General features: G+C 57.5%; 95 protein-coding genes and 3 pseudogenes (1 of these 98 running past the window's edge). 47 read left to right on the forward strand and 51 right to left on the reverse strand.

The features are described from left to right. From ACR3E7_RS19765 to ACR3E7_RS19815, 11 genes are all read right to left on the reverse strand, one after another. A protein-coding gene (locus ACR3E7_RS19765) for a hypothetical protein (protein ID WP_480504683.1) crosses the window boundary here: on the reverse strand, nt 1-3,110 show its 5' portion. Its footprint begins 715 nt before the window's first position; 3,110 of the gene's 3,825 nt are visible here — the first part of the coding sequence; the start codon lies at nt 3,108-3,110; its stop codon lies off the left edge, out of view. A 15-nt stretch (nt 3,111-3,125) separates the two neighbouring features. After that, entirely contained in the window at nt 3,126-5,873 is a 2,748-nt protein-coding gene (locus ACR3E7_RS19770; protein ID WP_480504681.1) for a hypothetical protein, read from the reverse strand. 23 nt (nt 5,874-5,896) lie between these two features. Then, entirely contained in the window at nt 5,897-7,372 is a 1,476-nt protein-coding gene (locus tag ACR3E7_RS19775) for a hypothetical protein (protein ID WP_480504679.1), read from the reverse strand. Between the two features lie 155 nt (nt 7,373-7,527). After that, nucleotides 7,528-8,892 (reverse strand): M20/M25/M40 family metallo-hydrolase, encoded by a 1,365-nt coding sequence (locus ACR3E7_RS19780; RefSeq protein ID WP_480504677.1) that lies wholly within the window; start codon nt 8,890-8,892, stop codon nt 7,528-7,530. Next, entirely contained in the window at nt 8,889-10,934 is a 2,046-nt protein-coding gene (locus ACR3E7_RS19785; RefSeq protein ID WP_480504675.1) for a hydantoinase/oxoprolinase family protein, read from the reverse strand. The genes ACR3E7_RS19780 and ACR3E7_RS19785 overlap by 4 nt, the downstream gene beginning before the upstream one ends. After that, a complete protein-coding gene (locus ACR3E7_RS19790) occupies nt 10,921-12,732 on the reverse strand; it encodes a hydantoinase B/oxoprolinase family protein (RefSeq protein ID WP_237217958.1) in 1,812 nt (603 codons plus the stop codon). The genes ACR3E7_RS19785 and ACR3E7_RS19790 overlap by 14 nt, the downstream gene beginning before the upstream one ends. Nucleotides 12,733-12,805: 73 nt before the next feature. After that, complete coding sequence (locus tag ACR3E7_RS19795; protein ID WP_170789120.1) at nt 12,806-13,783, reverse strand: ABC transporter ATP-binding protein; 978 nt, start codon at nt 13,781-13,783, stop codon at nt 12,806-12,808. After that, the gene (locus ACR3E7_RS19800) at nt 13,780-14,799 is read right to left on the reverse strand and encodes an ABC transporter ATP-binding protein (RefSeq protein ID WP_170789121.1); all 1,020 of its coding nucleotides are present in this window, start codon (nt 14,797-14,799) and stop codon (nt 13,780-13,782) included. Before ACR3E7_RS19800 ends, ACR3E7_RS19795 begins: the two co-directional genes overlap by 4 nt. Nucleotides 14,800-14,801: 2 nt before the next feature. After that, on the reverse strand, nt 14,802-15,701 hold the full coding sequence (locus ACR3E7_RS19805; protein ID WP_480504672.1) for an ABC transporter permease: 900 nt from the start codon (nt 15,699-15,701) through the stop codon (nt 14,802-14,804). Beyond that, nucleotides 15,694-16,671, reverse strand: a complete 978-nt coding sequence (locus tag ACR3E7_RS19810; protein ID WP_170789124.1) for an ABC transporter permease — start codon at nt 16,669-16,671, stop codon at nt 15,694-15,696. Before ACR3E7_RS19810 ends, ACR3E7_RS19805 begins: the two co-directional genes overlap by 8 nt. Nucleotides 16,672-16,755: 84 nt before the next feature. Beyond that, on the reverse strand, nt 16,756-18,411 hold the full coding sequence (locus ACR3E7_RS19815) for an ABC transporter substrate-binding protein (RefSeq protein WP_480504670.1): 1,656 nt from the start codon (nt 18,409-18,411) through the stop codon (nt 16,756-16,758). 207 nt (nt 18,412-18,618) lie between these two features. Here ACR3E7_RS19815 and ACR3E7_RS19820 point away from each other — a divergent pair, with 207 nt between their 5' ends. Together ACR3E7_RS19820 and ACR3E7_RS19825 are read left to right on the forward strand one after the other, a co-directional pair. Continuing rightward, entirely contained in the window at nt 18,619-19,407 is a 789-nt protein-coding gene (locus ACR3E7_RS19820; protein ID WP_170789129.1) for an IclR family transcriptional regulator, read from the forward strand. A 144-nt stretch (nt 19,408-19,551) separates the two neighbouring features. Beyond that, the gene (locus tag ACR3E7_RS19825) at nt 19,552-21,270 is read left to right on the forward strand and encodes a M28 family peptidase (RefSeq protein WP_480504668.1); all 1,719 of its coding nucleotides are present in this window, start codon (nt 19,552-19,554) and stop codon (nt 21,268-21,270) included. Between the two features lie 68 nt (nt 21,271-21,338). Here the strand turns inward: ACR3E7_RS19825 and ACR3E7_RS19830 are convergent, their stop codons facing one another. Next, a complete protein-coding gene (locus ACR3E7_RS19830; protein ID WP_480504666.1) occupies nt 21,339-22,217 on the reverse strand; it encodes a LysR substrate-binding domain-containing protein in 879 nt (292 codons plus the stop codon). A gap of 118 nt (nt 22,218-22,335) precedes the next feature. Between ACR3E7_RS19830 and ACR3E7_RS19835 the strand changes: the two genes are divergently transcribed. The 3 genes from ACR3E7_RS19835 to phnY are packed head-to-tail and all read left to right on the forward strand — an operon-like array spanning nt 22,336 to nt 26,245. After that, nucleotides 22,336-23,496, forward strand: a complete 1,161-nt coding sequence (locus ACR3E7_RS19835; protein ID WP_480504664.1) for a 2-aminoethylphosphonate--pyruvate transaminase — start codon at nt 22,336-22,338, stop codon at nt 23,494-23,496. Nucleotides 23,497-23,539: 43 nt separating this feature from the next. Further along, the gene (phnA, locus tag ACR3E7_RS19840) at nt 23,540-24,784 is read left to right on the forward strand and encodes a phosphonoacetate hydrolase (RefSeq protein WP_480504662.1); all 1,245 of its coding nucleotides are present in this window, start codon (nt 23,540-23,542) and stop codon (nt 24,782-24,784) included. 18 nt (nt 24,785-24,802) lie between these two features. Continuing rightward, complete coding sequence (gene phnY / locus ACR3E7_RS19845; protein WP_480504660.1) at nt 24,803-26,245, forward strand: phosphonoacetaldehyde dehydrogenase; 1,443 nt, start codon at nt 24,803-24,805, stop codon at nt 26,243-26,245. A gap of 146 nt (nt 26,246-26,391) precedes the next feature. Here the strand turns inward: phnY and ACR3E7_RS19850 are convergent, their stop codons facing one another. Further along, nucleotides 26,392-27,033, reverse strand: a complete 642-nt coding sequence (locus tag ACR3E7_RS19850; RefSeq protein WP_170783546.1) for a TetR/AcrR family transcriptional regulator — start codon at nt 27,031-27,033, stop codon at nt 26,392-26,394. Nucleotides 27,034-27,310: 277 nt separating this feature from the next. On the opposite strand from ACR3E7_RS19850, the gene ACR3E7_RS19855 reads away from it, so the two are divergent. From ACR3E7_RS19855 to ACR3E7_RS19890, 8 genes are all read left to right on the forward strand, one after another. After that, a complete protein-coding gene (locus ACR3E7_RS19855; RefSeq protein WP_170783544.1) occupies nt 27,311-28,417 on the forward strand; it encodes a sugar ABC transporter substrate-binding protein in 1,107 nt (368 codons plus the stop codon). Nucleotides 28,418-28,506: 89 nt separating this feature from the next. Beyond that, nucleotides 28,507-29,472, forward strand: a complete 966-nt coding sequence (locus tag ACR3E7_RS19860) for an ABC transporter permease (RefSeq protein ID WP_480504658.1) — start codon at nt 28,507-28,509, stop codon at nt 29,470-29,472. A 10-nt stretch (nt 29,473-29,482) separates the two neighbouring features. After that, nucleotides 29,483-30,991, forward strand: coding sequence for a sugar ABC transporter ATP-binding protein (locus tag ACR3E7_RS19865; RefSeq protein WP_480504656.1), 1,509 nt, complete (start codon nt 29,483-29,485; stop codon nt 30,989-30,991). Nucleotides 30,992-31,001: 10 nt separating this feature from the next. After that, nucleotides 31,002-31,943, forward strand: coding sequence for an ABC transporter permease (locus ACR3E7_RS19870; RefSeq protein WP_170772214.1), 942 nt, complete (start codon nt 31,002-31,004; stop codon nt 31,941-31,943). Beyond that, nucleotides 31,940-32,977 (forward strand): zinc-dependent alcohol dehydrogenase, encoded by a 1,038-nt coding sequence (locus ACR3E7_RS19875; RefSeq protein ID WP_480504654.1) that lies wholly within the window; start codon nt 31,940-31,942, stop codon nt 32,975-32,977. The genes ACR3E7_RS19870 and ACR3E7_RS19875 overlap by 4 nt, the downstream gene beginning before the upstream one ends. A 20-nt stretch (nt 32,978-32,997) precedes the next feature. Then, complete coding sequence (locus ACR3E7_RS19880) at nt 32,998-33,555, forward strand: hypothetical protein (protein ID WP_480504652.1); 558 nt, start codon at nt 32,998-33,000, stop codon at nt 33,553-33,555. 23 nt (nt 33,556-33,578) lie between these two features. Next, nucleotides 33,579-35,084, forward strand: coding sequence for an aldehyde dehydrogenase family protein (locus tag ACR3E7_RS19885; protein WP_480504650.1), 1,506 nt, complete (start codon nt 33,579-33,581; stop codon nt 35,082-35,084). Beyond that, nucleotides 35,084-36,682 (forward strand): GMC family oxidoreductase, encoded by a 1,599-nt coding sequence (locus tag ACR3E7_RS19890; RefSeq protein ID WP_480504648.1) that lies wholly within the window; start codon nt 35,084-35,086, stop codon nt 36,680-36,682. Before ACR3E7_RS19885 ends, ACR3E7_RS19890 begins: the two co-directional genes overlap by 1 nt. 55 nt (nt 36,683-36,737) lie before the next feature. On the opposite strand, the gene ACR3E7_RS19895 is transcribed toward ACR3E7_RS19890, so the two are convergent. Further along, nucleotides 36,738-37,556 carry an aldo/keto reductase gene (locus tag ACR3E7_RS19895; protein WP_480504646.1) on the reverse strand — a complete coding sequence of 273 codons (819 nt, stop codon included), beginning with the start codon at nt 37,554-37,556 and terminating at the stop codon, nt 36,738-36,740. 146 nt (nt 37,557-37,702) lie between these two features. On the opposite strand from ACR3E7_RS19895, the gene ACR3E7_RS19900 reads away from it, so the two are divergent. The 3 genes from ACR3E7_RS19900 to ACR3E7_RS19910 are packed head-to-tail and all read left to right on the forward strand — an operon-like array spanning nt 37,703 to nt 40,380. Further along, complete coding sequence (locus ACR3E7_RS19900; RefSeq protein WP_480504644.1) at nt 37,703-39,283, forward strand: acyl CoA:acetate/3-ketoacid CoA transferase; 1,581 nt, start codon at nt 37,703-37,705, stop codon at nt 39,281-39,283. Next, complete coding sequence (locus tag ACR3E7_RS19905; RefSeq protein ID WP_170772202.1) at nt 39,283-40,050, forward strand: enoyl-CoA hydratase/isomerase family protein; 768 nt, start codon at nt 39,283-39,285, stop codon at nt 40,048-40,050. The genes ACR3E7_RS19900 and ACR3E7_RS19905 overlap by 1 nt, the downstream gene beginning before the upstream one ends. A gap of 18 nt (nt 40,051-40,068) precedes the next feature. Continuing rightward, on the forward strand, nt 40,069-40,380 hold the full coding sequence (locus ACR3E7_RS19910) for a Dabb family protein (RefSeq protein WP_480504642.1): 312 nt from the start codon (nt 40,069-40,071) through the stop codon (nt 40,378-40,380). A 47-nt stretch (nt 40,381-40,427) separates the two neighbouring features. On the opposite strand, the gene ACR3E7_RS19915 is transcribed toward ACR3E7_RS19910, so the two are convergent. From ACR3E7_RS19915 to ACR3E7_RS19930, 4 genes are read right to left on the reverse strand one after another with little or no spacing between them, the layout of a single operon-like run. Beyond that, complete coding sequence (locus ACR3E7_RS19915; protein ID WP_170789149.1) at nt 40,428-41,288, reverse strand: sugar phosphate isomerase/epimerase family protein; 861 nt, start codon at nt 41,286-41,288, stop codon at nt 40,428-40,430. Between the two features lie 2 nt (nt 41,289-41,290). After that, complete coding sequence (locus ACR3E7_RS19920) at nt 41,291-42,439, reverse strand: dihydrodipicolinate synthase family protein (protein ID WP_480504640.1); 1,149 nt, start codon at nt 42,437-42,439, stop codon at nt 41,291-41,293. A 9-nt stretch (nt 42,440-42,448) separates the two neighbouring features. Then, nucleotides 42,449-43,219, reverse strand: coding sequence for a 3-ketoacyl-ACP reductase (locus ACR3E7_RS19925; protein ID WP_480504638.1), 771 nt, complete (start codon nt 43,217-43,219; stop codon nt 42,449-42,451). Further along, nucleotides 43,216-44,361, reverse strand: coding sequence for an acyl-CoA dehydrogenase family protein (locus ACR3E7_RS19930; protein WP_480504636.1), 1,146 nt, complete (start codon nt 44,359-44,361; stop codon nt 43,216-43,218). The genes ACR3E7_RS19925 and ACR3E7_RS19930 overlap by 4 nt, the downstream gene beginning before the upstream one ends. A 157-nt stretch (nt 44,362-44,518) precedes the next feature. Between ACR3E7_RS19930 and ACR3E7_RS19935 the strand changes: the two genes are divergently transcribed. From ACR3E7_RS19935 to ACR3E7_RS19945, 3 genes are read left to right on the forward strand one after another with little or no spacing between them, the layout of a single operon-like run. Continuing rightward, on the forward strand, nt 44,519-45,535 hold the full coding sequence (locus ACR3E7_RS19935) for an aldo/keto reductase (RefSeq protein ID WP_170783524.1): 1,017 nt from the start codon (nt 44,519-44,521) through the stop codon (nt 45,533-45,535). Next, nucleotides 45,532-45,984 carry a MaoC family dehydratase gene (locus ACR3E7_RS19940; RefSeq protein WP_480504634.1) on the forward strand — a complete coding sequence of 151 codons (453 nt, stop codon included), beginning with the start codon at nt 45,532-45,534 and terminating at the stop codon, nt 45,982-45,984. The genes ACR3E7_RS19935 and ACR3E7_RS19940 overlap by 4 nt, the downstream gene beginning before the upstream one ends. A gap of 11 nt (nt 45,985-45,995) precedes the next feature. Next, nucleotides 45,996-46,415, forward strand: a complete 420-nt coding sequence (locus tag ACR3E7_RS19945) for a GlcG/HbpS family heme-binding protein (protein WP_480504632.1) — start codon at nt 45,996-45,998, stop codon at nt 46,413-46,415. Between the two features lie 100 nt (nt 46,416-46,515). Here ACR3E7_RS19945 and ACR3E7_RS19950 read toward each other — a convergent pair whose 3' ends face one another. Further along, nucleotides 46,516-47,286: a transporter substrate-binding domain-containing protein gene (locus ACR3E7_RS19950; protein ID WP_480504630.1), complete on the reverse strand. Its 771-nt coding sequence runs from the start codon at nt 47,284-47,286 to the stop codon at nt 46,516-46,518. Between the two features lie 120 nt (nt 47,287-47,406). Between ACR3E7_RS19950 and ACR3E7_RS19955 the strand changes: the two genes are divergently transcribed. Genes ACR3E7_RS19955 through ACR3E7_RS19970 form a run of 4 tightly spaced genes read left to right on the forward strand, consistent with a single transcriptional unit; the run spans nt 47,407 to nt 50,333 of the window. Further along, nucleotides 47,407-48,147: an amino acid ABC transporter ATP-binding protein gene (locus ACR3E7_RS19955; RefSeq protein ID WP_170772181.1), complete on the forward strand. Its 741-nt coding sequence runs from the start codon at nt 47,407-47,409 to the stop codon at nt 48,145-48,147. A 9-nt stretch (nt 48,148-48,156) separates the two neighbouring features. Next, nucleotides 48,157-48,915, forward strand: coding sequence for an amino acid ABC transporter permease (locus ACR3E7_RS19960; protein WP_170789163.1), 759 nt, complete (start codon nt 48,157-48,159; stop codon nt 48,913-48,915). 12 nt (nt 48,916-48,927) lie between these two features. Next, complete coding sequence (locus ACR3E7_RS19965; RefSeq protein ID WP_480504628.1) at nt 48,928-49,263, forward strand: carboxymuconolactone decarboxylase family protein; 336 nt, start codon at nt 48,928-48,930, stop codon at nt 49,261-49,263. A gap of 5 nt (nt 49,264-49,268) precedes the next feature. Next, entirely contained in the window at nt 49,269-50,333 is a 1,065-nt protein-coding gene (locus ACR3E7_RS19970) for an aromatic ring-hydroxylating dioxygenase subunit alpha (protein WP_480504626.1), read from the forward strand. On the opposite strand, the gene ACR3E7_RS19975 is transcribed toward ACR3E7_RS19970, so the two are convergent. Then, nucleotides 50,322-51,428: a hypothetical protein gene (locus tag ACR3E7_RS19975; protein WP_480504624.1), complete on the reverse strand. Its 1,107-nt coding sequence runs from the start codon at nt 51,426-51,428 to the stop codon at nt 50,322-50,324. The genes ACR3E7_RS19970 and ACR3E7_RS19975 overlap by 12 nt on opposite strands. Before the next feature lie 149 nt (nt 51,429-51,577). Between ACR3E7_RS19975 and ACR3E7_RS19980 the strand changes: the two genes are divergently transcribed. Next, nucleotides 51,578-52,168 (forward strand): carboxymuconolactone decarboxylase family protein, encoded by a 591-nt coding sequence (locus tag ACR3E7_RS19980; protein WP_480504622.1) that lies wholly within the window; start codon nt 51,578-51,580, stop codon nt 52,166-52,168. A 53-nt stretch (nt 52,169-52,221) separates the two neighbouring features. Then, entirely contained in the window at nt 52,222-53,358 is a 1,137-nt protein-coding gene (locus ACR3E7_RS19985) for an aminotransferase (protein WP_480504621.1), read from the forward strand. Between the two features lie 87 nt (nt 53,359-53,445). On the opposite strand, the gene ACR3E7_RS19990 is transcribed toward ACR3E7_RS19985, so the two are convergent. The 5 genes from ACR3E7_RS19990 to ACR3E7_RS20010 form a co-directional block, all read right to left on the reverse strand. Continuing rightward, nucleotides 53,446-54,084: a TadE/TadG family type IV pilus assembly protein gene (locus ACR3E7_RS19990; protein ID WP_170772167.1), complete on the reverse strand. Its 639-nt coding sequence runs from the start codon at nt 54,082-54,084 to the stop codon at nt 53,446-53,448. Next, a complete protein-coding gene (locus ACR3E7_RS19995) occupies nt 54,084-54,689 on the reverse strand; it encodes a TadE/TadG family type IV pilus assembly protein (protein ID WP_480504619.1) in 606 nt (201 codons plus the stop codon). Before ACR3E7_RS19995 ends, ACR3E7_RS19990 begins: the two co-directional genes overlap by 1 nt. Nucleotides 54,690-54,710: 21 nt before the next feature. Beyond that, complete coding sequence (locus ACR3E7_RS20000; RefSeq protein WP_480504617.1) at nt 54,711-56,297, reverse strand: TadE/TadG family type IV pilus assembly protein; 1,587 nt, start codon at nt 56,295-56,297, stop codon at nt 54,711-54,713. Between the two features lie 590 nt (nt 56,298-56,887). Beyond that, the gene (gene aroQ / locus ACR3E7_RS20005) at nt 56,888-57,385 is read right to left on the reverse strand and encodes a gamma subclass chorismate mutase AroQ (protein WP_170789178.1); all 498 of its coding nucleotides are present in this window, start codon (nt 57,383-57,385) and stop codon (nt 56,888-56,890) included. Between the two features lie 162 nt (nt 57,386-57,547). After that, the gene (locus ACR3E7_RS20010; RefSeq protein WP_480504615.1) at nt 57,548-59,638 is read right to left on the reverse strand and encodes a tetratricopeptide repeat-containing sulfotransferase family protein; all 2,091 of its coding nucleotides are present in this window, start codon (nt 59,636-59,638) and stop codon (nt 57,548-57,550) included. 213 nt (nt 59,639-59,851) lie between these two features. On the opposite strand from ACR3E7_RS20010, the gene ACR3E7_RS20015 reads away from it, so the two are divergent. Beyond that, on the forward strand, nt 59,852-60,547 hold the full coding sequence (locus tag ACR3E7_RS20015) for a hypothetical protein (RefSeq protein WP_480504613.1): 696 nt from the start codon (nt 59,852-59,854) through the stop codon (nt 60,545-60,547). Between the two features lie 75 nt (nt 60,548-60,622). Then, the gene (locus tag ACR3E7_RS20020) at nt 60,623-61,354 is read left to right on the forward strand and encodes a CocE/NonD family hydrolase (protein ID WP_480504611.1); all 732 of its coding nucleotides are present in this window, start codon (nt 60,623-60,625) and stop codon (nt 61,352-61,354) included. Between the two features lie 42 nt (nt 61,355-61,396). Here ACR3E7_RS20020 and lpdA read toward each other — a convergent pair whose 3' ends face one another. The 8 genes from lpdA to ACR3E7_RS20060 all read right to left on the reverse strand — a co-directional run bounded on the left by lpdA (nt 61,397) and on the right by ACR3E7_RS20060 (nt 74,110). After that, nucleotides 61,397-63,130 carry a dihydrolipoyl dehydrogenase gene (gene lpdA / locus ACR3E7_RS20025; RefSeq protein ID WP_170772152.1) on the reverse strand — a complete coding sequence of 578 codons (1,734 nt, stop codon included), beginning with the start codon at nt 63,128-63,130 and terminating at the stop codon, nt 61,397-61,399. An 11-nt stretch (nt 63,131-63,141) separates the two neighbouring features. Further along, complete coding sequence (gene aceF / locus ACR3E7_RS20030) at nt 63,142-64,392, reverse strand: dihydrolipoyllysine-residue acetyltransferase (protein WP_480504608.1); 1,251 nt, start codon at nt 64,390-64,392, stop codon at nt 63,142-63,144. Between the two features lie 27 nt (nt 64,393-64,419). Beyond that, on the reverse strand, nt 64,420-67,074 hold the full coding sequence (aceE, locus tag ACR3E7_RS20035) for a pyruvate dehydrogenase (acetyl-transferring), homodimeric type (protein ID WP_480504606.1): 2,655 nt from the start codon (nt 67,072-67,074) through the stop codon (nt 64,420-64,422). Between the two features lie 33 nt (nt 67,075-67,107). After that, nucleotides 67,108-67,830, reverse strand: coding sequence for an acetoacetyl-CoA reductase (gene phbB, locus ACR3E7_RS20040; RefSeq protein WP_170789190.1), 723 nt, complete (start codon nt 67,828-67,830; stop codon nt 67,108-67,110). Nucleotides 67,831-68,003: 173 nt separating this feature from the next. Then, nucleotides 68,004-69,683, reverse strand: a complete 1,680-nt coding sequence (dld, locus tag ACR3E7_RS20045) for a D-lactate dehydrogenase (RefSeq protein WP_480504604.1) — start codon at nt 69,681-69,683, stop codon at nt 68,004-68,006. After that, nucleotides 69,680-70,867 carry an alpha-hydroxy acid oxidase gene (locus ACR3E7_RS20050; protein WP_480504602.1) on the reverse strand — a complete coding sequence of 396 codons (1,188 nt, stop codon included), beginning with the start codon at nt 70,865-70,867 and terminating at the stop codon, nt 69,680-69,682. The genes dld and ACR3E7_RS20050 overlap by 4 nt, the downstream gene beginning before the upstream one ends. A gap of 12 nt (nt 70,868-70,879) precedes the next feature. Then, the gene (locus tag ACR3E7_RS20055; RefSeq protein WP_480504600.1) at nt 70,880-72,943 is read right to left on the reverse strand and encodes a TRAP transporter large permease subunit; all 2,064 of its coding nucleotides are present in this window, start codon (nt 72,941-72,943) and stop codon (nt 70,880-70,882) included. 117 nt (nt 72,944-73,060) lie between these two features. Continuing rightward, entirely contained in the window at nt 73,061-74,110 is a 1,050-nt protein-coding gene (locus tag ACR3E7_RS20060) for a TRAP transporter substrate-binding protein (RefSeq protein ID WP_480504599.1), read from the reverse strand. Nucleotides 74,111-74,460: 350 nt separating this feature from the next. On the opposite strand from ACR3E7_RS20060, the gene ACR3E7_RS20065 reads away from it, so the two are divergent. Further along, a complete protein-coding gene (locus ACR3E7_RS20065; RefSeq protein WP_480504597.1) occupies nt 74,461-75,246 on the forward strand; it encodes a FadR/GntR family transcriptional regulator in 786 nt (261 codons plus the stop codon). A 14-nt stretch (nt 75,247-75,260) separates the two neighbouring features. Here the strand turns inward: ACR3E7_RS20065 and ACR3E7_RS20070 are convergent, their stop codons facing one another. Beyond that, entirely contained in the window at nt 75,261-76,160 is a 900-nt protein-coding gene (locus ACR3E7_RS20070) for a LysR family transcriptional regulator (protein WP_480504595.1), read from the reverse strand. Nucleotides 76,161-76,275: 115 nt separating this feature from the next. Between ACR3E7_RS20070 and ACR3E7_RS20075 the strand changes: the two genes are divergently transcribed. From ACR3E7_RS20075 to ACR3E7_RS20085, 3 genes are all read left to right on the forward strand, one after another. Continuing rightward, on the forward strand, nt 76,276-76,896 hold the full coding sequence (locus ACR3E7_RS20075) for a glutathione S-transferase family protein (protein WP_170783485.1): 621 nt from the start codon (nt 76,276-76,278) through the stop codon (nt 76,894-76,896). 66 nt (nt 76,897-76,962) lie between these two features. Then, complete coding sequence (locus ACR3E7_RS20080) at nt 76,963-78,597, forward strand: FAD-binding oxidoreductase (protein ID WP_480504593.1); 1,635 nt, start codon at nt 76,963-76,965, stop codon at nt 78,595-78,597. Between the two features lie 252 nt (nt 78,598-78,849). Further along, nucleotides 78,850-79,710, forward strand: coding sequence for an AraC family transcriptional regulator (locus ACR3E7_RS20085; RefSeq protein WP_480504592.1), 861 nt, complete (start codon nt 78,850-78,852; stop codon nt 79,708-79,710). A gap of 469 nt (nt 79,711-80,179) precedes the next feature. Here ACR3E7_RS20085 and ACR3E7_RS20090 read toward each other — a convergent pair whose 3' ends face one another. Further along, on the reverse strand, nt 80,180-80,821 hold the full coding sequence (locus tag ACR3E7_RS20090) for a glutathione binding-like protein (RefSeq protein ID WP_480504590.1): 642 nt from the start codon (nt 80,819-80,821) through the stop codon (nt 80,180-80,182). Between the two features lie 150 nt (nt 80,822-80,971). Here ACR3E7_RS20090 and ACR3E7_RS20095 point away from each other — a divergent pair, with 150 nt between their 5' ends. After that, complete coding sequence (locus tag ACR3E7_RS20095; RefSeq protein WP_480504588.1) at nt 80,972-81,562, forward strand: SH3 domain-containing protein; 591 nt, start codon at nt 80,972-80,974, stop codon at nt 81,560-81,562. A 266-nt stretch (nt 81,563-81,828) separates the two neighbouring features. Here the strand turns inward: ACR3E7_RS20095 and ACR3E7_RS20100 are convergent, their stop codons facing one another. Together ACR3E7_RS20100 and ACR3E7_RS20105 are read right to left on the reverse strand one after the other, a co-directional pair. Beyond that, on the reverse strand, nt 81,829-82,476 hold the full coding sequence (locus tag ACR3E7_RS20100; protein WP_480504586.1) for an RraA family protein: 648 nt from the start codon (nt 82,474-82,476) through the stop codon (nt 81,829-81,831). Between the two features lie 3 nt (nt 82,477-82,479). Continuing rightward, nucleotides 82,480-83,712, reverse strand: coding sequence for an aminotransferase-like domain-containing protein (locus tag ACR3E7_RS20105; RefSeq protein WP_480504584.1), 1,233 nt, complete (start codon nt 83,710-83,712; stop codon nt 82,480-82,482). 132 nt (nt 83,713-83,844) lie between these two features. Between ACR3E7_RS20105 and ACR3E7_RS20110 the strand changes: the two genes are divergently transcribed. Beyond that, complete coding sequence (locus ACR3E7_RS20110; protein WP_170772119.1) at nt 83,845-84,303, forward strand: Lrp/AsnC family transcriptional regulator; 459 nt, start codon at nt 83,845-83,847, stop codon at nt 84,301-84,303. 48 nt (nt 84,304-84,351) lie between these two features. On the opposite strand, the gene ACR3E7_RS20115 is transcribed toward ACR3E7_RS20110, so the two are convergent. The 6 genes from ACR3E7_RS20115 to ACR3E7_RS20140 form a co-directional block, all read right to left on the reverse strand. Further along, a complete protein-coding gene (locus tag ACR3E7_RS20115; protein WP_480504581.1) occupies nt 84,352-85,659 on the reverse strand; it encodes a TRAP transporter large permease in 1,308 nt (435 codons plus the stop codon). Continuing rightward, nucleotides 85,659-86,162 (reverse strand): TRAP transporter small permease, encoded by a 504-nt coding sequence (locus ACR3E7_RS20120; RefSeq protein ID WP_170783473.1) that lies wholly within the window; start codon nt 86,160-86,162, stop codon nt 85,659-85,661. The genes ACR3E7_RS20115 and ACR3E7_RS20120 overlap by 1 nt, the downstream gene beginning before the upstream one ends. A 60-nt stretch (nt 86,163-86,222) precedes the next feature. Then, nucleotides 86,223-87,236: a TRAP transporter substrate-binding protein DctP gene (gene dctP, locus ACR3E7_RS20125; RefSeq protein WP_480504579.1), complete on the reverse strand. Its 1,014-nt coding sequence runs from the start codon at nt 87,234-87,236 to the stop codon at nt 86,223-86,225. A gap of 95 nt (nt 87,237-87,331) precedes the next feature. Beyond that, nucleotides 87,332-87,943, reverse strand: coding sequence for a 3-isopropylmalate dehydratase small subunit (gene leuD / locus ACR3E7_RS20130; RefSeq protein WP_170783471.1), 612 nt, complete (start codon nt 87,941-87,943; stop codon nt 87,332-87,334). Further along, the gene (gene leuC, locus ACR3E7_RS20135) at nt 87,943-89,349 is read right to left on the reverse strand and encodes a 3-isopropylmalate dehydratase large subunit (RefSeq protein WP_480504577.1); all 1,407 of its coding nucleotides are present in this window, start codon (nt 89,347-89,349) and stop codon (nt 87,943-87,945) included. The genes leuD and leuC overlap by 1 nt, the downstream gene beginning before the upstream one ends. Beyond that, nucleotides 89,346-90,146 carry a GntR family transcriptional regulator gene (locus ACR3E7_RS20140; protein WP_331252403.1) on the reverse strand — a complete coding sequence of 267 codons (801 nt, stop codon included), beginning with the start codon at nt 90,144-90,146 and terminating at the stop codon, nt 89,346-89,348. Before ACR3E7_RS20140 ends, leuC begins: the two co-directional genes overlap by 4 nt. Nucleotides 90,147-90,292: 146 nt before the next feature. Here ACR3E7_RS20140 and ACR3E7_RS20145 point away from each other — a divergent pair, with 146 nt between their 5' ends. From ACR3E7_RS20145 to ACR3E7_RS20180, 8 genes and pseudogenes are all read left to right on the forward strand, one after another. After that, nucleotides 90,293-90,859, forward strand: a complete 567-nt coding sequence (locus ACR3E7_RS20145; protein ID WP_480504575.1) for a tautomerase family protein — start codon at nt 90,293-90,295, stop codon at nt 90,857-90,859. Next, on the forward strand, nt 90,856-92,550 hold the full coding sequence (locus ACR3E7_RS20150) for a hydantoinase B/oxoprolinase family protein (protein WP_480504573.1): 1,695 nt from the start codon (nt 90,856-90,858) through the stop codon (nt 92,548-92,550). Before ACR3E7_RS20145 ends, ACR3E7_RS20150 begins: the two co-directional genes overlap by 4 nt. Further along, entirely contained in the window at nt 92,547-94,607 is a 2,061-nt protein-coding gene (locus tag ACR3E7_RS20155) for a hydantoinase/oxoprolinase family protein (protein ID WP_480504571.1), read from the forward strand. Before ACR3E7_RS20150 ends, ACR3E7_RS20155 begins: the two co-directional genes overlap by 4 nt. Then, complete coding sequence (locus ACR3E7_RS20160; protein ID WP_480504569.1) at nt 94,608-95,228, forward strand: cysteine hydrolase family protein; 621 nt, start codon at nt 94,608-94,610, stop codon at nt 95,226-95,228. Further along, nucleotides 95,225-96,091, forward strand: a complete 867-nt coding sequence (locus ACR3E7_RS20165; RefSeq protein ID WP_480504567.1) for an isocitrate lyase/PEP mutase family protein — start codon at nt 95,225-95,227, stop codon at nt 96,089-96,091. The genes ACR3E7_RS20160 and ACR3E7_RS20165 overlap by 4 nt, the downstream gene beginning before the upstream one ends. Further along, on the forward strand, nt 96,072-97,460 hold the full coding sequence (locus tag ACR3E7_RS20170; RefSeq protein ID WP_480504565.1) for an FAD-dependent oxidoreductase: 1,389 nt from the start codon (nt 96,072-96,074) through the stop codon (nt 97,458-97,460). Before ACR3E7_RS20165 ends, ACR3E7_RS20170 begins: the two co-directional genes overlap by 20 nt. Nucleotides 97,461-97,753: 293 nt before the next feature. After that, nucleotides 97,754-97,999, forward strand: a pseudogene (locus ACR3E7_RS20175) (caspase family protein); the annotation flags it as partial. A 34-nt stretch (nt 98,000-98,033) separates the two neighbouring features. Continuing rightward, a pseudogene (locus ACR3E7_RS20180) lies at nt 98,034-98,117 on the forward strand (IS6 family transposase); the annotation flags it as partial. 170 nt (nt 98,118-98,287) lie between these two features. On the opposite strand, the gene ACR3E7_RS20185 reads toward ACR3E7_RS20180, so the two are convergent. The 6 genes from ACR3E7_RS20185 to ACR3E7_RS20210 are packed head-to-tail and all read right to left on the reverse strand — an operon-like array spanning nt 98,288 to nt 105,615. Next, complete coding sequence (locus ACR3E7_RS20185) at nt 98,288-99,352, reverse strand: ABC transporter ATP-binding protein (RefSeq protein WP_170789219.1); 1,065 nt, start codon at nt 99,350-99,352, stop codon at nt 98,288-98,290. Further along, nucleotides 99,352-100,599: an MGH1-like glycoside hydrolase domain-containing protein gene (locus ACR3E7_RS20190; RefSeq protein ID WP_480504563.1), complete on the reverse strand. Its 1,248-nt coding sequence runs from the start codon at nt 100,597-100,599 to the stop codon at nt 99,352-99,354. The genes ACR3E7_RS20185 and ACR3E7_RS20190 overlap by 1 nt, the downstream gene beginning before the upstream one ends. A gap of 5 nt (nt 100,600-100,604) precedes the next feature. Beyond that, a complete protein-coding gene (locus tag ACR3E7_RS20195) occupies nt 100,605-101,813 on the reverse strand; it encodes a carbohydrate ABC transporter permease (RefSeq protein ID WP_170772088.1) in 1,209 nt (402 codons plus the stop codon). Then, nucleotides 101,813-103,048: a carbohydrate ABC transporter permease gene (locus ACR3E7_RS20200; protein WP_480504560.1), complete on the reverse strand. Its 1,236-nt coding sequence runs from the start codon at nt 103,046-103,048 to the stop codon at nt 101,813-101,815. Before ACR3E7_RS20200 ends, ACR3E7_RS20195 begins: the two co-directional genes overlap by 1 nt. A 59-nt stretch (nt 103,049-103,107) precedes the next feature. Further along, a complete protein-coding gene (locus tag ACR3E7_RS20205; protein ID WP_480504559.1) occupies nt 103,108-104,463 on the reverse strand; it encodes an ABC transporter substrate-binding protein in 1,356 nt (451 codons plus the stop codon). 21 nt (nt 104,464-104,484) lie between these two features. After that, nucleotides 104,485-105,615, reverse strand: a complete 1,131-nt coding sequence (locus ACR3E7_RS20210; protein ID WP_480504557.1) for a LacI family DNA-binding transcriptional regulator — start codon at nt 105,613-105,615, stop codon at nt 104,485-104,487. On the opposite strand from ACR3E7_RS20210, the gene ACR3E7_RS20215 reads away from it, so the two are divergent. Beyond that, nucleotides 105,597-105,806, forward strand: a complete 210-nt coding sequence (locus tag ACR3E7_RS20215) for a hypothetical protein (RefSeq protein WP_480504555.1) — start codon at nt 105,597-105,599, stop codon at nt 105,804-105,806. The two genes, ACR3E7_RS20210 and ACR3E7_RS20215, sit on opposite strands and share 19 nt — an antisense overlap. A gap of 165 nt (nt 105,807-105,971) precedes the next feature. Continuing rightward, complete coding sequence (locus ACR3E7_RS20220; RefSeq protein ID WP_480504553.1) at nt 105,972-106,814, forward strand: cytochrome P460 family protein; 843 nt, start codon at nt 105,972-105,974, stop codon at nt 106,812-106,814. 346 nt (nt 106,815-107,160) lie between these two features. Here the strand turns inward: ACR3E7_RS20220 and ACR3E7_RS20225 are convergent, their stop codons facing one another. Further along, the gene (locus ACR3E7_RS20225; protein WP_170772076.1) at nt 107,161-107,742 is read right to left on the reverse strand and encodes a YceI family protein; all 582 of its coding nucleotides are present in this window, start codon (nt 107,740-107,742) and stop codon (nt 107,161-107,163) included. Between the two features lie 212 nt (nt 107,743-107,954). Then, a pseudogene (locus ACR3E7_RS20230) lies at nt 107,955-109,078 on the reverse strand (IS3 family transposase). A 148-nt stretch (nt 109,079-109,226) separates the two neighbouring features. On the opposite strand from ACR3E7_RS20230, the gene ACR3E7_RS20235 reads away from it, so the two are divergent. The 4 genes from ACR3E7_RS20235 to ACR3E7_RS20250 all read left to right on the forward strand — a co-directional run bounded on the left by ACR3E7_RS20235 (nt 109,227) and on the right by ACR3E7_RS20250 (nt 115,326). Then, on the forward strand, nt 109,227-109,673 hold the full coding sequence (locus ACR3E7_RS20235) for an ABC transporter permease (protein WP_480504071.1): 447 nt from the start codon (nt 109,227-109,229) through the stop codon (nt 109,671-109,673). Beyond that, nucleotides 109,670-110,791 (forward strand): ABC transporter permease, encoded by a 1,122-nt coding sequence (locus tag ACR3E7_RS20240; RefSeq protein WP_480503833.1) that lies wholly within the window; start codon nt 109,670-109,672, stop codon nt 110,789-110,791. Before ACR3E7_RS20235 ends, ACR3E7_RS20240 begins: the two co-directional genes overlap by 4 nt. Before the next feature lie 304 nt (nt 110,792-111,095). After that, entirely contained in the window at nt 111,096-112,211 is a 1,116-nt protein-coding gene (locus ACR3E7_RS20245; RefSeq protein WP_480503834.1) for an efflux RND transporter periplasmic adaptor subunit, read from the forward strand. A 4-nt stretch (nt 112,212-112,215) separates the two neighbouring features. Continuing rightward, nucleotides 112,216-115,326 (forward strand): efflux RND transporter permease subunit, encoded by a 3,111-nt coding sequence (locus ACR3E7_RS20250; protein ID WP_480503835.1) that lies wholly within the window; start codon nt 112,216-112,218, stop codon nt 115,324-115,326. The last annotated feature ends 17 nt before the right edge of the window (nt 115,327-115,343 follow it).

The raw sequence follows: 115,343 nt of genomic DNA on the forward strand, positions 1-115,343 counted from the left end.
TGCGTGGCATCGGTCAGCCGGGCAATTTCGGCCCCGACGCCAGCTGAATCGGCGGCGACCTGCGCCGCATCATGGGCGGTGCCTGCGATCAGCACGTCCCGCTCGCCCACCACGGCAGGTTCATAGGGGCTGTAGCTGCCACGTATCGCATTCATCTCGCGGCTCCATTTGTTCAGCGACTTGCGGCGGCGATGCAGCTTGATGCTGTCGGCAATCAGAGTGCGGATCTTGCCCAACAGTGCCGCGCCCGGCATGGCGGCCAGCAAAATGCCGGTAGCCCCTTTGGTGGCTTGATCAATCATTTTGATGCGCTGGTCGGTTTTCTTGACCTGCAGGGTCAGTTCCTCGACCGCCGACATCGCCCGCTCATACTCTTCAGCATAGATTTTCGGGTCGGAATATTGGTCCAACCGCGTCAAATCGGCCTGTTTTTTCAGTTTTTCAAGCCACTCGTCCTCTTCATCGATATCCGCCTCGACCGAGGCGACGAATTTGGGATCCTTCAGCAAAGTGGCGGTCACGTCGTCATAGAGAACCCGCACCTCGGCTTCGAGCTTATTGTTATTACGTGTGGGTCGTTTTTCAATCTCATCGATCTTGTCGATCATCGAGTCCAGTTTATCGTCCAGCGCCTTCTCATCTTCGGGTGACAGGTTAAGCTCGGCCACGTCGCGCGCATCCTGCGAAACCATGCTGTCGTAAATTTCGCCCAATTTTTTGAGCGCGCCCATAACCGCAGTCGGATCGGCCTTGTCCGGGTCCAACGAAAGGAACAGTTTCACATCCTTCTGGTCCTCGGGCAGCTTGTATTTCTTGACCATGGCGCGGCATTTATCCATCGCCTTTTTCACCTTGACCCGGTCGGTCATAAAGCTTTCGTCCGCGATTTGCTGAGACAACTCGCGCGCTTCGTCCATGACCCCGCGCTGATCGGCGACGGTTGCCATGTTGCCGCTCATGCCGAAATCGGTCTGACCCCCGGCATGGGCCTCTTCCTCGAACGGGTTGGTTGCAAAGGGCGAGTCGCTGCCGTGGCCGCCCCAACCGGCCTCGATATCGCGCGCGTCCTTGTCGACGCGGACCGCATCCCCCTGCAAACCGGCGGTACCTGCAAAACTTGCCGCCACAGGCAACAGGGCCAGTTCCTTGACGAACGTGTCCCAATCACCTTTCTGGGCGGCCGCCACCATCTTGTCGATCATCTGGGTCGACATCCCGATGGCCTTGGCCAGCATCCCCCACGAGGCGGCCTCGTCCCGGCTGTCCTTGCCGGTGTCGCCCCAGCCGCCATCTTCACCCTTGGTGCCGCTGGCCGACATGCTTTCGCCTGCCGCGTCACACAGATCGGCGACCGCTTCGACCACCAGCTCGCGCGGATCGCGCAAGGTTCCCTTGGCCTTGGCCTCAGCCAGTTCGCTCAGCTTCGAGACTGCTTTTAGCCCGGCCTTTCCGGCCAGAATCCCGAACTTGGTCTTGTGTTCGCGGTTTTGCGTATCGGCGTCGCTGGTCAGTTCCTTGGCGGTGCTGCCGGCGGTCATGCCTGCCGCGAAGGCATCGGCCATCGCCCCGGCCAGACCAATCGCCACCTCGCGTTTCTTTTTCTTCTTGTCCCGCGCGCCTTCAACGGCCTCGACCGCACCAAGAGCTGCTGCAACTGCGCATTTGCGGGCAGCGTCCTGCCGCACGTATTCCCCATAGGCCTGGGTCATCTTGGCGGCCTTGATATTTCCCAGCTCGCGCTCAAGCTCGGCCTTGTCTGTCACTGAGGCGGTTTCCATCTCGGCCAGAATCCGCTTTTCTTCGCCCGCCAGCCAGTCGTCGTAGTCGCCTTTGCCGCCGTCCTCTTTGAATTTGTCGAACTGTGCCTGCGTCAATTGCAATTGCGTGACCTTGGCCTCGTCATCAGCCAGTTCTGACAGGGTCATGCCGTCCTTGATCTCAAGGTTCGCATATTCCAGCTTGTTCTGTTCAACCGACACGCCGTCCAACTCATTGCGCAGCTGAATCAGCTTTTCTTCGTCTTTTTCCGTCTCCATCTGCGCAACAAGAGTTTCTTCTTCCTGCGACAGCCAATCCTTGTAGCTTGTCGCGCCGTCCGGGTGGGCCTTGGCATAGCGCGCTTCGGTCAGATCAGATTGCGAAATCTTGGGGCGGTCCTCTTCGTCCATCTTCTTGATCTCGGCGATAGTTTTGCCGTCAATTACCAGATCGTCATATTCGTCGGGCATTTCATCATACGGGACGACATCGCCTTCGATCACATCCGCGCCCTTGAACTTCATGAATTCCGCAATATCGTCGCGGCTGGCCTCGGTGATCGACAGATTGGCGTAGTCGAGGGCCTGCGAACTTGCCAAATTCGCCGCACCAATCAGTAATTTGGCGTTGCGCAGACCCGACCCCAGCTTGGAGCCGCCCATTTCCTGCCCCTCTTCTTCCGCCATCAGGCGGGTATAGATCGCGGTGGCATTGCTGAACACGTTCAGCCCCTCGGAAAAACTGTCGGGCACCAGGTTGGACGGAATGACCCCTTCGCGCACCAGCGGGGTCCACAGTTCCTTTTCGATGTCGCGGTCGCTGAACAGCCGCTTGCCATCCTTGCCTTGCAGCTTGGCAAGATCATTGGATTTTTCGATCAGCGGTTCTAGCTTGGCATACATCTCGCGGATTGCAGCGGCGGCCTCGGGCGAGGAAAAGGCAAATTCCTCGTCGCCCTTTTTCAACTTCTTGAACTCACCCGCGCGGTCGGCATAGCTGTCCCATTCGGCGTTCTCGATCTCGACCGGGATTTTCTTGTCGCCCACATTGGCCAGAACCTGAATGCGCTTGGGCGTTTTGATGCCCATCTTTTTCCACACAAGTCCGGCAGCAGGGTTCAGGGACATCGTGCTTTCGATGTTCTTGTCGTAAGTCATGACGACGAAATCCATATCGGACAAATGCGTCTTGAGGTCGGATTTGATCTTGTCGAATTCTGCGGTCTTCAACGTCGCGTCGATGAAACTCTGACGCTGTTCGAAATCGTGCAGCTCATTGGCCAGTTCAGGGGCCAGAGTATCATTTTCACCGCAGACCTGTTTCAGCCATTCATGTTCTTTTTCAAATGCCATGATCTTTGTCCCCGGTTACGACTGTTTGACTTCGGCCAGAAGGTCGGCTTCGGTTTTTTCGAGGAAGTAGAGGAACCTGCGCACCGGGCGCCCGCCGTCAAACGGGTTGGTCTTGTAAAGCCCGCCGATCTTGCTTTCGTCCAGAAACCGCCTGTTGCGGCGGATCATGGCAAAGGCCTGTTCGCGCAGCGCAATAAGCTCGGGCATGTCCGCATCCTTGGCGGCGGTGATCAGCTTGAAACATTCGGCCGAAAGGTCCATCTTTAGGCCGACCTGTTCGGCAACGGATTTGATTGCTTTTTCATTTTTGTCGATCAGAGCCACGACGTTTTGGGCCGTTTCATCCGCGTCCGAGTCGCGCGCTTTGGCGGCGACGGATTTCACGTGCTTGCCGTAAAACTCATCCATTCCCTTGAAATAGGGCGACAGACTGTCGATCAGCCGGTTCAGGATCATCTCAAACTTCTCAGCGGGCGGTTTGCCTTTCAGGTCCAGCGTGACATTTGCATCGGCAAACTCGCGCGCCTCGTCCATCAACCGCAGCGCTTCGTCGCGCAATTCGTCCCAATCCTCAACCGAGGCCGCAGATTTTGCGCGGCTTTTCAGCGCTTTCAGCAGGGTCTCGTTGCTTTCGAAACTGTCCCGTGCCGCCCCTTTGAGGTGTTTCTTTTCCGCCGAGATCAGATTGTCGAACCGGTCGCGGGCTTCTTTGTACCGCGCCTTGGCTTCTGCGGTCTTTTCGTTCTTGTCGCCCGACGTGTCCATATCGGAAAGTGCGTCCTTAAACGCCGTGCTACCATGCCCCTTTATGCCGGCAATCAGCGCCGAAGGCGCTTTCTTGCCCTTCAGCCCTTTGAACGCGTCTTCGGCCTGTTTTAGCAACCGGGTTTCACGGCCAATCTCGGCAATCAGTTTTTTCAGGGCCGGTTCACCGTTGAATTCGTAGGTTGTGTTGTCGCCAATTTCGATGGTTCCCCAGAGCTTGGCAAATTTTCCCTCAAAACTTCCGACGTAGTCTTTGCGGTCGGCGGCAGACTTAAGCCGTTTCAGCATCGCGGCGTCAATCTTCAGCCCCTCGGCCATGTTGTTGTCATTGCCGGTGTCCAGCTTGTCAGAAAAGGCCTTTAACGTGGCCTTGAATTGATTGACATAGGCTTTGGTCAGGTCCTTGCGCGCCGAATTGAATCTTTTTTCGAAATCCTTGTAGAGCGTGCGATAATATTCCGCGCTTTCCACCTGAGCTTCCAACTTCTTTTCCTGCGATTTCAGGGTTTTCAGACAATCAGGCAGGTTTTTGGGGTCTTTGACCTTTTCATTCGCCCCGTCGAACTGATCTTTATAAAACTGCTTGCCAGTAGCGGTGTATTTCAGAACGCCCTTATCCAGTTGGGTCTGCCACCTCTGGGCGCATTTTTCATATTCGATATAGTCGTCGACATTATCCTCCAGAACTTTCAGTTCGGCAGCCATCTCTTGTTCGAAGGTTTCCAACAGCTCCAGATCGGCGCGGCCCAGCTCTTCTGACCCCGCAATCAACTGCATAACCTCAAGATTTGCGGCCAGCGGACGCAGCACTTCTTGCGGCAGGCCAGTAAGGCCGCGCCGGATCAACGGGATCGAGCGGCGGGTCTGCAATTCACCGTGGCCAGTGGCATCAGCGCCTTCCTGTTTGATCTCATGATCTGAGATGGCCAAATATTTGGCCAGCTTTTTCTCATGAAATTCGGCGCATTCCTTGAAAAAGGCTGCCAGCAGTTTTTCACCGGCAGCGACTTCTTTTACCACCTTTTTCTGCCATGCCAGGATCTTGTCGACATCCTCCTCGAAATGGTCCTTGGCTTCGTCAAGCTTTGGCAGGTGCACATAGTTGGGCATGGTGTCGTTGAACTTGGCCAGCGCCTCATAGGGTTTATTCTTTTTGTCCTTGTATCTTGACGCGTATTTCTTGCGCATTTTACTTGCGGTGATACGCATATCCCTCATATGCCGAGTGGTATCGACCACCTCGCGCGCCAGACTATCCAGCCGGTTGGCATCGGCTTCGTCGGCCAGTTCCTCGGTCGATTTCCGGCTCGCGACCGCCTGTTCCAGATCCTGATCCTCATTCCCCAAAATCTCGCCTTTCGGGGCATCGGCGGCTTGGTTTTCGGACAGGGCCAATTTTTCGAGTGTCTCAAGGTACAATAAACCATTCAGAACCGCCTGAGCCTTGGAATAATCCCCATCGGCGCACAGTTTCTCGGCCACTTTCGCAGCCCGTTTCAGCACGCGCTGACCCCGACGGGCGAGCTTGTCGTGATCGCTGTCCTGATCGCCCTTTTCGGCCTTTTGGTCTTGCAGATCGGCCAGATCGCCCCGCACGGTCTTGAGTTTCAGGTCAATCGAGGCCTTGAGCGCCGCAACTTTCTTGTCGCGCAGTTTCTTGTCTTTTTGGTGGTCACGGAAATCAATCGGATGCCGCCATGCTCTCAGCAGCTTGACCTCCTGCGAGGACAGCTCGAACTTCTCTAGTTCCCGATCTGTAAAAGTGAACAGCTCGGGGTCGAACTCATCAAGATCGGCACCCTCTTCGGTCATACCATAAAGCTGAGCTGCCGCCTGACTGATTTTCTCTTCGATGGACGTCCCATCGGGCCGGTCGGGCACCACTACGGATTTCAGTTTTAGGGCTGCCATCAACTTGGCGGCAAAATCGCGCGCCCGTTCGGCTTTTTTCGGATCTACAGTGTCGTCCAGTTCCTGAACTTCTGCGCTTTCAGGCATTTGCTTTCCCCCCAACGGACCTTTTAACTGGTGCTCAAGGCCTGTTTCATCTGTTCGACCGCCCCACCCAGCGTTTCGGCCAAAGTCATCGATACGTTCAGATCATTTCCATCCATGATCTGAATGGCCTCGTTCGTGTTCAGGAACTGGCCCATTTCGTCAAAAATGCTCTGCGCTTCGGCCTTAGCGTTGGGCAGCTTGTCCTCATTCGCGGCGTCAAGACCCAGAAAGGCCGCATTCAACCGGGTATAAAGATTGTCGGAAAATCCGGTCAGGCCGTTATCGGCCAAAATCTGGCAATTGGGGTCTGGGAAACCCGCCAACTCTTTCCGCAAGGATTCGATCTGACCATTGGCCTGAGTGCAAGCCGCGTCCCAGATATCGCGCACGCGTTTGGCGGCTTCCCGACCAGTCGGACCGGGGTCAAGGCCTGCGGGGGTCGCATCAGCGCTGGCCAATTCCTGTTCGATCATCGCCAGCGCTTTCAGCGCAATCGGGTATTCCCCGGCCTCGGCCCGAGTGACCGCTTGCGCATATATCTTTTTGGGCTTTGCGAACTGTGCTGCGTCCCGTTTCAGGGCCGCCGCCAGAATCGGTGCAATCCGGGCGCGCTCCTGTTCGTATTTCTGCTTGCCTGCCAGAGCGTCAGTCTGCCGGGTTTCGGGTTCCGCAGTACTCCCCGCTTGAATCTGGCCGGACAGAGCTTTGAGAATTTTCAACGCCATCTCAAAATTGCGCGCATCCGCTTCGGCCACCGCCTTGACCCAGGCCGCGTTGGCTTTGCCGCCGTCGATCCGGCCTGCATCGATCGCTTTTTTCAGAACGGGCTCAAACTTGGCCGAGCCGATTTGCCATTTCTTTTCGTTCAGATCGATAGGTGCAGGCGCTTCCTCGGGTTGCTGGTCTGCAGCGGTCATCGACTGAATCACCCGTTTGGCGACCTTGATCGCCCCGGCATAGTCGGTCTCTTCATCGCCGATCCGCACCGCATAGGTCCAAGCGGCTCTAATCTTGGATACATCGCCAGTCGAGGTCTTGAGGAATTGCAGTATTTTGGGTTCAACGGTCGATTTCAGCTGTTCCCATTTCGCTTGAAGCGGGTCGGGAGCTTGGGTTTCCGCGGTATCGCCCTGGGCATCCGCATCTTCGCCATCCTGTTCGATCAGGTTTCCCTGAGCATCCAGGATACACACTTTCATAGGCAGCTTGGCCAAAGTCAGAAAGGCGCGGGTCTTTTTGGACAGCCCGCCCAATTCATCGGAAATAAGGGTCAAGTTTAGCGTATTGCCGTCAGCGTTACAGGTTCCAAAGGCGACCTTGGGAGTTTCTCCGGCCTTTTTCGCGTTTCGGCCCAACAGGTCTGGGGCCTTGATGCGGTCCAGCAGGAAAACGGTAGTGTCAGATTTCTTCCCCAAGCAAATAGCGAAATTGAGATCCCGTTTTCGGGCCGCAGCAATATGACCTTTGAGGTCTTTTACTACTGTCTTGTCCAATGCCATCTCTATGCCTCCCCCGAGCGCAAGAAAACGCGACGGTGCTGGCGGTAAACAAGATTTGCGACAGCACTTGGTAACGATCACACTTTTAACTTCGCACAAATTTGAAATCTTTGCGCGCAAAACTCAACGAATTTTTGGTTTCTTTTGTGTTTAGTCTATACCTTTGGAGTGTTTATCCGCCCCAACGCGTCCAAAACGGCAGCGCCGGTTTTAATTCCATCCAGAAATCTGACAATCTCCAAATTCTCATTTGGTGCGTGGTTAGCCTCGTCTGCGTTGGCATAAGGAATAACGAAGGCGTCCTTGCCTAATATTTTTGTAAAGACGTAATCTGGCAGGGATCCCCCTACCGTGGGATAGATCAGAGGCTCGACCCCGCGGGCCGCGACAATCGCGTCGCGCAGTGGTTTGGCATATGGGCTGTCCAAGGGTGTCTTCGACGGCAGCATCCCGTTGTGGCGCACCACCTGAACGTTCGGGGCATGTCTGGCGACATGAGCCTCGATCCGCTCGAAAACGTAATTTGGCGTCAGCGGCTCGACCAGACGCACGTCGCATTTGGCAAATGCCTCATTCGGTAGAACTGTCTTGCTGCCGGGTCCGCCATAGCCGCCATGCAGGCCATTGATGGTCAGCGTCGGGTGGAACATCAGCCGGTCCCAATAGGGGCGCTCGAGCGGACCGTCCATCTGATCCAGTGCCAGATCTTCCATCACCGCCTTTTCGTCGTCAGGCAGGCGAGCCACGGCGTCGCGTTCCAGATTGGTTGGCGGCATCACCGGTTCGGTCAGACCCTCAACCGTGATGTTGCCGTCGGCGTCTTTCATCGTGGCCAACAAGTGAACCAGCGTCCAGATCGGGTTGGGCACCACGCCGCCGTAATTGCCGGAATGCACATCTCGGGCCGCCCCTTTGGCCACCAGATCGAACGAGGCCACGCCACGCACGCCAAAGTTAATCACGGGCGCGCCGCTTTCATGCAGGGGCCCGTCCGAGGTGACAACCAGATCGGCCTGTAGCCGATCCGCGTTCTGTTGCACGAACTCGGCGATTTGGGGTGAACCAATCTCTTCTTCACCCTCCAGCAGGAAGATGATGTTGCAGGGCAGGGTGCCATTCACGGCCAGATGCGTCTCAATCGCCAGAAGCTGCGCGAAGTGCTGCCCCTTGTTGTCGCCAATCCCGCGGGCCCAGATGCGGCCATCCCGCAGCGTTGGCTCGAAGGGCGGGCTGACCCACTGGTCCAGGGGGTCAGGGGGTTGCACGTCATAATGACCGTACAGCAGCACGGTGGGCTTTTCGGGATCAACGGTGGCGTGGCCTAGCACGAAGGGATGTCCCGGTGTTTCGACCAAACCAGCATCGAACCCAAGATCGGAGAGAAACCCGACCAGCATGGTCGCGACCTCGCGTATGCCAATGTCATGGGCCGAGATCGACGGGTGGCGCACATAATCCATCACCCGCGCGATGAAACTGTCGGCCTGCGTGTCGATATGGTCGAAAAGGGCTTGGGTCATTCTGTGTCTTTCATAAGCAATAGAGCGCCCGATGGGTGGACCGTCGCGGCCCATCCGGGTGCGATCAAGGCGGTGGTGTCCAACTGGGTCAGGATTGCCGGTCCGGTGATTGTGGCCTCGGCTCCAAGCGCTGCGCGGTCATAGATAGGCGTCTCGGCCAGCCCGGTTGGCCAATAGACCTGTTGCATCTGCAAGGGTGCGGGCTGGTCAGTCTTGTCCAACGTCGGAGTTTGCACCGGAGCGGTCTTGCCGACGGCCTCGATCCGCAATGTGACCAGCTCAATCGGAGCATCCAAAACGAAGCCGTACAGAGACCTGTGCGCCTCGCGGAACCGGGTTTCCGTATCGTTAGGTGTTTCGGCCCAATCGATCGCGATTTCCCCACCCTGTCCGTGAAAGCGCAATAAGGCGCGGGCCTTAAGCGCCCTCTGCTCGGGTGCAATGCCTTCGTGATCCATCCAATCAGAGGCATCTTGCGTCAATTCCGCCACGATGCTGTCTCCCAAATCCTGATCGACCGGGCCAGGCTTGGGCAACGCCCGGGTGAATTCGGCCTTCATGTCGGCGGCCAACAACCCTGCGGCACAAAGTAGCCCAGGCGCGGCGGGGATCATTACTTGGTTGATCCCCAGTAAATCGGCCAAAGCACAACCATGCAGCGGGCCAGCCCCGCCAAAGGGAACAAGGGTGAAGTCGCGCGGGTCATGGCCGCGCTCGACGGAAACGGTGCGAACCGCGCCCACCATGTTGTTGTTCATGATGGCCAGAATGCCCTGCGCCGCCTCTTCGGGTGTCAGGCCAAGCGGGCGGGCGACATTGTCGGTGACGACGCCTTTGGCGGCCGTAACATCCAAAGACATCGCGCCACCCAGCAGGGCATGGGGCAGGGTGCCCAAAGTGACATGCGCGTCGGTGACGGTGGCTTCGGCCCCGCCATGCCCATAGGCCGCCGGTCCGGGCCGCGCCCCGGCCGAGTTTGGCCCGACCGACAGGGTGTTATGGGTCACCGCAGCGATAGACCCGCCCCCGGCGCCGATTGTCACCATATCCACCATCGGCAGGGATAAAGGCCATTCACCCACTTTGCCCTGTTGGGTCAGGTTGATCTGCCCGTCGCGGATCAGGCAGATATCGGCAGATGTGCCGCCGATATCCACAGTGATGATATCCTTGATCCCGCAGGCCGCCGCCGCATCGACCGCGCCCACCACGCCTGCGGCAGGGCCAGACAGTGCGGTTAAAGCAGGCGCCGTGCGGATCGCTTCGGTCCCCGCGACACCGCCATTGGATTGCATCAGCAACAGAGGCGAGCTCGCCTGCGCTTCGGCCAGCCGGTTTTCCAGACGTGAGATATAGGTTGATACCCCCGGCATCACATTTGCGTTTAAGACGGTGGCCAGAGAGCGTTCGAATTCGCGCACCACAGGCAGAACATCCGTAGAGCAGGTGATGGCGACATCTGGCAGCGCTGCGCGCAACAGCTGGGCCACGCGTTTTTCATGAGTGGGGTTGGCATAGGCGTGCAAAAGGCAGATGGCGATGGCCTCGACCTGCTGGACGCGCAGGCTGTCCACCAGCGCGGTCACGCTACTTTCGTCCAGTTTTTCGACCACATGACCGCCGGTGCCGATCCGTTCATCGACCTCATGAATGCGGTCTGCCGGAACGGGCCTTGCGGGTTTAACCCAAGTGAACAGATTGGCGTGGCGCGGGATGTCTTGTCGCCCGATCTCAAGCACGTGGCGGAATCCGCGGGTCGTCACAAGGGCAGTGCGCGCGCCTTTGCCTTCGAGGATCATGTTCGTGGCAACCGTCGTACCGTGCAGAACGCGCGACAGGTCGGCGGCGCTAAGCCCCGCATCCTCCAACACCATGTTCACGCCGGTCATAAACGCCTGCGACGGGTCGCTGGGCACCGAGGCGGTCTTGGCCCGCCACACCGCGCCAGAGCTGCGGTCAAGCAACGAGATATCCGTGAAAGTCCCGCCTATATCAACGGCCACGGCAAAGGACGGGTCAAAGAACATATCAGACGAGGGCATCGACATACTCCTGTCGGTAAAAGCGGCGGGTTTCGGGCCTGTTGGCGCGCAGGGTCTGCGTGGCTTGCACGTCCAGCGTGTCGCTCGCGACAACCACACCATATTCGGACCGGGCGGCATCAACGGTGACAAAGCCGCTTAGAACATCCTGCAACACGGTCTCTGCGGGCCGGTCATAGGGATGGCCGTAGCCACCACCGCCCCCGGTCTCGATCCGCAGGATGTCGCCGCGTTTGAGCATGTTACCATCCGACAGCGGATCAAGGCGCACCTCTTGCGGCGTGCCCGGGTTCACGATGGCGATGCCATGGCGACCAGATTTGCCGCCGTGAATGCCCCATGGCGGGTTCTGAACGCTGTCGATACGGATGGCGACCATGGTTTCTTCGGCCAGAATTTCATATTCGCGGACGATCCCGCACCCGCCGCGATACCGACCCGCTCCGCCGGAATCCGTAACGATGCCATAGCTGCGCATGGTCACGGGATAGCCCGCTTCCAGAAACTCGACCGGATAGTTTTCCTGCGCCACGAAATAGACCGCATCTATTCCGTCCGCCGTGGACCGTGCGCCATAGCCAACGCCGATCCCATCCGCCAACAAGTAGGGTTCCAGCGTCCCATCCTTGGTGCGGTACTTCCCGCGCATGATGTTGACCACATAGGCCGAGTTCGCCGCCGGGGCTTCACCACCGCCCGCGTTCAACAGCCCGCACATGGCCGAGATCATCCGCATCGCGGTCAGGCCGCGCAGACCCAGTGGGGCGGGGTATTCTGGTTGCAGAAAGCTGCCCTTGCGAAATAGGACCTCGTCCAGCGCATTGGGCCCCCCTGCATTGCAGACCTGACTGGGATCACCCCCCAGATAAAACAGACCCAGTGCCATACCGGGCACGCCGTTGTTCATCAGGTAGTTGATCGGGCCGGGGGCCTGATCGTCACTGTCGCGGGCGTCGAAAGTGAAATGATCCGCACCATCTGCGCCCTTTGCGCGAGTTAGCGAGAAGCGCATGTGGAATGGACCGTTGCCGTGCCCATCTGTGTCAATCGCGTCGGTGAAGGAATAGGTGCCGTAGTCGAAAGTCTCGGCCATCTTGTCCCGCACCAGATTTCGCGTGCGTTCCAGCAACTGCGCCAACGCGTCTTCGGTCACGTCCGGCCCGAACCGGTCGAGGATTTCACCCACTCGGCGCACGCCAAGTTCGACACTGGCCATCAGCGCGCGCATGTCGCCTTCGCTCTGCTCTGGATAGCGGGAATTGCGGTGGAAGATATCCAGCACAGCCTGATTGACGCGGCCCGCCTCGACCATCTTGGTCACGGGGATCATGACGCCTTCCTGAAAGATGTCGGTGGCATCAGGGCTGATCGAGCCGGGACGCAAGCCGCCGATATCGGCGAAATGCGCCCAGCTCATGACAAAAGCGCAGACACGGCCCTCACGAAACACCGGGGCCAGCAGGACCTGATCGTTGGAATGGGAAATCGCGCCGTATGAGCCGTAGCAGTCATTGTACCAGTAGACGTCGCCGTCCTGCATCGTCTCAATCGGGAATTTTTCCAGCACGGGTCGGGTCATGTCGCCAAAGATCGGCACCATCGACCCCACGGCCATCGTGCCATTGCCGTCAAACAGCGCCGTATAGAAATCCTTCTTTTCGCGGATAAAGGCGGAAATGGCCGTGCGCTCGATCAGCGCCTCCATTTCGGATTGCGCGGCGGCAATGGCTCCACGGATGATTTCGAGCGAGACCGGATCGCACAGCGCCGCTGTTTTAAGCGTTGAGGGCTTGTTCATGGTCATCTCCCATCTGGTAAGCTGAGAAAATGCACGGTGACGCAGACCGTGCGCGTATATGTGGCTGCCCAAGTCATTCTTCGGCGAAGTGACACGCGACGCGGCGCGTTCCTATGGGGCGGGGTATTGGGACTTCGTCGGCGCATCGGGTTTGCGCGCGGGGGCAGCGGTCGCGGAACACGCAGCCCGAAGGCGGATTTCGCGGGTCCGGGGCACCGCTGCCTATGGGCAGGGGATCATGGCTTTGGTCCACATGGGGCGTAGGCACCGCCGCGACCAGCGCCTGACTGTAAGGGTGCAGTGGGGCATGCACGATGTCCTCGGTCGGGCCGTCTTCCATGATCCGGCCCAGATACATGACGATGGTGCGGTCACAGACATAGCGCACCAGCGCCAGATCGTGGCTGATATAGATCGCCGTCAGCCCCAGCCGGTCGCGCACATCGCGAAAGACGTTCAGCACGCCTGCCCGCACCGATACGTCCAGCATCGAGACAGGTTCATCCGCGACCACGAATTCCGGCTGAAGGATCAGCGCGCGGGCCATGACGACGCGCTGCAACTGCCCGCCGGAGAGTTGATGGGGATACCGCTCCAGAAATTGTTTCGGATCGCCCAGCCCGACCAACTCCAGTGCGTCGATGACGCGGGTATGCCATTCGTCACGCGGAATGCGGGCGTTGGCCAGCGGTTCTTCCAGCGTCTTTCGGATGGAATAGCGCGGGTTCACCGCATCGAACGGGTTCTGGAAAATCATCTGCGACCGGCTGCGGAAGGCGCGCAGCTCATCGCCCGACAGATCCTTGATCTCTTGCCCGTCAAACCGGGCCGAGCCACCCGTCACCTCCTCCAGCCGCACAAGGATGCGACCCATCGAGGTTTTTCCGCAGCCGGATTCGCCCAGCAGACCGACGCTTTCGCCCTTGTTCAGGGTCAGCGTCACGCCATCCACTGCCTTCACGGTTGAGGGCAGCCCCATCATCGCTGAGATCGCGTTGCCGATCTTGTAGTGCAACTGCACGTTTTCCATCTGGATCATCGGGTGGGTCATGCGGCGGTCCCCCATGTCGCAGGGTCCAGCGCCACTTCGCGCAAGGTGGCGGCCTCATCGGCGCGGTGGCAGGCGACGTGGTGGTCTGCGGCGGCTTCGGTCAGCGGTGGCTCTGTGCTGCGACACAGTTCGGTGGCGAAGGGGCAGCGCGGGGCAAAGCGGCAGCCTTTGGGCGGATCAATCAGGTCCGGCGGGCTGCCCGCGATAGGGGTCAGAACACCGGTTCCGGCGGATTGCAGATCGGGAAACGCGTTTTTCAGCCCCATCGTGTAGGGGTGCAGCGGTTCATTCAGCAGGGTCGCGGTGTCGCAGTTTTCAACGACCTTGCCCGCGTACATCACCACCGTGCGGTCGCAGATATAGGCCACGACCGAGATATCATGCGTCACCATGATGACAGACAAGCCAAGGTCGCGTTGCAGGCTGCGCAACTGGTCCAGAATCTGGCGCTGAATGATGACGTCTAACGCTGTAACCGGCTCATCCGCCACGACCAGTTTCGGGTTCAGCGCCAGCGCCAGCGCAATCGCCGCGCGTTGCCGCATGCCGCCCGAGAATTGATGCGGGAAATCGCGGAGGCGACCCGGATCAATCCCCACCATCTCAAACAATTCGACGGCACGCGCGCGGGCTTGTTGCTTGCTCATTCCGCCTCGGTCGCGCAGCACCTCCAAGATTTGATATTCTACGCGATAGACGGGATCGAGCGAGTTCATCGCCGATTGCGGAATGAACGAAATATCGCGCCAGCGCAGGTTGTTCATTTCACGCTCGGACATCGCGGCAAGGTCTTGTCCGGCGAACTGCATCGCGCCGGCGGCAATACGCGCATTGTCGGCAATCACTCGGGTCAAGGCTCGGGCCATGGTGGTCTTGCCGCAACCTGATTCCCCCACCAAACCGACGATGGCGCCTTGCGGGACGTCGAAAGACGCCTCACTGACCGCGACCACATCCAGTGCGCCCACCTGATAGGCAATCGACAGGTCTTGGATGGAAAGAAGCGTGTCTGCCATTGTCAGCGCCCCAGCTTCGGAAACAGCAGGTTTTCATACCCACGCGAGATGAAGAAACCGGCACTGACCACAAGGATGATGGCCAGTCCCGGCGGGATGAACCAGTAATAAGCTTGCCGCGCCAACGCCTGACTCGCAAAGGCGTCCTGCAGCATGAAACCCCAGCTAATCGCATCCGGATCGCCGAAACCTAGGAAGCTGATTGATGCCTCGGTCAGGATGGCCCAGCCAATGGCAATCGAGCCATACAAAAAGCTCAGCGGCAGGATATTCGGGGTGATGTGGCGCAGGATGATCTTCAGATCGGAAGACCCGACAACACGCGCCGCCTCTACATATCCGCGCGAGCGCAGGGATAGGACCTGCGATCGGATCACCCGGCCCGTGTCGCGCCATAGCACCAGCGCCATGGCGATGACCGTGTTCCATATCGACGGCTCGGAAAAGGCCGAGATCACGATGACGAAGGGCAGGAACGGGATGCCGAAGGCCACATCGGCCAGTCGCATTAGAAAGGCGTCGACACGGCCTCCGAAATACCCTGCCAGCAATCCCACGACCGAGCCGATGAACGCTACCATGAACGCCGCCGTGAACCCCACCAACAAGGCTGATCTGGCCCCCCAGACGATCTGGGAAAAGATATCGCGGCCAAGGGATGTGGTGCCTAGAATATGCCCCTCTTCCCCCGGCAACAGGTCCGAGGCGAGGTCGTAGTCCTCGGTATAAAGGATCTCGGTCGGGTCGTAAGGTGCAATCAGAGGCGCAGCGATGGCCGTGAAAATGAACAGCGCATAGATGATCAGACCTGCCGACGCGAACGGGTCGCCAACGGGCAGCTTGATCGCCTCGAATATGCGCGCGATGCCCGAGGAGGGTGCCTTGACGCTGGTATCAGGCATGGGAAATCCTCGGGTCCAGGAAGGTATAGAGCAGATCGGCAATCAGGTTCATCGTGATGACCACGATGGCGATCATCAAAAACGCACCTTGCGCCAGCGGATAATCCGAGGCGGCGACCGCGTTCACCAGCTCTCGCCCCAGACCGGGCCAGGAAAACACGCTCTCGACCACCACGTTGCCCTGAAGCTGATAGCCCACTGCGATGGCGAACGAGGTCATCACTGGCAGCAAAGCGTTTCGCGCGCCGTGCCGGATCACCACAGCCGAGGGCGACAGCCCCTTGATCTTGGCCATAGTGACGAAATCCTCTTTCATCACGTCCAGCATGTTCGACCGCATCAGCAGCAACGGCAGACCTTGCGAGTAAATCGCCAGTGTCATCATCGGCAGGAACAGATGCGAAAGGAAATTGGCCGAGGTATAAAGCTGCCACAGGCTGTCATAACTGGTGCCGGCTGACCGCGTGCCGCCAGCGGGGAACCAGCCCAGCGAGAAGGAAAAAATCGCCAGTAGCACCATGCCCAGCCAGAACTCAGGCATAGCACGGGTGGCCAGAATGGCGGGTAAGGCAGCAGCCTCGAACCGTGAATTGCGCTTCCAAGCCAGCCATGCCCCAGCGAGGATTCCGAATGTGTAAGCCACGATCAGGGATGAGAATGTCAGGATCAGCGTATTGGGCAGCAACAGCATGATCCGTTCGGCCACAGGTGTGCGATAGCGGAAGGAATAGCCAAGCTCACCCTGCAACAGATTGCCCAGATAGGTAAAATACTGTTGCCACAAGGGTTTATCGAGGCCAAATTGCCGGATCAGTGCCTCTTGCTGTTCGGCTGTGAAGGTCGGGTCAATATAGGCGGCCAGCGGGTTGCCGGGCATCAGACGGAACATCAGGAACAGGATCGTCACGACCGCCCAGAGGACGAGCATCAATTGCAGCGTACGTATTAGGAAAGGCTTGAGAGTGCTCATCTCTGTCCTGAAAGCGCCCCGAAGGGTTTGGTTGTAGTGGGAAGAATGGCGCGGCGGTTGCCCGCCGCGCCAGCCCGACGGAGATCAGTCCGCGAGTGTTTCCTTAACTCCGTCGGGATAGGTCAGCCGATCCCCAACGCCGCCATAGCCGGCCTCTTGCAGGATTGACTTGGCTACGTCGCTACCGGCTTCGAACCCGGTCACGACATCTTCGGCGTGCCAATATTCCAACGCCGGGGAGACGACAGAGTTGGATGGGACGGCGAATTTCTTGAAGGCCGCGTTTACGATCAAGCGACGATCGACCGCAGCCGACAACGCACGACGGAAGGCCGGGTCATTGAACGGCGGACGGCGCAGGTTGAAGGCCACGTAGCGGAAGCCGATGTCGACCGTCGAGACGACCTCGAGGTCGCCATCCTGCTCGGCGGCATCCAGCAGCACTTGCGGATCGCCCTGGAAATCAGTGAGGAAGTTCAGCTCACCCGACCGCAACATCCCCAACGCGGCTTCGGCGTTCGGAACCAGACGCAGGATGAAACGCTCGGCCTTGGGGGCGTTGAAGTGATCGGCATTGGCCTCAAGCACGATTTCCTCATTCGGCAGCCAGCGCACAAACTTGTACGCGCCCGAGCCAATAGGGATATCCTCCTGATAGCTTTCCGCATTCTCTTCCTTCGTAGACAGATCGGCCAGAATGGGTTCCCACACATGTTTCGGGATGATGTTGATCTTGGCCAGGCTGGACGTCAGGAACGAGGCTGAAGGCGTATTCAGCGTGAACACGATGGTGTTGTCGCCCTCGACATCGACACTGGCGACATTGCTGCCAAAGGGCGCATACATCGGCGCCTCGCCGCCGGTGGTCGCTGCGTAGGAAAAGACCACATCGTCAACCGTGACGGGATTGCCGTCGTGGAAGGTCAGTCCATCGCGCAAAGTGACGGCAATGGTGGTATCATCACGCCAATCATAGCTTTCCGCTGCCCAGGGCTGCGGCAGGCCATCGGGACCCACACGGAAAAGACGGTCATAGATCAGTTCCGTCAGCCAATTATCGGTCACGCCCGAGATATAAAGCGGGTTCACCGCAATTACGTTGTCCGAGCTGTTGACGATGATATCCTTCTGATTGCCCGTAGGCGTCAGACCCAGCCACGTCCAATAGCTGCGAATACCGATGCCGGACTGATCCACCACCGAGGCAGGGTCAAACACGGTCTTGTCAAAGGCAAAGGCTTGCTGTGGATGCACCAGCATCATATTTGGCTGATCGGCGTCCAGAATTTCCTGCGCTTTCAGCACCAGTTTCTGCCGCGCCTCTGGGTCGACCGTCACGCGCTGTTCTTCGACCAGTGCATCATATTCGGGGTTCTTGTAGCCGATGAAGTTATACCCGTTCTCGGCAGTTGAAGAATGGAACAGGTTATAGATGATTTCATCGGGGTCGGACCGCTCGGGCCGTCCGGTCATTTGCCAGGCCGTCACATCCCAGTCATCGCGGTTATACCAGACCGCATCGGCCATTTGCGACCAGGGCATGACATTCACATTCACGTCCAGCCCCAGCTTGCGCCATTCCTGGGCAATCAGCTGGATGGCCTGAAATTCGGCCGGTTGCGCGGCTTGTGGCCGTGTTAAAAGCTCAATCGTGCGGATCTGGTCCTGTGCGCTGGCACTTGCGGCCCAGAGCGATGCTCCGACGGCAAGTCCGGCAGCAGCCGTAACAAGAGTCTTCAATGTCGTTCTCCCGTTGGTTCGCCCACGATGCGCGCGGGCTGTTTCCATCATGGCGGTCGTTGTGGTGCCGCCTTATGCGCAATATCCGCTTCACGATTACCACCGTCCTGCGAGGCGATATTATTGTTTTACTGAATGAAACGAGTTTGCTAACGTTCATTCAGTAAAACACAGATTCGTTTAAAAGCAAGAGTGTCAGGGCTGCGCGTGTCACAAGATTCTTCCGACGCTGGAAAAGACCGAAAGTCGTATCGCATCGACGCGGTAGCCCGTGCCTTGCGCGTGATGGAGGCTTTGGCCGAAACCCCCGGCATCGGCGCGACGGCTCTGTCTGAACAGTTGGGGCTGACCAAGTCGATCGTCTTTCGCTTGCTGCAAACACTGGAAGAAGACGGCTATGTCCAGCGCGACCAGGAACGTGCAATCTATTCGCTGGGATACCGTATCGCGCTGCTTGGCGAACGGGTCGGGCGCGAGGGCGCCTTGCTGCAAGTGGCGCGCCCTGTGATGGACGCGCTACGGGATGATACGGGTGAGAATGTCAATCTAGTGATACGGGAAGCCACCGCGTCTGTGGCGATCGCAACGCGTGAGGGATTGTACAGTATAAGGCTTTTTGCGCAGCCGGGGCGGCGCGGGCCTTTGCATGCGGGCGGAGCATCGATGCTGCTGCTGGCCTATGCAGAACCTAGTATCCGCGACAGTGTTCTCTCCTCTGAGTTGGAGCAATTCAGCCCGCACACCATCACCGATCCCGACCGTCTGCGCGAGGTTTTGCTGCTGATCCGGACCAACGGATACAATGTCGCGATCAACGATCTGGATGACGGGGCCTTTTCTATCGCCGCGCCGATTCAAAACAGCGCGGGCGAAATCATCGCGGGTATCTCAGTCGCCGGGGCCTCGGTCCGGTTGGATGAAGTGCGTCGGGCGAGCTACATCAAAAAAGCTATTGCTGCTGCCAATGAGATCTCAGAAAAGCTGACATTGGGCTGAGAAAAACCTTCGCTTTTGCGTCGAGTGCTTTCCATTTTTTGCAATTTCCGAGCTAGGGCAGCGGGCCTTGCGCGGAATCACTTTGTCTGCATATGTTTTATTTGATGCTACCTCGTTTCACTCAATAAAACACTGGAGAAGCCTATGACCCCTCAGGAAACCGCCTTGCTGGACCAGGTTACGATTGATGAGCCTTGGGCGCTTGTAGAAAGCTTCTCGACCTTCAAGCGCGAGCATCCCGATGACGTCAATCGCGGCATGGATGAGGTGGTGGAACGTCTGACCAAACACGGCGTAGAAGTGAAGGTACATGAACCCGAGTTGTTCCTGAGTCTACCCGGTCAGGCCCGCATCGAAGCGGGCGGCGTGATTCACCGGGCCAAACCGCCTGCGTTCAGCGCTAATGCGCCTAATGGGTTCAGCGGACCTCTGGTCTATATCCGTGGCACGACCAATATGGATGAAGAGGACGCCTTTGAAAGCCAGCTTGAAGCGAGGCCCGAAATGGAAGCCCGCGTTCGGGGCAAGATCGTTCTGACCGAAGGGTTTGCTAGCCCGGCGATCATCTCGCTGATGGAAGGGTGCGGCGCAGTTGGGGTGATTGCGATCAATCCCGGCGTCGATATCCATTGGGGCATCTGCACGACGATCTGGGGCATCCCAAGTGTCAGTGACCTGCACCGTAAGCCAAACATTCCGGCGGCGGCGGTGAATATGGAAAGTGGAAAGGCCTTGATCGAGCTGGCGAAATCCGGGGGTGAGGCCACGATCTTTACCGAGATGGAGGAAGGCTGGTTCCGCTCGAAACTGCCCGAAATCACCATTCCCGGCACTGAAGAGCCTGAGAAATATGTACTGCTGCACGGTCATCTGGACAGTTGGGATGTGGGCGTCGGCGACAATGCCACCGGCGACGCCACGATGCTAGAGGTCGCACGCGTGCTGTGGGCCAATCGGGACAAGTTGCGGCGCACGATCAAGATCTGCTGGTGGCCCGGGCATTCGACCGGGCGGTACGCCGGATCGACCTGGTATTCGGACACGTTCGCGCTGGATCTGGATGAAAACTGCGTGGCGCAGGTGAATTGTGACAGCCCAGGCTGCCGGTGGGCGACCGAGTTCATCCATGTCTCGGTCATGTCCGAAGCGCATGATTTTCTGGCGGGGGTCATTCAGGATGTGGCCGGAAAAACGCTGCAATCCGAACGGCCGCATCGGGCTGGGGACTATTCCTTCAACGATATCGGGATTTCAAGTTATCTTATGCTATCCTCGGCCATGACCGACGCGCATCGGGAAGAGCTGGGGTACTACGCCGTCGGTGGGTGCGGTATGAACATCGCCTGGCATACCGAAAATGATACGCTTGAGATCGCCAACAAGGATATCCTGTTGCGCGACATCAAGGTCTATCTGCTGGCCGTCTTCCGCAACGCAAATGCGGGTCTTCTTCCGATGGACTGGCGTGCGACAGCGCGGGAGTTTCAGGCGACGATCGCGGATTATCAGCAGCAGGCCGGGGACGGGTTCGACCTGTCAGATGCCGCCTCTGCCGCAGACGATTTGCTGGCGGAATTGGAAACCTTCTACGACCGCGCCGCCAAGGGAGATATCCCTCAGGCGAAGGCTAACGCGGCTATTCAGGACCTTGCCCGCATATTGGTTCCGCTGAATTTCAACCGCTCGGACCGGTTCCGGCATGATCCGGCCCTGACCATTCCACCCCTTCCCGGATTGGAAGAAGCAACAAAGATAGCGTCCCGATCCAAAGACCTTTGGGGGTTTTCACGAACAGAACTGGTACGGGGTCAGAACCACGTAATCGCAGGGCTGAGACGCGCGCGCGCGCGCTGCGTCATCTAGCCCGGGGGTTACAGGCGCAGAAATTGAGACCAACTCCTGAGGTCGGGTAGCAAAACCCGGCCATTCATTCACACAGAAGTTTCATTTCTGATGCGTGCAACAAACTCCATGAAGGCGCGGATCACACGGACATCTGCCCGCTGCGTCAGATGAATCATGCTTTCTCCCATTTGCAGATCAACTCCTTCTAGCGGGATCTGCCGGATGCGATCATCCCGGCCAAATTCGGCCTGGGAAACGAACCCGATACCTGCCCCCGAGGCGACCAATTCGCGCACGGCTTCGCGCCCTTCAGCGACAATGGCAGGCTTCAATGTGAATCCGGCGCGCCGGGCTTCATCCTCCAGTTTCTGACGGGTTTTGGACCCTTTTTCGCGAAAGACCAAAGGATGGTTCTGCAATTCGGACATCGACAGAGACAGCAGATCATCCGAGACACGTTCGCGTGCGGCAAATCCGACGATCCGGGCTGAACCAAGGTCCAGCAAGGTCATGTCTTTTCCGGGGGAGGGGCTGCCAACAATGCCGATTTCCGCATTATAGGCTCGCAGTTCGTCTAAAACGTCGTTCGCATTCCCACTGCGGACGGTGATCGTGATGTTGGGGTACGCGGCCCGAAACTGCCCCAGATAGTCAGTCAGGTGATGCGCGGAGTCGGCGATTATGCGCAACTCTCCATCAATGGCTGCGCGAGATTCCGACAGGAAATCTTCGATCTGCGCCTCGGTCTCAAAATATTGCTTTGTGAACCGGAACAGACGCTCTCCGGCGGTGGTCAAGACCACCTGCTTGCGTTCACGCTGAAACAAAAGCAGGTCATGGTCCTGTTCCAACCGTCGGACCTGTTCCGAGACAGCAGGCTGAGTTAGAAACAGCGCTTCTGCCGCGCGAGAAAACCCGCCGTGCAAGGCCACATGATGAAAGGCACGAAGTTGACTGTAACGCATGAGGAACTACTGAAGCTCGATATATAGGCCAGATTTATTGATAGATTGATAATAGCAATTTTACATATGGCAAACCTCGTTGCAAATCAGTCGTGAAAACCTGGTGCAGGATCTTGATATGACCGGACACGACACAGCGATCCCGAAGCCGCAAATGGGCGAACCCTATCTTCTGACACCCGGCCCGCTGACCACTTCTTACGCGGTGAAACAGGCGATGTTGCGGGATTGGGGAAGCTGGGATGAAGATTTCCGTGCCATGACGCGTGAAATGCGTCGTCGGTTGCTGGCGCTGCTGGGCGAAGGTGCGGATGCGTTTGACTGCGTTCCCATGCAAGGCAGCGGCACATTCGCGGTTGAGGCGATGCTGGCCTCGTTCATTCCGAAAGAAGGCAAAGCGCTGGTGCTGGCGAATGGGGCTTATGGGCTGCGTTCGGCGCAGACGCTCGCCTATCTGGGGCGCGAACATGTGGTGTTGGACAAGGGCGACTACCTGCCGCCGCGTGGCGCGGAAGTGGCCGAGATTCTGGCGCATGACCCTTCGATAACCCACGTGATTGCCATCCACTGCGAAACAAGTTCCGGCATTTTGAATCCGGTCGAAGAAATCTCCGAAGCTGTCTACGCAGCGGGGCGCAAGTTGTTGATCGACTCGATGTCTGCTTTTGGCGCAATTGAGCTGAAGCCCTCGGACATCAGGTATGAAGCTGTCGTGTCATCGGCCAATAAATGCATCGAAGGCGTGCCGGGTTTTGGCTTTGTCATCGCCCGCAAGGACGAGCTTGAGGCGGCGAAAGGCAACAGCCACTCACTATCGCTGGATGTACATGCGCAATGGGCGCATATGGAAAAGACCGGCCAGTGGCGATTTACCCCGCCCACCCATGTGGTTTCTGCTTTTTTGGAAGCGCTGAAAGCCCATGAAGCCGAAGGTGGTGTTGCCGCGCGCGGCGCTCGCTATAGCCGCAACCGCGATGCGATGGTTGAGGGTATGCGCGCATTGGGGTTTGAGACGCTGTTGCAGAACCGTTGGTTGAGCCCGATCATCGTGACTTTCTTTTGCCCTGCGGACGAGAAGTTCGTTTTTGACCGCTTCTATGAGTTGATGAAGGGCAAGGGCTTTATCATCTATCCTGGCAAGCTGACTGTAGTGGACAGTTTCCGCGTCGGCTGCATCGGACAGATGGATGAACATGTGATGCGGCAGGTTGTGGCCGCCGCCAAAGACAGTCTGACCCAAATGGGGTCGCCAGCGCGACACCTCCGGCGCAGGCTCTGAAAGAACGCGCCAAACTGGCCGCATAAGAGACAAGGACACGCCTATGACCATTCAAACTCCCGTGACCGCGAATGAGCGCGTCTACCCGTCCCCCAAAGTCCCCGCCATCGCCATCTGCCTGGACGGGTGCGAGCCGGAATATCTGGAAGTGGCCATTGCCAAGGGCCTGATGCCGACACTTAAACGTATTCGCGAGACTGGCACCGACCGACTGGCCCATTCGGTGATCCCCAGCTTTACCAACCCCAACAACCTGTCCATTGCCACCGGTCGTCCGCCGATTGTCCATGGTATCTGCGGCAACTACCTGATCGACCCTGACAGCGGCGAAGAGGTGATGATGAACGACGTGCGCTTTCTGCGCGCGCCGACCATCTTTTCGCATTTCTATGATGCGGGCTATCGTGTTGCCATGGTCACGGCCAAGGACAAGCTGCGCGCGCTGCTGGGCGCGGGCCTGAAATTCGACGAAGACCGCGCGGTGGCTTTTTCTTCAGAACGTTCGGGCGAGACTACCAAGGCCGAGCATGGCATCGACAATGCCAGTGCATGGCTGGGCATGCCGGTGCCCGAGGTATACTCGGCGGATCTGTCCGAATTCGTCTTTGCCGCAGGCGTCAAGCTGCTGAAAGAGTTCAAGCCCGACATCATGTATCTGTCGACCACGGACTACATCCAGCACAAGTTCGCCCCCGAACAGCAGGGCGCACTGGATTTCTTCGCCATGTTCGACAAATACCTAGCGCAGCTGGATGAGATGGGCGCGGCCATTGTCGTCACCGCGGACCACGGCATGAAGCCCAAGCACAACGCTGCGGGTGAGCCCAATGTGATCTACGCGCAGGATCTGATGGATGAATGGCTGGGCGAAGGTCAGGCCCGCGTGATCCTGCCGATTACTGACCCCTATGTGGTCCATCACGGCGCGCTTGGCGCCTTTGCTACCGCTTATCTGCCCGAGGGCGCGGATCGCGCGGAGATCATGGCCAAGCTGGACGCAAGGGACGAGTTGATCCTGGTGGTGGATAAGGAAGAGGCAATCAAACGCTTTGAGCTGCCTGCCGACCGGATTGGGGATATCGTGATGATCTCAGGCGAGAATATGACGATTGGAACTTCGGCCGACCGTCACGATCTGGCCGCGCTGAAAGAGCCGCTGCGCAGCCATGGCGGCTTGACCGAGCAAGAGGTACCCTTCATCGTCAACCGGGTCGTTGATCTGGGCAACGCGCCCGATCTGCGCAACTTTGATGCGTTTTTCTACGCCACTACAGCGGCGGCACAATAAGTTATGAAAGATCAGCCCATGACCGAGATCAGAAATGAAGGGATGCGTATCGGCGGCGAGATAGTCTTTACCGACGAGACGGTGCCAGTTCTGTACCCTTACACCAACGAGGTGGTTGGGCACGTCCCCGCAGGTAAGGCCGAACATGCCCGCAAGGCGTTCGAGATTGCTGCTGCCTTTAAACCGAAACTCACCCGCTATGAGCGGAGCCAAATCCTGCAGCGTGCCGGAGAGCTGATCGGTGAGCGCCGCGAATACCTGGCCAAGTGGTTGGTGCTGGAGCTTGGCATCTGCCACCAGCACGCGATTTATGAGACCAAGCGCGCGCAGGACGTTTATCAATTCGCCGCCGCCGAGGCACTGAAGGATGACGGTGAGATTTTTTCCTGTGACCTGACCCACAACGGCAAGGACCGCAAGATCTTTACAACGCGCGAGCCGGTGAATGTGATTAGCGCGATCACGCCCTTCAATCACCCGCTGAACATGGTCAGCCACAAGATTGCGCCCTCAATCGCCACCAACAATTGCATGGTGTGCAAGCCGACCGAATTGACGCCTCTAACGTGCCTGACGCTGGCTGATATCCTCTATGACGCCGGTCTGCCGCCCGAAATGTTCCAGGTGGTCACTGGCTGGCCGCAGGATATTGGTGATGAGATGATCACCAATGACCACATCGACATCATAACCTTCACGGGCGGCGTACCGGTGGGCAAGTTGATTGCGTCCAAAGCAGTATACAAACGACAGGCGCTGGAACTGGGAGGCAATGACCCGCTGATCGTTCTGAATGACCTCTCGGACGCCGATCTGGATAAGGCAGCAACTATCGCCGTGGCCGGAGCAACTGGGAATTCAGGCCAGCGCTGCACCGCGATTAAGCGCATTCTGGTGCAGGACAGCGTGGCGGATAAGTTCGTGCCGCTGGTGCTGGAGAAGGCAAAGAAGATCAAGTTTGGCGACCCGCAGGACCCGGATACCGAACTTGGTTGTGTCATCCATGACAAGGCTGCTGAACTGTTCGAGAATCGCGTCTATCAGGCCGAGAACGAGGGCGCAGAAATCCTCTATCACCCTGGTCGCCAAGGCGCGCTGCTGCCGCCCATCGTGGTAGACAAGGTGCCCCATAACAGCGAGCTGGTGATGGAGGAAACCTTCGGCCCGATCATTCCCATCGTCCGTGTGCCAGACAGCGACGAAGAGGTCATGGCCATTTCGAACTCGACCGATTTTGGCCTCAGCTCGGGCGTTTGCACCAACGACCTCAATCGCGCCATCGCTTTTATTAACGGGTTGAACGTCGGCACCTGCAACATCTGGGAACAACCCGGATACCGCATCGAAATGTCCCCCTTCGGAGGTATTAAGGACAGCGGCAACGGGGTCAAAGAAGGCGTTATCGAAGCGATGAAATTCTTCACCAACGTCAAAACCTATTCCTTGCCCTGGCCGGGGTAAATTGAAAGGCGTTCTTGTCTGCCGACGACAGAACCTTGGCGCCCGACTCTGGCCGATCGGGCGTCAGCTACGTTTGGGCGTGCTCAGCCGTGCGGATGTACCGCAATTTGAATTCCTGTTCGGCCTGATCATCGACATCGACTGTCTCAGGGTGCCTGAACGATCCTGAGAATGCTTTCGACGTTGAAATTCAGACGTTCTTCCAAAGCTTGCTCGTCCATCATGTTGCGCTGAAACAGAAATGATCCCGTAAAGCGGTTGGTCAGATAGTAATAGCCAATAGCCGCAATCGTAATGTTGAGCTGGGTTGCATCAATGCCCGCGCGAAACTCGCCGGTTTCCTGGCCGCGCTTCAGGATCGACTCGACCATATCGACAAGTCCTCGGGTCGAATCCTGCAAGCTGGTCAGCGATTTGATATGTCGGGCGCGATGCAGGTTTTCACTGTTGACCAAAGTAATGAACTCGGGATTTTTGAGGTAGTATTTCCACGTAAATCGCACCAGGGATTCCAGTGCGTCTGACGGCGACAAGCTTTCGAGGTTCAGCTTGCGCTCGGCGCTGCGGATATCAAGATAGGCCTCTTCCAGAACGGTTCGGAACAAGTCCTCTTTGCTGCCGAAATAGTGGTACAGCATCCGCTTGTTAGCATCTGCGCGCTCGGCGATTTCGTCAACGCGCGCGCCACCCAATCCGTGTTTGGCGAATTCTTTTTTGGCCGCATTTAGTATTCGGGCCTTGGTCGCCTGGGCATCCCGCTTTCTACCCTTCTTTTCTGGTTCGCCCACGTCCTTGGTCCTCAATACTTTTTGCTACTGGCTTCTCTGCAACTTCAATATTTCAAATCCTGTTCCAGCGAAACCATCCAGCCGCGCAATATTGCAGTCGACCGCAGCCCAATTTGCGATCTGGGTTTCCTTTTCTTAACGCTTGACACATGCTCTCGTAAAGAAGTAACTAGTTAGTGCATAAAATTCGCACCTGAGAGGGTGCGTAGCTTGCGCCGAGGGGGAGCGGCACGCGCGTGTCTTTGCTTCTGACTGCGGATCCAAACGGGAGGACGTAATGTCATTTATCAAAAAATACATCGAACAAGAGACGATCACGCGTCGTAATCTGTTGCTTGCATCGGCCTATGGCGTTGGTGGTGCTGCGATTTCCAGCATGTTGGGGGGCATGGCGCGTGCGGCTATTACTGACCCGACAGTTGCATGGTCCTATCGCAACCGCACCAACCCATACTGGAACGAGATCGTTTCGGGCGGCGAGGCGTTTGTCGAAAGCCTCGGCAAGCCCAAGGACTTCCTGACTCACCTGATCAACGAGGGCTCTTCTGAGAAATCCTTGGCGGACGTCAAGGCGTTGCTGTCCAAAACCAATGGTGAATTGGCATTGGCCATCGACACCAATGATGCGCCCAATGCGCGTCCGGTGGTGGAAAGCTGTGTCGAGGCAGGTGCTTATGTATCCACGCTGTGGAATAAAACCGACGACCTGCACCCCTGGGACTTCGGCGATAACTATGTCAGCCACATGAGCTGGTCCGATGAAGGCCCGGCCGAACAGACGGCGCGAATTCTTCTGGATGCCATGGGCGGTTCCGGTGGGGTTGTTCATCTAGGCGGTATCGCGTCAAACAACCCTGCGATCGAGCGTCTGGCTGGACTGAACAACGCGCTGAAAGACTACCCCAACGCAGAATTGCTGGCAGCCGAGCCTGCCGACTGGGATACTCAGAAAGCCAATCAGGTCATGAGCGCTTTCCTGACCCGCTATGGCGACGACATCAAAGGTGTGCACTGCGCCAACGACACCATTGCTTATGGCGTGCTGGAAGCGCTGCGTGCGGAAGGTATCGAGGATATGCCCATCGTATCTTATGACGGTAACCCGCAGGCGGTTGAACTGGTCGGCGAAGGCAAGATTCTAGCCACTGTCTTTACCAACCCGCATTGGGGTGGCGGCATCACGGCAGCGCTGGCCTATTATGCCGCAACCGGTCACTTCAAGCCGTCCGAAGAGCCCAACGAGCACCGCGAATTCTACGGCCCGACCATCATGGTCCGCCCTGAAGACGCACAGGCGTTCAAGGCTGAATATCTGGACAGCGTCCCGACTTATGACTGGAAGGATTTCTGGTCCACGTCGAACGGCCAGATTCAGTATAAATAAAGTGATGGCGGGCCGGACGTGATCCGGCCCGCTCACACGGGTCTGCGGCGACAGCGACCCCCACCAATTCACTCAGTGGGAGAAAGCACGTGAGCAATGTGCTGACACGGGATGTTCTGATCAAATGGGCGCCCCTGATTGTCCTTTTGGTTCTGGTCCTGTTTTTCACAATGATGGAACCCCGTTTCTTTTCGCTGCGCAATTTCGCGCGGATCGGGATTTCGTCCGCACCGGCGTTGATGGTCGCAATCGGTGTGACCTTCATCATCATCATGGGCTCGATTGACCTGTCGATGGAGGGCACGGTGTCGGTTTGCGCTGTGGTGTTTGCCTTTGCCTTTATCGCCTTGGGCGGCACGTTGGCGTCGTGGGCGTGGCTGGCGATCCCGCTGGCGCTGTTGGTTGGTGGGGCCATAGGATTCGTGAACGGGCTGGTCCATGTCCTGCTGAAAATCCCGTCGTTCATGGCCTCACTTGCAATGGGTTTCGTTGGCACTGGGTTCGCGCTGCTGTTGACGGGCGGTGACCGTATCCGAGTCGAGGATGACCTGTTCCGGTCCCTGCTGACCGAGCGTTGGCTCGGGTTTCCTATAATGTGCTATGTCGCGCTGCTGTTCCTGCTGATCGCCTGGTTCATCCAGTCCCGCACCACGCTGGGTCGGAATTTCTACGCTGTCGGCGGAGGCGAGGAACTGGCCCATGCCTCGGGCCTGAACGTCAATCGCGTGCGGATCATGGGGTTTGCACTAGCCGGTATTTTCTATGCGGTTGGGGCCTTGTTGGCTGTGGGTCGGATCGGGATCGCGGAAACCGCGACCGGGTCGAACTTCATGTTCGTGTCGATTACTTCTGTCGTTGTTGGCGGCACCGCGCTGTGGGGCGGGATCGGGGGCGTGTGGAACACTCTGATCGGGGTCTTGATCGTCAACGTCATCAACAACGGCATGGTTGTGATCGGGTTGCCCGGCTACGTGCAGGACGGAGTTTTGGGCATTCTGGTGATCGCCGCGGTGGTACTGTCGACCGACCGTAAATCCGTAACCTTCGTGAAATAGGGGCCGGCAGATGTACGAACTGATCAATGTCGACAAGAAATTCCCAGGCGTCCACGCGCTGAAATCCGTGGACTTCAAGATCGGTCGCGGTGAGATCGTGGGCCTTGTTGGTGAAAACGGCGCGGGCAAGTCCACCCTGATGAAGGTCATCTATGGGGCGTATCAACCCGATGGAGGCGATATTACCATCGACGGCACCAAAGTGCGGTTCCAGAACCCGCGTCAGGCGATGGATCACGGCATCGGCATGGTGTTTCAGGAGCAGTCTCTGATCACCAACCTGACCGTGATGGAAAACATCTTTCTGGGGTTCGAGCAGCAATTCGTCAGCTATGGAGTGATCAACTGGAAAGCCATGGCCGAGGCCGCGCGCAAGCAACTGGCCAAGGTCAAGCTGGATATCGACCCGGCGACCACGACCTCGAAACTGTCCTTTGCACAGCGTCAGCTGGTCGAATTGGCCAAGGTTCTGACACTGGAAGAGCGGATCGACGGCGATCTGGTCATTTTGCTGGACGAACCGACCAGCGTACTGGCGAAAGAAGAGGTCGAGCTGCTGTTCAGCCTCGTGCGGGAACTCACCAAGCGGGCGTCCTTCATCTTTGTCAGCCACCGCATGGACGAGGTTCTGGACCTGTCAGACCGTATCTATGTGATGAAGGACGGCGAGGTTGTGGACGTTATCGCCCATGATGACGCCGATGTGGATGCAATCCAGCACAAGATGGTGGGCCGCGACGTCGACAAGGAATATTACCGCGAACAAAAGCAAAAGCCCTATCAGGCCGAGGCGAAACCGTTGGTAGCCTTCAACGATGTCTCTGTGGCCGGAAAATACTCCGATATTTCATTCGACCTGCGCCCAGGAGAGGTTCTGTGCCTTGTCGGTACAGAGGGATCGGGGCGTGAGGCGATCCTGCGCACGATCTTTGGGCTGGAAACCCCGTCTTCGGGAACGGTCGCGCTCAAAGGGGAAACGGTTGCCAAGTTCAATGCGCAGGCCGGAGTTGCCAATGGCGTCGGCTACATCCCGCGTGAACGCAAAGTTGAAGGCATCGTGGCCGGGATGAATGTTTACGAGAACATGACGCTCAGCCAGATGGGGAACTACGCCAATTCCGGCGTGCTGCGAATTGGTGAAGAAAAATCATTGGCCAATCAGTGGATTGACCGTCTGGCGATCAAGACACCGGATGTCTACAAGGATTGTGGCGGGCTATCGGGGGGCAACCAGCAGAAGGTGGTTTTGGCCAAATGGCGCTCGGCCGGATCTGACATCATCCTGCTGGATCACCCGACGCGCGGATTGGATATCGGCGCCAAGGAAGATGTCTATGACATGGTGCGTGAGATGTCGGATGACGGCGTCGGCATCATCCTCGTGGCAGATACGCTGGAAGAGGCCATCGGCCTCAGCCACACGATCATCGTTCTCAAAGACGGTGTTGCCCAAAAACGTTTCGATTGCAGCCCAGGGGACAAGCCGTCGCTTTATGACCTTGTCCACCACATGATCTGAGGCCGACCCCATGAGCTTTGAACGCATCAAACCCCATCTGCCCTGGATCACGCTGCTGGCGCTTGTGCTGGTCGTGGGGGCTGCGGATGCTAATTTTCTGCGCCCGGCGAACCTGATTTCGATGATGGCCGACATTGTGCCGTTGTTCATCATGGCGCTTGGGATGACCTTCGCGATCTATATCGGCGGGATCGACCTGTCGGCACAGTCGGTGGCCAATATGACCACGGTTGTGGCGACAATTGCCCTGCCGACTTTTGGTATCGGCGCGGCGTTGATCTGTATTCTGGCCGGCATTGTTCTGGGCGCTGTCTCTGGTTTTGTGACGACTCGGCTATTTGTGCCGTCCTTTATCTCGACCCTGGCAGTGGGCGGCATCGCCTTTTCGGCCGCACAATACATGTCGGGGCAACGGGCCTTGTTCATGGATGCAGAGATGCGGGATTCGACCTTTGGCTGGATGACCGGCTCGGTCGCTGGTTTGCCCGCGGAATTGATCATTGCTGCAGTGCTGGTTCTGGGCGCGTGGTTCCTGCAGTCGCGCACCACCTTTGGGCGCGCGCTCAAGGCTGTCGGGGCAGGGGAACCGGCCGCTGTTGCCTCGGGGCTGAATGTTAACCGCATCAAGATCATGGCCTTTGCCCTGTCCGGTGGACTTGCGGCGATTGCAGGCTTGCTGTTCTCGGTCAAACTCTCCGGAGGCTCTCCCACTCTGGCGAACGGGTTCCTGCTGCCAGCAATCGTCGCGGTTCTGGTCGGTGGCACACCACTGACCGGAGGAGTAGGCGGGGTGATCAACACGCTGATCGGTACACTCATCGTGGCGGTAATTCGATCCTCGATGCTGTATTTCGAAGTGGACGCCACCCAGCAGCAGATGGTGTTTGGCCTGATCCTGATCACGGCTATCGCGCTGACCATCGACCGCACAAAGCTGAGGGTCGTGAAATGACCGGAACCATGAGAGCGGCCGTTTTGGTGAAACCCGGCCAGTTCGAAGTTCAGGATGTTCCCCGTCCTGTCCCAGGTCGCGACGAGGTTTTGATCCGCATCTCTCGGGTCGGGATCTGTGGCACGGACATGCACATATTCAACGGGCACTACGCGGCCGAGAACCTGCCCATGATTCCCGGTCACGAATTCACCGGAACGATTGCAGAGCTTGGCCAGGGTGTCACGGGGCTGACCATCGGCGCGCCTGTGGTGGTCGATATGAATATCGGTTGCGGTACCTGCTATTGGTGTCGCCGCAATGAGATCCTGAACTGCCCCAATATGCAACAAATGGGCATCACGATGGATGGGGCTTTTGCCGAATATATCTCGGTGCCCGCGCGCTTGGTGATCCCTGCGCCCGGTGATGTAAGCGCCGGGGTTCTTGCCCTGACTGAACCGCTGGCCTGTGTCGTGCGTTGCGCGCGCAAGGCGAACATCAGTTTCGGTCAATCGGTTGTCGTGCTGGGCGCGGGCCCTATCGGCAACTTGCATGTACAACTGCTTCGCACAATAGGAGCGGCACCGATCATCGTGGCCGATCTGTCCGAGGAGCGCGTCAAAATGGCGCTGGAGGCCGGTGCAGACGTGGGTGTCAGCGACCCCACAAAGCTGAAAGACACTGTTCTGCACCATACAGATGGACGCGGTGCGGATGTGGTGATCGAAAGCGTGGGACTGCCTGCGCTTTACCAACAAGCGACGCGCCTGATCCGCAAAGGCGGTCACATCGCGGCTTTCGGTATCACCGGGGCGGGTGAGACCTTACCTGTCGATATTCTTCAAACCATTCTACAAGAGAACTCGATCAAGGGTTCGGTCGCGGGCATGGGGCAGGATATGCACGACGCGTTGACGCTGTTGACCTATGGGCGGATCAAAACCTGTCACTTTACCGGCGCATCTTATCCACTGGACCGGATACAGGCCGCTTTTGACAGTTTTGTCGACCGTCCGCAGGGCCTCAAGACGCAGATAGCATTAACAGACTAGCCGCAATGGGAGGAGCGCACATGACTGTAGAAGTTTACACATCCAAACCCGAAGGCATGATCCCAAACAGCCGGTTTCCCCTGCTGATCCATCGCGGCGCAATACCCGGTGGCGGCGTGGATGCGGTCAAGGCCAGGTTTCGCAGCAATGGCTGGGGGAACAATTGGGAATATCCAGGTGTCTATGAATACGCCCATTTCCACTCGACTTCGCATGAAAGTCTCGGCTGCGCGATTGGCTGGATGGAGTTCAACCTGTCCGTCGAGGGCTGGACCCGGGTCAGGATCGAGGCGGGCGATGTCATCGTCATGCCCGCCGGTGTCAGCCACGAGATGGTGGGTCATTCCGACGATATCATGATGGTCGGCGGCTACGCCGGGGGTCGTGACTGGGACAACATTCAGGAAGCCTTCCTGACGCCCGAGATGTTTCAGGCGGCCGCCAAGCGGATCATGATGCTGCCTATCCCGGACAAGGACCCCGCAACCGGGGATATCCTGCACCAATGGCATGATGCGCCGTCCTCTGTGGATGGCGGGTGGAATGATTTCCGCGACGGGCTGGACGCCTCGGCCTGACGCGCGCTTATTTCGGAGACCAGATGATGGACCAAAACGCACAGATACTGACGCCACCCTCCGAACCTCGTGAGTTCGGGTTCTTCATGGAGGGCCGCTGGGTACCTGCCGGAGACCGCGATCTGTTCGAGCGATCTTCGCCCGGACATGGCGTGCCAGTTACACGTATTCCGCGTTGTACAGAGGACGATCTGAACATCATTGTCGCTTCGGCCCGCACGGCCTTCGACGACCGCCGGTGGTGTGGGTTGTCCGGGGCCGACCGCGCGGCGGTCTTGCTTAAAGCCGCTGAGTTGATCTGCCAGCGCACCGATGAAATTGCCTATTGGGAGACGCTGGAGAACGGCAAACCCATCAGCCAAGCGCGGGGCGAGGTCAGCGGTTGCGTTGGCATGTTCGAATTTGCAGCAGGTCTGGCTCGGGCTCTGCACGGTGACAGCTTTAACAACAGTGGCGACGGCGCCATGGGGATTGTCACACGCGAGCCCGTTGGCGTGGTTGGCCTGATCACGCCTTGGAACTTCCCTTTCCTGATCCTTTGCGAACGGGTGCCCTATATCCTCGCTTCGGGCTGCACGATCGTTGCCAAACCTTCCGAGGTGACCAGTGCCACGACCCTATTGCTGGCCGAGATTCTGTCGGAAGCAGGATTGCCGGATGGTGTGTTCAACGTGGTCACCGGATCAGGCAGCGTGATCGGCCAGAAGCTGGCGGAACACATGGATGTGGATATGCTGTCCTTTACCGGCTCAACCGCTGTTGGTCGCTCGGTCGTTGCAGCGGCGGGGCAGAGCAATTTCAAAAAGCTAGGCTTGGAACTGGGGGGCAAGAACCCTCAGATCGTCTTTGCCGATGCCGACCTAGAAGACGCAGCCGATGGCGTAGCTTTCGGCATCGCATTCAACACGGGCCAGTGCTGTGTATCCGGCGCCCGCTTGCTCGTTGAACGCTCGGTTGCAGAAAAGTTTGCAGGTATGGTCGCGGACAAGCTGCGCAAGGTCCGCGTGGGCGATCCGTTGGACGAGCGCACCCAGGCGGGCGCGATCACGACAGACGCGCAGAACCGCACCATCCTGTCCTACATCGCCAAGGGTCAGGAAGAGGGCGCGACCCTGCTGATCGGGGGCGGAACGCCCGAAATCGCGGGTGGGCAATATATCGACCCGGTTATCTTCACCAATGCGACCAACGACATGGCCATCGCGCGGGAAGAGATTTTTGGACCGGTTCTGGTCGTCATCCCTTTCGACACGATTGACGAAGCGATCTCGATTGCCAACGATACTGAATACGGTCTGGCGGCAAGTGTCTGGACCAAGAATATCGACAAGGCGCTGACGATTTCTCGCCGTGTTCAGGCGGGACGGTTCTGGGTCAACACAACCCTGGCTGGGGGACCCGAACTGCCGATTGGCGGATTCAAGGCATCTGGTTGGGGCCGCGAAGCCGGGATGCACGGCGTCCAGGAATATACGCAGATCAAGTCGATCCATGTCGAGATCGGCAAACGGTCGCATTGGGTAGAGTAATGGCAATCGGATTTGACTATATCATCGTTGGTGGCGGATCAGCGGGCTGTGTTTTGGCCAATCGCCTGACCGAAGACGGCGCTGTCAAGGTGCTGCTGCTAGAGGCGGGCGGAAAGGACAATCACCCGTTGATCCACATGCCTGTGGGCTTTGCCAAGATGACGGACGGGCCGCATACTTGGGGTTTTAACACCGTCCCGCAAGTCAACGCCAACAATCGCGAAATCCCCTATGCTCAGGGCCGGGTGATCGGTGGTGGAAGCTCGATCAATGCCGAGGTGTTCACGCGCGGCAACCCGGTCGATTATGACCGTTGGGCCAATGAGGAAGGGTGCGAGGGCTGGGCCTTCAAGGATATCCAGAAATACTTCATTCGCTCCGAACGCAATGCGATCCTGTCCGGAGACTGGCACGGGACCGAAGGGCTTTTGGGTGTGTCCAACATCCCAGACCCGCAAGAGATGACCCGCGCCTTTGTACGCTCGTGCCAAGAGGCGGGCATCCCTTATAACCCGGATTTCAACGGGGCGGTTCAGGAAGGTGCAGGCGTTTACCAGACGACCACTTGGAATGCGAAACGCTGCTCGGCTGCTGTAGGATATCTGAAACCGGCGATGTCGCGCGGGAACCTGACGGTCAAAACTGGGTGTCAGGTGCATCGGATTGTCATCGAAAATGGCCGGGCGACCGGTGTTGAATTCGATCAGGGCGGACAGGTTGAGACGGCATCGGCGGATCAGGAAGTGCTGATCACTTCGGGCGCTATTGGAACACCCAAGCTGATGATGTTGTCGGGTGTCGGCCCCGCCGCGCATCTGCGCGAGCACGGGATCGAGGTGAAACAAGACTTGCCCGGTGTGGGTGAGAACCTGAACGACCATTTCGGCATCGATATCGTGGCCGAACTGAACGGGCACTATAGTTTGGACAAATACAACAAGCCCCATTGGGCGGCCTGGGCTGGAATACAGTATTACCTGTTCGGCTCAGGGCCTGTTACTTCGAACGTGGTTGAAGGCGGGGCGTTCTGGTATGGAGACGCCACGGCCACGGTGCCGGATCTGCAATTTCATTTCCTTGCGGGGGCCGGTGCCGAGGCCGGGGTTCCCAGTGTGCCCAAAGGCAGTTCGGGCATTACGCTTAATTCGTATACTGTCCGTCCCAAGGCGCGCGGCACCGTACGTCTACGTTCGAACAAGGTCGAGGATATGCCGCTGGTCGATCCCAATTTCCTGGGTCACCCGGATGATCTGAAAATCTCGGTCGAAGGAGTGAAGCACAGCGTCGAGATTTTTCGGCAGAAAAGCCTTCAAAACTACATCCGCAAAATTCACTTCCCCGGTGACAACGTGAAAACACAGGCGGAATACGAAGCCTATGCCCGCCAATATGGCCGTACTTCCTATCACCCAACATGTAGTTGCAAAATGGGTGTGGATGAGATGGCGGTGGTCGATCCGCAAATGCGGGTGCGCGGGGTTGATGGGCTGCGAATCTGCGATAGCTCGGCGATGCCCAGCCTGATCGGATCAAACACCAACGCACCGACAATCATGATGGCCGAAAAAGCATCGGACATGATCCGGGGCAATCACTGAACTTGAAAGCGTTCCCCAAACTGGCGGTGCCGTATCCCGGCACCGCTTTTTTTCCTTAGTCCCACTCGGGGGCCCACGGCACTAGATCTTCGGTTACAATCCGGTATCCGGTTTGGGTCATCGCGTCGATCCGGTCCATGTCGATGCTGGACAGCGTGAAATCCATAACGTCGAAATTGGCCTGAATGTTGGCCCGTTTGGTGGACATGGTGTTGATCGACACCCCTTTTTGCAGAATCCAACGCAGCACGACCTGCCCCGCCGTTTTTCCATAGCCTGCGCCAATCTCGGCAAAAAGCGGATGCTTGAACACCTCGCCGCGCGCGACTGAGCAATAAGACGACAGCGGAATACCTGTCTCGGTGGCTGCGGTTAGCAGGACATCCTGATTCAGCAAAGGATGAAACTCGACCTGGTTCGAGACAATCGGCGCATCAATGATTTTTACCGCGTCACGCATCATCTGGGCGGTATAGTTCGATACACCAATATTCTTCGCCAACCCCTTTTCATAAGCTTGCTCCAGCAGTTGCAGCGAAGGTGCGATATCCCCTCCGATCGGCGGCCAGTGCAGCAACAGAACATCGACATAGTCCAGACGCAGTTTCTTGAGGCTTTCCTCGACCGAAGGCAAGAACTCTGCTGCGCCAAAATTGTCGGGGTGCACTTTAGTTGTCACGCAGATCTCTTCGCGGGGCAATCCCAGATCGGCCAGCGCGTCACCGGTTTCTTTTTCATTTCCATACATTTGTGCTGTATCGAAGGAACGATACCCAACCTCAGCCGCGATACCCATTGCGTCGCGAAGCTCTTTCTCGGTCAGTGGAAAAGTGCCAAATGTACGTTGATTGGTATTCTGAAAGTATATGTTCACGATGATCCTCCCAAAGGATAAGTTTACAAGTAACCTAATAGTTACTTGTATTCTGGTCAATTCCTTCGTTTTGGTAATTTCAGTTGCCTTTTGACGCCCGCCAAGGCATAAACTTATAACCAATTAGTTACTTTCGTGAGGATCGCATGACAAAGCAGATGACAGCGCGCGAAGCAGCCAATCTCGTACCAGATGGGGCGACTGTGGCGGTGAATTCGTCCAGCGGTCTGTGCTGTCCCGATGCGGTTCTGAAGGGTTTGGGCGAACGATTCGATGAGGAAAACGCGCCGACAAACCTGACCACCATTCATCCCATCGCGGCCGGAGATTTCTTTGGCACCAAAGGGGTCGATCATATTGCCAAACCTGGTCTGCTGACGCGGATCATTGGTGGCTCGTATCCGTCAGGTCCCAGCAATGCTGAACCGCCCTTGATCTGGCAGATGATCACGGGCGAGCAGGTGCGGGCGTATAACGTGCCCTCAGGCATCATCTTCGACATGCTGCGCGAAGCGGCGGCCAAACGGCCCGGTGTTCTGACCAAAGTGGGAATGGACACCTTTGTCGATCCTCAGATCGAAGGCTGCGCCATGAATGCAGCGGCGCGGGCCGAGCCCATTGTCAAACGAATGGAGTTTGAGGGCGAAGATTGGCTGTATTTCAAATCCATGGCCCCCAACGTTGCCATTATCCGCGCGACCACAGCTGACGAAAAAGGCAACCTGAGCTTTGAGCATGAAGGAGCCTATCTAGGCGCGATGGAAATGGCACTGGCGGCTCGCAACAATGGCGGTGTGGTCATCGCGCAGGCAAAGCGGATCGCGGCGGCGGGCAGTATCCGTCCCCATGACGTACATGTGCCGGGTATTCTGGTGGACGCGATTGTCGAAGCGCCCGATCAGTTGCAGACCACTGCCACAGAATACGACCCCGCAATCTCGGGCGAATTGACCCGTCCCATCGAAAGCTTTCGCACGGCCGAGTTCAACATTGGCAAGGTCATTGCCCGCCGCGTCGCGAAAGAACTGAAAGACGGCTGGGCCGTCAATATCGGTTTCGGCATCTCAGCCAACGTTCCGCGCATTCTGGTCGAAGAGGGGCTGCATGGCTCGGTCACATGGATGATTGAGCAGGGCGCAGTGGGCGGTGTGCCGCTGTTGGATTTCAAATTTGGCTGTTCGGCCAATGCCGAGGCGTTCGTGCCGTCACCGCATCAGTTCTGTTACTTCCAGGCGGGTGGCTTTGATGCCTCGCTTCTGTCCTTCCTTGAGGTGGACAAACACGGCTCGGTCAATGTTTCGCGCCTGTCGGCCATCCCGCACCGCACGGCGGGGGCCGGAGGATTCGTTGATATCACGGCGCGGGCGCGCAAGATCGTGTTCTCGGGCAATTTCAATGCGGGCGCAAAAATGACGGTCGAGAATGGGCAGATCACCATCCTGAAAGAGGGGAAAGTGGCCAAGTTTGTGGACGAGGTTGACCAGATTTCCTTCTCGGGCCAGCGCGCGCAGATGCAGGGGCAGAACGTGACCTATGTGACCGAGCGCTGTGTGATCAAACTGACCGATGATGGGCTGATGATCACCGAAATTGCACCGGGCCTAGACTTGCAGCGGGATATTCTGGATCAGGCAGCAACTCCCTTGCTGGTCTCGGAGGATTTGAAAACCATGGATGCCGATCTGTTTGATCCGACATTGATGGGATTGGAGTTGCAGTCGGCGTGATGGACCATTTCCTGCTCGATATCCAAAACGGCATAGCTCGGCTGACGATCAACCGCCCGGACCGGCTGAACGCGCTGACCGAAGCGATGATGGATGATCTTTTGGCGTTGTGTCGTCAGATCGAAAGGGCAGAGGATGCACATGTTGTCATTCTGACCGGTGAAGGCAGGGCGTTTTGCGCAGGCGGAGACATTGATGCCTGGGCCGATCATACGCCCGATGGATTTGCGCGGCACTGGCTGCGCGACGGGCACCAGGCCTTGGACGCTTTGGCGCGGCTGCGGCAGCCGGTGATCGCTGTGCTGAACGGTCATGCGTTGGGGGGTGGGTTGGAACTGGCTGCTTGCGCCGATCTGCGCATCGCCGAGGCGCATATCCGAATTGGCCAACCCGAACCCGCCTTGGGCATAATTCCGGGCTGGTCCGGTACACAACGCACCGTGCGTCGTTTCGGAGCGCAAACCGTGCGCCGCATGGCACTGTTCGGAACTCAGTTCGACGCGGTCGAGGCCGAGCGTCTGGGGTTGGTGGATCAAGTCGTTGAACAAGGCCAAGGTCTGGCTGCCGCGACCGAACTGGCCGAAACGCTGCGCCATCGTGGGCCTATTGCGACCGAGTTGGTCAAAATGCTGATCAACGCCGCCGAGGGCGAAGAGCGTGAACGCGTTTTCGAAGTTTTGGCTGGCCGCGCTGCCGCTATGCAGCCCGAGCTTCAGACCGGGTTGGCCGCCTTCAAGGCCCGCAAAAAAGCAGATTTCTGGAAGTAACATCCAAAGGACACAAGCATGATCCGCCACCTTGTCCACCTGCGCTTTGCTGACACCGTGTCAGAGGGTGAAAAACAAGCGCTCTACGATGATCTGGCCGCGCTTTCGGGCCATATCGACGGCATTCTGGATTTTCAGCACCGTAAGAATATCTCGGTCGAAACGCCCCTGGTGCGGGGGTTCAACGACATGTTCTGGTTTGATTTTCGGGACATTTCGGTGCGTGACGCTTACCTTGTGGACCCCACCCATCAAGAAATTGGCGGACGGATTGTGGCCAAACTGGAGGGCGGCGCGGACAGCGTCTTTGTCTGCGACATTGAGATGTAGCACCCGACAGCGCGGGTCAGTCCGCCGTGGCAGGGCCTGCGTGACGCTCAGCAACAGGCGCGAAAGCGGCTGACGATCGTGTCTAGAACCTCATCGGGGTCGTGTTTCCACCAGTTTTCAGCCGAGAAAATCTCGACCTCGCACAGCCCGTAATAGCCGGCAGATTCTACCGCATCACGCAGGGCACGCAGATCGGCGACGCCGTCTCCCATCATACCGCGATCGAGTAAGACGTCGGTCGTGTCGGCCAGCCAATCACACAGGTGATATCCCAATATGCGGCCTTGCGCTCGGCGGGCCAACGTGTCGGCCAGCGTAGTGTCCCACCAGACATGGTAAACGTCGATGGCAACGCCCACATTTTCTGCTCCAACAGCATCGCAAACATTCAGCGCATCAGCCGCTGTCATCAGACAGGTCCGGTTCCCGGCTGTCGCGGGGTTCAGGGGTTCCAGCGCTAGGTTAACGCCTCGGTCCGCTGCATAAGGCGCCGCCCGCGCCACCCGGTCGGCCAGGATTTTCTGACTGTCCAGAACGCCTTTGGTTCCGGGCTCTGGTCCGCCAGTGACGATAGTCAGGACGTTCGTCCCAAGGCCTGCGGCCTGATCAATGGACAGGTAGAAATCATCCATAATCTGCTGGTCCGAGGGCAAGGCCAGCGGCCCGGTCAGAAATGGCGTTCGGCACAGACCGACCACTTGCATCCCTGCCGCGCGCACCCGGTCGCCGATTTCTACCTCGCGTCCACTCAACTCGCGCCGCCAGAAGGTGATGCCGCCATAGCCGCGCGCCGCGCAGGCGTCGATCACCTGCTCGGGCGACCATCCGGCACCATAGCCATCGAGATTATGGCCCAACGTAGCCGTATTCAGCGCCAGCGCAGAATGATCGTCAGAGAAATCGCGCAAAATCAGACCCCGTAGAGCTTCAGCATATGCCCCATGCGCGCAACCGCCAGATCAGGGTCGCGCAACAAGCCGCATTTTTCTGCCATTTTGAAGCAATCGGTGAAATAGGGCAAAGACCGGGTCGCCTGCGCGCCGTTCAGCATCACGAAATGATCCTGAAACCCGTTCAGCCAAGCCAGAAACACCACGCCGGTTTTGTAGTATTGCGTGGGCGCGCGGAATATGTGCCGGGCTAGCGGAACGGTCGGGTCCAACGTTGCGCGGAAGGCCGCGGTATCACCTTCGCTCAGTTTGCTGACCGCATAGGCCGCCGCCGGGGCGAGGGGGTCGAATATCCCCAGCAGGGCGTGCGAAAAGCCTTGCTCATCACCCTCGATCAGTTCGGGGTAATTGAAATCGTCGCCGGTATACATCTTGACGCCGTCTGGCAGAAGGCGGCGCATGATGATCTCTTTTTCCGCGTCCAATAGCGAGATTTTAATGCCGTCGACCTTGTCCGGATTAGCGCGGATCACGGTCAGTGCGGTGTCCAGCGCATCGTCAAAACCTGCGCCACCCCAATACCCAGCAAGCTGCGGGTCAAACATCTCGCCCAACCAATGCAGGATGACCGGGTGATCGCAGGCCTCCAGCACGTCGGAATAAACCGCGATATAGTCATCCGGCCCCGTCGCCACCTTGGCCAGCGCCCGAGACGCCATCAGGATAATGCGTCCGCCCAGCTTTTGGATTGCTTCGACCTGCTCCAGATAAGCGCGGCGGACATCGTCCAGCGACGTGGCATCTGCCGGATCCAGATGATCCGTCCCACAGCCATTGGCGACCAGAGCATCCGGCAGCTCTTCTTTCGTGCGCCGGATCAGCTCCAATGCGCCGGTCCAGTCCAGCCCCATGCCTCGTTGGGCGGTGTCCATCGCTTCGGCGATGCCCATACCCATCCCAGCCAAATAGTGGCGGAATTCCATGGTCTTGGCCCAATCCACATGAGCAGGACCTGTAGGGTCGTGATCACCAAACGGGTCCGCCACGACATGGGCAGCGGAATACAGCACGCGGGCAGAATTGGGCGTCAGCTTCGACGGCGCAACAGGGGTGCCGACAAGGGCATAGTCATGCAGCGTTCCGGCCGAATCAGGCAGTTTGATCTTCATCAGTCGACCTCAGAAACGGGGGACCAGCATCCCGGCATCGGCCGAGATCACCTGTCCGGTGGTATAGGGAAGTTTGCCGCTGGCCAGCGAGGCGATGATATTGCCCATATCCTCGGGCTGACCGACACGCGGGAACAGGGTCAACCCATCCTTGGCGCGCTGTTCATAGCTGTCGATCACCGGGGCGGTCATCTCGGTCGCGATCAGTCCGGGCTGCACGTCGTAGACCGCGATATTCTCGGGACCCAGCCGCACGGCGAAGGTTTTCGACACCATCGCCGCCGCCGCTTTTGACGCGCAATATTCCGCGCGCGGCGCCGCGACTGCGGACGCGTTTGACGAGGTCACGTTGACGATTGAATGGAACGCGTTTGCATCGCGATCCCGCGCCAGCAGACGTTTGGCAAAGGCCTGAGACAGAAAGAACATTGCCTTTGTGTTGATTTCCATACAGCGGTCATAGCTTTCTTCGGACACCTCCAACAGATCTCCGCGCTGAAGAACGCCAACGCCGGCATTGTTGACCAATGTCGTCAGAGGGCCCAGCTGGTCTTCGATGGCCGACAGTTGCGCTTCATGAGCGTCGATGGTCGAGACGTCGAACGCAGCCGCCACGGCCGGAACACCAAGGTCGCGAACCCTGTCCAGCGCGGCCTGCAACTCTGCGTCCGCTTCCGGGCCGTTCACAGCGATGGCAAACCCTTGTTTTGCCAAGGCTATGGCAGCCGCCAGACCAATCCCGCGGGACGATCCTGTTACTAATGCAACCTGTCTGCTCATGTAGCAGCCCCTTTTGCAAGCAGTTCCCGTGCGATGATCATACGTTGAATTTGGTTGGTGCCTTCATAAATCTGGGTGATCTTGGCGTCGCGGTAAAGCCGTTCAACCTCAAAACCGCGAATATACCCGGATCCACCAAAGACTTGCACCGCATCCGAGGACCGCCGCACAGCCATGTCGCCGGCAAAGCATTTTGCCATAGAACATGCCTTGGTTGCATCCTGACCTGCGTCGATTTTGTAAGCGGCAGAATGAACTAGCAAACGGGCGGCTTCGACGTCTTTGGCAATATCGGCCAACAACCACTGGACACCCTGAAAATCTGAGATCGGCTTGTTGAACTGTTTGCGCTGCTGCGCATAATCCGTTGCGGCTTCTAGACCGGCCTGACCGATCCCCACTGCAAGAGCAGCGATGCCTACGCGGCCTTTGTCCAGAACGCTCATCATCATGTGGAACCCGCGCCCTTCTGTGCCCAACAGCGCATCGGCCGGCAGGCGCACATCGTCGAAGGAGAGCGGGCCAACCTGGCTGGCGCGCTGGCCCATCTTGATCTCTTTCGGGCCGCGCGTAACGCCGTCAGCATGCAGGTCGACCATGAAAATCGACATGCCGCGATGCCCGGCCTCGGGGTCGGTACGAGCCAGAACAAAACCCACATCCGCAACGGGCGCGTTGTGAATCCAGATTTTACCTCCATTCAACACCCAGCCGTCGCCATCACGTGCCGCCGTAGTGCGGATGCCAGACACGTCGGTGCCCGCTTCGGGTTCCGTTATGCAATAGGCAGGGCGCATTTTTGCGGCCAGCAATTCCCCCAACCATTTGCTTTGTTGCTCGGCCGTCCCGTGGCGCACCAGTAGGGTCGTCACCAGTTCAAGAAGGCCACATTGATCCGCGATTGAGGCGTAACCATGAGATAATTCCTCCATCACCAAGGCATAGGTCAAAGTGTCGAATCCGGGCCCTCCCAATTCTTCAGGTACGCCGATACCGAACAGGCCGAGTTCAGCCATTTGGTCATAGATTTCAGAGGGAAAACGAGAATCGCGATCTAGTTCTTCCGCGGCGGGGCGAATGACATCCTGTGCGAACTGGCGGGTCATATCGCGGACCTGGATATGTGTTTCGGTCAGAAACATGGTGGCGTCCCCAAATGTAACTAATCAGTTACTAATATGATGTCCTAGGTGCCCGCGTCAAGTGGCTTGATCGAGAGTGTGAATTGATATAAATAACCAAACAGTTACTTATAAGAAGGCAGATCGGACCGCCCCGGTTTGCGCAAGGGAGGTTTGCATGACACCAAATTCCAAGGCCAAATTCGGCCGCGTAGATCTTGAAGTATCCACCTTCGGCTTTGGCACTGCGCCGATTGGCAACATCTTTCGCGAGATTGACGAGCAAACCTCGGACGCGATGATTCAGCACGCTTGGGATGCTGGTGTTCGCTATTTCGACACGGCACCAATGTACGGCCACGGCCTGTCCGAATTGCGCACCGGCCAAAGCCTGCGCTGGAAGAATCGGGACGATTTCATCCTGTCCTCCAAGGTTGGGCGTGTTCTGAAACCGGCGCGCCGTCAGGATATCAACTTTGAACCTTGGACCAATGCTGCCCCCTTCACCATGCATTTCGACTACAGCTATGACGGTGTGATGCGCTCGTTCGAGGACAGTCTGCAACGCATGGGGCTGGAACGGATGGATATCTGCTTTATCCACGATATCGACGTGTTCACCCGTGGCGACGAACAGCCCGAAGTGTTCAAGCAGGCAATGGATGGGGCCTGGAAGGCACTGGAAAGCCTGCGCAATCAAGGCATTGTCAAGGCGATTGGCGTAGGCGTCAACGAATGGGAAGTCTGCCACGCCGCCTTGGAACAGCGCGACTTTGACTGCTTTCTGCTGGCCGGACGCTATACGCTACTGGAACAGGATGCTTTGAATAAATTCCTTCCCATGTGTGAAGAGCGCGGCGCCGCCGTTGTCGTGGGTGGGGGGTTCAACTCAGGCATTCTGGCGACCGGCGCCAAAGAAGGGGCCAAGTACAACTATGCGCCAGCCCCGGCAGACATAATGGAAAAGGTCCGTAAAATCGAAGCCGTCTGCGCCGAGTATGATGTTCCACTGCCGGCAGCCGCGCTGCAATTTGTCGTCGCCCACCCGGCGGTACCGACCTTCATGGCTGGAACACGGACGGTCGAGCAGTTGGACCAGAACCTCAACTGGTTCAGCCACGACATTCCATCCGATTTCTGGGCCGATCTGAAAACCAAAGGGTTGCTGCGCGAGGACGCTCCGGTTCCCGCATGACTGGGCTCCTAAAGGCCGGCACCTACGGGTTTCATGACCTGGAAACCGGTGATCTTATACATACCGAAACGGCCGAGATATCGGCGGACCTGATCACGAGCTTTGCGAACCTAACCGGGGACCGTTACGCGCTGCACCTGGATGATGACGTCGCGCGCGCTCGCGGCTTCAAATCTCGGGTGGCCCATGGACTTTTGGTGCTTTCGGTGGTCGATGGGCTGAAGTTCCAGGCCGAAGCAAAACTGGATGGTCTTGCTTCATTGGGTTGGGATTGGCGCTTTGAAAACCCGGTATTTGCAGGCGATAGGATACGAGCCGTTCTGACGGTGACGGCAAAACGCATCACCGCGTCTGGCAAGCGCGGGATCATCGCGTTCCACTTCGATGTTCTGAACCAGGATGATCAGCGGGTTCAGCAGGGTACCAACGAATTGATCTTTGACTTATAGATGGGGAAGAGATGTCGGTTTCGATCTCGAAAAAGATGATCACGTGCAGCGCGGCGTCCACAGCCGTTCAGGCGGCCATAGGGTACGCTCAGGAAAATGGCTGGGCAGTTGCCGCAATCGTCGTTGATGCCAGCGGTCACATGCTGGCGGCGGGGCGGATGGACAACGCGCCAGCGGCTGTTGCTGGATTTGCATTGGACAAGGCCCGAACCGCGGTCCTTGGCAAATCCACCCAGGATTTCGCAAAACGCATGCTGTCCGGGCCAGAGCTCCAACTGGGAATGGTCAATCGCCCCAATATTTGCGCATGGGAGGGCGGGATTCCGGTTCACGAGAATGGAGTTCTGATCGGCGCGATTGGCGTATCTGGCGCAGCAGGGCCAGAGGACGTGCAATGCGCCAAGGCCGGACTCGACGCGATCGGCCTCTGACCTCAAACAATCAATGCCCGGCTTCTGGCGTTGCCAGCGCCGAGCGCGCACCGAAACAAAAGCCCAGCTTATGCAGCCGGGCTTTTGAGTTATGAGCGGCTCAAAGCCCCCATTTCTCGCGGTTCTGGTCGAAGAACCCTTGGGCTTTTTTGACTTCGATCCAGTTGTTCACATAGTTGATCCAGACCTGATCGCCCTGCGGCAGGATCATCGCAATCGGCGAGGGTGACCGTGGGCCCGCATTCTTGACTCGCACAACCGGGAATTTTTCTTCCAACGTTGAGCCTTCGATATTCGAGGTGATGAACACGTCGGCACGCCCGGCGATCACCTCCTGAAAGCCGCGGGCCGGGGCCTCGACCACTTTGATCTCGGCATTCGGGAACCATTCACGCACACGTTTTTCAAAGGTGGTGCCCAAAGTGGTGGCGACCTTGACGCCCGACTGGTTGATCGAGTCATACCCGTCGAACTTGTCAGCCTTGTCCTTGGTTGTGTAGGGGAACAGTTCGACCGAGATATAGCTGTCCGAGAACCCCGCGACCTTCATGCGCGGCGGTGAGATCGAGGCCGAGCCCGTCAGGTGGTACTTGCCTGCCACGACGCCATTGACCAGTGTTTTCCAGTCGGTCGGCACATACTCGACCTCAACCCCCAGATCGGCGGCCAGTTCGTTCATGATGTCGATGTCATAGCCCTTGTAGCTATTGGTCGCCGGATCGCGCAGCGACATAGGGTTCCAATCCCCCGTGGTACCCACCTTCAGCACGCCGGAATCCAGCACCTCGTTCAGGGCCGACTGCGCGTTGGCTGCACCCGTCACGACCAGACTAAGCGCCGCAATGGCGGCGGCTTTGCATATACTCTTCATGGACTTCTCCTGTTGGTGGTGTTTCGACTTCGTGGCCGCTTTCGTGGTTGATTTAAGCGCAAAGCCAAAGATAACCTCAAGAAAATATTCTAATATCAACAAAAAGGGGCAGGTCGGCCAATGTCAGAAGCCGCCATAGAACTTGCGGGCGTAAACAAATGGTTCGGCGACTTTCATGTTCTGAAAGACATCAACCTGACCGTGAATGCCGGGGAAAAGGTCGTCATTTGCGGCCCTTCCGGGTCGGGCAAGTCCACGGTTGTCAGATGTATCAACCAATTGGAAAAGCACCAGAAAGGCGCGATCCGGGTGGATGGGGTCGAGCTGACCGACGATCCCAAATCCGTCGCCACGATCCGGTCCGAGGTTGGCATGGTGTTTCAGCAATTCAACCTGTTTCCGCATCTGACCGTGCTTGAAAACCTGACCCTCGGCCCGATCAAGGCGCGAGGCCTGTCCCGCAAGGAAGCCGAGGAAAAAGCCCGCCACTATCTGGACCGCGTCCATATCCCCGATCAGGCCGACAAGCGCCCCATTCAGCTTTCGGGTGGCCAGCAACAGCGCGTCGCAATTGCCCGCTCTCTGTGCATGGAGCCGCGCGTATTGTTGTTCGACGAACCGACCTCGGCCCTGGACCCCGAGATGATTTCCGAAGTGTTGGACGTCATGGTCGAACTGGCGCAAGAGGGGATGACCATGGTTGTCGTCACGCACGAGATGGGTTTTGCCCGCAAAGTGGCCGACAAGATGATCTTCATGGATGCCGGTGAGATTGTTGAGGAAGGGCACCCCGAACATTTCTTCACCAACCCGCAATCCGAGCGCTGCCGCAAATTCCTGTCGCAGATTCTACAGCACTGAGAGAGGCCGATGAAAAAACTTCTGCTGATCGTGCCCTTGCTGTTGCTGGCGAGCTGTTCTTCGTCCCAGACTTGGGGCTGGTATGTGATCGACCCGACCACGCAATCGGGCTGGACGAATGTGAAATTCCTGATCTCGGGCATGTGGGCGACGATCCAGATCTCGCTGATCGCCGCCGTGTTGTCGATCGTACTCGGCCTGATGGTCGCGCTGCCCGGCCTGTCAGAGAAACGCGGCTGGCGCTGGGTCAACCGGATCTATGTCGAATTCGTTCGCGCGATTCCTCTGCTGCCGATGCTGTTCTGGGTGTTTTACGGCCTGCCCATCGTGTTCCAGTCCATGGGATTGAACATCCCAATCGATCCTTTCTGGGGCGCGATTATCACGCTGGCGATTTCCGACAGCGCCTTTACGGCCGAGATTTACCGCGCGGGCATTCAATCCATCGCGCGCGGCCAACGCGAGGCGGCGCAGACCATCGGGCTGAACTATGTGCAGACCATGCGCTATGTGATCCTGCCGCAGGCGATCCGGCGCATTCTGCCGCCGCTGGCCAACCAGTTCATCTACATCGTCAAGATGAGCGCCTTTGCCAGCGTCATCGGGATGCAGGAACTGACCCGCCGCGCGAATGAGTTGGTGGTGACGGAATACCGCCCGCTGGAGATCTATACGCTGCTGATTTTCGAATACCTGATCCTGGTTCTGATCATCAGCGCGGGCGTACGCTGGCTGGAACGCCGCATGGGCGCGGATGAGCGCGGATAAGGAGAAACAGTAATGGACTGGAAAGACTTCATGGCCGAGACCGAGGCCAATATCGGCACCCTGTCAAAAGAAATCCCCGACACCGTGCGCGGCTTCGGTATCATGGGCAAGGCGGCGAAAACCGACGGCGTCCTCAGCGAAAAGACGAAGGAATTCATTGCTCTGGGGATTGCCATCTCCACTCGCTGCGACAGTTGCATCGGGTTCCACGTCAAGTCCCTGGTCCGTCTGGGGGTCACGCGCGGCGAACTGTGCGAGGCCCTGTCCATGGCCACCTATATGGGCGGCGGCCCATCCTTTGCCTACAGTGCCAAAGCACTGAAAGCCTTTGACGAATTTTCGGAGTAACCCCCATGCGCCCTGATCTGGCCGGAGCTGAAGGCTACATTCGCAACACCTGGTATGTCGCCGGACGGTCTGAAGATTTTGGTCGCAACCTGACCGCCCTGCGTATGTTGGACGAAGAGATTGTCATCTACCGCGACACCGTTGGCAAAGCCATCGTGCTGGAAGATGCCTGCCCACACCGCAAACTGCCCCTGTCCCAAGGGACAATCGAGGGCGACCACGTGGTCTGCGGCTATCACGGGCTGACCTTCGGCTGTGGCGGCGAATGCGTCAGTGCGCCAACCCAGTTGGACAATCCACCCCGCCGTGCCGCAGTGCATGCCTATCCAGCCGAGGATCGCTGGGGCTTTCTGTGGCTGTGGATGGGCGACCCGGAGCAGGCCAGCACAGATGACATCATCGACATCCCCAATTTCGACAACCCGGACTGGGGCAAAACCCAAAAGGGCGCGATGGAGATGGCATGTCACTACCTGTATATTATCGACAACCTGCTTGACCCCAGCCATGTGGCCTGGGTGCACCTGACCTCGTTCGCTGGGGCCGGAACCGACAACCGCCCGCTGGATCTGGAGGAAACAGAGAACGGAGTCATCGTCTCGCGCTGGATCGCGGATGAGCCCGCGCCACCCTATTACGCGCCGATCCTGCCCTTTGGTCCAAGCTGTGACCGCAAGCAGCACTATGAATGCCGCCTGCCCGCGACGGCGATTAATATGTCCGTCTATACTCCAACGGGCGAGGGTGGGGCGGACCGACCCTTTTCAGCAAACGCGTTTGTCAATATTTCGTACAACTTCATCACGCCGGTCGATGGTGAGAACTCACGCTATTTCTGGTTCCAGCATCGCAACATGCATGCGGATGACGCGGCCATGTCTCAGCGTATGTTTGACGGTGCAGTCATGGCGTTCAACGAGGACAAAGAGGTTCTGGAACATGTCCAGACCGGCATGGCGCGCCGTAAGACAGGGTATATCAATCTGGGGCTGGACGCAGGCGCCATGCGGTTCCGGGCCCGTGTCGCCAAACTGATCGCCGGGGAAGAGGCCGCGCGACTAGCCGGCTGACAACCGGCCGTTCGGGCCTTGACCGACCTGTTGCGCAGGGGCGTCGAACACGGCCCGGATGCTGGGATAGGCCTCAAGAATATCGGAGCCGCCCTCAATCAGCTCGGGCCGGAATACGCCGTGCTCCCACACGGCCACGCCGTCGACGCGGATTGTGGGATCCAGCACGTTCAGGCAGATCTCACCCGGCGCATAGTTTCCGCAGGTATGGAAATGCATCAAACGGGGGTTGCCAAAGGCCGAGCCGCTCCAGCGTTCGTAATTCTCATGCGCGGGGGTGGGGTAGGCGCAGCCAGGGTGAATGCCTGCGTGCCAGGAATGCATTGTCATCGGGTCTAGGTCGAACATCTGGCCGACCTTCTCGTAGTGCATCTGCGCGCAATGCACGTCCATCGGATGGCCCGAGAAGCCCGTTAACCTGTTGTCTTCAAACGCGACCGCAAGCGGTTCCTGCAAATCGCAGCCATATGGTTCGTAGAATTTCGACCCGGTCCCGACCAGAAACCCATCCTGTATGACCAGGCCCGAAAACCCCGCCGAAGGTACCGGCGCAAAGACCGACATTGGAAAGCGGGTCACGCTGACATCCGCCGCACTGGCGGTCGGGAATGCAGCGCCCGGTCCGCAGAAATCGGTGCCAAGCGGGCAGGTGACATGAATGTGCGTCGCATCCGCCAGCGCTGTGTTCACCGCATTCTTAAGCGCGACAAACCCCGCGTAATCGGCCGAGCCAAATCCCGATCCCAACATCTCGACATCCAGCGCATAGGACATGATCGGCCGGATATTCGTAATCTCGGGATTAAAGCGAAGCTGATCACCCGTGCGCGACAGGAACAATGTGCGATCGGCTGCCTTCATTTCAGCCACGACGGACTGCGGCAGTCGCGCTTCCATCGGGTCAAAGGGTATGGTTTGCACCGACGCCCTGACGCCGTTCTGACGGGCGCATTCCACAATAACATCAGCGATCTCGGAATCGTAATAGGCGTAGTCGGGGTCTTCGCGCAGCACAAGAAGGTGGTCGCCTGACGACAGCCCGGCGCAGTTGAACAACAGGTTTTCAGCGCCCGCTTTCTGGTTCGGACGAATCATGATGGTGGCTCCTGCGCGATGTCACGGTGCAGACTATCCCGCTCACGATCCTGTGATCTAGCAAAAATGACTGTGCAGAAAAAATATCTGCTGACACCCGCGTTGCCTTCGCCCATAACCTGAGGTCGTTCTAGACAGGAGGCCCCGGCATGAGCGCTTGGATCGAAATGGTTTCGGATGATCAGGCCGAAGGCCGGTTGAAAGAGCTTTTGGACAAGGCTCGCACCCCGCATGGCACGGTCGACACCGTCATGCGCGTCCATTCCCTGCGGCCCGAAACGATGAACGGGCATGTCACGCTGTACCGCTCGGTCCTTCATTCCGACGACAACCAGCTGCCGTTTTGGTTTCTTGAGATTGTGGCCAGCTATACTTCGATACTGAACGATTGCACCTATTCGCTGACCCATCACTTCATGAATGTGCGCAACCTGTTGAAAGACCAACCCCGCAGCGACAGCATCTTTACTGCCCTGAAGGCGCACCGCCCCGAGGATGAGTTCGAGGGCAAAGAACTGGCGTTGCTGCGATACGCGGGCAAATTGACCACCGATGTCGGCCGAATGGTGAAATCGGACTTTGAGGCTTTGAAAATCGCAGGCTGCTCTGACGGAGAGATCCTCGAGGTCAATCAGGTCTGCGCCTATTTCAACTATTCCAACAGATTGCTCAACGGGCTTGGTGCAACGACCGAGAATGATGTCATCGGCTACTACAAGGCCGATGAGGAACCACTATAGGGGCCGCGCAACGCGCCCCTTGGACAGCGACGAACTAAAACCACGAGGCGACAATGCACATCAAACCGTTCGGCGTTGAAATGTGGATGAACGAGTTCGAGACAACTTGCGAGCTCAACCTGGCCGAAACCTGTGTGGAATCCATCACGTTGGGCGAGTTGCTTGAGATGTCTGGTCAACACAACAGCATTCTGAATGACCTGTCGGCGATGAAGATGTCCTATGGCGCAATCGAAGGGTCGGATCGGTTGCGCGATGCAATCAGCGGCATGTACGAAACCCTGAACCGTGACAATATCCTGACCACCCATGGCACCATCGGTGCCAATGCACTGGTACATCAAACGCTGGTGTCGCGTGGGGATCACGTGATTTCGGTCATTCCGACCTATCAGCAGCATTATTCGATACCCGAAAGCATTGGCGCAGACGTCCAACTGTTGCACCTGCGGTCAGAAAACGCGTTCCTGCCCGACCTGGACGAGCTGCGCGCGATGATCCGCCCAGATACGCGGTTGATTGCGATCAATAACCCCAACAATCCAACCGGTGCGCTGATGGATCGTGCGTTGCTGGACCAAATCGTGGATATCGCCCGAAGCGTGGACGCCTGGCTGCTATGTGATGAGGTGTATCGCGGCACCGACCAGACCGGCGACGGGTTTACCGCATCGGTCGCGGATATCTACGAAAAGGGGATCAGCACAGCCAGCACCTCAAAGACGTTTTCATTGGCGGGGCTGCGCGTGGGCTGGATTGCCGGACCAAAAGACATGCTGAACCAGGTGATGATCCATCGCGACTATAACACCATCTCGGTCGGTGTCGTGGACGAGTTTCTGGCCGCGATCGCGCTGGAAAACCGTGACAAGATACTGGCCCGCAGCCAAAGGATCACGCGCGAGAACCTTCAGATTGTAAAGGACTGGATCGCGTCGGAACCTCTGTTGAGCTGGGTCGAGCCTATGTCCGGCACCACCGCGCTGCTAAAATACGATCTGCCGATGACATCGCGCGATCTATGCGTCGCGCTATTGCAAGAAGAAGGCGTGATGCTGACCCCAGGCAGCGCGCTGGAAATGGAAGGCTGGCTGCGGCTGGGCTATACTAATCCGACGGCAGATCTAAAGCTGGGGCTGGAACGTTTTTCGGGTTTCCTTACTCGTCATCGAGCCAACACAAGCAGCTGAAAACAAAAGCCAAGGGCATAGCTTGTGTGTTTGCTTGCGGTTCGAAAGCGGCTGAACAAAGGCCACTTCAAGTTATCGAATAAGTCTTTAGTTGTTGAAGCAATCCAAAACAATGGGGTTCCCGTCCACATCTACAGCGCCTACATCAAATTTGATTTGAGGCGCGATTCGGGGGCGCGTGAAGGCAATCGAGGCGTATCTGCTTGGCGAGATGATAAAATCACCCAGCAAAGGAGTGTAGTCCAAAAAAGACTCGGTCATCAGCATCGTGTCGCCTTGCGCGAATAACGGAATGCGACTTGCGTACAAATCTATTTCGTCATTTGTCAGGTCCAACAGCCCGTCAGTGGATTCGGACCAACAGAACTCCAGAACCCGTTGCGATTCATCCGCGCAATTTTCGGTACATTCGACCGTCGATATGCGCAGCTCGGTTGGATAGCCGTTATCAGTCAGGAACCTGAAGACACTGTCCATCCCGTCGAAATAGTTGGCATCAATAAAACTGTCTTCACGGCTAACCATGTCGGATACCGTATAGGTCGCCTTCGACTGGATATAAGACACCCGGATCGCGTCCTGGACCACAAGGCCGCCAGAGGTCAGTAGAATCAAAAAAGGAAGCACCATCCCCATTTCCACAAGTGCTGCGCCGCTTGTGTCATCTTTAAAGCGGAGGATTGCACAATGAATAGCGCGGGCATGTGTCTTGAGTTTGGAAAACATCAGAAGGGCTCGTTCACAAAGGCAGATTTTGAAACAAGGGCGAAATTGCCGAACTCATCATAGCGTGGCAAAGACCGCAAAGCGTTTATCGGGGGAAACAGAGAGCGCTGGATCAAACAGGCGCGTGCAATCATCAACTGATTTTCGATACCTGCCGTGAAATCAATCGGCGGCATATAGCCGTCCTCGGGAGTCGTATCCAGGCAATTGGTTTGACCCAGATCCAGATTCCAAACCGATCTTTCAACTTCGCGCACCTGCAACAACAGGCTTTCCGAGCAATCCCAGAGAATGATCCGGGCCAGCGTTTTGGCACACATCGCATCTTTGACGCTGTCGTGGTCTGGGTTGGGGATCAGACCCAGTCGCAATTCGCGAAATGTCTGGTCGGTTACCCGATCGAGAGAGATCTGCCGCATCTTCAGATGGGCAAACTCAAGCGTCAGAAAGAGCATCAGCAAAAGCAATGGCAGACAGAGCGCGTATTCGACCAGGACTGCACCATCTTCGTTTTTGCGCCAGCCCCGGATGCGCTGAAAAAAGGTCCCGTATGCACGCCCGTGCGTTGCAGCAGAAGGGGTGGGGATTTTTGCGAAATTCATCATGATTCAAACACTCCAACTCAACTACTGCGTAAGGCGCAGGCGGTTGATTTGACGCGCAATCGATTGAAACGCCGAGTCGATGTCCAAGCTATTTACGTCATAGAAAAAGGCAGGGGACGAAGCGCAATCCAGCAAAGTTGCGTCACCCTGGGCATAGGTATCCATACCAATGGTAAAGATAGTGATGCCGTTATCTTTCGCTGCCTGACAGATTGCCGACGTGCGCGGGTTTTTCGAGGTGTTTACCGTTTGGTCGATAATCCGGTTGTAGTGGCCGACAGCGCTCCTGCGTCTGTCAACTCTGGCGAGAACAAGCTCGGCAAATCTGTATACCGGGAATTGGGCCCATACCTCTGGCCAAGTCAATTGAACCAGCGTTCCGTTCGGTCGGCTCACCCACCGGGCTGTAGATATTTCGAAAAAATCGTTGCGGGTTCTGGGGCGGTTCTGGAAATAATAGAACCTGTTTGTTCCACGTACCTGGACCACAGGTGAATTACCGGTCCTAAACGGCGGCTTGACGTCATAGCTCTGCGTGTTTTCTCCATCCGACATGACGATCAGATACTTGACTGTCTCATCGCTGGTGAATTCGTCGGGGACACCGCGCACGGCCGGACCAGACAGATATTCAAACCCCGGCTCAGTCGATAGAGATGACAAAACCGGTCGCAACGTAGGGTCCAACAAAGCGGCCCCCCATTTCGTCGCCATTTCAATCGAGGTAAAGCCGCCCGGCTGCATTGCTCTGATGCGCGCTTTCAAGACTTCGGGGTCTTCTGACCACGGTACAATGTCACGGGTCGCCGAATCTGTAGGGCAGGCGACCGTACCACTGGTGACCGAACGAGCCCCCGTACTTGGAGCATGATGCGCTGTCCGGTTCAACAAATCCGTCGTTGAAATCGCCGTGGTCTGATAATCAACCTCGTCGCTGAACGTCACGCAATGGGACAGGTTGTGCTCTGCCGTAACCGAGAAATTGCCCAACAGGGCTTCGCCAACCGAAACCTGTGTCGCAAAGGGTACGAGCGATATCGTTGTTCGCCCCGGCTGTCCAGGTCTGGGTTGCACCGCATCAACAAAAGCCTGAGCAGCAGGGATCAAAAGATCCATCCGAGACGGCGTTGACGCTGGGCCGGACGTCGCGCCCGGTGCCCAAGACATTGATCCTGAGTTGTCCAGCGCCACGGCAATTTCCAAATCCTGACGCGATTCCGTAGCGGCGCCGGCGACGGCCACATCCCAAGCTTCGTTGCCGACAACACGGGACAGGTATGCCGGGAGACGTTCACTGGCTTCGATCGATACGGTTCTCTCCGCAATGCCGCTGACAACAGTTACGTTATCCAGATTGTCTGCCAAACCTGCCTTGGCGAAAAAATCTTCGACCAAATCCTCGGGATCGAGCGTTTGCTCCAAATCAGCTGCCGCCAGGCTGGCTGCATCGGTTGTGTTTTGCAGCTTAACCCGTGCGTCCTCGGTCAGCGCTAATTCGAAGGCATATCCGATGAAGGCCATCATCGGGATGAACACTATCGCAACCAGAACCAAAACACCGCCTCTGGTGTCGCGCCGAAACCGCTCAGGCAGGCCACCGGAATTCATTAGATCGCAGTGTGGTTTCTTGTGTGAAGGTGCTCTGTTTTGCCCTTCGTTCAAATCCTCAAAACTCATACCCATCTGAACAACTCATTAAGTGTTGGAACCGTTGAAACGTCGAAAAACAAACAGAACTTTACACCAAAATGAACCATTGATGAACCCAAAATGAACAAATTCCGACAAGATTTGGCCACAATCGTTAATTTGAAATAGTCGTTGAAGTAGACGCAAGGTTGCTGGAACCTTGTTTGCGCTTGGCAGCAGGTCAACACTCAGGTTTATAAAATGGCCTTTTAATCATGATGTTACGCCGAGTTGCACGCGATTGGAGAAGCTTTTCCAAAAAAGGTTCCGCAGCCTTTTGGCCACGAAGCAAACTACCAGCGCAGATGTGGTGGTTTTGTTGTGCCCTGACTCTCAAACCTTTGAAATTCAGCTGATTACTCCGGATTTCGGCGACGATAGGGCTGTGGCGGCTGCATTGTTTGCAAGAATCAAAGCAATGTTGCCTCTGAGCCAGTCGTATCAAGCGTGAAACCGGAAGTACGCATGGGATCGTTTGTCCAATAGCAGGCAGATCGCCGACGGTTAGATCACTGCGCCAAGGTCACTTGTTTGAGCCCGTCGAAAATTTCAGATTTCGCATTTTCACTCAGACAGGGAACGGACAATGCCATATCAAAATCTGCGTGGTCTGTATCGTCAATTTTACCGTTTTTAGAAACTTCGTTGCCCAATTCGGTCAGGATAGTTTGACCTAACCGCAGCAATTCAGGACGGATATCAGCCACAAGATCAGGCGGGTTTGGTACCGGAGAGTCGCCGCCTTGCCACTGGCTGATCCAGCACCGCTGGATAGCCTTCGCTGCTTCGATCTGAGCGCGAAAAAACATCTGGACACTGGGGCCGGACAGACCGGCCTGTTGGGAAGCTTCCACAGCGGCTTGCAGAACCACCGCTTCACGCGCGAGGTCTTCCACGTCGACCTCGTTTCGATACTTCCACGCGGCGACACCCTTCATCCATGACAGACGGTCGTTGATGGAATTAAACAGCGCATCCGTATCTGCGCGCGGCTGCGCAGAAGTCACCAAAAGCATGCAGACAAAAAGGCAAAAAGTCCCAATAGATTGTTTTAGCATGATCTCTGATCGTTATTTGGGGCGCCGCCGGTGCCGCAGAACTTGCGACTGTTCATAGTTTGTTTAGCCCAATGCGTTGTTGCGAACCACAAGAGTTGCGGACAGGGTCGTTCAGGGGCGGTTCTCTAAGATCGTTTTGATCAAAGGTTGCAGGTGTTTTTCGTACCGGCGCCACTTCTCTTTAGACGTCGCATAGAGAGGCTGGCGCACCTGCTGCACGCTGGCGGTGCGGACCCGGCGTTTGCCGGTATAGAATTCAAGGCAACTTTCTGACCAGTCCAACCCGCAATAGTCGATGAGCCCGCGCGCGACCGTGTCGATATCATCCACTAGCGCCTCATACCGGATCGTATGAAAGGCACCTTGCGGCAACACCGTCTGCCAATGCCTCATCAACCGTGTGTAGGCGTTGTAGTAACGCCCCAACTCGACTTGGTCATAGCTGTGCAACTGGCTGCGTTCGAACAGGCGTGTGTAGCAGGACAGGCAGATATCCAGCGGGTCGCGGGTAACGTGAATGATCCGGGCATTGGGCATCAACGCATGTATCAGGCCAACCATTTGGAAATTCGCTGGCATCTTGTCGACCACATGGGGCGCTTCACCGCCCAAACGGGACAGAATGGCCACGTAGTCTTCGGCGCGGCGGGTCAGATCGGCGCTCGACAGACCGTTAAGGGCGTGCGGTACGTTGTTGCGCCCGTCAGGCAGCGCGCCAAAGAGCTGTTGCATTTCATTCAACTCTCCGGCCCCGGCCACCAGCGGGTGGGCGTCCAGAATGGATTCCGTCAGCGTGGTGCCCGACCGAGGCATTCCCAGCACGAAAATCGGTTTTGCGCTAGAAACGCCATGGCGGCGAAGCTGCGCGATCCGGTCGGCTGTAAAGGTAGCAATCAGATCGTCGGTCAGCTTGTCCGTCTCGGCCGCATCGTAGGAGATCAAAGACCGCTTCAACTGCGCGCCTGCCTCGAATTGCGCGAAGGCCTCGTCATAACGTTGTAGCTTCTCGTAGCATTCCCCCATCGCAAACCGATACGAGACCGCCTTTTGCGGCAACATCTCGGCGGCCTTTGTCAAAGCCGCCTCCAAAGCTTGAAACACCGGACTATCCTCGGTGATCTTATTCAGCCGCGCCAAGGCGATTTGCGCGCTTAGCGGATCATCCGAGGTTTCGGCGGCGGCGGTGAACGCATCCCGCGCCGCGTCGAAATCGCCCTGTTCCATCGCCAAATGCCCCAGCGCCAACCGACTGGAGGTCATGTCCGGCTTGATCGCAAGCGCTTTGGCATAAAGCGCACGTGCGCTATTCTCGTCCCCCAAATGCGCTTGGACCAACGCCATTTGATGGCAAGCCACCGCGCTTTCGGGGTCCAGCTTCAAGGCTTGTTCAGCCTCGATCAACGCCAGTTTGGGGTGGTTCTTTTCAAACAGGACCTGCGACAAACCCACGTAGCTTTCCGTCTTTGTCCCATCCAAAGAGATGGCGGCGCGAAAGGCTTTCTCGGCCTCATCCAAATTGCATTCCAACAGCGCGATACGGCCAAAATTGCGGCGCAGCTCAGCATCGCGCGGCGCAGTTTCGGCATGTGCTTCTGCCACAGAGCGGGCGGCGGCGACATCTTCAAGCTCAATCAGGACCGAGATCAGGTTGTTGGCGGTCTCGGACGATGCTGGTTGAAGCCGAAGCGCCTGACGGTAAAGCTTGGCTGCCTTGGCGCGGTCCCCCTGATCACGAGCAATGCTGCCCAGATTGTTCAAAGCCCTATCCAAATCAGGAGACAGAGCCAACGCCCGTTCTTGTGCGGCGCGGGCTTTCTCAAGGTCTTCAAGGTCATAAAAAACCAGACCAAGGTTGGACTGCGCCGCCGCATGCCCCGGCGCCAGACGGACTGCCTGTTCCCCGGCGGCGCGGGCCTGATCCAATTGCCCTGCACTCCGCAGAATTTCTGTGTAGTTGGCAAGGTATTGAACGCTGTCGGGGCGCAGTTGAACCGCGCGCTCAACCGCCTGTATGGCTGCAACGGTTTGTCCGGTCTGGAACGCGATCAGGCCCAATATGTGATGCGCGTCTGCATGTTTGGGGGCGGCGGCAATGATTTTGGATAAAAGCGGCGCGGCATGTGCCAGCGCACCCTTCTGGTACTGCGCCATAGCCAACGAAAACGCCTCCTGTACCGAGATCTGCTGACCCTGCGCAGCCATGATGCTCCTCCTCTGACACGTTGCCCGGTTATTCGGATCCGGGCTGTTGTTGGAAAGGTGGTAGAGCATTCCCGACAATGCGTCCATCCGCAAGCCACGGCGGGTGTGGGGTCGCTAAAGGTGATGATGACGTTTTCGTGTGATTAACTGCATAGACCCACGGCAGTTTCAATTTTAGCATGGGGTAGAAATTTACAGAAAAGGTGAAATGCAATGTTCCCAGACCGTAAATCCATCCTCCCGCTTCTTGTGATCGCATCGACCGCCATCGCGGGGACCGTTCAGGCAGACGACACCGATACCGAAAAGATGTCATTCTTCATCACCAGCGTCGGGAAAGGGGATGGTGCCAATCTTGGCGGTCTGGAAGGGGCTGATGCCCATTGCAACGCATTGGCCAACGCTGCCGGTTCATCTAAGACTTGGGCGGCATATCTGAGCACAAGCATGATGATCGACCGCAGCACCGACCCGATGACCATCACCAACGGTATATCGGCGCGGGACCGGATCGGGACTGGCCCGTGGTATAATGCCAAGGGGGAAATGATTGCGCAGGATGTCGACAGCCTGCATTCGGACGCGGTCAATATCAGCCTGCAAACCGCGCTGGATGAAAACGGCAATCCGGTGAACGGGCGGGGCAGCAAGCCCAACCGGCATGACATTCTGACCGGCTCGGACAGTGCGGGGCATTTCTCGACCTCGGGTGGAGACAGCACATGCAGCAACTGGACTAGCAACAGCCCCAACGGATCGGCCATTGTCGGGCATCATGATCGCGTTGGGCTGAACGATGCGCGCAACATGGTGTCGTGGAATTCGTCCCACGGCTCGCGCGGGTGTGGCGAGGGCGATCTGCCCCGGTCTGGCGGCGCTGGCCTGTTCTATTGCTTCGCGGTCGAATAGCCTGATCCTGAAAACGTGACCGCAGCGCATGGGGCAGGGGTGTTAGAGTTCTCGCGACCGAGTTGGGAGAATTCCATGACCAGACTGCTTCTTGCGTTTGCAGCCCTTTTTCTTGCCACCAGCGCCGCGTTTGCCGAAACCGTGCGGTTCACGGCGGCGGACGGAGTTGTTGTCACCGCCGATTTTCAAAAGCCCAGTGCCGCCTATGACACCGTCCTTGTCCTTTATCACATGGCCGGGGCCAGCCGGGGCGAATATGGTGATATTGCCAAGCGGCTGAACGAACTTGGCTATGCATCGCTGGCCGTCGATCAACGCTCGGGCGGCAAGTTCAACGGCGTAAAGAACGAAACCGCCGCCAAGGCAGGCGGCAACGTGGCATACACCGAAGCGATCCCCGACATGCAGGCGGCGTCAGCCTGGGCGCGTAAGAACGCTGGCGCGCGTCACGTCGGAGTTCTCGGGTCCTCGTATTCCGCGGGTTTGGTTCTTGTCCTCGCCGCGCAGGATCGCAAATTCGCCGATGCTGTCATGGCCTTTTCACCGGGTGAGTATTTCGGTGGCAAGACCTATGTCACCAAACGGCTGGGTGATTTAAAAGATCCGGTCTTTCTGACCTCGGCCAGGAATGAGGCCGGTCAGTGGAAGCCCTTCGCGTCCAAAATCGCCGGTCCCGTCACCGGGTTTCAACCAGACGGGCGGGGTCGGCACGGGGCGTCGGCTCTCGTCAGTGCGGATGGGGCCGAATACTGGGCGGCACTAACCGCTTTTCTAGCCACGCACCTACCGGCAAAGGGAGGGAGTTGAGCGCATACCGCTCAACTTCTTTTTGACCTCGCTGCCCGGGTCTTAGTGACGTTTCTTGGGCGGGATCAGATCTGTGATCGTACCCTCGAACATCTCGGCGGCAAAGTTCACCGTCTCACTGAGCGTCGGGTGCGGGTGGATCGTGTGGCCCAGATCGACTGCGTCTGCACCCATCTCGATGGCCAGCGCAGTTTCGGCGATAAGATCACCTGCATTGGTGCCCACGATACATGCCCCTACGACGCGCTGATCTTCGGGATTGAACAGCAGCTTGGTGATGCCTTCGGACCGGCCATTAGAGAGGGATTTGCCGGATGCAGCCCAAGGGAACACGCCTTTTTCGACCTTGATCCCTTTGGCCTTGGCCTCGGTCTCGGTCAACCCGCACCATGCCACCTCGGGGTCGGTATAAGCGACCGAGGGGATCAGCTTGGCGTCGAAGAACCGTTTGTGACCGGCGGCCACTTCGGCGGCGACCTTACCTTCGTGCACGGCCTTGTGTGCCAGCATGGGCTGGCCGACCAGATCACCGATGGCGAAAATATGCGGCACGCCTGTGCGCTGCTGGTTGTCTACGGCGATGAAGCCACGTTCATCCACCGCAACACCCGCCTTTTCTGCGTCGATCAGCTTGCCATTGGGCTTGCGGCCCACGGCGACCAGCACCTTGTCGAACGTGTCGGTGAAGCTTTCGCCCTTGTCATCTTCGAACGTGACTTTCAGGCCCTTTTTCTGAGGCTCAATCGCGGTCACTTTGGTCTTGAGGAAGATGTTCTCGTACCGGCCCTTAATGCGGTTCATCAAGGGTTTGACGATGTCCTTGTCGGCACCGGGGATGATCTGATCCATCAGTTCGACCACGGTGATGTTCGACCCCAAAGCGTCATATACACAGGCCATTTCCAGACCGATGATACCACCACCAAGAACCAGCATCCGTTTGGGCACATCCGCCAGTTCCAACGCCCCGGTCGAGTCGATCACGCGATCGTCGTCATGCGGGATGAAAGGCAATTCAACCGGTTCAGAGCCCGCAGCGATGATACACTGGTCGAAGGAAACGGTGGTCATGCCATCATCACCCACAACTTCGATCATGTTGGGGCCCGAAAAACGGCCATAGCCGCGCACGATCTGAACCTTGCGGCCTTTGGACAGGCCGTCCAGTCCGCCGGTCAGCTTGCCGACAACGCTGTCTTTGAAGGCGCGCAGCTCGTCCAGGTCGATCTTCGGCTTACCGAAGCTAACACCGTGTGCGCCCATCTCTTCGGCTTCGGTGATAACCTTGGCCACGTGCAACAGCGCCTTCGAAGGGATACAACCCACGTTCAGGCAGACGCCGCCCAGTGTCGGGTTGCGTTCGATCATGACCACCTTCTTACCCAGATCGGCAGCACGGAAAGCGGCGGTGTAACCACCGGGGCCAGAGCCCAGCACAACTACCTCGGCATGCACATCGCCCTGACCAGTCGCCGTGCCGGTGGCGGCCACGGCTTGCGGCGCGGCGACGGGTGCTTCTGCCGGGGCAGCTTCGGGCGCGGCCCCATCGGCGGCTTCCAATGTCAGGATCAACGCACCTTCTGAGACGTTATCGCCTTCGGACACGGCAATCGAGACCACTTTGCCTGCGGCGGGGGAGGGGACCTCCATCGTGGCTTTGTCGGATTCCAGTTCGATCAGTGGGTCCTCGGCGGCGACAGTATCGCCGACCGAGACAAGAATGCTGATCACGGGTACATCGGAGAAATCACCGATATCGGGTACTTTGACGTCCATCTGATCTCTCCTTACCACATCAGCTTGCGCATATCGCCCAACAGCGTCTTGAGCGTCACGCAGAAGCGCGCGGCCAAGGCGCCATCGACGGCACGATGGTCATAGCTGAGCGACATTGGCTGCATCAGGCGCGGCACAAACTCCTCGCCATTCCAGACCGGCGCCATTTTCGAGCGGGTCAGGCCCAGGATTGCCACCTCGGGTGCATTGACGATGGGGGTAAAATGCGTGCCGCCGATACCACCCAACGACGAAATCGTGAAGGTCGCGCCCTGCATATCGTTTGACTTCAGCTCACCCGCCCGGGCCTTGCCGGACAGCTCCATCAGGTCCTTGGAAATCTCGACAATCCCCTTACGGTCGGCATCCTTGATGACCGGAACCACCAGCCCGTTGGGCGTATCCGCGGCGAAACCGATATTGTAGTAGGATTTGCGGATTAACTTGTCGCCATCAGGGTGGATGGACGAGTTGAATTCCCAATGCTGTTTCAACGCACGGACCGAGGCTTTGACGACAAAGCTAAGCAGTGTAACGCGATAGCCTTCTTCCTTGGCCATCGTGTCCATTTCCTTGCGGTACTTATCCAGATCGGTGATGTCCGCCTCGTCATTATGCGTCACATGCGGGATGTTCAGCCAGGACCGATGCAGGGCGGGGCCCGACAGCTTTTTGATCCGCGGCATTTCCACATCTTCCACGGGGCCGAATTTCGAGAAATCGACAACGGGGATCGGCGGGATGCCCATGCCGCCCGCCGCACCGGCAGCAGCCGGGGCCGCCGCGGTTGAGGCTTTCAGGAACTTGGTGACGTCTTCGCGCAGGATGCGACCCTTACGGCCCGAACCGTTGACTTTGGACAGGTCGATATCCAACTGGCGCGCAAAGGCGCGCACCGATGGCGAGGCGTGGGCCTTGCCGAATCCCCCATCCACAACGGGCGCAGGTGCCGGGGCAACAGGCGCTGCGGTCGGTGCCGGAGCGGCAGCAGGTGCGGGCGCAGCCTCGGCCGGGGCGGCAGAGGCCCCTTCGCCTTCCAGCAGCAGGATCAGCGCGCCCTCAGACACGTTGTCGCCCTCGGCCACTTTGATTTCCTTGACGACACCAGCGGCCGGGGAGGGAACCTCCATCGTTGCCTTATCGCTTTCCAACTCGATCAGCGGGTCTTCGGCGGCGATGGTGTCACCGACCGAAACCAAAATGCTGATGACGGGAACGTCCGAGAAATCCCCGATATCCGGGACTGTTACTTCGATTGCCATTTCTATATCTCCTAGTGCCCCGTGGCCTTAAACCAACCGGGGGTTCGGCTTGTCGCCGTCAATTTCATATGTCTTGAGCGCTTTCTCGAGCTCGGCCTTGGTCACAGCGCCTTCACGGTACAGATCGACCATGGCGGCCGCCGCGATGTGGTTGGCATCGACCTCGAAGAACCGGCGCAGGTTCACCCGGCTGTCCGAGCGGCCATAGCCATCCGTGCCCAGCACGGTGTAGCGACCGGGCACGAAGGCGCGGATCTGCTCGGCGTAGTTCTTCATATAGTCGGTGGCCACGATGATCGGGCCCTTGGCTTTAGACAGCTGCTCGGTCACATACGGCACACGTTCTTCGGCCAGCGGGTCCAGACGGTTCGCGCGCGCCGCGTCCTGACCATCGCGAGCCAGTTCGTTGAACGAGGTTGCCGACCAGATATCCGAGGTCACGCCGAAATCTTTCTTCAGCATCTCGGCCGCTTTCAACGCCTGCACCAGAATGGTGCCCGAGCCCATCAGATTGACGTGCTTCTTGCCCGGCTTTTTGACCTCCTGGAACCGGTAGAGCCCCTTGATGATGCCTTCTTCAGCGCCCATCGGCATATCGGGATGGGCATAGTTTTCGTTCATCAGGGTCAGGTAGAAATAGATATCCTCCTGATTGCCATACATCCGTTGCAGGCCGTTCTGGATGATCACCGCGACCTCATAGCTGAAGGTCGGGTCATAGGTGATGCAGTTCGGAATGGTGCCCGCAAGGATATGGCTGTGCCCATCCTCGTGCTGCAACCCTTCGCCGTTCAACGTGGTCCGACCGGCAGTGCCGCCCAACATGAAGCCCCGCGCGCGGCTGTCGCCTGCGGCCCAGGCCAGATCGCCAATCCGCTGGAACCCGAACATCGAGTAGTAGATGAAGAACGGGATCATCGCCACGCCGTGGTTGGAATAGGACGTCGCCGCCGCAATCCAGTCGGCCATGGCTCCGGCCTCATTGATACCCTCTTGCAGGACCTGACCGTTGGTCGTTTCCTTGTAGAACATCATCTGATCGGCATCTTCGGGGGTATAGTTCTGACCCGCCGGATTATAGATGCCTACCGAGCGGAACAGCCCCTCCATCCCAAATGTGCGGCTTTCATCCGGCACGATCGGAACCACGTTCTTGCCGATCCCTTTGTCACGCAGCAGCGTGGTCAGGATGCGGACAAAGGCCATGGTGGTCGAAATCTCACGATCGCCGGTGCCTTTGAGCTGCGCTTCGAACTTGGACAGGTCCGGGATGTCCAGCACGGGTGCGGTGCTGTCGCGTTTGGGGAACTCACCCCCAAGCGCTTTGCGCCGGTCCGCGAGATAAGCCTTTTGTGCATTGTTCAGCGACACGAACGGCGCGTTTGGCAGATCTTCGTCGCTAACCGGGATTTGGAACCGGTCGCGGAAGGCCCGCAGTTGATCTTCGGCCAGTTTCTTTTGCTGGTGTGTGGTGTTCTGACCTTCGCCAGCCGAGCCCATGCCATAGCCTTTAACGGTTTTCACCAACAGGCAGGTTGGCGTGCCTTCATTCTCGGTTGCGCGTTTGAACGCGGTAAAGACCTTCTCGGGGTCGTGCCCGCCCCGGCGCAGCGCCCAGATCTGATCGTCGGTCCAGTCTTCGACCAGAGCGGCAGTCTCGGGGTATTTGCCAAAGAAATGTTCGCGGATATAAGCGCCGTCCTTGGATTTGAAGGTCTGGTAGTCCCCATCGACCGTCTCATCCATCAACTGGCGAAGACGACCGGTGGTGTCTTTCTCCAACAGCTGATCCCAGCCTTTACCCCAGAGCAGTTTAATCACGTTCCAACCTGCGCCGCGGAAGTCGCCCTCAAGCTCTTGCACGATCTTTCCGTTGCCGCGCACCGGGCCGTCCAAGCGTTGCAGGTTGCAGTTGATAACAAAGATCAGGTTGTCCAGACCTTCGCGCACGGCAAGGTCAATAGCGCCCCGGCTTTCGGGTTCGTCCATTTCACCATCGCCCAGGAAACACCACACTTTGCGGTCGGCCATGTCGATATGGCCCCGGTTGTGCATGTATTTCATGAACCGCGCCTGATAGATCGCCATTAACGGGCCCAGACCCATCGAAACGGTTGGGAACTGCCAGTAATCGGGCATCAGCCACGGGTGCGGATAGCTGGACAGACCTCCTCCGCTGACTTCCGAGCGGAAGTTTTCCAACTGCTCTTCGCTGATGCGACCTTCCATGAAGGACCGGGCATAGATGCCAGGGATCACGTGGCCCTGAAAGAACACCAGATCGCCGCCATGAATCGCTGATTTCGACCGCCAAAAGTGGTTCAGGCCAATGTCATACATGACCGCCGACGAGGCGAATGAGGCGATGTGCCCACCGTATTCGCTGCTGACCTTATTACGCCGCACAACGGTCGCCATCGCATTCCAGCGGTTGATCGTCCGAATGCGCCATTCCATGTCCTGATCGCCGGGAAAGGCATACTGATCATCGACAGGAATGGTGTTCTGGTATGGCGTGGTTGCCGAAAACGGCAGAGTCGCCCCGGCGGCGCGCGCCTTTTGCACCGCTTTGTCCAGCAGGAAATGCGCACGATTGGCGCCGTCCCGTTCGATGACGTCTTCGATGGCGTCCTGCCACTCCTGAGACTCGATTGGGTCGATGTCGGGTTCAAGGTCTTTCATGTGGCAGGGTCCTTTTTTGTGTGTGTCCGCGCGTTAGACGAAGAACTGCGCGCCGTTAGCAGAGATGGTCGAACCGTTGATGAACTGACTGTCATCCGAGGCTAGGAAGGCCACGCAGCGGGCGATCTCCTCAGGCTCGCCCAGCCGTCCCGCCGGGATTTGTGCGATGATCGAATCGCGCACCTTCTCGGGGACAGCCATGACCATCTCGGTTGCTATATATCCGGGGCAGATCGCGTTGGCGGTGATGCCAGCCCGCGCGCCCTCTTGCGCCAGAGATTTGACGATGCCCAGATCGCCCGCCTTGGTTGCGGCATAGTTCACTTGCGCGAACTGACCTTTCTGACCGTTGATCGAACTGATGACGATGATACGGCCAAACTTGCGCTCGCGCATACCGGGCCAGACGGGGTGGACGGTGTTGAACACACCGGTCAGGTTGGTGTCGATCACGTCTTTCCACTGGTCCGGGGTCATCTTGTGGAATGGTGCGTCGCGAGTGATGCCTGCATTGGCCACGACAACGTCAATGGGTCCGAGGTCCGCTTCGACTTGCGCGATACCTGCGGCCGAGGCTTCGTAATCGGCAACATTCCACTTGTAAGTCTTGATACCTGTCTCGGCGGTGAAGGCGGCGGCCTTTTCATCGTTGCCTGCATAAGTCGCGGCTACATTATATCCTTCAGCCTTCAACTTTCTAGAAATTGCTTCGCCGATACCCCGGCTACCACCGGTTACAAGTGCAGTACGTGTCATTTTCAATTCCTCCAATTAGTCAGAAACTTTGACCTAACTCACTTTGTTACGTAGCGTAATTTTCAGCGTACGGATAGGCCTGAGCGGAATACCAGCTATGCGTCTCAGGAAAAGTTTAACGTTAAACTATCTGAAAAACGCCACGCATAGCCTTGGGCGATTTACTTGATCCCTTAGCCATAGTTGCGGGATTTTGACATCTTGCCGATCCCCGGATTGAAAGAGTTTGTCGGATCGCAACACGTGTAATGCGCCGCAAGGTCGGGTTTGGCCTTATAGAGATGTCCGACATTATGTTCCGCCGGATATTCAGCACCACGTGCGTCGAACAGCTTCAGCATCGCAGCCTTCAGTGCTTTGGGATCCGCCCCTTTGCGCACCACATAGTCCTGGTGCATCACGTGACACATGAAGTGGCCATAGTAGAGTTTGTGAACAATCTGATCGCTGATCTCGGGCGGCAAAACCTCAAGCCAATCACGATCATTGCGGCGTAGGGCTACGTCCAGCGCGATGATGTCCTCGACCTCATCTGCGTGAATCGCCATGTAGCGCACCGCAGCACCGGCGGCTGCAAACCGGTGCAGACCCGCGATCTTGGCTTCGCGGGGGGTGCATTCGAAGAAACCTGCATCGCGCCCTTCGAAGAAGCCGGGCAACCAATTGCGGATCGCCTCGATGCCATCGTCCTTCATCTTCAGGATCAGATGATGTTCATAGGCCTCTCGGTATTCGATCATCCTCTTGGGCAGGACCTGCGGCAGGAGGCTGACTGCGGCCTGCATGAACCGGTCGGTGAAATTGCGCAGAAAAGGAATGCGCCGTAAACGTGCATCCACTGCGCCCTTCAGCGCAAAGAACATCGGCAAGCGATCTGTGCCCAACTTGTCGATCATCCACACCGTGTCCTTACCGTAGGCCTTAGTGATGTCGAACACGTCGCGCTGCATGTACTCGGCCGAGACTGGCAGGGACGCGAATTGCGACAGGATATGCCGGCGCAACTCGGCCAGATCGTCTGGGGAGTTGGTTCCGATATAGAAAACCTGTTCAGCCTCGTTCTTGGCGAAAGTGTCCAGACGCACGGCAAACACAGCCATTTTTCCGGCTGAACCCGCAGTTTCAAACAGCTTCGCCTTATCCGCATTGTATCGTGCGGGCGTTTCGGCATCCACGTCGCGCACGATCTGCGCATAGTCACTGGCCGAGGCGCGTTTATTCGTGGCCCCCGGATTGCGCTCGAACTGACCAGTATCGAGATTTGACAGTATCTGTTCCGGTGTCTCACCCAGATCAATGCCCAGGTGGTTGACCAGCTTTAACGTGCCGTCTTCGGTGATGCGGGCATGGACCGACAGCTCGGTGTAAACCGGCCCGCGTTCAACCAATGAACCGCCCGAGTTGTTGCAGACCCCGCCCACAATCGACGCCCCGATGCACGAGGATCCGATCACCGAGTGCGGCTCACGCCCCATTGGGTCCAGCAACTTTTCCAATGCAAAGAGCGTGGCACCCGGAAAGCTGACGACTTGTTCGCCGTTGTTCAGCGGCACCAGAGTATCCATGCGGCGGGTGTTGATCAGAACCACATCGCGGTCATAGCGGCCTGAGGGTGTTGACCCTTCGGTCAGGCCCGTATTGGCGGCCTGCATGATGACGATCTTGTCGGCTGCAACACAGGCTTGTAGCACCTTCCACTGTTCCAGCAGGGTGCCGGGTTGTACGACGCACAGCGCCTCGCCTTCACCCGACCTGAACCCACGGCGGAACCGCTCGGTGGCGCGTGCGCCGGTCAGCACATGGCGTGACCCGACGATTGCGCGGAAGTCGGATATGAGGGCATCGTTGGTCATGCCGCGTTCCGATGCGCCAACCCCTGAACCGTCACCGGGTCACGAAACCGCAGATTGGCGCGCGACAGTTGATCAACCCGCGTGACGCCCATCAGCTTCATGTCGCGCTCAATCTCGGACCGCATCAGCCCCAACGCGCGTTCGACACCGAGCTGTCCAGCAGCCGCCAGCGGATACAGATAGTGCCGTCCGACACCAACCGCCTTGGCCCCCAGAGACAGCGCCTTCAGCACATGAGTGCCGCGTTGAATGCCGCTGTCCATCATCACGTCCAGCTTGTCACCCACCGCATCCACGATCTCGGCCAGTTGGTCGAAAGGTGTGCGCGAGCCGTCCAGCTGACGTCCGCCATGGTTCGACAAGATGATCCCGGTGCAGCCGATCTCGGCCGCGCGGCGGGCGTCCTCGACGGTCATGATCCCCTTGAGGCAGAACTGACTGTCCCATTCGCGCACCATCTGGGCCACATCGTCCCAGTTCATCGACGGGTCCAGCATTTCGGTGAAATAACCACCGATGGAACTAGCCCCGCCGCTCATGTCCACGTGTTCATCCAGTTGCGGCAGGCGGAATTTCTCGTGCGTGACATAGTTGATGCCCCACATCGGCTTGATCGCAAACTGGATCATGCCGCCCAGCGTCAGCCGGAACGGGATCGAGAACCCCGTGCGCAGATCACGTTCGCGATTGCCGCCGGTGATGGAGTCCACGGTCAGCATCATCACCTCGACACCAGCCTCTTTAGCGCGCTGCATCATGGCCGAGTTCAACCCGCGATCCTTGTGGAAGTAAAACTGATAGACCTGTGGGTTCTTGTGTTTCTGGCGCAGTTCTTCCAGCGACACCGTCCCCAGTGACGAGACCCCGAACATCGTCCCGTATTTCTCAGCCGCCGCCGCCACCGCGCGTTCCCCCTGATGGTGGAACAGGCGCTGCAGGGCGGTGGGTGAGCAATAGACCGGCATATCCAGCTTTTGCCCCATCACCGTCACCGACATATCCACGTCCTTCACGCCGCGCAGGACCGAGGGCAACAGGTCGCAACGGTCGAACGCGTTGGTATTTTCGCGATACGTCACCTCATCATCCGCGCCACCGTCGATGTAGTTGAAGATCGGTCCCGGCAGCCGCTGTTTGGCCAACCGCCGGAAATCGTGGAAGTTATGACATTGGGTCAGGCGCATTGTTGAGGCTCCTTAATAGGCGACCGAGGGCAGCCAGGTGGCCAATGTGGGCCACAGGAAGACCAGCGCCAGACCGGTCAGCTGCAACAGGACAAAGGGGATGATGCCTTTGTAGATGTGGGTCAGCTTGATCTCGGGCGGGCAGACGCCTTTCAGATAGAACAGGGCGAATCCAACCGGCGGTGTCAGGAAGCTGGTTTGCAGCGTCACCGCGACAAGGATGACAAACCACACCAGCGCCGGTTCATCCAGAACGCCAAAACCGGGAATGTCGATGCCCAACCCGTTCACGATGGGGCGCATCAGGGGCAGCACGATCAGCGTGATCTCGATCCAGTCCAGCACAAAGCCCAGGAGGAAGACGATGAACAGGATGAATAGGATCGTGCCGTTGGCACCGAACCCGGTTGATTGGACGACGTGTTCGATCAGCTCGTCCCCACCCAGTTCCCGCAGGACGTAGGAGAAAACGGTCGCGCCAAGGAAGATCGCGAAGATATAGGCGGTGGTGTTGAAGGTCGAGACCAGCACGTTCCACAGTTTCGCGAAGGTCAGCTTGCGATAGCCAAGCGCCAGCAGCGTCGCACCCAACGCACCGATACCTGAGGCCTCGGTTGGAGTGGTCAGACCAGCAAAGATCGACCCCAGAACCGCGAGGATCAGCATCAGCGTCGGGATGACCGCGATCAGCACGTCCTTGACGGCGGCCCAGTCGGGGGCCTTTGCGCCCTCGGGCACCGGGGCTGCGTCGCGTTTCACCAGCGCGAGGATGAAGATATAGGTCAGGTACAGACCACCGATGATCACGCCCGGAAAGACGGCGGCCATGAACAGGTCTCCGACAGACAGGGCCATCTGGTCGGCCATGATCACCAGCATGATCGACGGCGGGATCAGAATGCCCAGCGTGCCCGAGGCTGAAACCACACCCGCCGCTAGTGTCGGCTGGTATTTCTGCTGCATCATCGAAGGCAGCGACAGCACACCCAGCAGAACAACCGACGCACCAATGATGCCGGTCGAGGCAGCCAGAATGATCCCGATCAGGGTCACGGTGATCGCCAGCCCCCCGCGCACCGTCCCGAACAGGCGCTGCATCGAGGACATCAGACGCTCGGCCACACCGGATTCGTCCAGCATCAGGCCCATGAAGATAAACATCGGCAAGGCCACGAGAACCGCGTTGGACATGGTCGCATAAACCCGGTTCACCACCGCGCCGAGGGTCAGGTAATCGAGCCCCGTAAATGTGCTTTCAAGGCCCGTCCACAGCATCAGATCATTGTCGAACAGGTAGGCCAGACCACAGTAGGCCACACCGACACCGGCCAGAACCCAAGCCACCGGGTAGCCGGTAAACAGCAGCGCGATGAAGGTCAGGAACATCGCGATGACCAGCTTTTCCTCGGTCGTTTCAACAAGGAACGTCAGGCCCACGCAAACGGCGGCAAAGACAGCCAACACCAGCAGGATACGGCGCAAAGGTGCGCCCTCACGTTCCGAGGCCGGTCCGTATAGCAATGCGTGCCCATCGTGGATCAGCCGCGCCAGCGCCGCCAAAGCCAGCAGGATGAAACTGATCGGAATGACCGCCTTGAACGCCCAACGTGCAGGCAGACCAGTGGGGCTGTCAGACCGTTCATTGACGCGGAAGCTTTCGTAGAAATAGTCATAGCCCTGATCGATCATCAGATAGATAAACGGGGTCAGCAGGGTCAGGATGCCGATCACTTCGATGATCCGCTGCGCACGGCGAGACAGCTGCATATGCAGCACGTCCACACGCACATGGCTGTCGGTGATCAGGGCATATGAAATGCCGATCATCGTGACGATGCCGTAGAAATGCCACTGGATCTCATCCAGCTTGGGATAGTTCTGGCTGAAAAGGTAGCGCAGCGAAACCTGTGAAAAGATCGCTGCCACCAGCAGCACATTCGCCCACATCACGACATGCCCAACGGCCTTTACGCCCGAGTCGATGGCAACGGCAATTTTCTGGCGGTCTGTATCGGGGTGCTCCAGGAGGCCTTCATAGGCTTCGACCGGATCATTGAGGTCTTTAGGCGTGGCCATGGGTAATCCTCGCTCGGTTGACCGGCTTAACCGCGGTCAAGGGATTGCAGGTATAAATCCTGAGAGAACCAGGGCGGCAGAGGAAGGCCGCCGCCCCGGCAGCGTCAGCAATTCAGCTTACTGACGGGGGAGGAACGCGTTGGTTTTCCACAGGTCATAGCCATCGCGGAACTGGGTCATGTCATCCATGACCTTGGCAAAGAAGGCGTCGTTCGCAGCCTCTTCAGCGGCAACCTCTTCCCAGGTCGCGCGGAACGTGTCCAACATCTCGGGCGACCATTGCTTGATGGTGACACCGTTGTTTTCAACGTTGTCGATCAGTGCGGCGTGCTGAATGGCCTCACCTTCGGCAAAGCTGTCGGTCATCGAGGCCTTACAGGCATTTTCGAGGATCGCCTTGTGCTGATCGCTGGCTTCGTTCCAAACGTCCTTGTTGATCATCAGCTCAAACACAGTCGCCTGCTGGTGCCAGCCGGGGAAGTAGTTGTACTTGACCAGCTTGTGGAAGCCCAGACGGGCGTCAATTGCAGGCATCGAGAATTCGGTCGCGTCAATCGCGCCTTTTTCCAGCGCCGGGAAGATCTCACCACCGGGCAGCAGCGAAGTGGCAACGCCCAGTTTCTGCATGACTTTGCCGCCCAGACCAAAGAAGCGCATCTTCAGGCCGTTCAGGTCTTCGGGGTTGTTGATCTCGGATGCAAACCAGCCTGATGTTTCAGGCGCAATAACGGCGCAGGGGATGACGTGGACGTTATAGCCCGCCTGGTCGTACATTTCCTGATACAGCGACATACCGTTGCCATAGTAGAGCCACGCCATGTATTCGCCGGCTTCGGGGCCGAAAGGTACCGCCGAGAACAGCGGTGCAGCCGGGATTTTACCCGCCCAGTAGCCGGCGGTTGTGTAACCCGAGTTGATCTTGCCAGTCGACACCGCGTCCAGAATTTCAAACGGCGGGACCAGTTTGCCGGGTTCATAGACCTTCATCTTCAACGTCCCGCCCGACATCAGCTCAAGCTGTTCGGCCACGCGCGGAATAGGCGAGCCCAGACCGGGCAATTCGGTCGAGAATGCGATCGGGGTTTTCAACAGCAACTTATCAGCGGCAAGCGCGGGTGCAGCCATCAGGCTGGCAGCAACCGCAAGGCTCGTCAGGGTCTTTTTCATGAATTCTCCTCCGGGATGTTTCGGACGCAACGTCCAATCAATCTGTGACGCAAGGTTGTCTGGCGCCTTGAGTGGTCAATAAAGTTTACCATATCAATCAGTCAACAACTTTATTTACCACTGGTCTGGTCACGCAACTGCCCATCGGTTTGAAATTTTTCGCAACTGGAAAGAGTGCAAGAGCACCCGGCTTCAGTTTCTTTGCGATTTTTCTCTTTCAAAACAGCGAAAAGTGTACTTTCCGGGAATACAACCTAGCGGCAAATATTAAGTTGAATACTAAAGTTTCAAAGGTTAACTTATTTTACCAAGTGCTATGTACAGGACCCTGATCAGAAAGGCGGCCCGACATGACCCCAACTGCGATTTTTGAACCGATTGGCCACGAATCACTGGCGGACGCGGTGGTTGCGCAGATTGAAGATCTGATTGCGTCGGGCGTGTTGAAACAGGGTCGCAAGCTGCCATCCGAGCGAGAGCTGGCCGAAATGCTGCGGGTTTCACGCCCAAAACTGCGCGAAGCGCTGCATACGTTGGAAGAACGCGGTCTTGTCACCACGCAGCACGGAGAAGGCACTTTTGTCGCCGCCCTGACCGGAAGCGCCATGTTGCCCGCTTTGCTGGCGCTCTATGAACGGCACGAACCGGCATTTTTTGATTATCTGGAATACCGCCGCGAACAGGAAGGGTTTGCCGCCCGTCTGGCCGCGCGTCGTGCAACCTCGGCAGACAAGGAGCGGATCTCTGAAATCCTGGCCGAGGATGAACGCGCTTGGCGTGAAGGGGATGCTCTGGCTTCGCGAGAGGCGGATTTCGCGCTGCACGCAGCCATTGTCGACGCAAGCCAGAACGCAACGTTGATCCACATGATGGCGTCAATTTATGAACTGACCCGCCAAGGCGTCTTTTACAATCGCGATTTTCTGAAAACCATCGACGGAACCGGCAAACAGTTGATAGAACAGCATCGCGAACTGGGGCAGGCCGTCATAGACGGCGACGAAACCCGTGCACAGAAAGCCGCGCACGATCACATCGATTTCGTCGAGGAATCCTTCAAACTCGGTCTGGAAAGGCGGCGTCGAGAAGCCATGGCGGAAAAAAGGCGCATCTTGTCGAACTCGATGTCGAAGTAGCGATCTGCAACCTGTCAGACGCCCGCGTTGCAGATCAACTCGTCACCGGCAAGGTGATCGATCAAAGCACGGACTCGGGTGGTAAGGCGGCGGTTCTGAGGGAACAAGGCGGCGACGACATAGGGGGTGACGCGATGGTCGGAGAACAGTTCGACCAATGCACCTGATTGCAGTTCTCTGGCGACCGTATAGGCCGGACATCGCGCGATTGCCGCGCCAGAGACCGCAAGCTGTGCTGACGCGGCCGGAGCATTCGCTTTCAACCGCCCACTCACCTGTACTGCCACATCCTCTCCATCAATACTAAACCGCCACAAGGCGGGTTCGGACATGTTGCCGTCCAGAATGCAATCATGGTTTGCCAACTCCAATGGATGTTGAGGCACGCCAGCACGCGCCAGATACGCGGGCGCCGCACAGATGATCAGGGGCATCGGCCCCAACTGCCGGATCTTTAGCGAGCTATCGCGCATCGGACCGATGCGGACGGCCAGATCTAGCCCTTCCTCTATGATCGACACGCGACGGTCGGATAGTTGCAGATCAATCTCGACCTCGGGATGTAGGGTGGCGAAAGCAGCCAGAGACGGCGCAAGACGGACAGAGCCAAACCCGGTCGGCGCCGAGATTCGAATAACGCCCTGCAAGGATGTCTGGGCATTTCTGACCGTTTCCTCCAACTCGTCAAACCCGTCCAGTAGCGGCTCACACATAGTCAGATAGGTCGCGCCCGCATCAGTCAGAGACACGCTGCGTGTGGTCCGGTTCAGCAATTGCACCCCCAGCGCGTCCTCCAAATCAGCCACGTATTTGCTGACCAGTCGCGCAGATTTGCCCAACCGCTGGGCGGCGGCGGTGAAAGAGGCGTTCTTGGCCACCAGCGCAAATGCGCGCATTCGGTCTATCTTATCCATGGTTATTGCGCCCTCTCAGGGCTTAATCATCCACCAAAAGTGGCAATTATCATCAACCCGTGCAAGCGTTATCTGTCGCTCCAGTTCACAGTTATTCAATGATCGGAGCCACAACATGTCTAACCCAGTTCGCATTCACCATTTCCCAAAGTCAGGCCATGCTCACCGGGCGCTGGTTTTCGCCAAGCTGGCGGATATCCCGCATGAGGCTGTCTTTGTCGATCTGGTCGCTGGCGCGCATAAGACGCCCGAGTTTCTGGCGATGAACCCCAACGGCCAAGTACCGGTTTTGGAAGATGGCGATGTGGTTGTCTCGGACTCGAATGCAATTCTGGTGTATCTCGCCCGTCAATACGCGCCGGACTGGATGCCCAGCGATGCGGTCGGGGAAGCTGAAGTCCAGAAATGGCTGACCCTGGCTGCGGGCGAAATCGCCTTTGGCTCATGCGCGGCGCGCTTGATTACTGTCTTTGGCGCCCCGCTGGACGTTGACTTCGCGGCAACCACCGCTGCCAAGGCGATGCAAAAGCTGGAAACGGGTCTGGAAGGCCGCGATTGGCTGGTCGGGGATCAACCCACCATCGCTGATGTCGCCGCCTATTCCTACACCGCCCATGCGCCCGAGGGGAATGTCTCGCTTGAACCCTATCCGAACGTGCGCGCTTGGATTGCCCGATTCGAGGCGCTGAACGGGTTCGAAGCCATGCCCGCAACCGCCGCTGGCCTTGTGGCCTGAACCAAACCCGCCCCATGGTCGGCATGTCTGGCCCTGGGACTTTTGGCAACCGAAGGGATCAGGACGATGACCGATGCCGCAACTCCGTTCCACGCAGGCGAACTTGCCGCGCAGCAACGCGCGGGCGTTGGCTATATCGCCACAAAAGGCGCGCCTTTCATCCGAGAGTTCATGCCCGACCAGCACCGCACCTTTTATCAGGCGCAACCCTTTCTGGTTGCTGCGTCCGCAGACACAAAAGGCCGGGTCTGGGCTAGTATTATCGAAGGGCGCGATGGCTTTGTCCGGTCCCCTGACGCCCACACAATAACCTTGGACACAACCCCGGATCCATCCGACCCGCTGGCGCAGACACTGACAGCCGGAACCGATATTGGCGTGGTCGGGATCGAGCTTGCAACAAGGCGACGCAACCGGTTCAGCGGCAGAACGCGGCCAACCGATAGTGGGCTCGCCATAGATATCCGTCAGACTTTCGGCAACTGCCCCCAATATATCAACGAACGGGACTGGTGGCGGGTTCAACGCAACCAGCCCGTCCGGCCACTAACATCGGAAAGCCTCAATTCCGCACAGATCAAGCGGATTGAAGCCGCCGACACTTTGTTCATTGGCTCTGGTCAGCAAGGACAACAAGGGGCGGCCTCGAACGGGTATGATGCGTCTCACAGGGGGGGCGAGCCGGGATTTGTTCGCGTGATCAGCCCAAACCGTCTGCGCATCCCCGATTACTCGGGCAACAACTTTTTCAATACGATTGGCAACTTGCTGCAGGACCCTCGCGTCGGGTTGCTGTTTGTCGATTTCGAAACCGGTGGACTGTTGCATCTGACCGGGCGCGCCACGATTGACTGGTCTCCCGAAGAAGCGCGCGATCCGAACGTTCTGCGCATGATAGAAGTCGAGCTCGACGCCGTGATCGACCGGCCCGAAGCCCTGACGCTCAGATGGTCAGCGCAACCGACACCATCCCGGAAATTGATCGTCACCAACAAGGTTGTCGAGGCTGAGGGGATCACGTCCTTCCATCTTGCGGCAACCGACGGCGATCCGCTGAAGTTGTTTCAAGGCGGTCAGCACCTGCCCATCGCATTGGATATCCCGTCGCATGACAAAAAGGTCCGCCGCACCTATTCCCTGTCAGGAACAGCAGGAGGCGACCACTACCGGATAACTGTCAAACGCGAGGCCAGTGGTGTCGCCTCACGTTTCTTGCATGATAACGTGGCCATCGGAGATGTTGTCGAAGCCAAGCCGCCCACCGGGGATTTCATCATTCCCCAAGGAGATGCGCCTTTGGTTCTGGTCAGCGCAGGCGTCGGTTTAACGCCGATGCTGGCGATACTGCACCAGCTCGCGGGGCAGGGGAGCCAACGCCCGGTCTGGTTCGTACATGCCGCGCGCAACGGGCGCCACCACGCCATGGCGGACGAGGTTGGACAGCTTGTGGCTACAAACCGCACCCTTAGAAAACGCATCTTCTACAGCACACCCGACAGCACAGACCAGCTGGGACAGGACTTTGAAGCGACAGGTCGGATTTCGGCCACCGACCTTCTGGCTTTGGGTGTCGGACGCGATGCCCATTACATGCTGTGCGGCCCATCTGGGTTTGTAACCGATCTGAAATCGGGGCTTGAGAACGCGGACGTGCCGCCCGACCGAGTTCTGTTTGAGGTTTTTGGAACGACTAAACCATAGCTGTGAGAAAGCTATTTTGAATTTCGAACCCGGTATCAAAGGGTAGACAACCTCTTGTTGTGCAGCCTAACTTTTGGGAATTCGCAAAGGTAATGTGGTCGATCCCCGGTTCGACCCGCAGGATCGAAGGAGCGGGCCATTTCAGACGGAAACGCCAACGCAGCCGAAAATCGGTTCGTCCATCTTTCGACCCAAAAATTCCGCCCCAAGGAAAAGTTTGAATTCTGGCGCAGCCTGCACCCGTGGATTTCTATGGACGCGTCGGACCGATCGCGCGAGGCCAACTATAAAGGCCAGCTTTCCTATTTTGGCGCGTCCTCGGGCGCGACCTTCGGATTTACCCGTTCAGACGATACGACCACTTATTTCGGTCAACCGACGGGGGACTATTTGGTTCTTAGCTCGACAATTTCCGGGGCCGTTCGCCTTGAGACCAAGGATGGCGACGGCCAGACGGTAACGGCGGGGTCAAACCTGGTTGTTCTGGACGGTTCAGTCCCAGTTTCAACCCGCACACGAGATCATTCGCATGTCTACATGACCCTTCCGATGGAGCTGATCCGAGATCAGTTAGGGGGCGAGGTCCGTCCCGCGGGCAGGGGGGTTGCCCAAATGGCACCCAATGGGTTGGCCCCCTTCCTGGAAAGTCAGTTGCATATGATGGCCAAGGAGTGCACCAAGCTTTCTGAAGTTGAAACTCTGCATCTGATTGACTCGTTGCAAAGCCTGGCTCTGGGGGCCTTGTCGCGCCTGGGTTCTGATCCGCCACCTGCGGGCGCCCCTGCGCAAACGCACGCACTTCATACTGCTGCGACGCGTTACATCGCATTGAATCTTGGGGACGAAAATCTCAGGGCCGACTCGGTCGCGGATGCAATCCAATGTTCCAGATCGTCCCTGTTTCGCGCGTTTCAAGACCACAACGACACGTTCGGCAATCATATCCGTCGCGCAAGATTCGAACTGGCAAAATCCTATTTGGTGAACCAGCCAGACATGCCGATCCAGATCGTGGCCCATCTTTGCGGCTATAAAACCCCGGAATCCTTTGGTCGGTTCTTCCGCGAGCAGGCCGGAATGACAGCATCGGCATATCGAGACAGCGGCGTCTAGACCTTTTCTATCCTAAATTCCTTGATCAGATCTTGGTTCTGACACGTTTTGTCAGGCAATTGAGACGTACTGGCAGGCCAATGTTCTGTCGAGTTGACTTGGCTTGTATATCCTCGTCTTTAACTTGGCACCTTCGGTTGATGTGGCTCTCCGGTCAACTAGCGACAGGTTGCTTCACAGAATGGGGTCGACCGAACACGTTTGAAAATTCCTCGTCAATCTAAGCGATATCGCGTCGAAGTTTTCCCTAATAACGGCTGACGCGATGCCCATCCCCGACTTCTGGCGATCACCTTCATGATCTTGGATCAGTTGCCCTGCAGGCTATGAGCTGGTCCTGATTGAAGTACGCCTTCTGGTCGGGGATGGGGTTTTCATAACTCCTGACTGGCTTTTGCCAAGACCAGATTGGTTTCGATTCAGTTCGCTCGCAATTTAACCAATTTCCCTTGGTTTCAAACTTGGAGACTTAAGCGGAAAACAGTTCTTTTAGCCTGCGATCCAGCGCCCGGTCGTCATCGATCAAAGCGGCAATAGTCGGGCGCGACAAGGCACGGGCTCGATAGGCGTTGAGATTTGGAAAGGCCGAGTGATCAACTTTTGCATGATCCGACAAAACGAAGAACCACGTCAGATAGGCATCCGCCGCCGAAAACCTGTTACCCAACAGATAATCGCGCCCGTTCAAATGATCCTCAATTATCTGAAACCTGAGCGGTGCCAGAGCTCGTACACGATCTTTCACTTCATCCGTGGCTTCCTTGTAGAACACCACACGAAACAGCCCCTTGTGCAGTTCCGTCGCGCAGAAAGCCAGCCAGCGCAGCATCTGAAAATACTCCGGGCTGTCAGGCGATATCCGGAAATCATTGTCTTTGGACTGTGCCTGAATCCAGGCAATGACTGCCGAGGTTTCGGTTAGTTTGGTTCCATCGTCAAAGCTGAGAACCGACACTTGCCCCAAGGGGTTCACGTCATAGAGCGAACCACCTGCCGCCAGATGTTTACTGCGCAGGTGCAACGGCTCAATTTCCAGTTCGACACCCGCTTCGGCTGCGGCGAACCGCGCAGCCAATGAACATGTGAATGGGGCATGAAAAAGCGTTGGCATAAACAGGTCCGATCAATTGAATTGGTAAGTTACTGCGCTCGGCAGAATAGACTCAAACTTGTCTGCAAGGACAGGCGTAAATACGGGGTCCGAACCTTGAGAAAATCCGCTTTCGTGATCGCTTGAAAGGTTAACTTGACGAGCGTCTTTTTGACGGTTGTAGTGCAAAAAGACGAATTTGGATTGGATCGAATTATGCGAATTTTTGTGCCTTTTCTGGCGGCCACTTTCTTTCTGGCATTCTCGCTGAGCGCGGCACTTGCCGAAACTCAAGCGCACACAACCACCTCAGTTCATATGCGCGCAGGGCCAGGCACAAACTATCCCGTGGTGGCTACATTACCGCAAGACGCAACGATCGAGCTTTATGGCTGTCAACCGGGCTATACTTGGTGCGACGTCTCCTGGAATTCGGCGCGCGGCTGGATCGCTTCGAACTACATTTTGGTTGATAGCGAGGGACAGACCAAGGTGATGAACCCCGTCATCGCAGCCGCATTGGGAATTGCCATTGTAGAGTTCAGCCAGGCCTATTGGGAAAACCACTATCAAGCCTATCCCTGGTTTGCGTATTGGAACCGCTACTACCATCCTTATCACCCAGTCCCCGGGCCGTATTGCTACCATTCACCACAAGACCCAGCCTGTCACTATCCACCGCATGATCCGAACCGGCTGTATCAGCCTGAACTGCATCATACCTTCTATGGAAACGGATACTACCATTTTCACCGCCACTGACTGACACGGGTATTGTCGCTGAGAGCCTGAGGATAAGATCAGTAAGGTCGTGTTCAGCTGTTTGACCAGTGAACTTTTTGTTGGCGTTAAATAACACACTGTTTTTAACATAACATGGATTACAAGATCTGCTACTGAAGCAAGGCGCGCTAACGAGACATGCGTCTCCTTTCATAAGATAACGAGTTAGAGAGGTAAAATTCCTTGGATTGAACCCGTCTTCGCGACGCCGTCTGTGCGTCTCAGTTTCGGAACGGCCCAGAAGTTCAAAGGCCAAACACATCCATGGCGTTCTTACCCGCCTTGAGCCCTGCGACCCATTCAGCTTCTTTGCCGATTTTGTCCTTCACGTCGGATAGAAGATCACGGGCAGCAACCGGAGAAAGGACCACAAGTCCGTCACGGTCACCCAAAATCAGGTCACCCGAAGCTGTTTTGCATCCGCCGAAAGAGACTGATGCATTGATTTCTCCATCGTTAGCGCTGGTGGGGCCACGGGGCGTAATGCTTCGGGCGAAGACAGGAAAATCCTCCCATGAACCCAGCGTGTCTATGTCACGTACGGCCCCATCTACAACAACCCCTTTGCAGCCGAGGTCCCTCAGGTGCCCGCCTAGAATTTCACCTATCATGGCGAATTCTGTTTCACCGTTGGCGGCAATCACAACAACTTCGCCGGGCTTTGCATGGTCTAAAACGTGAATGACGCCCCCGAAATCAGGTGGCGAAACCGAGACAGTCCGGGCCCGCCCCAGCAGATGCAGTGGCCCGGCATCCAAGTTTCTTACCTGAATCGCCGGATCGATCAGACTGGAAGGCTGCAAGTCGGCCACGATACTGGCGGGCACACCCCGCCACGCCTCGACTTGGTCCTGACTTAAGGGAATGTTTTCGGGATGTATGGTTACCGACATTCTTTACCCTTTCTCGGCAAGTTGACGCTGAACAGCTTTCGCCAATCGTTGGACGGCTTCGGTCAGTTTGGCCTCGTCGTTTAAGGTGAAATTCAGACGGATCCCCTGCCTGTTTTCCCCATGGGCATCAAAAACGCTACTAGGCGAAATACAAACCTTTTCGTCCAGCGCAATTTCAAACAAGCGGTCCGTGTCGATACTCTCATCCCGCGCACGAGCCCAGACAAACATGCCGCCTGCGGGCACCTCCCATTCGAACCACTCCGCCAGATAGGAATTCAGAGCCGCACACAGGGCATCTCGTCGCCTGCAATACATGTCCAGGACCTGCGATTGTGTTGCCTTGATCAAGTCGGATTTCAGGATTTCATACGTAATACGCTGGGTAATACCGCTTGTGCACATGTCCGACCCTTGTTTGGCAAGTGTCAGTGCGGAGATCATCTTGGGCCTCGCAATCACCCAACCCACGCGTAGACCAGGGGAGATCAGCTTCGACATCGTGCCCAGATAGACGGTGTTGGACAATTCCCCAGTCTGAAGCGCTAGATCAAGCAGGTTCGGGGGCAAAGGACCGTCGTAGCAAAGACTGCCATAGGGATCGTCCTCGACAAGCCATGCCCCGGTTTGACGGGACGCGGCCAGCAAGGTACGGCGCGCCTCCAATCCGACCAATCGTCCTGTCGGGTTAGAGAAATTGGGCACAGTATAGGCGAACTTTGCGCCTTTCATGGCTTGAAACGGGTCGAACGCGGCGGCATTCAGATCCATGTTTCGAAAGCGCGGGCGACGGGGTCGCCATGCGTCAAGAGCTCCCAGATAGGTCGGAAACTGCCCCGCAATCAGATCCCCTTCGTTCAGCAAGACCTTTCCCAACAGGTCGAGCGCCTGCATGCCGCTAGTTGTTATCAACACATTTGCGGCAGTCAGTTTTACGTTTTTGGTAGAAAACCGGTGCGCAATGGCATTGCGCAATTCCGGGAGGCCTTCGATCGGGCCATATCCCAGTGTCTCGGTCGGGTGGGTCTCAATAACCCTTTGGGCCAGTTTTGCGATCTGGGGACCGGGATAGGTCGCAGGTTCAGGTAGCCCCCCAGCTATGTTGAGCAGACCGGGAATTTGACCGGCCGCGAGAAAAGCTCGTGTGATTTCATTTGTCTCAGACAACCAACCGGCAAAGGCTGCGGGCTCGACAACCGGCTCGCCCACACGTTCCAGTTTGTTTTCCAACTTCACATTAAGTCTCCTGATCGGTTCTTCGGAAGGATAGCCAAAGTCGCGCGCGCTTTCTCGGCGTTCTTCGCTTTTATCCCTGTCAATATTGATGATTTGTGCTAATTTTTGGCATTAAAATAGAGGAAAACGTTAATGTTCGACCCGGATAGTATCGACAAACGCATACTGGCGGAACTACGGCGCGATGGGCGCCTTGCCATAAGTGATCTTGCCGAAATTGTTGGGCTTTCACCGACGCCCTGCGCCCGCCGGGTCAGAAAGCTTGAGCAGGCCGGGATTATTCGCGGGTATCACGCAGACATCTCGCCGGAAAATCTTGGGAAACAAATCTGTGTGCTGATTTCAGTGAAACTGGCGAAACACAACCCAGACGGCCATGCGGTTTTTCAACAAACTGTAAAACAGAGTTCCGAGGTCTCGGAATGCCTGATGGTGACCGGTGCGGCGGATTATATCCTGAAAGCCTGGTTTCCGGATATCGAGGACCTGCGTCTGTTCATTACCACCACGGTTCAAAACCTTCCCGAAGTTGCCGAGACCTCGACAATGTTGGTTGTGGGGCAAACCGATACCGGATTCGAGATGATGTGATCTATGTGATTGCGCCCTGCAAAACAGTGTCAGCCTACGCGCAAAATGTCACAAGGACGGCAAGGTCAACGCGATCCCTGGGAAGGCGATCAGCAGCACCACAAGCAATAGCGAGCAGAAAATGAACGGGAAGGCCGAGGTATAGATCTCGCGCATCGTAGTGCCTGGCGGGGCGACGCCTTTCATCACGAACAGCAGCAGCCCAAAGGGCGGCGTCGTAAAACTGATTTCCAGCGACAACAACATGATCAGGCCGAACCAAATCGGATCGAACCCGAGCGTTTGGGCCAGCGGGAAAAAGATCGGTACCGTCAGCAGCATGATCGAGATTTGCTCCATGAACATGCCCAGCAGCAGTAGGACGGCGAACATCACCGTCAGCATCGCCAGAGGGGCCAGATCGAACGCAATCGCCCAATTGACCAGCCCTCGGGACGCGCCGGAAAAGGCCAAGAGCTGACTGAACGTCGCCGAACCAAAGACGATCAGGTAAGCCATCAGCGTTACTTTGAGCGCGCCAATGACGGACTTCTTCATCGCCTCCCATGTCAGGCAGCGAAAAACGGCAGCGAGGATCAGTACCCCCAATGCCCCGAAAGCCGCCGCCTCGGACGGGGTGACAAAGCCTTTGATCATTAGAACGATGATCACGACCATGACGCCGACCATCGGAACCACCTCGGTCATCAGCAATTTCAGGCGGCACCCCATCGACATCGGTTCGACGTCATAAGCCGGTGCGGCGGTCGGGTCGATCCGGGTCTGCAGCCAGATCGTTCCGATATAGAACCCGGCCAGGATCAGGCCGGGAATGACACCCGCGATCAGCAACGCAGCGACGTCGATCTGCGCCAGCGTGGCCAGCAGAACCGCAAGCGCCGAGGGTGGGATGATGATCGCAAGGCCGCCCGTGCCCAAAATGGGGCCGATGCTCATGTGCGATTTGTAACCACGCCGCTTCATCTCGGGCACCATCAGCGACCCCAGCAGCGCGGTGGACCCCATCGACGACCCGGACAAAGTAGAAAAGGCCGTTCCCCCCAGAACAGTCACATAGCTGAGCCGCCCGGGCAATCGGCCAAGCAGCTTGTCGATTGCGTTGAACATTCGCCCACCAAGGCCGGTGTGAAAGAAAATCTCACCCATCAGCAGAAACAGCGGGATGGGCATCAGGGCGTATTTCGTCAACGCCCCCAGCCCGTTGTTGAGCAGCTGTGTCACCCCGCGCTCGCCGCCCATGAATACCCACGCCCCCAGAATATTCGCGGCCAGAAAGGCCAGCGCAACCGGCATTCCGATGGCCATCAGGAACACGATCGAGCCCAACAGCAGGGCAAGGGCCTCGTACCATTCCATTATTCATGTATCCCTGCTTCGCCGCTGTGCATCAGGTTAGGGCCAAACACAAAGCGTGAAAATTCAATCGCCATCAGCCCAAAGGACAGAGGAAAGGCGATGGTCAGCATCCAGCGGGGGAAGTAGTAGGCGCGCGTATCATAGTCCCCGCGTTCGATATTAGTCAGAACCAGATCGCCCCCCTGCCACGCAAGGATCAGGCAGACCAGCACGCAGGCAGCTGCGACCGAACGGCTGACGATCCGGCGCAGGTGCAATGGCAGAGCAGCCGTAACCAGCTCGATATGTACATGGCCCTTTTCGCGCACCAGCCAGGGAGCGCCCAGCATCGTCATATACAACAGCCCGTATTCGGCCGAGGTGAACAGCCACGCAAAAGGCTGAAGCCCTGCATTGCGCATCAGCACCGAGGTAATAACAGACAGCATAAGCCAGACCAGCAACAGCCCCGCCAGAATGGCCATGCCAAAAAGCACCGCATCATAGGCCTTTTTCATGGTCATGCCTGCATTGCCCCGAATTCCGGTCAGGCCCGCAGGGTTTCCGCGGGCCTGTCCTTGGTCTTAGTTTGCTGCGTCGAGATCGTAGAACAACTCGATCAGGCGATCATAGTTGTCGGTTCCACCCGGCTGTTCTGCCATAAGGCCATTCATCCGCTCCCACGTTTTTTCGCGCGCAGCGGCAAGGTAGTTCGCCTTGGCTTCACCTTCCAAGCTGACTACGGTCATGCCTGCAGCATCCAGTGCGGCGAAATCATCATCCCGTTTGCTGCGCAGGGCTTCGACGCTGGCTTTCTCATGCTGGATCGCCACGTCTTGAAGGATAGTCTTGGCCTCATCCGACAGCGAGTTCCAGCGCTCCAGATTCACAATGACGCCCAGATCGGTCGAGAAGAAACAGGGCTCGATCCGGTAGTTCAAAAATTCGTTCCATTTCAGGTCGATCAGACCGATCTGGGTCCAGCCGGTCGCGTCCACGACACCGCGTTGCAGGGCTGAATAGACCTCACCCGTTGGCAAGTCGATTACCTGCGCGCCCAGATAGTTGGTGAAGAACGCATTATACACGTTGTTGCCGCGCAGCTTTAGCCCTTCGACCTCAAGATTGCCATCGGCGTCAAAGCTGGGCTCATTCCGGGTCCAGAGGTTGTAGCAAACACCACTGTCGAACCAGCCGAGATACTTCAGACCCATTTTTTCCTGATGAATCTGATCGATCAGCTCTATCCCGCCATTCTGGCGGGTCTCAATCGCGGTCAGGTTTGAGGCTACCATCGCGTCTTTTTCAGGCAGCGCACCGCCGTAAAAAGAGCCCGGCGTATAAACCATATCGACAATGCCATCGCGCACCGCGTCAGGTTGCTGGAACATGCCGATGGCCTCGGGGCCACCGCGCACGTCAATCTGAATGACACCTTCACCCGCATCGTTCACTTTATTAACAAAATCCAGAAAGCTCTGGGTGTAGATCAGAGTTTCAGGAAAGGCGTGCACGGCAGAGATTGTTTCTTCCGCTTTGGCTGCTCCGGCAACCATCACGGCTCCGGCGAACAGGCCAGCCAATGAGTTCAGTTTCATGAGTCTTCCTCCACATGTTGTTGGGGCAGTTTTCTGAATGCGCCCCTTGTTTTCCTGGCCTTTTGGCCTGTTGCGTCGTCTTTGCGCGACGTGGCTTATTCGCAAAGTGCAGGCCATGCCCAAGGCGCGGTCTGACTGCGGTGGTGTCGGTGAGCACGGATTGTCTGCGCGTGCTGTTGGGTCAGGTCAATGTCATCCCAGCCATTGATCAGCTTGACGCGCCATCCTTCGTCCAGTTCAAATTTCTCAGTGCGGCCTTCCAAAGTGAACCGGCCTTCGGGCAGGTCAACCGAAAGCTCTGCGGGCGCGTCTGTCAGTGTCTGAATAAGGCGTTCGTGCGTCGAATTGCTTACCCGTGCGGGTAGTAAACCGTTGTTGATTGCATTATTGGCGAAGATGTCGCCAAAGCTGGGCGCAATGACGGCGCGTATCCCAGCATCGACCAGAGCGTATACCGCTGCCTCGCGGGATGAACCGCTACCGAAATTCTGACCTGCCACCAGAATACTGATGTCTTCATGCCGATTGAGCGGGAAGTCCGGGTGCAATTCTTCATCAGCGTTGCGCCGCATATCGTGCAACAGGTACCCTCCGTACCCATCGCTACGCGGAACCGACATGAACCGCGCTGGGATCAGTTGATCGGTGTCGATATTGTCAACAGCCAACGCCAGGGCCCGACCCGTATGCTTGCTCCACCCGGCCATCACGCAGCCCTGCCCTGCAAAAATGGTCGAACATCCGTGATCGTACCTGTCACAGCAGCTGCAGCCACCATTGCCGGAGACATCAGATGCGTACGCGCACCGCGCCCCTGCCGGCCGCGAAAGTTACGGTTGGTCGACGAGGCGCAGCGCTTGCCTTCACCGACCAGATCGCCGTTCATTCCGACACACATGGAACAGCCGGATGCGGCCCATTCCAATCCGGCATCTATGAAAACACGGTCCAGCCCTTCCGCTTCGGCCTGTGCTTTGACACGCGCAGATCCCGGCGAGACCAAACCCGGCACTTTCGCACCGCGTCCGGACAAGACCAACGCGGCCTCTCGCAGGTCTTCGATGCGGCCATTTGTACAGGATCCGATAAACACCTGATCTACAGGGATGCCGTCCAGCGCGCGCCCCGCTGCCAATCCCATATAGTCCAGCGCATCGCGGGCGGCATTTGCCTTAGCAGGGTCCATCACGTCCGGATTCGGGATCGATGCTGATACAGGTAGTGCCTGTTCCGGACTTGTGCCCCATGTCACGGTCGGAGCAATGCCGGACGCATCCAGCGCAACGTCGCTGTTGAATACCGCACCTTCATCAGTGGTCAGCTTTTGCCACGTCCGGCAGGCCGCCTCAAAATACGGGCCGTCCGGCGCATGATCGCGATTTTCGAGATAGGCAAACGTCACCTCGTCAGGGGCCACCATGCCGAAACGCGCGCCTCCTTCGATGGACAGATTGCACAGGGTCATGCGACCCTCCATGGACAAGTCCCGAACCGTCTGTCCCGCATATTCCACTGCGTGACCTTGCGCACCACCTGTGCCCAGCATCGCAATCCAGTTCAGCGCGATATCCTTGGCCGAGACACCCGGACCCAGTTGACCATTCAATGTAATCCTCATCGCCTTGGGCTTGCGTTGCCAGACGGTTTGCGTCGCAAGAACATGCGCAACCTCGGTCGCGCCGATCCCGAAAGCCAAAGCCCCAAAGGCACCGTGCGTAGATGTATGGCTGTCTCCGCAATTGATCAGCAGACCTGGCAGTGTCAGCCCAAGTTCCGGCCCGACCACATGCACGATACCCTGTGTCGGATCATCCAGATCGAAAATCCGCAGATTGTGCCGGGCAGCGTTGTTGCGCAACGTCTGGATCATGCGGGCAATCTTTGGATCAGAAATCCGGCCGCGATCGCGCGTCGGCGCATAGTGATCGACAACCGCAAAGGTCAGATCCGGTTCGGCCACGTGCAATCCGCGCTCTGCCAACTTGGCAAAGGCATGGTGCGAGCCTTCATGTACAAGATGCCGGTCCACCCACAGCAGCGACACGCCATCATCGCGCCGCAGCACCTCATGCGAGGCCCATAGCTTGTCGAGCATTGTACGCGGGGCGGTCATTCCTCGGCCTCGCTGCGGCCAATGGCAGGTTCCCAATGACGTGCTGACCCGGTTCCAACTCGCGCCAGAGGCATCTCAAGGCGGAACATGTCAGGCCGGTAAAGACCAGAAAGGTATTCGACCCCATTGCCTTCGACATCCCGCACAATCCGTTTCAACGATAGCAGCGCCGAGCCAACCGCGACGCCCAAAGCCTCGGCCACGTCGGGGCCCGCAAGCGTTGCCGACACCGTCTGGTGCGCTTCTTCGATCTGCACACCACCCCGTTCCAACAGCTTGAACAACGGCGTCGTGGCCAGATCGCTTTCCGAATAATTCCGGGCAATTTCGGCAGGAACATATGTTGTCAGGTGAGAAAACGGCACTTCGTCTGTCAGGCGGACCCGCGTAGCAATCTGCACCTGCCGGTCGTCCTGAAGACCCATGGCTGTCGCCACCGCCTCGGGCGCTTTCCCATAGGAAAACGACAAGAGCCGGGCCGTCGTGCTTTGGCCCATTTCCACAAGCTGCGGCATCAAGGTGTTGAAGTCCATCGCCGCCCGCGCCCCATGCGGCGACCGGCCCGATACCCGTGTGCCACTGCCCGCGTGCCGTTCGATCAGGCCGTTGCCTGCCAGCGCCTCAAGCGCACGCCGGATGGTTACGCGGGACACGCCGAACTTCTCAGCCAGACGCTGTTCGCCCGGCAGGGTCTCCCCTGCCGACAACTGCCCCTCGGTGATCTGATCGCGCAGAGACAGGTAGACGCGCTGCGCCTTGGTTCCGTCCGGAAGATTGGCCGCTTTGATCTGGTTCACCCGATGATTCCCCTTTCCCAGCATTGGCAATCGTAAGAGGGACACTTCGAAAATCAAGCTTTAGTATTATGGGTCTTTCAAAAATAGTCTTACCATTGATGGCAAAGCTGTATTACAAATAATACCAATTGTGAGGGGTAAACGGCGTGCCAATTGTCGAGCTACATGTGATAGAAGGCTACAGCACCAAGGAAAAACAACGACTTGGCCAAGCATTGACTGACGCAGTGCGATTCGTCGTGCCTGCTCCGCCTGATCTCGTCACGGTGCTTATCCATGACCTCCCACCTGAAGACTATTACCGGGGTGGCCAGACCAGACAGCCCGCGCCAGCGAAGGATGACCCCGAAAAGATCGTCCGGGCTTTTCTGGCGGAGATGAGTGAACGCGCGTTCGACAAAGCGAAGACCCGACTGGCACCGGGTTTCGTGATGCACTTCCCCGGAGCACAACCGATGCACGACTTGTCCGAGTTGATGGACTGGGCGGCACCGCGCTATCGCAGCATCGCCAAGAGCTATGAAGGCTTCGACGCAATGCAAGGCGTAAGCGACGCCGCGATTGTCTATTGCCGGGGCACCTTGTCCGGGCAATGGCCCGATGGGACCCCTTTCGAAGGCATCCGCTTTATCGACCGGTTCGAGGTCGTCGACAATCTGATCACGCAGCAGGATGTCTGGAACGACATCGCAGAAACAAGGGCACAGGCATGAGCGAGATTGACCCGATCACTCTTTCGGTTCTGGCAGGTCGCATGGAACAAATCGCGGATGAGATGGACGCAACACTGTTCCGCGCGGCCTTTAACCCCATCATTGCCGAGGCGCATGACGCCAGCCACGGGCTTTACTCGGCCACAACTGGTGACACGTTGGTTCAGGGAAAATCGGGCCTGCCGATTTTTGTAGGCGTGATGTCTTTCGCGGTGAAGGCGGTGATCGAAAAGGCCGCCGCCGATGGTGATCTGGAAGATGGCGACATTTATATTTTCAACGACGCGCATATCGGCGGCACGCATCTGTCGGACATGCGATTGGTGCGGCCCTATTTTCGCGATGGTCAGCTATTTTGCTATCTCGCCTCGGTCGGGCACTGGCATGACGTCGGCGGTGCGGTTCCCGGAAACTACAACCCCGCCGCAACGGACGTATTTCAGGAAGCGTTCGTTCTGCCGCCCGTCAAACTGGCGCGGAAGGGCGAGGTCAATCAGGACATCATTGACATCCTGCTGCGCAACACCCGCCTGCCCCAATCCGCCATGGGCGATCTGAACGGCCAGTTGGGGGCGCTTGATTTGGGCGTACGCCGGATGGATGAGCTACTGGACGAGTACGGCGCGGACACCGTGTCAGCCGCGCTGGATGCGCTCGGCCACCGGGCCGAGGCACTAATGCGGGCCGAATTGCAGGACCTGCCTGATGGCCGGTGGGTGGCCGAGGACTTCCTCGATAATGACGGCATCACGGACACGCCCCTGCGCATCTACATGGCTCTTGAGATATCGGGCGACCGGATGGTTCTGGATTTCAGCGGCTCCTCGCCGCAATGTGCAGGGCCGGTAAATATCGCTCTGCCGACGACTGTCGCAACGGCCTATGTCGCCATCAAGCATGTCTTCCCATCCCTGCCCGCCAATGCCGGGGTGATGCGGCCCATCGAGGTCATTGTGCCCGATGACAGTCTGCTTTCGGCCAAGTTCCCGGCCCCGACCGGCGGATATACTGAAACCATCTTACGAATGATCGACGTGGTCTTTTCCGCCTTCGCCAAGGCCGCGCCGGACCGGGTGGTGGCCAATGCCTATGGCACGATCAACGCTCTGTCGATTGCGGGCAAACGGTCGAACGGGCAGCCTTGGGTAATGTTCAGCTTTTACGGGGGTGGGCACGGCGGCTCGATCGAAAGCGACGGGTTGAATCACGGCAATGCGCCAATTTCCACCGCCACGATCCCGCCGATGGAAATCCTTGAAGCCGCTTATCCCGTTATGTTCCGGCAATGGGCCCTGCGCCCGGACAGCGCCGGGGCCGGGGCGCATCGCGGCGGTCTTGGGGCTGTCTATGAAATCGAAGTGTTGGAAGAAAACGGGGCCGAGGCATTTTTGTTCGGAGAACGCGGACGTTTTGCGCCCAAGGGGATCGTCGAAGGTCAGGATGGCGCGATGAACGTCTTCACTTACGAACAGGATGATGGTTGGAAAGCGCCGCCTTTGGTGTCGAAAATGCGAGGGATCAAGTTGCGCCAAGGGCAAGCCGTCCGGTTGGAAACCCCCGGTGGCGGGGGATATGGTGCCACGAAACGCCGTGCGCCGGAAGACATCGCCAAAGACGTTTCTCGCGGTTTAGTCAGCCCCGATCAGGCGGATCAGGCCTATGGTTCCGCCTGGCGGGAGGTGGTGCAATGACCGGACATATGATTGGCGTCGATGTTGGCGGTACCTTCACGGATGTCTTCGTGTTGAACGAAGAAGATGGCACCGCAACCGTCGCCAAGGTGCCCACCACCCGACCGGATCAGTCCAGTGGTTTCCTAGACGGGATCGGACGCGAGGTATCAGATCTGTCCGAAATTGCAGTGGTCGTGCATGGCACCACCGCGGGCACGAACGCCTTGTTGGAGCGCAAGGGCGCAAAAACCGGCGTGATCTGCACCCACGGCCTGCGTGACGTGCTGGAAATGCGCCGCCGCGACCGCCCCCGCACATGGGGCCTGCGCGGTGATTTCGAACCCGTCGTGGATCGGCGCGACCGGCTGGAAGTGCCCGAGCGCACCTTAGCCAACGGCAGCATCCGCACCCCGGTCGATCTGGACGCCGTGCGCGCGGCGGCCAATCAACTGCGCGATCAGGGATGCGAGGCCGTCGCGATCTTGTTCGCCAACGCCTATGCCAACCCCGAAAACGAGACCGCCGCCGTGGCAGCGGTGCGCGACATCTGGCCTAACCCGCATGTTTCGGCCTCATCCGAAATCCTGCCGGAAATCCGGGAATTCGAGCGGTTTTCGACCACCGCGCTGAACGCCTATCTTCAGCCCGAGGTTTCGGGTTACTTGAACCGGCTTGAGAACGCACTGCACTCGGGCGGGTTCGATGGTGAGTTCATGATCGTGCAATCCAACGGGGGTGTCATGGGCGTTGGTACCGCTTGCCAATTGCCGGTGCGCACCGCCCTGTCTGGCCCAGCCGCAGGGGTCATCGCAGCCGGTTACATCGCGCAATCGGCGGGGTTCGACAATGTTATCACCGGCGATATGGGCGGCACTAGTTTTGACGTCTCGCTGATTGCCGAAGGGCAGACGATGCTGTCGGCCCAGACTTCAATCGACTTTGGCATGGTCGTGCGCAACCCGATGATCGAGATCACGACCATCGGCGCAGGCGGCGGGTCAATTGCTTGGGTCGACAAGGGGGGGTTGCTGAATATCGGCCCGGAAAGTGCCGGTTCGAACCCCGGCCCGGTGGCCTATGGGCTGGGCAATGACCGCCCGACTGTGACCGACGCTAACGTGGTGCTGGGCCGGATCGACCCTGACAATCCCATTGGCGGCAAACTGGAAAGACTGGATGTCGAGGCGGCCCGTCAGGCGATTGACACTCATGTGGGTCAGCCACTTGACCTGTCCACGGTTGAGGCCGCCGAGGCCATCCTGCGTGTCGCCAATTCTCGCATGGCAGGCGCGATCCGACTGGTCAGTATCGAACGCGGGTTTGATCCCAAGCGGTTCGTCTTTATGCCCTTCGGCGGTGGTGGAGCACTGCATGCCGGGGCCATGCTGGCCGAGGTCGGCATCGCCCGCGCCATCGTTCCGCGCTATCCCGGCGTAACCTCGGCGATGGGCTGCGTGATTGCGGATATGCGGCAGGATTTCGTACAAACGATCAACACGCTGGTATCGCAGTTGGACAGCACCGCGATGGGGGCTTTCATGCAGGATCACGTCGATCAGGGTATGGCCTTGCTGGACGCCGCCCGAACCACGTTCGAGGCACGCGAAATCTCGTTCGAGCTCGACATGGCCTATGTGGGACAAACGCACACGGTACCGGTGCCGCTGACTGTCACCGTGTCGGACGGAAAGGTCAATCCGCCGGACAGCGCGGCCATAGAACAGGCTTTTGACGCGGCCTACAACGCCACCTATGGCAGACTTCTGAAAAACGGTATGCGCCGCATCCTGAACCTGCGCAGCGCGGTTACAGGCAAACGGCCCAAATTCGAACTGTCCACGCTGGCCCCTTCAACGCGAGGCTCGGTAGAACCAATGGCAACACGAAAGGTTCACTTTGCACAAAACTGGTACGACACGGCCATTTTTGACCGTCTGTCCCTGCCAGTCGGGGCTGTCATCAAGGGGCCTGCGATCCTGACGCAGCCCGACACCACCGTACTGATCGAACCGCATCTGCAAGGCCGCGTGGATGCCTATGGTAACACGATCATCGAACCGAAGGAGGCCGAGTGAATGAGCGATCCAATCACCTGGGACCCGCAAAAGACGGCCCTTCTGACCATCGACCTGCAAAATGACTTCCTGCTTCCCGAGGGCGCATACGGTCGCGCCGGGCAATCGGCCCCCGCCATTGCGGCTTTGCCCGACCGCATCGCGCCGTTGGCACGGCGGCTGCAAGAGGCCGGAGGGCGCTATTTCTCGGCCCAGTTCACGCTGGTGCCCGATCGCAACGGCGAGCCGCTGATCGCCCCACATCTAAAACAGCTGCGCCCCTTCCTGACCAAGGGCGATTTTGCGCCCGGAGGGTTCGGTCACGCACTGGTCGACGCGCTGCAACCTTGCGACTTCGTCATAGAAAAAGTCGCCTATTCTGCCTTCTACCAGACCCGGTTGGAATACCTGATGCGCGCCGTGGGGATCGAAAACCTGATCGTCGGGGGGATCGTTACCAACGGCGGCGTTGCCTCGACCCTGCGCGACGCGCATCTGCGCAATATCGAAACTGTGATACTGACCGACGGCTGTGCGGCCTTCCGGGATGAGGTTCACGAGGCCACGATCCTGTCACTGGGCACGGTCACACATCAACGCACCTGCGCCGAGGTCCTGAACTGGCTGGAGTGCGCAGAATGAACCTGAAATCCCGCCTGCAACAGCAAAAAATTCTTGTCGCACCTGGTGTCTATGACGGGCTGACCGCCTCGCTTGCCGAAAAGGCAGGGTTCGAGGCGCTGTATCTTAGCGGTGCTGCCGTGGCCTATACCCGGCTGGGACGTCCCGATATCGGCTTGTCCACTGCCTCGGAAATGGCCGACACCATGACCCTAATCGCGGATCGGGTTGGGCTGCCGGTTATCATCGACGCGGATACCGGCTTTGGCAACGCGCTAAACGCACAGCGCACCATGCGGCTTTACGAACGCGCCGGAGCCTCGGCCCTACAAGTTGAAGACCAGACCTATCCCAAACGCTGCGGGCACCTGTCGGACAAATCGCTGATCCCAGCGCAGGAGATGGCCGGAAAGATCGCCGCCATGGCCGATGCACGCGCCAGTGCCGATACGCTGATCATCGCGCGAACGGACGCTATCGCGGTCGAAGGCTTCTCCGCCGCGACCGACCGCGCCGAAACCTATCTTGAGGCAGGCGCAGATGTGCTGTTCATCGAGGCTCCGCAGAGCCGAGAGCAACTCACTGCCATTGCCGACCAATTCGCCCACCGTGTGCCCCTATTGGCGAACATGGTCGAGGGGGGCGCGACCCCCATTCTCGGGGCCAGCGATCTGGAGGAGCAGGGCTATTCCATCGTCATCTTCCCTGGCGGTATCGTGCGGGCGCTGGCCAAGACAGCACAGGCTTATTACCAAAGCCTTGCCGAAAACGGCTCCAACAAACCCTTTGCGGATCGCATGTTCGACTTCGGTGGCTTGAACGAAGTTATCGGAACCGCCGATATGCTGGAAGCCGGGGCGCGCTATGACGACCCCCAGAGTTGAAAGCGCCCTGCCCGACCAATTTGATCTGAAGACCGGCACTTTGATTGTCGGCGCTGGCGCTTGCGGCATGGTCGCGGCCCTGTCTGCCGCTGAACAGGCGCAAGATGTGTTAGTGATCGAGGCTGACCCGGTCCCCAGCGGTTCAACCGCCCTATCCGCGGGGTTGATCCCAGCTGCGGGCACCCGATTGCAACAGGCCGCGGGGATCACCGATTCTGCCGCGCTGTTTGCAAACGATATTCAGGCAAAAGCCCATCATCAGAACGATCAGGCACTGGTGGATCTGCTGGCAGGGACTGCCGCAGAGGTCATTGACTGGCTGACCGATCGGTACGGCCTACCCTTTTCGGTTGTGACGGATTTCGACTATCCCGGACATTCCCGCAGACGGATGCACGGCCTTCCGACCCGCTCGGGCGAGGAACTGATCAATGCCCTGCGCAGCGCCTGCGAAGACGCGGGTCTGGACATCATCTGCGACCGTCGCGCAACGGTGCTGTATCGAGACGACGACCAGATCCTCGGTATCGCTGTCACCGGCCCGGATGACCTCGTCGAAACCATCGAATGCGACCGTCTGATCCTTGCCTGCAACGGGTACGGCGGCAATCGCGAACTGGTCGCCCAACATATGCCCCAGATCGAACAAGCCTTGTGGTTCGGCCACAGCGGCAACCGGGGTGAGGCCGTTTTGTGGGGTGAAGCAATGGGGGCCGACTTGCAGAACCTCGGTGCCTTTCAGGGCCACGGCAATGTCGCCCATCCACATGGCTTCCTGATAACCTGGGCCGTCATCACCGAAGGTGGCGTCCAGGTGAACCGCGACGGCCAACGCTTCTGGAACGAGGCGCAGGGCTATTCCGAAGCCGCCCGTGCTGTGCTGTCTCAACCCGGTGGTGAAGCCTTTGCCATCTTCGACGAGCGCATCGCGGCGATAGCGCGCCAGTTTGAGGATTTCAAACAAGCCGAGGCAGTTGGGGCCATCCATTCGGCAAATTCAATTCAGGACCTCGCGACCCGCCTCGCCATGCCTGCTGACTCCCTGGCACAAACGCTGCGGGACATATCGGAAGGCGGTACAGACAGGTTTGGCCGCACTTTCAGTTCACCCCCTCTGACCCCGCCCTACAAGGGCGTACGTGTCACCGGTGCCTTGTTTCATACTCAAGGTGGTTTGAAGATCGACGCCTCAGCTCGGGTGCTTCGTGCAAATGGTGCTGCGATCCAGAACCTTTATGCTGGAGGAGGCGCCGCCTGCGGTGTCTCGGGTACGGGCGACAGCGGATATCTGTCAGGAAATGGCTTGCTGAGCGCGGTTGTTTTGGGGCGAATTGCTGGGCGACAGAACGGAGCCTTTCGTAGTCGCTAAAACTTCTAGGCCCGTCATTTTTGTCTGCGCGCAGCATCTTTGTCCGGAAAAGCGCGTGAAAACCTTGACAAACAGTAATCGCTGATCGGTTTTGGCAGCGCATCTTCTTGCTGGTCAAACCGCCCAAGGCAGCATCGCGCCAAGGTCGCGCGGTGGTGCAAATTGTGCTAGGGTCAGGACCTTGGATGCTGCGTATTGCTTTTTCTGGATTTTCGCCGCTCGCGCTTTTGCTGGGCCTTTTTTTGTTATGCGGACCGGTTATTGCGTTGGCGGATATCTTGGGTACCAAATGAATGGCGCCTGTGATCAGAAACGCACAATATGACTATGTTTCGAACCTTCCCAACACATCCAATAACGCGCAGGACGTCGCCGCAGCACTGGGGCGTATCCACTTTGATGTGACCGAGCTCTACGATCTGGACTATCGCCACATGCGGCTGGCTCTTCGTGATTTTTCCGACAAGGCGGCGGGGACCGATGTGGTGTTGGTCTATTTTGCCAGCCACTGGATCGAGATCGACAATACCAACTACCTTATCGCCTCCAATGCTAAGCTTAGGAATGACAGTCATAGACTTGGTCAACATGATCCGCAAAGGTCAATTCACGCCCGGATATCATCCGTTTCAACGGTTCGCGCAATTGGCAGGATAGTCACCTTTCCTGCTCAACCTACATTGCCTTCGAAGAAACTCGCGACAAAACCCGTCGCCGGGCAGCCTAACGATCCCCCTGTCTATCAGGAAGTAGCCTATTGAGTGCGTCAACTCCACAACCGGGCAGAGCAATCTTTAGGCCGACCCGGACTGACCACCTCAGAATTGCTACGTCCGGTCATCGGGATTGATCGTCTGCCCTGCCGCGTCGAAAAATTGCAGTTTCTCGGGTGCAAAATGTAAGCCGATTTGTGATCCGGCCCTAATCTGTGTGTCCCCGCCAAGGCGAACCGTCACTTTCTCTTCAAACCCGCAATCGACGATGATGAACATATCGGCGCCAAGATACTCGACCACCTCAACCTTGCCGTCGCTGTGACCAGAGCCAGGTTCGACGACACTTATATGTTCTGGACGGATGCCCAGCATCGTGGCTGTACCAGTCCGATCAAACGGGCCGCCTCCACCGTTTTCCAGCTGAAACTGATCGCCGGACACAGTGCAAGGAATGACGTTCATTTTCGGGCTGCCGATGAACTGCGCCACGAACAGGTTGGCGGGGCGTTCGTATAGTTCGCGTGGAGTACCGACTTGTGCGATCTTGCCGAATTCCAGCACCACGATGCGATCAGCCAGTGTCATCGCCTCGACCTGATCATGAGTCACATAGATCATGGTGCGGTTGAGGCTCTGGTGAAGCTTGGCAATCTCATACCGCATTTCGACCCTGAGGGCCGCGTCCAGGTTTGACAACGGCTCATCGAACAGGAAGGCGGTGGGGTCACGCACAATCGACCGACCGATCGCCACTCGCTGACGCTGGCCGCCGGATAAGTCTTTGGGTTTGCGCTCCAAATAGGATTCGAGCTTGAGGACCTCGGCGGCTTTTCCCACACGTTCGGCAATCTCGTTCTTGGATACGCCAGCCACTTTAAGCGAGAACCCCATATTTTCAGCCACGGTCAGGTGCGGATAAAGTGCGTAGGACTGGAACACCATGGTCAGCCCACGCTTTGAAGGTGGATTGTCGGTGACGTCATCCCCATTGATCAAAAGTGACCCACGCGAGATGTCCTCGAGCCCACCGATCATCCGTAACAGGGTCGATTTACCACAGCCCGACGGGCCAACGAAGACGACAAACTCGCCCTCTTCGATCTTTAGGTCGATGCCTTTGATCACCTGCACTTCGCCGAACCACTTCTCGACGGATTTGAGTTCGATGCTACCCATCAGTTTCTCCCTGCCCAATGCAGCCAGACGGCGGCGGTCCATGTGAACGAATTGCCACCGGCAGGACTCCCGGTAATCGGATCGTAGTATTCGGCAAACCCGTGGCCTGCGATCAGACGACCGGTTTTCAGGCGCAGCGCTTCGGCCTCAACCCCGTGGCCCATATCCTTCAGACCGAACCCCGCCAGCATGTTCATGAACGCCCATGTTGGCCCGCGCCAATATCGACGTTCATCGAATTTGGGCGATGTGGGATCATAGCTGGGGATCGGGTGCGGAACCGTAGTCAGAACAGTTTTCAACCGGTCCAACATTTGCTGGGATTCGATGCCTGCATACCAGCACAGATAGCTTGCATTTGAGACGCTTTCAGCCCACTGGCCCGTATGCGCATCTCGGGCATCAAAGGCTCCCAACGTTTCGTTCCATAGTGACTTTGCACCGGCGTCGAGCCGGTCCACGTCAGCACTAAGGCCTTCAGCCCTGATCCCCAATTCCTTGCTGATCGCCAGCAGATCGTGGGCGGCACGTAGGGCTGTGAAACTCATAGTAGGATCGGCAACACGGAACGGGTTCTTCTCCAACAATTGCTGCTGATCCCAGCCCGCTTCACGCCCAATCTGCACCAGTTTGATGTAGCGGTCGTAGTCGTATTTGGTGGGCCGGTCGGCGCTGTTCACGTGGCTGGTGTCGCGGCGCTGGTATTCCCCTACGTCCGAGGCATCAATGCCCGCCATCGCGCCATCCCAGTCCGGTGCATTGTCACGCCCTGCCTCCCACGGGTGGGTGGTGCAGACCGCGCCTTGATCATCAAGACGCCATCTCATAAACCACTGATGCCAAGCCAACATGGCCGGGAACAGGGCGCGGAGGCGGTCTTCACCAGCCGCGGGGTCTTTCTCCCATATCCGCCGCGCCATGGTGGCCGCCAGTGGTGGCTGGGTTACGCCAGACGAGGCAATTGGCCCAGTTCCGCCCCAGACATCCGGCCCGGGAAAATAGCCCGGATCCGGTTTGTGAAACAGGATGTGTGGGAGCATTCCGTCATCCCATTGGCCCGAGAACAGCGTCTCAAGCTCAGTCCAGGCACGGTCGATATCGAACTCGGCAAAACCCAGCGCGGCGACCGCGCTGTCCCAGTTCCACTGGTAGGGATAGAGCCCGCTGGTTGGGATCGTATAGCCGCCCCGATCGTTGGCAATCAGGATATTGCGCGCTGAATCCGTCGGCGAAGTAAAGTAGTTCATGTCTGTCATCCTTTGACCGAACCTGCAGTCAGGCCCTTGGTCATGAAACGTTCAAGCCCCAGAAACAGGGCCATAATCGGAACGGTGGCAATCACCGCGCCGGCCATCAGGTGTTGGCGTGGGATTTCCGAGGAGTTCAGCATTGTGACGCCTCGGGTTAGGGTGAATTTCGAGGGATCGTCCAGCAGCATGAAGGCCAGAAGGAATTCGTTCCAAGCGATCATGAAGACATAGAGCGACACCGAAGCAAGCGCAGGAAGGCTGAGCGGCAGGGTGATCTTCCAGATCACTGCCAGGCGCGAGAGACCATCCATCAGACCGGCCTCTTCCACCTCGGTCGGGAGACCGCGGAAATACCCCTGCAGCATGTATAGCGCGACCGGGATAGTGGTGACCGGGTAGATCATGACGATGCCAAGGATCGAATTCCGCAACCCAGTGAGCGAGAATGCTATATAAATCGGCAGCGCCAGAACGATCATCGGCACCATGTAGATCAGCAGGATCGAGCGTGAGAATGCCTTTTGGCCCTTGAACCGGAACCGCGCGACCGCATAGGCCCCTGGAATGCTGAAAGCCAGTGTGATGAAGACCGTCAGCACCGAGACGTAGAAGGACGTCCACAGGTACGAGCCGAAATTGAAGTCGCGGAACAGTTCTGTGTAGCTGCGAAACAGTGCCCAGCCCTGATCCAAATCCAGCGAGAAATCCAGCGGGTTCTGCAACAGGGCCTGTTGAGATTTGAGGCTGGTCATCACCATCACGTAGAAGGGGATGACGACGATGGCCGTGAAGAAGATGTATCCAAAACCAGTGCAGAACCGGATCACAGCGTCTTCATATTCATGACGGGTAAGTTCGCCAAAGGGCAGTTCTTTCAGGATTTCCGCCATCGACAGGTGCATGACGGCAGCAATCGCCACCACAGTGACCAGCACGGCCTGCAATGTGGTGTCCGAGCCAATCAGAACCGGGCCAAAACTGGTCAGGCAGGTTAGACCCAACAGAGCCGACACGCCCAGACGCGCAGAGGCATGGCGGGCCGGAAAGCGGACATACGCCAAACCCGCAAGTGCGCCCCAGATGACGCTCAGCAGAACCTGCGGACGGAAAGCAGCACCCGTGGCGAAGGACATTGTGACCGCGATGGTGGTAGCGATTACAACCAGCCAAAGCGCGCCTAGGATCGGGCCAGTGAAATAACCTTGTCGCATCACAGACCCTCCTCACGGCTAATGAACTTGAAAAAGACTAAGCTGAAGGTGATCAGGCACAGCAATATGACCACGGCCACAGCCGCGCCCGCCCCGATATTCGACACTGCAAATGCCTGTTCATAGACGTTCACAGTCAGCGTGCGGGTTCCTGCATTGCCACCGGTCAACAGAAAGATGTCGTCGAATTTGTTGAACGTCCAGATGAAGCGCAGCAGGAACAGGACCGACAAGATACCCAGCAGTTGCGGGATGCTCAGCAGCCAGAACTTCTGGAACGGTGACGCGCCATCCATATCCGCTGCCTCATACATGCTGCTATCGATGGACTGCATCCGCGCCAGAATGAACAGGAAGGACAGCGGGAAGTAGCGCCAGATTTCAAAGACGGTGACCATGATCAGCGCCAGCGGGCGTTCCCCGAAGAAGTTGATCGGCTCGCTGCTTAGCCCCATCTGCACAAGCAGCGCATTGGCCGAACCTGAGAAGGGATCGAACAGTGTTACCCAAGTAAAGGCCACGGCGATGACGGGTGCCACATAGGGAAACAGGTAAAGACCCCGGATGAACCCTTGTCCCTTGAAACTTTTGTTCAGTAGCAGGGCTGCAAAGAGCCCCATGACAAGTGCGCCGATGGTGCCGAAAACCGTGTAAAACAGCGTAACCCACAGCACGCCCCAGAACTCGTCGCCGTCGAACACACGGGCGAAGTTCTCCAGGCTGAACTCGAAATTCGTCAAAACACTGGGGCCGCTGCCAGTGACTGTTGGTTCTGACCCTTCAACCAAATTTTCGAACGCGTCCGGGTCACCATCGACCGCAACAGGGACGCGAATACGCTCGCGTTGGCCACCTTCCAGCGTACCAAAGTCGCAGAACAGCTCTTGCCCGGTTAACGCACAAGGGGCTGCAACGTCGCCGAGTGGCATCACGCCATCGGGCAGGACATCCCGGACGGTCACGCCATCAATCGCAATATCCTGACTGGAGTTGCGCAGGCGGTATTCGATCCGCAGATCATCACCCGATCCACGCAGGCTTTCACGCACGACCGGCGCAGGAGGGCGTAGGTCAGAAAGGGTGAAGGGTTTGAAGCTGATCCAGAAGATCGCCAGCAGGGGCAGGATCACAACCAGCGACACACTGATGATGGTCGGAGCCAGCAGCGTCCAGGCCAGACGCGCCTCGCGTTTGGCTAACGCCCCGGTTCCGGTCGGTGGGGTGGCCGAAGTCATAGTTTACCTCGAAGGGTTTAGGGGCAGCGGCGCGCACGCCGCTGCAGGTGCCGGGGTGGTTACTGAACCTTGCCCAACTCGTCGTTCATTGCCGCGATGGCTGCGGCCGCGTCGATCTCGTCGTCGATATACTGGCGCACGACGCGGTTTATGGCCTGGCTGTTGATCATCTTCGATGCCAACGCCAGTTGGCCTTCAGCCACACCCCAGCGCTGTGCCACATCCAGGCCGCCAACGATTTCGTCGATCATGGATTGTTCGTACAGATCACCCAGCGGGGCCTTGCGATCGACACCAACAGGTAGCTCTGCCCAGGCTTCCGAGAACGCGGTTGGGTTGTCGGCATTGCCACGGCGGACCGGGAACTTGCCTTCCGGCGCGATGGCCAGCGTCTGGGTGTAACCTTCGTCCATGGCGTATTTCACGAACTCCATCGCTGCATCGGTATCGGCATCATTGGTGATACCAAAGTACCGCACATCCCCCCAAGCCGCGCCATCAGGGTTCGACGGACCCGACAGTTTGGTCACGATGCCGGTCTTGCCGGCCAGATCGCGCGAGGTCGGGTCGTCGTTGATCGTTGGCGGGGCGCTGTCACGCAGACCGGCCAGTTCGTCCAGTATGAATGGCGACCAGATGATCATCGCGGCCTTGCCGTCAAAATACAGTTCGCGCGATTGTTTCCAGAAAAGCTCACCCGGAGGTGACGCTTTGGAGATTGCTTTGTAGAAATCCAAAACTTCGGTGGTCTTGGCTTCGTCCAGCGGTTGGAACCCATCAGGGCCAACGGGACTGACGCCATTGGCGAGGAACACGTGCTCCAGCACCTGACTCATGAAGTTTTCGTCAACCTTGGTGGCTGAGACAAACCCGTACATTTCCGGCGGGTTGTGCAAGGCTTCCAATGCGGCCTTAATATCCGCAAAGCTGTCGGGGGCCTCCAAACCCGCCTCGTCGAACAGGTCCTTGCGGTAAACGACCATCTGCGTCCAGCCATCGACTGGAACCGAGGCGGTTTCGCCGTTGAACGCAGCCATCGCCAAAGCACCGGGTGCAAAAGTGTCTGCGCCCAGTTCTTCGATCACTTCGGTCGCGGCTTCGGTGTCCAGAATGCCAGCCTCGGCCCAGGGCAACGCGTATTGCAGCGTGTGATAGACAACATCCGGCAGGTCGCCAGCAGCAAAAGCGGCAGTCGCGCGCGTTCCCAGATCGCTTTCGGTGACCGGGATCACCTCAACTGTGGTGCCGGTTTCGACTTTGAACTGGTCCGCCATCTCTTGCTGTTTGGCCAGACGTTCGGGCTGCTCTTCAGTTGTCCAAAAACGGATTGTGTCGGCCTGCACTGATAGCGCTGTCAGCGCCAGCGCAAGTGACGAGCCAAGCATCAGCTTCGCAGCTTTGGGTGTTAGTTTCATCGGTGTCCTCCCCGGTTGTGTTCACGTCAGATGGTTTAGTTTCTGCGCCAATTCGTGTGACGTCAGTTTTGGTGGCCCGTCAGAGCCACCTTCGATCAGAGTGGCCTCGACCAGTTCTCGCAAGCCTGCAGCCGCTTCGCCGCGGATTTGTCGGATCAGTAATGTCGCCAGCCGTACACCGGCCGCGCGGGAATCGACGGAAAATGTGGTCAGTGCAGGCCGCGCGTAACGGCATTCCGGAATGCCGTCATAGCCAATCACCGAGATGTCGCGCCCTATCTCGAGCCCCTGATCCTGCGCATCCGCGCAGAACCCCAGTGCGGCCAGATCGGTCGCGAAGACAATCGCTGTTGGAGGTTGATCCAAGGCCATCAGTACTCGTCCCTGCGCTGCGCCATCTTCGCGCGTGCGCGCACCCTCCTGGATCAGATCCGGATCCAATGGCAGACCAGCAGCGTGCAGACCCTCGGCATAACCGTCACGGCGTAGATGCGCGTAGTTGAACTTGGGATCGCTCCCGACAAAGCCTATGCGTGTATGCCCCAAATTGCTCAGCCGCAAAACGGCATTGCGCATCGCGCTTTCCCCGGCAATGTCGAACCACGAAGTCTCGTCCCAATCGTTCGGTTGTCCATAGCCGGTGCGACCATACAGGATATGAGGCACCCCAAGACTGCGCAGCAGGCCGATACGTGCATCCTTCACCGCTGTCCGCGGTAGAATAAACCCATCGGCCTTCCGTTCTTCGTAGAGGCGGCTAAGAACTTTTAGTGTGTCTTTCTCGGAGGTCGCCGTGGAAATCGTCATGGTCCAATCCAGACAGCTTGCTGCTTCGCAGGCTCCGGCCAGAAAGTCCTGCAAGAAGGGATTGTGCTGATCCGGTTCCTCGCTGTTGATAACCATCGCTATCGCACGAACTTGCCCGGTTCGGATCGCCTGCGCATGGCTGAGCGGGCGGTATCCCAATACCCGAGCCGCTTTTTCAACACGTGCGCGCGTCGTCGAAGAGATATCCGGATACCCGTTGAGCGCGCGTGAAACAGTGCTTTTGGACAAGCCCAGATGCGCAGCCAATTCGTCCAATTTTACCCGGCCCGAGACGGTTGCTGGACCGGATTGGTCACGCGGTGGATATGAAAGATTCGCAGTCATTGAAGCTATTTGTTCGTTCCGAAACCGGTTTCGGCAACAAAAAAGTTAAAATAAGTGCAACCTGGTTATTTTTTGAACGCTTTAAGGATCGCGCCAATAATGAAAGGAAACACGTAGAAGGAGTTTGGCTCTCCTATCCCGACCGAGATGGTCAGGCGCAAGTAGCAAAACGAAACATCGGAACAGGATAGCAGGTTCACCAAGAGGCAAACCCGCCGAGCCGATCTCTTGATTTCGTGCAAAGTTGTGATCCCGACATCCATTGCGGGCCTCTGCCACGGGCCTATTGTTGCCTCGAACTACAGACGGGTTTTTATCGGTCTTTGGGATGTTGTTAGCCAGTGAAAGGACACCTCATGAACTCTTTGACTCAAGCTCTTCTAGGCGCCGCCGTATTCAGCGCTTCAATGGGTATTGCAGTGCATGCAGGCGATCTACAGGCTGGTGGTGAGACAGCTGGTCAATGCGCCGCCTGTCATGGCAATGCCGGGATCAGCACCGCAGATAATTTTCCAAACCTCGCAGGGCAAAAAGAAGGTTATATCAAGGCGCAATTGAAGGCATTCAAATCAGGGACGAGGAAGAACGATCTGATGAATGCAATTGCCGCAAACCTGACCGACTCGGATATCGAGAACCTGGCTACTTATTTTGCCAGTCTGCCCGGAGGTGAAGCCGGCGCGGTCGCGAATAATGAAACTGGTTTGGACGGTTCACTCTTGAAGCTGCCAGAGGACTACCAAACAACTTTCACCCGATATCATCGCAAAGACTATGACGATCGTAAGCAAGTGCGGTTTTTCAGCGGTAACAACATTGCACTTGCCGGAGTGGCGGATGGGGGGCCTTTTGAACCCGGAGCCTATTTCCTTGTGGAAGTATTCGACGCCAAGAAGGACGCCGATGGCAATCTGCTCAAAGATGCAGAAGGCCGTCTTATCGCTGGTGAACGCAAGTTATACACCGCGATGGAAAAACGAACCGGGTGGGGTGATGGCGTGCCCGATATCTATCGAAATGACAACTGGCGGTATTCCGTGTTCGAAGCTGATGGCAGCAACAAAGACGGCGTAAATGAAGCGCCCTGCATGGCGTGCCACAAGCCCCTGACAGAGGATGATTATGCCTTTACCGTTGATTGGGTGGAAGGTTTCCAATTCTCAAAGACAATCGGGTATTCTCACAAACTTTTAGAGTAAGTGTTTGAAGTTCCCTGTGCCTGATTGGCAAGGGCCAGTTGCAGAAAGACTAGCACCAAGGTGTTTTTTCCGCTCGACCTTGCCAGTGGGCTCTGGATGCCTATCGAATACGCCTTTTGCCCACTGGCAATTGCATTTCTAGGCAGGATTGAGCCGGCTAATTGCGTTCTGATTTGACGACAACGCTTAAAAGTGCGCCGCTTTCTTGCGACGCGTTGATGATGACCTAGTGTGAGCCCAGGACGTTCGCGAAAACTTTGACAGTCGGATTCTGATGGCTTGCAACGATTGCTGGTCGGTGCCTTACATGTCGAAGCCAAAGTTGTTTAAGACAAAAGCGAACCGGTTATTCGACCCGCATCGCTTCGGTTTCGATGTTGATATCCACCTGATCACCCACCAGACCGTTTCCTACGCCATAGGCCATCCCAAACTCGCTGCGTTGGACCGATGTGTCGATAGACAGGCCAAGAACCATACGTTTGTGCCCGAACGGATACGTATCGGCTTTGTTGAGTTTTACGTTCAGCGTCACCGGTTGTGTGATCCCTAAAATCGTTAGGTCTCCGGTCACGGTACCCGCATCCGCCGAGGCCGGTTGACCCGCCATGGCGGTGAAGGTGATTTCCGGAAACTCGGACACATGAAGAAAATCTTTTGCCTTTACGTGCCCATCCCGCGCGTCGTGGAAGGTGTTGACGCTGTCGGACGCGATCACGACTTGCACATTCGCAAGTTCCTGCGTGTCGGTGTCATAGTCAAAGCTGCCCCGAACCTCACCAAAGATGCCCAGCGTTTTTGCGAAACCGATATGCTCGACCGTGAAGTAAACCGTTGTGTGATCGGGGTCGAGCTCATACCGGGCCATCTCAGCAACGGCTGCGACTGGGGTGGTGGCGATCAGAAAGCTTAAGGCTAGGTGGCGCATCGGTGGCCCTCGTCAAGTTGTCGAGTTAGGGTGCAAGACTTACCTGTACATAGTACGCATTCCGCATCGACAAAGAACATCAAATGTACGCTACCCGATTGATTTGCGTCACCTGGAACATTCACCGCGCTCGCGGGCATGACGGCCTTGTCGATCCTTCGCGCATCCACGGGGCCGTTGGATGGCCTGATTTGACTGGTCCGACTTGATTGTTAGTGCATGACTGGCCTCGGGTCCATCTGGACGATGGTTTCAGGAGCTGGTGGCCGATAGCCGAGAGCGCTGTGGGGCCGCTTAGTGTTGTAGTGTTTCCGCCAGCCTTCGATGATAATCTGAGCCTCCCTCAGCGAGTAGAAGATCTCTCGGTTCAGAAGTTCATCGCGGAACCTGGCATTGAAGCTCTCCACATAGCCGTTCTCCCAAGGGCTGCCCGGTTCGATGAAGGCCGTCCTGGCTCCCACGGCTTCGATCCATGCTCGGACGTCTTTGGCAACGAACTCGGGGCCATTGTCGCTGCGCACAAATGCCGGCGGCCCTCTCAGGATGAAGAGATCGGTGAGAGCGTCGATCACGTCGGTCGAGTTTAGCTTCCGCTTCACTGTGATTGACAGGCATTCCCGGCTGAACTCATCGAGGATGTTCAAGGTACGGAACGCCTTGCCGTCGTCAGTGCGGCAATGCACGAAGTCGTAGCTCCAGACATGGTTGCGGTGCTCAGGCTTCAGGCGGATGCATGATCCGTCGTTCAGCCAGAGACGGCTCTTCTTTGGTTGCTTGCGTGGCACCTTCAGCCCCTCCCGCTTCCATAGCCGCTCAACACGGCCGACGCTGACCTGCCAGCCCGCATCTCTCAGCAGAACGGCGACGCGGCGGTAACCGTAGCTGCCGTATTGCCGGGCCAGTTCAATCATGTCCGCGACAAGCCGGTCTTCGTTTTCCCGGCCTCGGGGAGAGTACCTTTGCGTCGATCGATGCTGCCCCAGCACCCGGCGATCCTGCGTTCTGAAACCTTCATCCTACTTCGGATCAGGTCGATGCAGGCACGCCGGCGGGCGGGGCTCAGAAGTTTCCCGGGCTGCTTCCTTAAGGATTAGCTTGTCCAGGGTCGATCCGACACGGCTTTCCGAAGCCGTTCATTCTCTTTCTGGAGCCGTTTGAGTTCCTTAAGTTGGTCGGTTCCCATACCGCCATACTGCTTGCGCCATCGGTAATAGGTCTGCTCGGTAATGCGCACTTCGCGGATCGCATCCACGCGCTGCATACCCTGGCCGACAAGCACATCAACCTGCCGTAACTTCTGAACTATCTCCTCGGGCTTGTGCCGCTTGTTTGCCATTCTCTGTCCTCCGTTCACTATACATAACGGTGGACCTAGTCAGATGAGGCATTCCAGCGTTCGTTCAGGTTCATCAAGGTTAGTTACACTGGGTCGAACGCCGTTCGGCGTTCTCGCGGGAAAACTGGCGCCTTAGGCGGTTTTCAGCCTGTTTTCCCTCATCGTTTCTGACGCAATTATTTTTGGTTTCTTCGGCGCCCCGTTTCGGGGCAGCATTCCTGTCCACATGTGCTACACGGTTTTATTTGTCCTGTCCTGTCAGTGTTTTGGCGCAGTTGTCGGGACGCTGACTGGCGAGGCCGTTGGCGCGCTAGGTCTGTCCGGTGTTCTGGCCGCCCCGGCCTTTGGGTTTGCCGGGGTCAGCATTCCACGGTTGACCATGAACACCTTTGCATGGTCTTGGGGCAGTTTGCTGCCATTGGTACCCTATCTACAGCTCAGAACCGATCAGGTTTCGCGCGGTGTGTCACCAGAGGTGTCGCTGTCAGGGTTTGCATGGCTGACCGCGCAAGTGCTCATTTACGGCTCTCTGGCAGCGCTGCTTCTGTGGCGCAAATCCAGACCGCGTGCCTTTGGTCAGGAGGGGCTGGCATGATTGCCTTATTCCACGCGGTATGCACGTCACTTAAGAACTTGTGGTATGACAAGAACGCGCGATCTGCGATGATCGTGGCGATCTGTATCTATGCACTGCTTTACCCCCAACCTTATGCGAATGAAGTTGTGCGGAACGTTCCGATTGCGGTCGTCGACTCGGATCAATCTACGGCTAGCCGAGAGTTTTTGCGGCGGATTGACGACACCGACTCGGTCGCCATTCATGCAGCCAATGACAATCTTCTTGCGGCGCAAGAGTTGTTTTACGCTCGGGAAGTCTTTGGGGTCGTATTGGTGCCGGCCCATTTCGAACGTGATCTACTGGGCGGCCTTCCATCCTCGGTGGCGGTTTTCGGTGATGGTGGGCACTTCACTTTGTACCAGTCGTTTGCCGCCGCCGTGCGAAACGCCAGCCGAAGCCTAGGCACCGAAGTTCGAATCCAACGGCTGGTGTCCTCGGGCATGGACAGCAATCGGGCACAGTCCATCGTCTCTCCACTCGAGATCACTGCGGTCCCGCTTTTCAATCCGCACGGTGGTTTCGCGACCTATATCCTGCCGGCGGCATTTGTTTTGATCCTGCAGCAGACTCTGTTGACCGGTATCGGATTGCTGCACGCGGGACGCCCTCAACTAAAGGGGTTGGAACTGATCGCGAGCCCATTGGCATACATCCTTTTGTACTTGATGTGGATTGTCGTCACCCGACTGCTCGTGCCAGCGGCCTATGGGATTTCTCGTGTCGGCGACATTCTTCCGATGTTGGTTGTTGCCCTACCTTTCCTGACGGCTGTCACGGCTATGGGCTTTGCTTTGCTGCGTGTTTTTCCGACCCGTGCGTCGATGATGTTCTTTTTGCTGTTGCAAGGCTTGCCGCTGTTTTTCTTGTCCGGAATTTCCTGGCCGACTGAATCCATCCCGGACATCATCCGTCTTATCGCGTTGGCAGTACCATCCACTTTGGCAACGGCTGCGTTTGTTCAGGTGGACCAACTGGGGGCAACCCTTCATCAGGTGTTGCCAAGCCTAAAACTACTTGCGGTACAAACACTGCTGTATGGCGCGATTGCCGTATTGCCAAAGCGAAGCAAGGTGGTACCCACTGCTCTGCGGTGATGTCGAAAAGGTCAGACGAGTCAACGTTTTGTCCTGAAATGGCATATCCGCAAACCCTAACTTTCCTTACGTAATGCCCCAGAACTACGGAATCAGGCCGAACACCGGCCATTGCCTGGAACGATAGGGTTACGACTATGGACCGGAACACCAAGACTAGCCAGTGCATTAGGCCTGAGCAGGGGGGAACTCAAATCTCCGATCACTTCTTCGAGGCTGTACTTGAAGGGTCTTCCGGTAGGTGTTTTGAAATGAATCAGCAAAGTGGTTTTCCGTTCGAACTTGAGAAAAAAAGGCTATCAGGATGTCCTATAGTGGTCGTAGAATTTTCCAACTGCCAGCCCTAACCCTCCTCGCGTTGGCTGCCTGTAAAGAGGAAGAAGTTTCCAAAACTGAACTGCCGCCTCGGCCAGTCTTGTCCATAGTGGTTGCAGACGTTGAGTCGGTTCGGCAAGCGACATATCCCGGACGCGCGCAAGCGGTTCGCGAGGTTAACATCGCGTTTGAAGTGCCCGGAAAAATTTTGGCACGTCCCAGTGATGTTGGTACGACTGTAAAGCAGGGGGACGTTCTTGCCGCCCTCGATTCCGATCCCTACGTCGCCCGGGTCCATGCGCTGGAAGGACAACGTGCTGCGCTGGTGGCTACACTGGAAAATGCGAAGACCGAGTTAACTCGCCGCGAGCAGCTGGCGCAGAACGATTTTGTTGCCCAAGCGCGGGTAGATGATCAGATTGCACTGGTTCGGGCCACGGAATTCAATATCGATGCGGTTGAAGGGCAACTGGACGAAGCCCGGCTAAACCTTGGCTATACAACTCTTAAAGCCCCCTTTGACGGGGCAGTATCCAACACCTATGCCGAGCGATTTCAAAACGTTACAGCCGGTCAGCCAGTTTTGCGACTTCTCGACACGTCTCGGATTGAAATGGAGATTGCGGTTCCAGAAAGCCTGATAAATCTCGAGGAGTATGTCGAAGCTATCGAGGTTGAATACGCAAGCCTACCTGGTGTCAAAATTGAAGCGCAAATAGCGCGGGTCGGAAACGAAGCATCGGAATCCACCCGGACCTATCCGGTTACAATCGTGATGGAACAACCTGAAGAGGCCGAGATTCAACCGGGCATGGCCGGCCGCGCAACAGCGTTGGTCCGACTGCCCGAAGACTACGCCCAAACCGGGATTCAGGTTCCGGCTTCAGCGGTGTTCTCGCCCAATACATCTTCCGGGGACGAGGCCTTTGTCTGGGTCATCGACCCGGAAACCAGCACTGTCAGCGCAACACCCGTCACTGTAACATCTTTTGCTGATCGCGGTTTGTTGGTCACTGGTCTTGAACCAGGGGCAAGGATCGCCACTGCGGGGGTTAACACCCTGCAGGAAGGGCAAGAAGTCTTGTTGCCCAAAGTCGGAGAATGAACTGATGTCGATTGCGTCAATTGCGGTTCAGAACCGGTCGGTCACCTATTTTACCCTGTTTCTGATCCTCGTGATCGGTGCGCTCAGCTATTTTCGACTGGGCCAATTGGAAGATCCTGAATTTACAGTAAAAACAGCCATTGTCGCCACGCAGTACCCCGGTGCAAGCCCGTTGGAAGTTGAGCTGGAGGTGACGGACAGGATCGAAACGGCAATTCAGGAAATGCCCGAGCTGCGTTTTTTGACGTCGTTCTCTCATGCCGGTCTTTCAATTGTAAAAGTTGAGATCGAACAGGAGTTCTGGGCAGACCGATTGCCACAGGTCTGGGACCAGTTGCGTAACAAGGTACGCGATGTTGAAAGCCAGTTGCCACCGGGCGCCGGAACCCCTCTGGTCGCGGATGATTTCAGCTTTGTGTATGGCTTCGTGCTGGCCGTAACCGGTGATGGTTTCAGCCATGCCGAGCTTGAGGAATACGTCAAATCCATCCGCAAGGACCTGAACCTGGTTGAGGGCGTTTCTCGCGTCGAAACATGGGGCGTGCAGCCCAAGGTCGTCTATCTCGACGCATCAGAACAGCGTCTGCAGGATTTGGGCATATCGGCACTTGATTTTGTGTCGACCCTGAATGTGCAAAATCAGGTTGTCGAAGCAGGTGGGCTGAATATCGGTGATCGCCGGTTGCGCATCGCGCCGACAGGGCAGTTTCAATCGCCACAAGATATCGGCGATCTGCAGCTGCGACCGGCTCTTGCCGATACGGTTCTGGATGCGGTCGAGAATCTGGATGCTCCGCTGGATCTGCCAATTCAACGAGATGCCGAGATCGTGCGGCTGCGGGATATTGTGGAAGTCCGTCAAGGCTATCTTGAACCAAAGTTCACCGAAATGCGCTATAATGGCTTGCCCGCTATCGGCCTGTCGATTGCCAACGTGTCCGGCGGCAACATCGTAGATACCGGCAAAAACCTCGAGGTCGCATTGGCCGAGATTTCCGCCCGCCTGCCCGTCGGGGTGGAATTGCATCGCGTGGCCTGGCAAAGCGATCTGGTTACCCAAGCCATCGACAGCTTTGTCGTCAATCTGGCCGAGGCTGTTCTGATCGTTCTGATCGTTGTGGCCGTGTTCATGGGTTGGCGGATGGGGATTATCATCGGCGCCGCGCTGCTGTTGACAATTCTGGCCACGTTTATCGTCATGTTTGTGCTCAAGATCGACTTGCATCGGGTGTCTTTGGGCGCGCTTGTCATTGCCTTGGGCATGATGGTGGACAATGCCATTGTCGTCGCGGACGGCATGGCCACGCGCCTGCGCAAAGGCATGGCCAAGGTTGACGCCGCGATCGAGGCCGCAAGCCAACCCAGTGTTGCACTATTGGGCGCAACCATTGTGGCGTTGATGGCCTTTTTTCCGATCTATGCCTCTTCGGCCAGCGCCGGAGAGTATGCCGGGTCACTCTTTGTGGTTGTAGCAATCTCGTTGTTGATAAGCTGGATTATCGCAATGACGATCACGCCGCTTATGTGCATTGACCTGCTCAATCCTCCGAAAGTGATCGAGACACCCCGCGAAAGCGTCTCTACGCAGGTATTCCGCAATGTTCTCGGGGCGTGTTTGCATCACCGTGGGATTACGGCTGTGGTTGCCGTGGCCTTGTTAGGGTCGGCTCTCTATGGGTTTGGCTCGGTTGACCGTCTGTTCTTTACCGACGCCACCCGGCAGCAGTTCATGGTGGATATCTGGGCCGAAGAAGGCAGCACCATTGATCACACTTCCGAACTGGCACAAAGGGTCGAAGAACGTCTGGCCGATGATCCCCGCGTCGAAGGAATCGCCACTTTCGTCGGCTCGGGTGGTCCCAGGTTTTATTTACCTGTTGACCCAGAATTTCCGTACGCCAGCTACGCGCAGGTTGTTGTGAACACCACAAGTCTTGAGGTGGTGAACGACCTGATTGCAGAGCTTGACCCGTGGACCATCGAAGCAGTGCCCGAGGCCATGGTGCGAGTTCGCAAATACACAGCAGGTCCCGGCAACACCTGGCCGTTCGAGGTGCGCTTTAGCGGTCCGGCGAATGCAGATCCGACCGTCTTGCGTGATCTGGCTGAACAGGGAATGAACATCCTGCGCGCTTCAAACCATGCCAAAGATATCCGGCATGATATGCGTAATCGCGTGACCAAACTGGTGCCAGACTATAATCAGGTCACAGGTATTTGGACCGGGACTTCCCGCAACGATATCGCGAACGCTACAAGAGTTGCATTTGACGGTATGCCTGTTGGCCTTTACCGCCAGAACGAAGACCTGTTGCCAATCATCCTGCGCCGCACTGAAGAAGAACGTCAAACCGCAGCCGGAAATTTCGACAGTTTGCAGGTCACACCTGCCTTCACCACCAAAAGCGTGCCATTGGCCGCTGTTACGGATGGGGTGGGTGTCGAAATTGAAGATCCCACCATTGTCCGTTGGAACCGCCAGCGCTCTATCGCCGTTCAGGCGAGTCCGGTGGGTGTGACACTGCCCGCTTTGGTTCAGGATGTACGGGACCAATTCGAGGCTATCGAGTTGCCCCCTGGCTATCATCTGGAATGGCGAGGTGAGACTTTCAGCACCGCCGACTCGCAAGAGGCTTTGATACCCGGCTCAGGCCCTGCAGTGGTCATCATGGTGTTTATCATCGTGGCGCTATTCAATGCGTTCCGCCCGGCGCTGGTGATCTTTACGGTCGTCCCATTTGCCCTCATCGGCATCACCGGCGGATTGCTCGCGTTCGGTCAGCCGTTCTCGTTCATGGCATTGCTGGGCGCGATGAGCTTGGTTGGTTTGATGATCAAGAACTCCATCGTGCTGCTGGATGAGGTCAATGTGAACCTCCAACGTGGGCTGGAGCCATACGACGCTCTGGTCGAGGCAGCGGTTTCACGTTTGAACCCGGTATTGCTGGGTGCGGCCACGACAATTTTGGGAGTGTTGCCATTGCTACAGGATATCTTCTGGGTCGCGATGGCGACGACCATCGCTGCGGGTTTGACCATTGGTACAATGATAACAATGATCATGGTGCCCGTCTTCTACGCGATCTTCCACGGTGTTCGGCCAAAGTCAACTTGACGTTGCAACATCCAACC

Source organism: Ruegeria sp. BK1, from assembly GCF_056535645.1.

Bases quoted from the DNA above. Each gene is read 5' to 3' on its own strand.
- ACR3E7_RS20160 (WP_480504569.1), top strand. From the start codon at position 94,608: ATGAGCGATCCAATCACCTGGGACCCGCAAAAGACGGCCCTTCTGACC.
- ACR3E7_RS20205 (WP_480504559.1), bottom strand. From the start codon at position 104,463: ATGAAACTAACACCCAAAGCTGCGAAGCTGATGCTTGGCTCGTCACTT.
- ACR3E7_RS19920 (WP_480504640.1), bottom strand. From the start codon at position 42,439: ATGAAGATCAAACTGCCTGATTCGGCCGGAACGCTGCATGACTATGCC.
- ACR3E7_RS19925 (WP_480504638.1), bottom strand. From the start codon at position 43,219: ATGAGCAGACAGGTTGCATTAGTAACAGGATCGTCCCGCGGGATTGGT.
- lpdA (WP_170772152.1), bottom strand. From the start codon at position 63,130: ATGGACGTCAAAGTACCCGATATCGGTGATTTCTCCGATGTACCCGTG.
- ACR3E7_RS20110 (WP_170772119.1), top strand. From the start codon at position 83,845: ATGTTCGACCCGGATAGTATCGACAAACGCATACTGGCGGAACTACGG.
- ACR3E7_RS20100 (WP_480504586.1), bottom strand. From the start codon at position 82,476: ATGTCGGTAACCATACATCCCGAAAACATTCCCTTAAGTCAGGACCAA.
- phnY (WP_480504660.1), top strand. From the start codon at position 24,803: ATGACCGAGATCAGAAATGAAGGGATGCGTATCGGCGGCGAGATAGTC.
- aceF (WP_480504608.1), bottom strand. From the start codon at position 64,392: ATGGCAATCGAAGTAACAGTCCCGGATATCGGGGATTTCTCGGACGTT.
- ACR3E7_RS19835 (WP_480504664.1), top strand. From the start codon at position 22,336: ATGACCGGACACGACACAGCGATCCCGAAGCCGCAAATGGGCGAACCC.
- ACR3E7_RS20200 (WP_480504560.1), bottom strand. From the start codon at position 103,048: ATGACTTCGGCCACCCCACCGACCGGAACCGGGGCGTTAGCCAAACGC.
- ACR3E7_RS19805 (WP_480504672.1), bottom strand. From the start codon at position 15,701: ATGCCTGATACCAGCGTCAAGGCACCCTCCTCGGGCATCGCGCGCATA.
- ACR3E7_RS19910 (WP_480504642.1), top strand. From the start codon at position 40,069: ATGATCCGCCACCTTGTCCACCTGCGCTTTGCTGACACCGTGTCAGAG.
- ACR3E7_RS19830 (WP_480504666.1), bottom strand. From the start codon at position 22,217: ATGCGTTACAGTCAACTTCGTGCCTTTCATCATGTGGCCTTGCACGGC.
- leuC (WP_480504577.1), bottom strand. From the start codon at position 89,349: ATGACCGCCCCGCGTACAATGCTCGACAAGCTATGGGCCTCGCATGAG.
- ACR3E7_RS19905 (WP_170772202.1), top strand. From the start codon at position 39,283: ATGGACCATTTCCTGCTCGATATCCAAAACGGCATAGCTCGGCTGACG.
- ACR3E7_RS20185 (WP_170789219.1), bottom strand. From the start codon at position 99,352: ATGGGTAGCATCGAACTCAAATCCGTCGAGAAGTGGTTCGGCGAAGTG.
- ACR3E7_RS19870 (WP_170772214.1), top strand. From the start codon at position 31,002: ATGAGCTTTGAACGCATCAAACCCCATCTGCCCTGGATCACGCTGCTG.
- ACR3E7_RS20225 (WP_170772076.1), bottom strand. From the start codon at position 107,742: ATGCGCCACCTAGCCTTAAGCTTTCTGATCGCCACCACCCCAGTCGCA.
- ACR3E7_RS19990 (WP_170772167.1), bottom strand. From the start codon at position 54,084: ATGTTTTCCAAACTCAAGACACATGCCCGCGCTATTCATTGTGCAATC.
- ACR3E7_RS20250 (WP_480503835.1), top strand. From the start codon at position 112,216: ATGTCGATTGCGTCAATTGCGGTTCAGAACCGGTCGGTCACCTATTTT.
- ACR3E7_RS19885 (WP_480504650.1), top strand. From the start codon at position 33,579: ATGATGGACCAAAACGCACAGATACTGACGCCACCCTCCGAACCTCGT.
- ACR3E7_RS20245 (WP_480503834.1), top strand. From the start codon at position 111,096: ATGTCCTATAGTGGTCGTAGAATTTTCCAACTGCCAGCCCTAACCCTC.
- ACR3E7_RS19770 (WP_480504681.1), bottom strand. From the start codon at position 5,873: ATGCCTGAAAGCGCAGAAGTTCAGGAACTGGACGACACTGTAGATCCG.
- ACR3E7_RS20070 (WP_480504595.1), bottom strand. From the start codon at position 76,160: ATGGATAAGATAGACCGAATGCGCGCATTTGCGCTGGTGGCCAAGAAC.
- ACR3E7_RS20220 (WP_480504553.1), top strand. From the start codon at position 105,972: ATGAACTCTTTGACTCAAGCTCTTCTAGGCGCCGCCGTATTCAGCGCT.
- ACR3E7_RS19985 (WP_480504621.1), top strand. From the start codon at position 52,222: ATGCACATCAAACCGTTCGGCGTTGAAATGTGGATGAACGAGTTCGAG.
- ACR3E7_RS19995 (WP_480504619.1), bottom strand. From the start codon at position 54,689: ATGATGAATTTCGCAAAAATCCCCACCCCTTCTGCTGCAACGCACGGG.
- ACR3E7_RS20015 (WP_480504613.1), top strand. From the start codon at position 59,852: ATGTTCCCAGACCGTAAATCCATCCTCCCGCTTCTTGTGATCGCATCG.
- ACR3E7_RS20050 (WP_480504602.1), bottom strand. From the start codon at position 70,867: ATGCGCCTGACCCAATGTCATAACTTCCACGATTTCCGGCGGTTGGCC.
- ACR3E7_RS20170 (WP_480504565.1), top strand. From the start codon at position 96,072: ATGACGACCCCCAGAGTTGAAAGCGCCCTGCCCGACCAATTTGATCTG.
- ACR3E7_RS20240 (WP_480503833.1), top strand. From the start codon at position 109,670: ATGATTGCCTTATTCCACGCGGTATGCACGTCACTTAAGAACTTGTGG.
- ACR3E7_RS19980 (WP_480504622.1), top strand. From the start codon at position 51,578: ATGAGCGCTTGGATCGAAATGGTTTCGGATGATCAGGCCGAAGGCCGG.
- dld (WP_480504604.1), bottom strand. From the start codon at position 69,683: ATGACCAACGATGCCCTCATATCCGACTTCCGCGCAATCGTCGGGTCA.
- ACR3E7_RS20155 (WP_480504571.1), top strand. From the start codon at position 92,547: ATGACCGGACATATGATTGGCGTCGATGTTGGCGGTACCTTCACGGAT.
- ACR3E7_RS19965 (WP_480504628.1), top strand. From the start codon at position 48,928: ATGGACTGGAAAGACTTCATGGCCGAGACCGAGGCCAATATCGGCACC.
- ACR3E7_RS20075 (WP_170783485.1), top strand. From the start codon at position 76,276: ATGTCTAACCCAGTTCGCATTCACCATTTCCCAAAGTCAGGCCATGCT.
- ACR3E7_RS19780 (WP_480504677.1), bottom strand. From the start codon at position 8,892: ATGACCCAAGCCCTTTTCGACCATATCGACACGCAGGCCGACAGTTTC.
- ACR3E7_RS19950 (WP_480504630.1), bottom strand. From the start codon at position 47,286: ATGAAGAGTATATGCAAAGCCGCCGCCATTGCGGCGCTTAGTCTGGTC.
- ACR3E7_RS19890 (WP_480504648.1), top strand. From the start codon at position 35,084: ATGGCAATCGGATTTGACTATATCATCGTTGGTGGCGGATCAGCGGGC.
- ACR3E7_RS19825 (WP_480504668.1), top strand. From the start codon at position 19,552: ATGACCCCTCAGGAAACCGCCTTGCTGGACCAGGTTACGATTGATGAG.
- ACR3E7_RS20060 (WP_480504599.1), bottom strand. From the start codon at position 74,110: ATGAAAAAGACCCTGACGAGCCTTGCGGTTGCTGCCAGCCTGATGGCT.
- ACR3E7_RS20215 (WP_480504555.1), top strand. From the start codon at position 105,597: ATGAAAGATTCGCAGTCATTGAAGCTATTTGTTCGTTCCGAAACCGGT.
- ACR3E7_RS20080 (WP_480504593.1), top strand. From the start codon at position 76,963: ATGACCGATGCCGCAACTCCGTTCCACGCAGGCGAACTTGCCGCGCAG.
- ACR3E7_RS20165 (WP_480504567.1), top strand. From the start codon at position 95,225: ATGAACCTGAAATCCCGCCTGCAACAGCAAAAAATTCTTGTCGCACCT.
- ACR3E7_RS19800 (WP_170789121.1), bottom strand. From the start codon at position 14,799: ATGGCAGACACGCTTCTTTCCATCCAAGACCTGTCGATTGCCTATCAG.
- ACR3E7_RS19865 (WP_480504656.1), top strand. From the start codon at position 29,483: ATGTACGAACTGATCAATGTCGACAAGAAATTCCCAGGCGTCCACGCG.
- ACR3E7_RS19940 (WP_480504634.1), top strand. From the start codon at position 45,532: ATGACTGGGCTCCTAAAGGCCGGCACCTACGGGTTTCATGACCTGGAA.
- ACR3E7_RS20055 (WP_480504600.1), bottom strand. From the start codon at position 72,943: ATGGCCACGCCTAAAGACCTCAATGATCCGGTCGAAGCCTATGAAGGC.
- ACR3E7_RS19775 (WP_480504679.1), bottom strand. From the start codon at position 7,372: ATGGCATTGGACAAGACAGTAGTAAAAGACCTCAAAGGTCATATTGCT.
- ACR3E7_RS19960 (WP_170789163.1), top strand. From the start codon at position 48,157: ATGAAAAAACTTCTGCTGATCGTGCCCTTGCTGTTGCTGGCGAGCTGT.
- leuD (WP_170783471.1), bottom strand. From the start codon at position 87,943: ATGGCCGGGTGGAGCAAGCATACGGGTCGGGCCCTGGCGTTGGCTGTT.
- ACR3E7_RS20085 (WP_480504592.1), top strand. From the start codon at position 78,850: ATGGACGCGTCGGACCGATCGCGCGAGGCCAACTATAAAGGCCAGCTT.
- ACR3E7_RS19795 (WP_170789120.1), bottom strand. From the start codon at position 13,783: ATGACCCACCCGATGATCCAGATGGAAAACGTGCAGTTGCACTACAAG.
- ACR3E7_RS19935 (WP_170783524.1), top strand. From the start codon at position 44,519: ATGACACCAAATTCCAAGGCCAAATTCGGCCGCGTAGATCTTGAAGTA.
- dctP (WP_480504579.1), bottom strand. From the start codon at position 87,236: ATGAAACTGAACTCATTGGCTGGCCTGTTCGCCGGAGCCGTGATGGTT.
- ACR3E7_RS20000 (WP_480504617.1), bottom strand. From the start codon at position 56,297: ATGAATTCCGGTGGCCTGCCTGAGCGGTTTCGGCGCGACACCAGAGGC.
- ACR3E7_RS19930 (WP_480504636.1), bottom strand. From the start codon at position 44,361: ATGTTTCTGACCGAAACACATATCCAGGTCCGCGATATGACCCGCCAG.
- ACR3E7_RS19880 (WP_480504652.1), top strand. From the start codon at position 32,998: ATGACTGTAGAAGTTTACACATCCAAACCCGAAGGCATGATCCCAAAC.
- ACR3E7_RS20020 (WP_480504611.1), top strand. From the start codon at position 60,623: ATGACCAGACTGCTTCTTGCGTTTGCAGCCCTTTTTCTTGCCACCAGC.
- ACR3E7_RS19790 (WP_237217958.1), bottom strand. From the start codon at position 12,732: ATGAACAAGCCCTCAACGCTTAAAACAGCGGCGCTGTGCGATCCGGTC.
- phbB (WP_170789190.1), bottom strand. From the start codon at position 67,830: ATGACACGTACTGCACTTGTAACCGGTGGTAGCCGGGGTATCGGCGAA.
- ACR3E7_RS20120 (WP_170783473.1), bottom strand. From the start codon at position 86,162: ATGACCATGAAAAAGGCCTATGATGCGGTGCTTTTTGGCATGGCCATT.
- ACR3E7_RS19970 (WP_480504626.1), top strand. From the start codon at position 49,269: ATGCGCCCTGATCTGGCCGGAGCTGAAGGCTACATTCGCAACACCTGG.
- ACR3E7_RS19855 (WP_170783544.1), top strand. From the start codon at position 27,311: ATGTCATTTATCAAAAAATACATCGAACAAGAGACGATCACGCGTCGT.
- ACR3E7_RS20090 (WP_480504590.1), bottom strand. From the start codon at position 80,821: ATGCCAACGCTTTTTCATGCCCCATTCACATGTTCATTGGCTGCGCGG.
- ACR3E7_RS20115 (WP_480504581.1), bottom strand. From the start codon at position 85,659: ATGGAATGGTACGAGGCCCTTGCCCTGCTGTTGGGCTCGATCGTGTTC.
- ACR3E7_RS20010 (WP_480504615.1), bottom strand. From the start codon at position 59,638: ATGGCTGCGCAGGGTCAGCAGATCTCGGTACAGGAGGCGTTTTCGTTG.
- ACR3E7_RS20150 (WP_480504573.1), top strand. From the start codon at position 90,856: ATGAGCGAGATTGACCCGATCACTCTTTCGGTTCTGGCAGGTCGCATG.
- ACR3E7_RS20065 (WP_480504597.1), top strand. From the start codon at position 74,461: ATGACCCCAACTGCGATTTTTGAACCGATTGGCCACGAATCACTGGCG.
- ACR3E7_RS20195 (WP_170772088.1), bottom strand. From the start codon at position 101,813: ATGCGACAAGGTTATTTCACTGGCCCGATCCTAGGCGCGCTTTGGCTG.
- ACR3E7_RS20210 (WP_480504557.1), bottom strand. From the start codon at position 105,615: ATGACTGCGAATCTTTCATATCCACCGCGTGACCAATCCGGTCCAGCA.
- ACR3E7_RS19785 (WP_480504675.1), bottom strand. From the start codon at position 10,934: ATGCCCTCGTCTGATATGTTCTTTGACCCGTCCTTTGCCGTGGCCGTT.
- ACR3E7_RS19955 (WP_170772181.1), top strand. From the start codon at position 47,407: ATGTCAGAAGCCGCCATAGAACTTGCGGGCGTAAACAAATGGTTCGGC.
- ACR3E7_RS19900 (WP_480504644.1), top strand. From the start codon at position 37,703: ATGACAAAGCAGATGACAGCGCGCGAAGCAGCCAATCTCGTACCAGAT.
- ACR3E7_RS19810 (WP_170789124.1), bottom strand. From the start codon at position 16,671: ATGAGCACTCTCAAGCCTTTCCTAATACGTACGCTGCAATTGATGCTC.
- ACR3E7_RS19875 (WP_480504654.1), top strand. From the start codon at position 31,940: ATGACCGGAACCATGAGAGCGGCCGTTTTGGTGAAACCCGGCCAGTTC.
- aceE (WP_480504606.1), bottom strand. From the start codon at position 67,074: ATGAAAGACCTTGAACCCGACATCGACCCAATCGAGTCTCAGGAGTGG.
- ACR3E7_RS19975 (WP_480504624.1), bottom strand. From the start codon at position 51,428: ATGATTCGTCCGAACCAGAAAGCGGGCGCTGAAAACCTGTTGTTCAAC.
- ACR3E7_RS20190 (WP_480504563.1), bottom strand. From the start codon at position 100,599: ATGAACTACTTTACTTCGCCGACGGATTCAGCGCGCAATATCCTGATT.
- ACR3E7_RS19945 (WP_480504632.1), top strand. From the start codon at position 45,996: ATGTCGGTTTCGATCTCGAAAAAGATGATCACGTGCAGCGCGGCGTCC.
- phnA (WP_480504662.1), top strand. From the start codon at position 23,540: ATGACCATTCAAACTCCCGTGACCGCGAATGAGCGCGTCTACCCGTCC.